Source organism: Kribbella lupini, assembly GCF_039529595.1.
Classification (GTDB): domain Bacteria; phylum Actinomycetota; class Actinomycetes; order Propionibacteriales; family Kribbellaceae; genus Kribbella; species Kribbella lupini.
On the sequence record NZ_BAAANC010000001.1, the window covers coordinates 490,970 to 605,022 of the forward strand.

Genomic DNA, 114,053 nt, shown 5'->3' on the forward strand with positions numbered 1-114,053 from the left:
CCGCGTCGCTGCTTCGATGGGCGCTTCGTCGGGGCGAGGTTGCCCGTTGCCTGGTGGGATCGGGCTGCCGCGTCGCTGCTTCGATGGGCGCTTCGTCGGGGCGAGGTTGCCCGTTGCCTGGTGGGATCGGGCTGCCGCGTCGCTGCTTCGATGGGCGCTTCGTCGGGGGCGAGGTTGCCGGTTGCCTGGTGGAGTCGGACTGCCGGGCCGCTGCGTCGACAAGCGCATCGTCGGGGCGAGGACGCCCGTCGCCTGGTGGAGTCGGACTGCCGGGCCGCTGCGTCGACAAGCGCATCGTCGGGGCGAGGACGCCCGTCGCCTGGTGGAGTCGGACTGCCGGGTCGCCGCTTCGACAAGCACATCGTCGGGGCGAGGTCGCCCGTGGCCCGGTGGAGTCCGGCTGCTGGGCCGCCGGCCCGGCGCTCGACCTTGGTCACGCGCGCGACCCCAGCCCGAGCCCCAATCGCCTACGTGCTCTCACGCTTTCCTCGGCCGGAGCGGCCTGAGCCCCAGCGACCTCGTCGGCCGCATCCGTGGCGGCACCAGCCCCCGCGGTGGCACCAGATCCGCGAGCACCATCAGACCGCCGTACGGCGAGCAACAGGACGGCCAATGCATCAGCGAGGCGAAAAACCCAACCAGAGCCGAAGAGAACAGCGAACACAGCAACGCCCGCCCGGAGCACCCCGGGCGGGCGGTCGACTTCCTGAAACATTGGTTCTGCACCGTGGACGGGGGTGTGAGTCCCGATGGCTGCCCTCCCGCAGTCGTCGGCCCACCGTCCGCGGTGCAGAACCCGCGACGATCCTCATCCCTCCTGAGGATCGATCGCACTCACCGCCCGTCGGCGCAGCAGCGCGTAGGCGCTGATCACGCAGATGAGCAGCGAGTAGACGGCCCAGACGGATCCGACGCTGCCGAGCTCGTCCCCGTTCCCACGGGATCCGAGCGCGACGACGGCGGTGACCGCGACCAGCGCGATCAACGGGCCCGTCCAGCCCAGCACGCCCATCCGGACCGGCTGCTCGGACTCGGACGGGTCGTCCAGGTCGAGCGCGGCGGAGATGGCACGTCCCCGGAGGGACTCGTGCAGGGCCGCGACGCCGCACGAGGCGGCGACGTTCAGGAGCAGCAGGCGGTCGACGACCTCGGCGACCGGTACGCCGGCGACGGTGCCGTAGACCACGGCGTACACGTCGACGGGGACCGTCGCGGCGGCGGCGCCGAACACGACCAGCTGGAACAGCCGCGGGCGGCGTACCGACGCCCGCAGACGGCCGTCCGCGCTGGTGGTGACGACCACCAGCGCGGTGAAGAAGAGTGCGAAGACCACGAGTACGGCGACGTCCATCAAGACCTGTTCCTCCGGTCGTGCGTTGCCCCGGGCAACGCTGGTGGACGTGCGTACGAAACCTGTCGAGCCCGCGTGCGCGGCGGAGAGTCGCCTCTCCGCCGCACTCGCAAGCGGTCAATCCCTGGCATGCAGGCCCCCCTGATTGCCCTTGGATGACGTGCCCCCACCCCATCCATCCGTTGCATCGCGTGGACAGGGGTCGCCGTTACAGACTTTTCGGCATTGGGGTTAAAACTGCACAAAATTGCGCGGGAGATCCCTTTCCGAGCGGCGCAACTGTGTGTAAGGGCTGCAGCCGGTGCTGCCGCTGTCACTCGTGGTTTCCGTCGGACTGTCGGACAAAGTTCAATCACCGCCGGTACGCCGAAATGCCCGCGCTCGCGACGGCGATCGGCGCAGGTGGCGCGACCGGCGGGAGGGCCGACGGCCACGACTGATCAACCTGGCCCGACCGGTCGTGGATCGTCGCCGGCGAGCGTGCGGCCGGCCGAGCGACGGAGGTTGATCAGTGGTGGGCGTCGGCGAACTCGGCGGCGGGCACGCTGGACTGAGCGGTTCGCTCAGACCGGCCGGGCGTCGCCGCTCGGCGGCGGGCAGCGTCGAGTGAGCGGCTCGCTCAGGTGGTTGCCCAGGCCAGCCGGGCAGCGTCGAGTGAGCGGCTCGCTCAGGTGGTCGCCCAGGCCAGCCGGGCCGCGCCGAGGAGGCCGGCGTTGGCGAGCTGCGCGGGCTCGACGGTGAGGTCGGTGACGAACGGGAGTTGGGCCAGCCGCTTCACCCACCGGCTCACCGGATCGAACAGCACCGGCCCGGCCTTCGCCACGCCGCCGCCGATGACGACGGTCGTGAGGTCGACCGTGACCGCGGTCGCAACGATGCCTGCGGCAAGCGCCTGCGCGCCGTCGTCGAAGATCGCGAGCGCGATCTCGTCCCCGGCCGCGGCGTCGGCGGACAGCACCGCCGCGTCCACCTGCTCGCCGGGACGCCAGCCGCGCCGCTTCGCGCGGGCGACCATCCGGGGACCGCTCGCGTACGTCTCGACGCACCCGTACGAACCACACGCGCAGGCCTCGCCGTCGAGGTCGACGACCATGTGCCCGAGGTGCGCCGCGTTGCCGGACTGGCCGAGCATCGGCTTGCCGTCGACGACGATCCCGGCGCCGACGCCGGTCGACACGACGATGCCGAGCAGCGTGTCGACCGCGCGGCCCGCGCCGGTCCAGGACTCGCCGAGCGCGAAGCAGTGCCCGTCGACGCCGAGCTCCACCGGTACGTCGCCGACCAGCGCGCGGACCCGGTCGACGAGGGGGAAGTTGCGCCAGCCGGTGATGTTCACCGGGGACACCAGTCCGTGGGTCAGGTCGAGCGGACCCGCCGACCCGATCCCGACCGCGATCGGCGTCGTCGCGCCGACGACCCGCTCGACGAGTTCCGCGAGCGCGCCGAACACCTGGTCGGCGTCGCCGGGCGGGGTGAGGATCCGGTCCTCGGTGAGGATCGTCCCGTCGGCGGCCACCAGCGCGGCGGCCATCTTGGTGCCGCCGATGTCGATGCCGAGAACGGTCGCTGAGTCAGCGCTCATGGGCGGGTGATCTGCACTGTCACGGTGATCGGACTCCGGTCGGTGGCGGTCAGGTCGAGAGACAACGTTATCCGCAAGTAGCTGATACAGCGAGAGGTAACTGCAGCTAATCACGCATCAGCACGCCACATCGTGCGCAGATTGCCCCTTCGGATGCACTGACGGTCACTGACAACGATGGCCTTTGAGAGGACAAAAACGGCCCGCCGTACGCCGGGAAGCGATTTGTACGGGTGAACTGTACGAGTTGTCGCTTCTGCCGACGGGCGACTGCCGTCAGAGTTCGGGGACCGCCCAATCGAGAGGACCCGAAGATGATCCAACGACTCCTGACCGCCGGTTTCGCTCTGGCCGTGCTGGTGCCCGTCGCCGCCACGGCCACCGCCACAACCGCTACCGCCGACGTGCCGAAGCCGCTCCCGATCGGCTGCAAGTTCGCCGGCAGCGGCAACGCGCTGAAGTGGCAGGACGCGACCCGGTCGGCGCCGTACGCGAACGCAGCGGCCAGCGCGGTCACCGCCTGGAACTCGACCAGCAGCCAGTTCAACATGGCGAAGGTGACCTCTGGCGCCAACATCAGGGTCTCGGACGGCAACTTCGGCGCGACCTGGATGGGTTACCAGTTCTCCGGAATCATGCTGGGCATCGACCAGAGTCCCACCGTCTCCTGCACCGGCGGAACCTGGGACACCGGACGAGTCGCCTGGTGGAACACCCACTACACCGACGGGTACACCACCGACAAGCGCAAGGCGATCATGGTGCACGAGCTCGGTCACGCCCTCGGCCTGGCCCACACCGAGGGGCGCGGCTGCGAGTTCGGCATCATGGACACGAACATCGACGCCAAGTACGACACCGCCTGCGGAGGATTTTCGACGCCGCGTCAGGCCGACATCAACGGCGCCAATGATCTTTACTGACCGGCTCCTGGGCGTTGGCCTGGTGACGCTGCTGGTCGCGCTCACCCTCAGCGGATGCTCGGACACCGCCGCCCAGGGCACGCCGAGCACCCCCAGCACTCCGCGGCAGCAGATCAACGTGAACGAGATCAGCCAGGTCACCAGCCTGTCCGACCTCACCAAGCGCAGTCAGGCGGTCGTCGTCGGAGTGGCCGGACGCCGTACGACCACCGAGCTGCGCAGCCTGCCGGTGACGATGACCGAGGTCGCCCCGGTGAAGACGGTCGCGGGCAAGTTGCGAGCCGGTGGGTTGACCGTCTCGCAGCTCGGATCGGAGCAGGTTCTCGCGCCCGGCCTCGCCCAGGTGATGACGAGCGGAGCGACCTACCTGCTGTTCCTCGCCGAGGAGACCTCCGACGGCGCCCGACGGACCGTGCTCGCCGGTGGCCGCGGCCTCTACGAGCAGCGGGGCGACCAGTACGTGTACGTCGGGGGAGAGGGCAGTGCGTTGCCCGCGACGTTGCCGGTCGAGTCCATCGAGTCCCGGATCCCGGCCATGACGAAGAAGTAGCGGCAGTCGAAAGCGGAGGGCCGGGCGGACGCGAGCCGCCCGGCCCTCCGGCGAATCAGGTCAGGTGCAGGCCCGGTGTGCCCGCTTCGACGGTGAAGGATGCTCGGGTGGAGACCGGGGCTCCGGGCGTGCTCACGTACGGGATGACCTTGAAGTCGGCCTGGAGGGTTTCGCGGGTGATGCGGGTCTTCACGTAGCCGCGCTGGTTGTTGAGGAGCTTGATGTGCGGGTTCTCGTCGAGCTGCAGCTGGCCGCCGGTGGGGAAGTCCTGGCCGTCGCCGCCGGAGGTGATCGACGTGGTGACGAGCTCGACGCCGACGGTGCGCGACGACGGGTCGCGGAAGTCGGCCTTGAGGTCGTTCGCGTAGTGCTTGTGGACGTCACCGGTCAGGACGACGGGGTTGGTGACGTGCCGCTGCTGGAAGCCGTCGAGGATCCGTTGGCGCGAGGCGACGTACCCGTCCCAGCCGTCCATGCTGTAGGTGACCGCCGGCCCCGCGGTGAAGTCGCGGGCGCCGAAGAACACCTGCTGCCCGATCACGTCCCACGTGGACGACGACCGGCCGAGCCCGTCGAGCAGCCATTTCTCCTGCTCCGGACCGGTGATCGAGCGCGCCGGGTCGAGCGCCGCCGGGCAGTCCGACGTCGTGTCGTTGCAGGCCTGGTCGCTGCGGTACTGCCGGGTGTCGAGCATGTGGAACGACGCCAGCCGTCCCCACTGGATCCGGCGGTAGATCTGCATGTCGATGCCGCGCGGGATCGAGCTGCGCCGCAGCGGCATCATCTCGTAGTACGCCCGGTACGCCGCCGCGCGCCGCTCGAGGAACCCGGCCTGCCCGGCCGGCGACGGGATCTCGTCGGCGTAGTTGTTCTCCAGCTCGTGGTCGTCCCAGACCACGACCCACGGCGCCACCGCGTGCGCGGCCTGCAGGTCCGGGTCGGTACGGTACTGCGCGTGCCGCACCCGGTAGTCGGCCAGCGTCCAGATCTCCTTGGCCGGCGAGTGGGCCCGCGCCCCGGTCCCGCCGGCGCCTTCGTAGATGTAGTCGCCGAGGTGCAGCACCAGCGACGGGTGCTCCTCGGCCATTCGCCGGTACGCCGTGAAGTAGCCGCCGGAGTAGTTCGAGCAGGAGACGAACGCCATGTCGAGCGGGCTCCCGTACGTGCCCGGCAGCGGCGTCGTCAGCGTGCGGCCGATCGCGGAGACGTGCCGCTCGCAACGGAAGCGGTAGTAGTACTCGCGGCCGGGCAGCAGGCCGCCGACCTCGACGTGGACGGCGTGCGCGGACTCCGGCGTGGCGGACACGACGCCGGACCGGATGACGCGGCGCATCCCCGGGTCGAGCGCGACCTGCCACTGCACCTGGTACCGGCGGCTCGGCATGCCACCCATGCCGTCGGCGGCGAGCGGGTCGAGCGCGAGCCGGGTCCACAGGACGACGCTGCGGTAGTCCGGGTCGCCTGAGGCGATGCCCAGGGTGAACGGGTCGGGCAGCGGTTGCGACGAGGCGGAGGCGGCGGTCGTGTCGGCCAGCGGTGACCCGGCGGCCGGCAACGTACCGGCCGCGGCGACCGCGGTGGCGCCGGCGGCCGTGGCCACCAGCAACGTTCGGCGGGTGATCGGTGTGACGGGCATGGCGGAGCTCCGTAACGGATCGGCGGGATGGATTCCCGCCAACCCTTCCGGGGCCCGTCGAACCTGAGATGACGTCCGGAGGTGCCGTTGGTGAACTCACGCGGCGTGAGACATCCCCGGGTCCATTGGCATCCACTGCGTCGGCGCGAGAGGGTGGCGTCATGAGTGACCAACTCGAACGCGACGCCGCCGGCGCCCTGATCGTCGGCTTCACCGGTACCACCGCCCCCGACGACCTCCGCCGAGCCGTCGCGAACGGTCTGGGCGCGGTGATCCTGTTCACCCGCAACGTCGTCGACGCCGACCAGGTGTCCGCGCTGACCGCCGCGCTGCGCGCCGAGCGGCCGGACCTGCTGATCGCGATCGACCACGAGGGCGGCGAGTTCAGCCACCTCGCCCCGGCCAACCCCTGGCCGCTGTCCTCGCCCCGTGCGCTCGGCGAGCTCGACGACACCGACCTGACCCGTGCCGCGGCCCGCGACGCCGCCGCGACGCTGGCCGCGCTCGGCATCGACGTGATGCTCGCGCCGTCGGTCGACGTGAACAGCAACCCGGCCAACCCGATCATCTCGACCCGCTCGTTCGGTACGTCGGCGGGCGTCGTCTCCCGGCACGGCGTCGCCTTCGTCCAGGGCGTCCGCGACGCCGGCATCGCCGCCTGCCCGAAGCACTTCCCGGGCCACGGCGACGTCGCGGTCGACTCCCACCTCGCGCTCCCGCGCGTGGACCGGTCGATCGAGCAGGTGACCGCGGTCGAGCTCGCGCCGTTCAAGGCGACCATCGAGGCCGGCGCCGACCTGATCATGAGCGCCCACATCGTCTTTTCGGCGTATGACGACCAGCCGGCCACTCTGTCGCGACGGATCCTGCAGGGCCTGCTCCGCGACGAGCTCGGCTTCACCGGCGTGATCACCACCGACGCGCTGGAGATGCAGGCGATCACCAGCACCCGGTCGATCGAGCAGGCCGCGGTCGAGTCGATCCGGGCCGGTGCGGACCTGGCGATGATCGCGATCGGCGAGGCCGACCCGCGGGCGCTGACCGCCGAGATCGTCGGTGCCGTCGGCAACGGAACGCTCGACGCGTCGCGCGTCACGGAAGCAGCTGGTCGCGTTCGCGATCTGGCCGCCGACCTGGCGTCCCGGACTCGCATGCCCGGCCTCGACGGCGCGCCGACCCGCGAGGTTGCGGCGCGGACGGTGACCGGTCAGGAGTTCCCGGCGCTCGGCGGTTCGCCGTACGTGGTGGATCTGACGCAGGGGCTGCACCCGGCGTGGAACCCGTACTTCAGCGGCCTGCCCGAGGTGTTCGCGCGGATCGCGCCGGGATCGGCCGGCGTCGTGCTGCGCGAGGCGGACGCGGAGGCGCTCGGCGAGGCGCAGGCGGCGGCGATCGGCCGGCCGCTGGTGGTCGCCGTCCAGGACGCTGTCCGGACGCCGTGGATGCGGGCCGCGCTGCAGCACCTGATCGAGAGCCACGAGGGCGACGTGTTCGTGCTCTGCACCGGGATCCCGGAGGACCGCGCGCTGGTGCCGGCGAACGTGCCGACCGCGGTCACGTACGGGCGGAACCTGGTGGTTCTGGAGGCCGTGACCCAGGTGCTGACCCGCAAACCGTAAATCCTATATCCTATCGCTCACCCCGATCGAGGAGTGCGCGATGGCGATCCAGCCCTGGTTCGAGCAGGCCAAGCTCGGCATCTTCCTGCACTACGGCATCTACGCGGTGAACGGGATCGCCGAGTCCTGGTCGTTCTTCAACGGCGAGATCAGCCACGAGGACTATCTCAAGCAGCTCGACGGCTTCACCGCGTCGAAGTTCGACGCCGAGGCATGGGCCGAGCTGTTCGAGGCGGCCGGTGCGCGGTACGCCGTACTGACGTCGAAGCACCACGACGGCGTCGCGCTCTACGACACCGCGGCGAACGACCTGTCGACGGTCAAGGCGACGCCCGCGCGGCGCGACATCGTCAGCGAGTACGTCGACGCGCTGCGGGCGCACGGGCTGAAGGTCGGGCTGTACTTCAGCCATCTCGACTGGACGCACCCGGACTACGCGTCGGTGCGTCCGGCCGGGATGCCGGCCGACGAGCGCGGCAATCCGTACGCCGTACCAGCGGCTGGTGAAGAGGATCCGGAGGCATGGGAGCGGTTCCTCGCGTTCCACCGGACGCAGCTGACCGAGATCATGGACCGGTTCGCGCCGGACCTGCTCTGGTTCGACGGCGACTGGGAGCGCGATCCGGAGCAGTGGCGGATGGACGAGGTGCGCGACCTGATCGTCGGCAAGCTGCCGGCGACGGTGGTGAACGGGCGGATGCGCGGCGGGTTCGGCGACTACGCGACGCCGGAGCAGGGCGTGCCGATCGTGCCGCCGGCCGGTCCGTGGGAACTGTGCGTCACGATCAACGACTCGTGGGGGTTCCAGCACCACGATCACCACTACAAGTCGGTGCGGCAGCTGATCCGGCTGTTCGCCGAGACGATCGGCGGGGGAGGGAACCTGCTGCTCGACGTCGGTCCGCGCGAGGACGGGACGATTCCCGAGGAGCAGGTCGAGCGGCTGCGCGAGCTGGGCGACTGGATCCGGCGGCACGAGCGCGCGGTCTTCGGGACGACGCGCGGGCTGCCGAACGGCGCGTTCTACGGTGCGTCGACGGTGTCGGCCGACCGGCGCAAGGTGTACCTGTTCGCCTTCGACCGGCCGAACGAGTACTTCGTGGTCCGCGGCATCCGCAACAAGGTGCTCAAGGCAACGATCGTCGGCTCGGACGTGGAGCTCCGGATCGACCGCCAGGGCGGCGGCATCGAGGGCGCGGCGGGCTGGACGTACCTGTACGTCGACTCGGACACCGCCTTGGACCGCGACTGCACGGTCGTCGAGCTGGAACTGGAAGGCGAGCTGGACCTCGCCGAGCACCACACGAGGGACTAAAAACGCCTAGCGGTGAGCGTCAGATCGAGTGCGTTCTGTTCCACGTAGTTCAGTGCGTGCCGGACCGCGCCGACCGAGACGATTGTGTCGCCAAGCGATGACACCGCGACCTTCGGCGGCGTACTGGTGAACGTCGCCAGCAGTTGCTCGATCGACGGCAGCAGCGCCTTCGCCGCCTCGGCGACCGCGCCGCCGATCACCACCAGCTCGGGGTTGAAGAGGATCCCCAGCGTCGCCACCACGCGCGCTGTCCGCTGACCGACGACCTCGAGGACGTCGAGCGCCGCCTGATCACCCTGCGCCGCGGCGGCGAAAACCATCTCCGCGGTCACCGGCTCACCGCCCGCGAGCTCCCGCAGTACGGTCTCGATGGCCGGATCCGCGATCGCCGCGGCTCCGCCTTCGCGAGCGATGCGGGCGATGCCGTGGGTGTCGCCGACGCCCTCAACGAGCTTGAGGTACACCATCTCGCCGGCGCCGCCGCGACTCCCGTGCAGCAGCCGCCCGGAGTCCATCAGGCCCGAGCCGAACCGCTCACCGGCCAGCAGTACGACGAGGTCGTCGACCCCTTGCGCCTCGCCTCGCCAGTGCTCGCCGAGCACCGCGAGATTCGCGTCGTTCTCCAGCAGGGCCGGCCAGCCGTGGACCTTCGACAGCCGCGCCGTCAGCCCGGCGTCGAACCGCCGCCAGAACTCGTCGTCGGCCAGGATGTTCCCGCTCCGGTCGACCGGAGCGGCGACCCCGACGCCGGCCGCGATCACCTGGTCGTCGGTCACCTCCGCGGCCTTCATCGCGTCGACCACGGCCTCGTCGACCAGGTCGGTCCGCTCGGCCGGCTCCTTCACCGCGGCGAACGAACGGCCCGCCTTCGCCAGCGTCTCGCCGCGCAGGTTGGCCACCACGACGGTCGTCTTCGCCGCGCCGACGTCGATGCCCAGCACGTAGCCGGCGCCGCTGTTGAACTCGAACCGCCGTGACGGCCGGCCGACGCTGGTGTCGTCGCGGACCGGGTCGAGCTCGACCACCCAGCCCATGCCGATCAGGTCGTTACAGACCGCGTGCACGGTCGCGCGAGTGAGCCCGGTCGCCTCGATCAGGCCGGTTCCGGTCATCACTCCGGTGGACGAGAGCACGCCGAGCAGCTTGCTCGCGTTCACCCGCCGCAGCAGCGGTGGAGTGGCCGCAGACGTCTTCGGCATCCCTCTTGACCTCCTCGCAGTACCGTGTTCACAATACTACAGATTCTAAATTTAAAGTCTATATAAACGTCGCACCCCACACACTCAGAGTGAGGCTCTGTCTTGACTACTACTCGTGCGCAGGAGACGAGCGCTGCCGACTGGTGGCGGCAGGCGGTCGTCTATCAGGTCTACCCGCGCAGCTTCGCCGACTCCAACGGCGACGGCATCGGCGACCTGCAGGGCATCATCAGCCGGGTGCCGTACCTGACGTCGCTCGGCATCGACGCGGTCTGGCTGAGCCCCTTCTACCCCTCGGCCCTGGCCGACGGCGGGTACGACGTGGACGACTACCGCGACGTCGACCCGCGGCTCGGCACGCTCGCCGACTTCGACGAGCTGGTCGGCACGCTGCACGACAACGGCATCAAGCTGATCGTCGACATCGTGCCGAACCACAGCTCCGACCGGCACGAGTGGTTCCAGGAGGCGCTGGCCGCGCCGAAGAACTCGCCCGCCCGCGACCGCTACATCTTCCGCGAGGGCGACGGCGACCAGCCGCCCTCGGACTGGGACTCGGTCTTCGGTGGGTCGGCGTGGGCGCAGATCCACGACGGCCAGTGGTACCTGCACCTGTTCGCCGCCGAGCAGCCCGACCTCAACTGGGACAACGCCGAGGTCCGCGAGGACTTCCTGAAGACGCTGCGGTTCTGGTCCGACCGTGGGGTCGACGGGTTCCGCGTCGACGTCGCGCACGCGCTGAAGAAGGACCTGACCGAGCCGCTGCCGTCGAAGACCACGCTGCCCCGGCAGTCGGAGTCGAACGGCATCCACCCGCTGTGGGACCGCGACGACGTGCACGACATCTACGTCGAGTGGCGCAAGGTGCTCAACGAGTACGACCCGCCGCGGTCCGCGGTGGCCGAGGCGTTCGTACCGGCTGCTCGTCGCGCGCGCTACGCGAGCGCCGCCGGGCTCGGGCAGGCGTTCAACTTCGACCTGCTGCAGGCCGACTGGGACTTCGACCGGTTCCGCCAGGTGATCGAGGAGAACCTCGCGCTGGCCGACCAGAACGGGTCGTCCTCGACGTGGGTGTTCTCCAACCACGACGTCGTCCGGCACGCGACCCGGTACGGGCTGCCCAAGGATCCTGACGGGGCTTGGCAGGACGGCAAGGCCTGGCTGCTGAGCAACGGCACCGAGCCGACCGTCGACGTCGAGCAGGGGCTGCGCCGCGCGCGGGCCGCCGTACTGCTGATGCTGGCGCTGCCGGGCTCGGCGTACCTGTACCAAGGCGAGGAGCTCGGGCTGCAGGAGGTCGGCGAACTGCCGGCGGCGAACCTGCAGGACCCGGCGTACTTCCGCTCCAAGGGCGCCGAGAAGGGCCGCGACGGCTGCCGCGTCCCGCTGCCCTGGACGGTCGGCGGCCTGTCCTTCGGCTTCGGCTCCGGCGGCTCGCACCTGCTCCAGCCGAAGTGGTTCGGCGGCTACTCCGTCGAGGCCCAGGAAGGCGACCCCGACTCGACCCTCAGCCTGTACCGCAAGGCCCTCGCCGTACGCCGAGGCCTGCAGACCGGTGAAGGTCTCGAGTGGGTCGACGGCGTCGAGTGGGCCCTCCACTTCCGCCGCCCCGGCGGCTGGCAGTCCATCACCAACTTCGGCGCCGCCCCCATCGAACTCCCCGAAGGAGCCGTCGTCCTCTCCAGCGCCCCGCTGGAAGGCGAGAAGCTCCCCGTCGACACGACTGCCTGGCTGATCTGAAGGAGTAGCCACCCTCACCAACCCATCTCCCTGCTGGGTTGGTGAGGGACATGTCCGGCCTGTCTTAGCCGGCGTGCTGGTGATGTGCAGCGACCAGGCTGCGGACGAACTCAGCGACAGGGGTTGGTGTCACGCCGAAGGAGCTCGCCAGGTCGGTGCTGTCGACGTCAGAGTCGTAGGTGTTCAGCATCGCGAGCAGCTCGGCGGCGAAGTCCGGCATCCCTGGCACCGGCTGCCCAGGCGGCACTGTTCGCAGTCCCACCGGTCGGCCCAGTTCCTGTTCGAACACATCGACGATGTCACCCCACGTGAGTGCCTGGGGCCCTCCGATCGGCAGTGCTCGACCCTCTGCGTCGCGGCGATCGAGCGCCGCGACGGCGTACGCCGCGACGTCGCGCACGGCCACGAAGGTGTGACGGCGCAGGCCGTCCCCGACCACCGTGACCGGCTGGCCGGCGAGGGCCGGACCGCCGACCACGGCGGGGACCCACGTGTCCATGAAGGCGTCCGGCTGCAAGGCCGTCCAGGCCAGGGCGCTGTCTCGGAGTCGCTGCTCGGTCTCACCTTTGGCGCGGATGAAGGGCGCAACGCTCTCCGGATCGGCGCCGAGCACCGAGGTGAAGACGAAGCGGCGCACCCCCTCGGCCACTGCCGCTTCGACGAGGTTGCGATTGCCGACCCGGTCCACCGACTCGACGGTGTCGTCGCCGCCACGCCCCATGGAGTTGGCCGTGGTGAGGATCGCGGTGACGCCTGCGCACGCGGCGCGCAGGGATCGTGGATCTTTGAGGTCGCCGGTCACCGGCTGCGCGCCGGCGGCCACGAGTTCGTCGTACGACGAGCCGGTGCGGACCAGAATGCGCACGGGCTTGCCTTGCTCCATCAGCGTGCGGGTGATCAGCCGACCGAGCTGACCGGTGGCTCCGGCCACGAGAATCACGAGACCTCCTGGGGATTCGCCGCGTTCCTGAGAACTCGGCGGGTGTGGGCGTCGACGTCGCCGCTGGTCTCCTCGACCGGTTCCAGGTAGAACCGCGCCGAGGAGATCAGCTGCTCGGTGACGCCGAAGACGATCACGCCGCGCAGGAGAAACGCGGATCCGTCGCATCGGGTGCCGGACATGTCCCACTCGGTCCACAGCGTGCCGCCGTCCACCGCGGTGCGCGGCACCTGGGCGCGCAGGTCGGGAACGCCGGCGAAGATCTGCGTCCAGTTGGTCCGAACCTGCTCCCGGCCGCGGAATCCGCGCTGCGGATGCGTCGGGGTCTCGTTGACGTAGTCGTCGGCGAAGCAGGCCGCCAGACCGTCGAGATCGTGTGCGTTCACGGCGTCCAGCAGTCGGTGGAGCACCGCCGTCGGTCCTTGCCGGGATCCTTCCACGAGGACCACCCCTCCCGTTACAGTAATCTGTAACCAATACTGGAGCATGGAACGGAATGATGACCCACGTCAAGGGCAAGCGTCGTTACGACTCCGCCGGCCGTCGGGCGCAAGCCCGCCGTAGCCGCGAGGAGATCCTCGACGTCGCCGAACGGCGGTTCCTGGCCGACGGGTACGCCGCCACCACGATCGTCGCCGTCGCCGCCGAGGCCGAGGTGTCGGTGGAAACGATCTACAAGGCGTTCGGTGGCAAGTCGGGGCTCGTACGTGCCATCTACGAGCGCGGTCTGACCGGGCGGGAGCCGGTTCCGGCGTACCGGCGATCCGACGACATGCGGGCTCACGAGACCGACCCGGAAACCATCATGCGCAGGTGGGGCCTGCTCACCGCCGAGGTTGCCTCGGTGGTGACGCCGATCCGCCTGCTGATGCGCTCGGCCGCCGCCACCGACCCCGACGTGTCCGCGGTGCTCGAGGACAGCGATGCCGAACGTCTCACCCGCATGTCGCACCACGCCCGGTTCCTGGGGGAGCGCGGATACCTGCGCGACGGCGTCACCGTCGCCGAGGCGACCGACATCCTGTGGACCTGCAGTTCCGTCGAGATCTACGAGCTCCTCGTGCTGAAGCGCGGCTGGTCGCCCCAGCGATTCGCCGACTTCATCGCCGACTTCATGATCGCCTCGCTCCTGCCCGACTCCGAACAGAACGGCCGTGCGTCCGGCGAACCGCTCCCGGACGACCAGTGACCCCGCGGCGTTGTCGTCCTGCGAAGACGACGCCGCGAGTTGGTGGGCGGGCGGGAGCTTGCTGATGGCTGGGTATTCGGTGCGGCAGGATGGGACTCGTGGCGACAAGTCTTGGTGATGTGAAGGCTGTACTGGATCGGCTGTACGACCCGGCCTGGGCGGAGAGTTGGGATGCCGTCGGGCTGGTGACGGGGGATCCGGAGCAGCCGGTGGGGAAGGTGTTGTTCGCCGTTGATCCGATGCGGGCGGTGGTGGACGAGGCGATCGACGGTGGGTTCGATCTGATCGTCAGTCATCATCCGTTGTTGCTGCGGGGAGTGAACAGCGTCGCCACGACCACGCCCAAGGGGCGGGTGGTGCACGACCTGATCCGCAACCAGGTCGCGCTGATCGTCTGTCACACCAACGCGGACAACGCGAATCCTGGAGTGAGCGACGCGTTGGCCGCAGCGCTCGGTCTGCGGGACACGCGGCCGTTGAAGGCGATGCCGTCGGCGCCGATGGACAAGCTGGTCGTCTACGTGCCGGTCGACGAGACGCAGGCGATGATCGACGCGCTCGCCGCCGCGGGCGCCGGGCGGATCGGCGACTACGACCGGGCCGCCTGGTCGACCACCGGGGAAGGGACCTTCCGGCCGCTGGAAGGCGCCAACCCGACCATCGGGGAAGTCGGCGCGATCGAGGTCGTCCAGGAGTCCCGCGTCGAGATGATCCTGCCGCGCCACCGCAGGCGCGCGGTGGTCGAGGCGATGCGGGCGGCGCATTCGTACGAGGAGCCCGCGTACGACGTACTGGAGCTGGCGTCGCTGCCCAGTCAGCTCGGCGGTGGCCGGATCGGTTCGCTCGACGAGCCGCTGTCGCTGCGAGAGTTCGCGGCACGCGTCGACCGCGGACTGCCGAAGACCGAGCACGGCGTACGGGTCTCGGGGGATCCCGAACGGATCATCAGGACCGTCGCGGTCTGTGGTGGCGCGGGCGACTCCGAGCTCGACCGGGTGCGGGCGGCGGGCGTCGACGCGTACGTGACGGCCGACCTGCGGCACCACCCCGCGACCGAGGCCCGGGCGTACGCCGACGGCCCGGCGCTGGTCGACGTCGCGCACTGGGCGAGCGAGTGGCCGTGGCTGGCCGACGCCGAACGCCTCCTGACCGCGGGGTTGGCAGAGCGGGGCAGTACCGTGGACACTCACATCTCGACGCTCCGCACGGATGCCTGGGACCTGCGCCTGTAGGGCCCGCCCGGCGAGCTGACAACTGAACGCAAGATCTAAGGAGCCGACCCTGAACGCCGAGCCCGCTGTCCAACGCCGGTTGCTGGACCTGCAGGATCTCGACCTGCAGCTGGATGTGGTCGCGACCAAGCGCAAGGCCCTGCCCGAGCACCAGGCGCTGGTCGACCTGGGCGCCGAGAAGTCGGTCGTCGACCGGGAGTTGGTCGCTGCCGACACCGAGGTGTCGGACCTGCGGCGTGAGCAGAAGAAGGCCGACAGCGACGTCGAGCAGGTGCGGCAGCGCAAGGCCCGCAACCAGCAGCGGATCGACTCCGGCCAGATCACCTCGCCGAAGGACCTGGAGAACCTGCAGCACGAGATCGGTTCGCTGGACCGCCGGATCTCCGACCTGGAGGACGCCGAGCTCGAGGTGATGGAGAAGCTCGAGGCGGCCGAGGTCGTCCAGGCCGATCTGCAGAGCCGGGCCGAGGCGTTCGCCGGCCGCCAGGCCGAGCTGGAGAGCACCCGCGACGCCGCGCTCAAGGAGCTCGACGAGCAGCGCGCGACGCTGGGCGACCAGCGGTCGGCCGTCGCCGCCGAGCTGCCCGACGACCTGGTGACGCTGTACCAGAAGCTGCGCGAGCGCAACGGCGGGATCGGCGCCGCGCCGCTGGTCGGCAAGCGCTGCATGGGCTGCCGGATGGAGCTGGCGCCGTCGGACCTGAGCAAGATCAAGGCGTCCGCGCCGGAGGTCGTCCAGCGCTGCGAGGAGTGCGGCCGGATCCTGGTCCGGACGGCGGAGAGCACGGTATGACCTGGACGCACGTCATCGTCGAAGCTGACGGTGGATCCCGGGGCAACCCGGGCCCTGCGTCGTACGGCGCACTGGTGCGGGACCCGGCCACCGGCGAGGTGATCGCGCAGGCCGGGGTGACGATCGGGATCGCGACCAACAACGTCGCGGAGTACAGCGGTCTGATCGCCGGGCTGGAACTGGCCGCGGAGTACGCGCCGAACGCCTCGATCGAGGTCCGGATGGACTCCAAGCTGGTGATCGAGCAGATGGCTGGGCGCTGGAAGGTCAAGCACCCGGACATGAAGCCGCTGGCGATGAAGGCGCAGTCGCTGGCGCCGTTCGGCACCGAGTGGACCTGGGTGCCGCGGGCGCAGAACGCGGCCGCCGACGCGCTGGCCAACATGGCGCTCGACGGCAAGCCGGTCCCGCTGAAGCCGGCCGAGAGCTCGGCCGCGCCGGTGGTCACCGAGGTGTCCGAGCTCGGCAAGGCGATGCAGGGCTGGGGCGGTACGGCGACCGAACCGCCGACCCGGTTGATCTTCCTGCGGCACGGCGAGACCGCGCACACGGTGGACAAGCGGTTCTCGGGCTCCGGCGGGGACGACCCGGGGTTGAGCGAGACCGGACGCCGGCAGGCCGAGGCGGCGGCGCAGTACATCGCCGGGCTCGCCGGCGAAGGCGCCACCGGCGCGGACCCGGCCGGGCTCGGGCCGATCGACGCGGTGATCTCGTCGCCGATGCTGCGCACCCGGCAGACCGCGGCCGTGGTGGCCGAGCGGCTCGGGCTCGAGGTCGAGGTGCGGGACGGGTGGGTCGAGTGCTCGTTCGGCGACTGGGACGGGCACACGTTCGCCGAGGTGCAGGAGAAGTGGCCGGAGGCGCTGAACGCGTGGCTCGGTTCGACCACCGTCGCGCCGCCGGGCGGTGAGTCGTTCGACGCGTGCGCGCGGCGGGCGCGGGCCGCGCGGGACGCCGTGCTGTCGTCGTACCCGGGCAAGACCGTCGTTGTGGTCACCCACGTGACGCCGATCAAGCTGATGGTCCGCGGCGTGCTGCAGGCGCCGATGACGTCGCTGTTCCGGATGGAGCTGAAGCCGGCCACGGTGACCGAGATCAACTGGTACGCCGACGGCCTGGCCTCGCTGCGCGGCTTCAACGTGGTGCCGCCGCCAGTCTGAGCCCCGGCGCACTAGTCTGAAGCTCCCGGCCGCATCGTCGCGGCCGGGCCAGCCGAGGACGGAGTGGTCGAGTGCCGTTGCAGAAGGTGCATTTCGCCGAGGACGTGCCCGAGGTGCTCCGGGCTTCGCTGCAGACGATCCGGCGCGAGCTCGAGGTGCCGGCCGAGTTCCCGCCCGAGGTCACCGCTGCGGCGCTGGCGGCGGTCGAGAACGCGCGGCTGCCGGAGCTGGACCGGACCGACATCGAGTTCGTCACGATCGACCCGCCGGACTCGATGGACCTCGACCAGGCCCTGCACATCGAACGCGCCGGCGACGGTTACACCGTGCACTACGCGATCGCGGACGTCGCGGCGTTCGTCCAGCCGGGCGACCCGATCGACGTCGAGGCGCGCAAGCGCGGCGAGACGCTGTACGCGCCGGACAAGCGCACGCCGTTGCACCCGCCGGAGCTGTCCGAGGGCGCCGCGTCGCTGCTGCCGGACGTCGTACGGCCCGCGCTGCTGTGGACGATCACCGTCGACGCGTCGGGCGAGGGCACCGACGTCGTCTGCGAACGTGCGCTGGTGAAGTCGCGCGCGAAGCTCAACTACGCCGGGGTGCAGAAGGATCTCGATGCCGGTACGGCGTCGGAGTCGCTGCAGCTGCTGCGCGAGGTCGGCAAGCTGCGCGAGCAGCGCGAGCTCGAACGCGGCGGCGTGAACCTGCCGATCCCCGACCAGGAGGTCGTCACCCACGACGGCCAGTGGACGCTGGAGTTCCGCGCGCCGCTGCCGGTCGAGGGATGGAACGCGCAGATCTCGTTGCTGACCGGGATGGCCGCCGCGCACCTGATGATGTACGGCGAGATCGGCATCCTGCGGACGTTGCCGGAGTCGCACGACGACCTGCGCCGCAAGCTGGAGAACACCGCCAAGGCGCTCGGGATCGAGTGGCCGGTCGGTACGTCGTACGCGGAGTTCATCCACGGGCTGGACCCGAAGGTGCCCGCGCACGCGGCGATGCTTGCCGCGTGCACCGTTCTGTTCCGCGGGGCCGGCTACACCGCCTTCTCCGGTGGGGTTCCCGAGCGACCGGAGCACGCGGCGATGAAGTCGGAGTACGCGCACGTCACCGCGCCGCTGCGCCGGCTGGTCGACCGCTGGACCGGCGAGATCTGCGTCGCGCTGTGCGCCGACGCGCCGGTGCCGGACTGGGTGCGCGAGTCGATGGACGAGATCCCGAAGATCATGGACGAGTGCGACCGCAAGGCGCACGCGTACGAGCGCGCGATCGTGTCGATGGTCGAGGCCGGGCTGGTGCACGACCAGGTCGGGTCGACGTTCGACGGCGTGGTCGTCGACGTCGACGAGCGCGATCCCACCCGTGGGGTCGTCACGTTGTCCACGCTGGCCATCGAGGGCAAGGTCAAGAGCACGACGGCGCTGCCGCTGGGCCAGCCGGTGCGGGTGAAGCTGGTCGAGGCCGACCTCACCAAGCGGACGATCGCCTTCGAGCTGGCGGAGTAGTAGACGCTGGAGGGCTGGTCGCCGCTGTCCCGCCGGAGTCCGTCGTTGGAACTTCCCGCCGCGGCCGGCGAGAAGAGCGTGGGAGCGCGAGGCGGGGCCGGCGGCTGCTCAGCGGGCCAACTGTTGCTCGACCGCCCTTGTCGTGCGGTCGAGGTCGCCGGTGGCGAGCAGGTCGAGCAGGGCTCCGCGCAGCAGCGCCAGTACGGCGGTGCGCTGCGCGCGGGCTTGCTTGCTCTCGGCATCGGGTTGTGATGCCTTGAGCAACTCGAGCCAGTCGTCGACGGTGCTGCGCGCGTAGTCGCCCCACGGGCCGTCGGGGGAGACCAGGGAACGGCCGTACGCCTCGACCCAGAGGTTCATCAACGGCCGGCGCTCGGTGGCGGACAGCCAGGTCCACAGCTCCCGGCCGATGACGTCGAGGCCGGGCTGTTCGTCGTACCGGAGCTGCTCGAGCAACGTCAGTTCGTCGCTGCGCGCCCGCGCGAGCAGGGCGCGGATCAGCCCGTCCTTGCTGCCGAACAGGAACAGCAGCACGCGCGGGCTCGACCCGATCGCGGTCGCCAGCGGGCGCAGCGACAGGTCGGCGAGGCCGTGGGTGAGCGAGTAGCTGTAGGCGCGCTCCAGCAGTTCCTGCTCCCGCGCGGAAGGGGCTGGCTTCGTGGTCGGCACGCCGCTAGTATCGCTTACTGAAACAGTCGTGTCAGTAGATCGGGTGGTGCAGATGTCCGCAGCAGTGATCCGTCCCGCCGACCAGCCCGGCGATCTCGGCTGGGTGCTTCAGGCCCACGGCGAGCTGTACGCCGCCGAGTACGGCTGGGGCCTGCCCTTCGAGGCCCTGGTCGCCCGCATCGTCGCGGACTACGCCGAGGCCCACGACCCGGCCCGCGAAACCGCCTGGATCGCCGAGGTCGGCGGCGAACGCGCCGGCTGCATCTTCTGTGTGCAGGGCCCCGACGAGTCCACCGCCAAACTCCGCCTGCTGCTCCTCACCCCGGCCGCCCGAGGCCAAGGCCTGGGCGGCCGACTCGTCGACACCTGCCTGGCCTTCGCCCGCGACGCCGACTACAAACGCATGGTCCTGTGGACGAACGACCCCCTGGAAGCAGCCCGCAACATCTACCTCCGCCGAGGCTTCACCCTCACCGGCTCCGAACCCCACACCCTCTTCGGCGAAGGCCTCATCAGCCAGTACTACGAACTCGACCTCACCTGACCGGCAGGAAGGTGAGGCGGTTGCCGTCGGGGTCGTGCTGGTCGGGGCCTGGGGTGGTGACCTCGAGGGCGAGGTGGTTGACGGGGGTGGTGGCGGTGGGCCAGGAGGGGGACAGCTTGAGGGTGTCTTCGCGGAGGCGGAAGGTGTTGTTGTCCTGCGGCAGGCCCAGGTGGGTGCCGTAGAAGGTGGCCGCGGCTTCGAGGTCGGGGGCGTCGAGGCCTATGTGGGCGAGGCGGCGGAGGGGAGTACTGGTGATGGGTGGGACGCGGAACTCCTCGGTGCGTTGGAGGAGTTCTACGCGGTGGCCGTTGGGGTCGGAGAGGAAGGCGAGGCGGCCTTGGCCGCTGCCGGCTACTCGGGGCGGGGTGAGTTCGGCGTACCCGGCCTCGATGAGACGGGCGTAGTCGGCGTCGAGGTCGTCGGTCATGAAGCCGATGTGGTTGAGGCCGTACGTCGCGTCGGGGGCCGGCTGCTCGGCGTGCAGGAGCTCGACCAGGCCGGTGCCCAGTTGAAGGTGAACGCGGGTGACGCGAGGGCCCTCCATGAAGAGGGTGTCGACGATTTGGGCGCCCAGGTCGGTGTAGAAGGTCAAGCTGGCGTCGAGGTCTTGGACGGGTCCGCCTACGTGGTTCAGCTCGTAGATCATCCCCGCATCTTGGCAAACGTTTACCGAGATCTGTCAAGGTGCCGGCCGGGAGTGTGGCCGAAGGTCCGGCGGAAGGTGTCGATGAACGCGCTCGGCGTGGACCAGCCGCAGCGCAGCGCGATGGTGGTGACGGGATGACCCTCGGCGAGCAGGATGAGGGCGTGGTGCAGGCGCAGCTGGGTGCGCCACTGCGGGAACGTCATCGCGAACTCCGAGCGGAACAGACGCGACAGGGTGCGTTCGCCGGCTCCCACCGACGCGCCGAGGGACGCCAGAGTCTGCTGAGAGGCCGGATCGGCGGCGAGCACCGCGCAGACAGCGGCGAGGCGGGAATCAGTTGCTTTAGGCAACTTCAGGGATTGTTGCGAGGTGTGCCGCAGCTGGTCGAGAAGGACGGCCCGCAAGCGAGTGTGCTCGGCGGCTGAGCGCTCGGTGTCGGTGCAGGCGATGAGCAGTTCTCGGAGAAGTGGGCTGACGGCAAGTACTGCGGGGGTCGAGAGCGCCAAAGGATCCTCGGTCAGCCCGACCAGGTAGAGATCGGTCCGCCCGTACGCGCGGTGCTGGTGCACGGTCCCCGCCGGCACCCAGATCGCCCGGTCCGCCGGCGCGATCCAGTGGCCCTGGTCGGTGGCGACCGCGAGCACCCCGCGGGCGGCGTACGCGATCTGGTGGTCGTCGTGCCGGTGCGCGTCGATGCCCGCGCCGGCGTCGAGACGGCGCAGGACGGTCGGCGCGATCGGCTGGTGGCGGCTTGTCGACATCACTCGGCAGATTATCGGAAGCCGGACAACCCCAGCCGGACGAGGCTGGGAGACGTGAAGAGACTCCCCACCGTCCTGCTCTCCACCGGCCACGGCAGCGTCGACCTCTACCAGGGCATCGTCCCGGTGCTGGTCCCGTTCCTGGTCGCCGAGCGCGGCTACGACTACGTCGCGGTCTCCGGCTTCGTACTCGCGGCGACCCTGCTGTCGTCGGTGGTCCAGCCGCTGTTCGGCCTGCTCACCGATCGCTGGTCGACGCCGTGGCTGCTCCCGGTCAGCATGCTCGGCACCGGAGCCGGTACGGCGCTGGTCGGCCTCACCGAGAACTACCGCCTCACGCTGCTGGTGATCGCGCTGACCGGCGTCGGCGTCGCGGCGTACCACCCGCAAGCAGCCCGTACGGCGCGCGCAGTCACCGGAGGCGGCCATGTCGGCATGAGCTGGTTCTCGCTCGGCGGCATCGTCGGCTTCGCGCTCGCGCCGGTGCTCGTCGTACCGCTGCTCCACTCGGGCGGCCTCGCGGCGACGCCCGCGCTGATGGTCCCCGCGGTCGTCGGCGCGCTGATCACGCTTCCCCTGCTGCGCAAGGGCACGGCGCCGAAGGCCACCCGCCGCGAAGGCGCCGACGACTGGCGATCGTTCATCCAGCTCACCGCGATCATCGTGCTGCGCTCGATCGTGTACGTCGGACTGACCACGTTCGTCGGCCTGTTCACCGGCCAGCGCCTGGACCTGTCCGCGACCGGCAGTTCCGCCGTACTGGTCGTGCTCTTCACCGGCGGCGTCGTCGGCACCCTGCTCGGTGGCCGGCTCGCCGCGAAGTACTCCCGGCTCCCGGTGATGCGCGCCGCCTACGCCACGGCGGCCGTGGGACTGGCCGGGCTGACCTTCGTCCCTGGTCCGGCGATGCTCGCGTTCGTCGTCCTGGCCGCGATCGCGTTGTCCGTCCCGTTCTCGCTGCACATCACGCTCGGCCAGGACTACTTGCCGAGCCGGGTCGGTACGGCGAGCGGCGTCACGCTCGGCCTCGCGGTCAGCGCCGGCGGCCTGCTCGCGCCGGCCCTCGGCGCGCTCGCCCGGAGCACGTCGCTGCAGACGGTTCTCGCCGTCCTGATCGTGCTCCCGGCGGTCGCCGGATTACTCGCCCGGCGACTCGTCGAGCCGTCTGGTCGCCTGAGCGATTGACCCGCGACAGTCGATCGCACGGCCGGGCGGCGAGAGCGCGCGCTGACGCCCGCGGAGGAGCAGGCCTTCGTGATGTCGAACCCGCGGCCCCGGCTACGACGTCGTCGAGGCAAGCATCACCGAGCCGAGGAGTGGAACACATGAGCCTGCCCGACGTCGTCTCGCGGGAAGAGTGGCTGGCCGCGCGCAAGCAGTTGCTGATCGAGGAGAAGGAGTTCACCAAACGCCGGGACGCGCTGAACGCCGATCGCCGCCGGCTGCCGATGGTGCGGATCGACGAGGACTACCGGTTCACCGGCCCGAACGGCGAGCTGGGCCTGGCGGACCTGTTCGAGGGGCGCGCGCAGCTGGTGGTCTACCACTTCATGTTCCATCCCGAGTGGGACGCCGGGTGCCCGAACTGCTCCGGGTTCGCCGACGAGATCGGGCGGCTGGAAGGCCTGACCGACCGCAACACCACGTTCGCGGCGATCTCGCGCGCGCCGTACGAGAAGATCGCGGCGTACGAGAAGCGGATGGGCTGGACGTTCCCCTGGTACTCCTCGGGCGCGAGCACCTTCAACTACGACTTCCACGTGACCTTCGACCCGGCGGTCCGGCCGGTCGAGTACAACTACCGCACCCTGGCCGAGTGGGAAGCGTTGGGCAACGGCGACCACGTCACCGGCGAGCATCCCTTCGACCTGCACGGTCTGAGCTGCTTCCTGCGCACCGACGAGGCCGTCCACCACACCTACTCGACGTACGGGCGTGGCGTCGACGCGATGGGCTTCGCCGCGAACGCGCTCGACCTCACCGCGCTCGGCCGCCAGGAACCGTGGGAAGAGCCCAAGGGTCGTACGCCCGGGACCGCGCCGGTGGCCGGTGACCCGCGGATCACGCACCGGGAGACCGACGAGCCCTGTCACTGACGCGGCGCCCGTGGTCGCCGCACGACTGCCACCGAGCTGAGGGAACGGGCCGGTCTGTAAGCCGGATTCTGTAGTCGGTGATCATCCATCTACGGCTGCCGTTGCCGGCAGTCTCCAGCGGCCTACCCGCGAGCTCGGGCGGGCAGCCCTCGAACGCTCGCGCGAACGCCGGTTGCCCGACGCCCTTCTTGGCCTTGCTCCACGTGGGGTTTACCTAGCCTCCGCAGTCACCTGCCGAGCTGGTGGTCTCTTACACCACCGTTTCACCCTCACCCGCACCTGAACGAACCACGGGGTTCGTCCAGGCCGCTGGCGGTCTGTTCTCTGTGGCACTGTCCCGCGGGTTTCCCCGGGTGGGCGTTACCCACCACGCTGCCCTGTGGAGTCCGGACTTTCCTCGGCGCGCACCGGAGTGCGCGACGCGATCACCCGACCGACCCGTTCCGCCGATCAGGATACGGCCTGCGGCGACACTTCGGGCCAACGGCCGTCGGCGTCACGCTCGTAGGCCAGTACGTCGACGACGGCGTCCAGGTTCAGCGGGCCGTAGATGTGCGGGAACGTGGTCCCGCTGCCGTCCAGGTCCTCGTCGCACAGCGCCGAGACGAGCCGCTCGGTGTCGATCACCAGCAGCGCCAGCGGGTGCTCGACATCGGCGTAGAAGCTGTTCGCCACGCCCGCGACCTGGTCGCAGCGGGACGCGTGGATGAAGGTCGCGCCGTCGTCCAGCGAGACGCCGCGGGTTGACATGCGGTAAGCGCCCGCCGCCTGGGCCGCCGCCCACTCGTCCGGGAACGCGATGTGCAGGATCGTCGCCATCCCCAGAGATTAGCGACCGTACGACGGACCGCCGTGGACCGGTCACAGGTGTCGGAAGTTCCGGAACCGGTGAGGGATTGACAGCGCAGCGTGAACGCAGAAAGATCCGATGTCTACCTCTGGTCCTCTCCGCCCCCAGGCCAGGGGTCCGCTCCTTCTCCAGGAGAGATCCGATGAACACCCTCCTGCGATCCCGCCTGCCCAAAATCCTGCCGGCGATGGCCTTACTTGCCGGGCTGATCGCCGGCTCCGGACCACCTGCCGCCGTCGCCGCGCCCGGCACCACCGCCTGGCAGAGCGGGTCCTTCGTCGTCGACACCCCGAACCTCGTCCGGCGTTCCGACATCGTGCTCGGCCGGGCCAACGCGGCCCCGACCGAGTCGCTCCCGCTGGGCAACGGCGCCCTCGGGGCCGCGGTCTGGTCGGCCGGCGGCTTCACCGCGCAACTCAACCGCACCGACACGTTCCCGGGCCGCAAGTCGCTCGGCCACGTGGTCATCCCGGGCCTGTCCCGGATGACCGGCGCGGCCGACTTCACCGGCCGCCTCGACCTGTACGACGGAATGCTGCGCCAGTCCGGCGGCGGCATGACGCTGACCGCCTTCATCCGCGCCGACACCCAGCAGCTTGTCGTCGACGTGACCGGTGCCGATCCCAACGCCACCCAGACCGCGCAGGTCAAACTCTGGTCACCCCGGACGCCGACCGCCCGGGCCTCCGGATCCGTTGCCGCCCTGGCCGAAACCTGGGTCGACAACCAAGGCGCCGGGGTGTCGGGCCGGACCTTCGGTTCGCTGGCCGGGATCACCGCGGGCGGCCGCAACGTCGTCGCCTCGACCCCGAACGCTCTGACCGGCCAGGTCGCCTTCCAGCCCAACGCCGACGGCTCGTTCCGGGTCGTCGTCGCGGCGCCGACGTGGACCGGCGGCGACTCGATCGCCACCACCAACGCCGTACTGGACGGTGCTGCGACGCGTCCGGCCTCAGAGGTCCGGAGTGCGCATCTGCAGTGGTGGCACGACTACTGGCAGAAGGCCGGGCTGATCAAGATCAGCTCGACCGACGGCACCGGCGACTACGTCGAGAACCTGCGGACCATCTACCTGTACTCCGCCGCAGCTCAGAGCCGCGGAGTCCTGCCGGGTTCGCAGGCCGGGGTCGCCGACCTGTTCACGTTCTCGCAGGACAAGCGGGACTGGTACCCGTCGGGCTACTGGTTCTGGAACCTCCGGATGCAGGTGGCCGCAAACCTGTCCGCCGGACTGCCGGCGCTGAACGACCCGATGTTCCGCCTCTACAAGGACAACCTCGACGCGATCGCGGCCTGGACCAGTCAACGCATGCCCGGCCGGCAAGGGCTGTGCGTGCCGGAGACGATGCGGTTCAACGGCAACGGGACGTACGACGGGGGCACCAGCAACGCCTCCTGCGACTCGATCATCGCGCCGACGTACAACTCCCTGACCGTCACCACCGGCGCCGAGATCGGCCTGTGGGTCTGGGAGCACTACCGGATGACCGACGACCGGGCGTTCCTGTCGGCGAACTACCCGCTGATCAAGGGCGCCGCGCAGTTCCTGCTCTCGCACGCGACGACCGGTGCCGACGGCAAGCTGCACACGTTCTCGAACGCGCACGAGACCCAGTGGGGCGTCACCGATCCCACCACCGACATCGCGGCGATGCAGGCGTTCTTCCCGGTCGCGGTGAAGGCGGCGCAGACCCTCGGCGTCGACACCGCGCTGATCGGCCAGCTCAACGCGGCGATCCCGAAGCTTCAGGCGCTGCCGCGCACCGACACGGCGACGCAGACCCAGCTGCTCACACCCGCGCAGGACGCCAACGGCACCACGATGATCGGCCTCTCGACCCAACCAACGGCTCCGCGGCACAACAGCGAGAACATCGGCCTCGAGGCGGTCTGGCCGTTCAACCTGATCGGCGACAGCGGTCCGCTGACCGCGGTCGGCCGTCGGACATTCACGGCGCGCAGCTACGTCAACGGCAACGACTGGAGCTACGACGCCCTGCACGCCGCGCGGCTCGGCATGGCGACCGACATGAAGACCGCGCTGCTCGCCGCGATCAGGCAGTACCAGGTCTACCCGTCCGGGATGGCCAGCTTCACCGCGCAGCCCGCCTTCGAGCCGTACATCGAGCAGTCCGGTGTCCTAGCCATCACCGTCCCGGAGTCACTCGCGACGGACTACGACGGCCTGCTGAGGATCGCGCCCGCCTGGCCCGCCGACTGGACCGGTGAGGGAACGGTTGCCATCGGCCACAAGTCGAAGGTGCACGTGCAGATCACCAACGGGTCGCCGACCACGGTCGCGATCAGCTCCGGGGCTGCCCAGCAACTCGCCGTACGGAGCCCTTGGCCGGGGCAGAGCGTGACGGTGCTGGATGGACAGACGCGCGCGGTCGTCGTACCGGCGCAGTCCAACGGGACCTTCACGATCCCGGCGCAGGCCGGCCGGTCGTACCTGGTGGAGAAGACCGGAGCCACCGCGCAACCGTTCCAAGCACTGTCGGGGACGCCGGCAACGACCGCGCGACGCTACGACAAGGCAACGATCGGCCTGCCCAAGCAGAGCAGCGGCAACGGAACCGTCGCCCTGCGAGCACGGGCCAACGGCAAGTACGTCACCGCCGGGACCGGTACGCCGTTGATCGCGGACAGTACGACGATCGGCACCGCCCAGCAGTACGTGATGACCGACCTCGGCGGCGGCAACGTCTCGCTGCGCGCCAAGGCCAACAACCTGCTCGTCGCGGCCGACGACGCGGGCGCCGGACCACTGCTGGCCAAGAACCAGAACGTGGGCTCCTGGGAGACCTTCCAGCTGATCCGCAACGGTGACGGCTCGGTCAGTTTCCGGGCCCAGGTCAACAGCAAGCTCGTCTGCGCCGAGAACGGCGGCGCCGCACCTCTGATCGCGAACCGGGACGCGATCGGCCCCTGGGAACAGTTCGACCTGATCGAAGGAGTCGCGTGATGAGAAGAAGCCGAATCGCCGTGCTGATCACGGCGGCTCTGATCGGAGCCCTGGGCGTCAGCGCCCCGGCCGCCGAGGCAGGGTCGACCATCCCGGCCGCCGACTACCAGCAGGTGTCGCTGGCCAGTGGCGGCAACGAGCTCGGCGAGGCGATGTCGCTCGCCGTCCTGCCCAACCGCTCGGTGATCCACACCGCCCGCGACGGCGCCGTACGGATCACCGACGTGAACGGTACGACGACGCTGGCCGGCCGGCTGAACGTCTACACCCACGACGAGGAGGGCCTCCAAGGCGTCGCGGTCGATCCTGGGTTCGCGACGAACCGCTTTGTGTGGCTGTACTTCTCGCCGAGGCTCTCGACGCCGGACGGGGACGCGCCGACCGAGGGGACGCAGGCCGACTGGGACCGCTGGAAGGGCGAGCTGCACCTGTCGCGGTTCGTGCTGAAGACCGACAACACGCTCGACCTGACCAGCGAGAAGGTCGTGCTCCGGGTCCCGAACGACCGCGGCCAGTGCTGCCACGTCGGCGGTGACCTGGACTTCGATGCCGCGGGCAACCTCTACCTGACCACCGGCGACGACAGCAACCCGTTCCAGTCCGACAGCTACACCCCGATCGACGAGCGGACCAACCGCAACCCGCAGTTCGACGCGCAGCGCACGTCGGGCAACACCAACGACCTGCGCGGCAAGCTGCTGCGGATCAAGCCGCAGGCCGACGGCACGTACACGATTCCGTCCGGCAACCTCTTCGCGCCGGGTACCGCGCAGACCAAGCCGGAGATCTACGCGATGGGCTTCCGCAACCCGTTCCGGATGAGTGTCGACAAACCGACCGGCATCGTCTACCTCGGCGACTACGGCCCGGACGCCGGCGTCACCGACCCGAACCGCGGGCCGAACGGCCAGGTCGAGTTCGACCGGATCACTGCTCCCGGCAACTACGGCTGGCCGTACTGCACCGGCACGAACACCACCACCGAGACCTACAACGACTGGCAGTTCCCCAGCGGCCCGTCCGGCGCCAAGTTCGACTGCGCCGGTGGTCCCACCAACAACTCGTTCCGCAACACCGGCCAGGCCAAGCTGCCGCCGGCCAAGGCGTCCTGGATCAAGTACGGCGGTGACGCCGGCACGCCGCCGGAGTTCGGCGGCGGTTCCGAGTCGCCGATGGGCGGCCCGGTCTACCGGTACGACGCCAACAACACCTCGCCGGTCAAGTTCCCCGCCTCGCTGAACGGCCGCTACTTCGCGGGCGAACTCGGTCGCAAGTGGATCAAGGCGATCGAGGTGACGGGCACTGGTGGCGTCGGTGACATCGGCGCGTTCCCGTGGACCGGCACGCAGGTGATGGACATGGCCTTCGGGCCGGACGGCGCGTTGTACGTGCTCGACTACGGCACCGGCGCGAACAACCAGGCGCTGTGGCGGATCGAGTACAAGGGGAGCGCCAACCGCAACCCGATCGCCAAGGCCGCGGCGACGCCGACGTCGGGTGGCAGGCCGCTGACCGTGGCGTTCTCGTCGGCGGGCAGCTCGGATCCGGAGGGCGGCGCGCTGTCGTACCGGTGGACGTTCGGCGACAGCGGCAGCTCGACGCAGGCCAACCCGTCGTACACCTACAACACCGCGGGCACGTTCACGGCGACGCTGACCGTAACGGACCCGACCGGGCTGACCGGATCGGCCAACGTGCAGATCAGCGTCGGCAACACCGCGCCGACCGTGACGCTGCAGACGCCGGCGGACGGGCAGCCGTTTTCGTTCGGGGACACGGTGCCGTTCCAGGTCAGCGTCAGCGACCCGGAGGACGGGACGATCGACTGCAGCCGGGTGAAGGTCACCTACCTGCTCGGGCACGACGACCACCAGCACCAGATCACCTCGAAGAACGGCTGCAGTGGTTCGATCGCCGTACCGGCCGACGGTGAGCACGATCCTGCCGCGAACATCTTCGGCGTGTTCGACGCGGAGTACACCGACAACGGCGGGATCACCTCGCACAGCGTCCGCAAGCTGCAGCCGAGGCACCGGCAGGGCGAGCACTTCAACGCCATGTCCGGGATCGAGTTCGCGACGCACGCGGCGGCCGAAGGCGGCCGGACGGTCGGGTACGTCGACAACAACGACTGGGTCTCGTTCACGCCGTACGCGCTGAGCACGGCGACGTCGATCTCGGCTCGGGTCTCGTCGGGCGGTCCGGGCGGGACGATCGAGGTGCGGGCCGGTTCGGCGACCGGTCAGCTGATGGCGACGGTGCCGGTGGCGAACACGGGCAACTGGGACACGTTCACGAACGTCTCGGCCAACCTGAGCAACAAGCCCGCCGGTACGACGACGCTGTTCCTGGTCTTCAAGGGCGTCACGGGCAACGGGAACCTGTTCGACCTGGACGCCTTCACGCTGGCGACCTCGGGGTCGACCGGTACGACGCGCGAGGGCGAGGCGTTCAGCTCGCAGTCCGGCGTACAGGTGGCCGCGCACGCGGGAGCGAGTGGTGGGCAGACGCTGGGCTACATCGACAACGGCGACTGGGCCGGGTACTCCGCGGTGAGCACCAGCGGGCTGCGGTCGTTCAGCGCCCGGATCTCGTCGGGCGGTCCCGGCGGCACGATCCAGGTGCGGTCCGGGTCGGCGACGGGCACTCTGCTCGGCTCGGTCGCCGTACCGAGCACTGGCGGCTGGGAGAACTTCCAGACCGTCTCCACGGCGCTGACCGGCAACGCGACCGGGCCGCTGTTCCTGAGCTTCACCGGCGGCGCGGGCTCGCTGTTCGACGTCGACACCTTCACCGTCTCTTCCTAGGGAGCTGTCATGACTACCTTCACGCGACGTACGGCTTTGCTGACCGGTGGAGCACTGGTGGTTGGCGGCCTGCTGCCCTGGCAGTCGGCTTCTGCGGCGCCGTACCAGGTACTGGTGTTCAGCAAGACGGCCGGCTTCCGGCACGACTCGATCCCGGCCGGCATCCAGGCGATCCGGGACCTCGGTGCGGCCAACGGCTTCACCGTGACGGCCACCGAGGACAGTGCGGTGTTCACGGCGGCGCAGTTGGCGGCGTACAAGGCTGTGGTGTTCCTGAGCACGACCGGGGACGTCCTGAACGCCACGCAGCAGACGGCGTTCGAGGGCTACATCAACGGCGGTGGCGGGTACGTCGGAGTGCATGCGGCGGCCGACACCGAGTACGACTGGCCCTGGTACGGGCAGCTGGTCGGTGCGTGGTTCCACAGCCACCCGGCGATCCAGCAGGTCACCGCGCGGGTCGAGGACCGCACGCACGCTTCGACCGCGCACCTGGGGACCACCTGGGCGCGGACCGACGAGCTGTACAACTACCGGACCAACCCGCGGCCGAACGTGCGGGTGCTGATCAACCTGGACGAGTCCACCTACAGCGGCGGCAACATGGGCGACCACCCGATCGCCTGGTACCACCCGCAGGGCTCCGGACGGTCGTTCTACACCGGCTTCGGCCACACGATCGAGTCGTACGCCGACCAGGCGTTCCGCCGGCACCTGCTGGGCGGCATCCAGTACGCCGCCGGTGCGTCGTCGACGCCTCCGGTGACCCAGATCGAGGGGGAGGCGTTCACGTCGCAGTCCGGCGTACAGGTGGCTGGGCACGGTGGCGCCAGTGGTGGTCAGACGCTGGGGTACATCGACAACGGTGACTGGGCCGGGTACTCGCAGGTGAGCACTGTCGGGCGGACCGGGTTCACTGCCCGGATCTCGTCGGGTGGTGCGGGCGGGACGATCCGGATCCGCTCGGGCTCGGCCGGAGGCCCGGTGCTCGGGTCGGTCGCCGTACCGGTGACAGGAGGGTGGGACAACTTCCAGACCGTGTCGACGACGCTGAACGGAGCAGGGAGCGGTCCGCTGTTCCTGACCTTCAGCGGTGGGTCGGGGTCGTTGTTCGACGTCGACCACTTCAGTTTGAGCTAGTTGGGTGCCGGCGCCCGTGGGGGCGGGCGCCGGGCTCACTGCTTGCTGTGGATATTCCGCGACGCCCGGTGGCCTTGTTTTGTTAGTGTTCCGGGCATGGCGACAGACGAGCGGGGACCCGAGACGACCGGCGACGCGGTCGCGTCCACGCAGGGCGCGACCAAGCCGGTCGACGACCTGACGACGACGCGGCACGAGCTGACCGTCGGGGAGCGGACGCTGAAGTACACGGCGACCACCGGGCGGATCGTGCTGCGGCGGGAGGTGCTCACCGAGGGCAAGTTCGACGGGCACCTGCCGAAGGCCGAGGTGTTCCTGACGTCGTACACGCTGGACGACGCGGACGCCGGGTCGCGGCCGGTGACGTTCGCGTTCAACGGCGGGCCGGGGTCGTCGAGCATTTGGCTGCACCTCGGGCTGCTCGGGCCGCGGCGCGTGGCGTCGGGGGACGTGGGCGACCTGGCGCCACCGCCGTACGGGCTGGTGGACAACGCGGAGACGCTGCTGCAGGTCAGTGACCTGGTGTTCATCGACCCGGTCTCGACCGGGTACTCGCGCGCCGTCGAGGGCGAGAAGCCGGGGGAGTACCACGGGTTCACGCCCGACCTGGAGTCGGTCGGCGAGGTGATCCGGCTGTGGACGTCGCGCAACGGGCGCTGGATGTCGCCGAAGTTCCTGGCCGGCGAGTCGTACGGGACGACCCGCGCGGCAGGCCTGGTCGCGCACCTGCAGAACCGGCACGGGATGTACTTCAACGGCGTGATGCTGATCTCTGCGGTGCTGGAGTTCGCGACACTGGACTTCACCCCCGGCAACGACCTGCCGTACACGCTGTTCCTGCCGTCGTACGCCGCGGCCGCGCACTACCACGGGCTGATCCCGGACCGGGAGCTCTCCGAGGTGCTCGCCGACGCGGAGCGGTACGCCGCCGGGAGGTACCCGAATGCGCTTGCCCAGGGCAACCGGTTGCCCGCGGACTACCGCGGTGAGGTGATCGAGCGGCTCTCCGGGCTCACCGGTCTGTCGGCGGACTACCTGGACCGCGTCGACCTGCGGATCGAGCACACCCGCTTCTTCGCCGAGTTGCTGCGCTCCCGCCGCCAGGTGATCGGCCGGCTGGACGCCCGCTTCACCGGCTGGGACCCCGACTCCGCCGGCGAGGTGTCGACCGACGACCCGTCGATGCGCGCGATCATGGGCCCGTACACGGCCGCGCTGAACCACTACGTCCGCGCCGAGCTGGACTACCGCAACGACCTGCCGTACGAGATCATCAGCGCCGACGCCGCCAAGGACTGGTCGTTCAAGGAGTTCGAGAACAACCACGTCTCGGTCGCCGACCAACTCTCCGAGGCGATGCGCGCCAACCCCCACCTGAAGGTCCACATCGCCTCCGGCCGCTACGACTGCGCCACCCCGTACTTCGCCACCGAGCACACCGTCGCCCGCTTGAGGATCCCCGCCGAGCTCCGCGACAACATCGAGCTGTTCTACTACCCCGCCGGCCACATGATGTACGTCCACGAGCCGTCCCGCCTGCAACAGTCCCAGGACCTGGCGGCGTTCATCCAGTCAGCCTCCAACCGCTGATGAACCCGCCCGATCTTCCCGCCGTGCCGAATGCTGTGGCCGAGTGACCTGATGCTCCTCATCCGCCCGCCCACGCCGGTCGACGCCTGCGGGCCACCACCCGGCATCACGCTGCGACCTCCAACCCCAGAAGACATCGAGCCCCTCGGCCGCACGTACTTCGCCTCCTACCCGCCAGGCGTCGCCTGCGCCACCGAGCCGGAAGCGATCGAGGACATCCGTCTCACCTACGCGGGCGAGTACGGCGTCCTCGACCTGCGCGGCAGCCGCCTCGCAATCGCCCCGGAGTACCCGTCGGACAGCGCGAGCACGTCCACGTCCATCGTCGGCGCCGCCCTGGTCGTAGAACGAGGCCCGTGGTCCGACGCCCCAGACTGCCCGTTCCTGATCGAGCTCTTCACCCTCCCCACCCACCGCCGCCAGGGCATCGCGCAGGCTCTGCTCACCACCTGCCTGCCCCCGAGCACCTCACTGGCCCTCCGCGTACGAGAAGACAACACCCCCGCGATCACCTTGTACGAGCGCTTCGGCTTCCAGCCCGGGTAATTCGGCGTTCCATGGAGACCTCGGACACCCACGTGGGGTGAGGGCAGGTGCGGAGCTTGGCCGTTCGACAGGCGACCGGCCTTGGCTCGACTGGCTTGTTGTTGGGCGACTGGCGTGGTGTACCGCGGCAGCCGCCGAAGAATGCAGCAGTTGGCGAGGTGCTGCGGGGGTCGTGAGGCGCTGGGGGTTGTGAGGTGCCCGGTAGGAGGATGCGCTTGTGGGTGGGGCCGGTCTGCTGTGCCGATTGGTGTGGACGATGCGCCCGCGTGTGGACGGTCTGCCTGGGCCGGTCCGCTTGGTTGGTGGGTCAGCCCGGGTAGATGCGGAAGCCGTCGTACGTGTGGTGCTGGAAGGACGCGTAGAAGGCTTGGGCGGTGTCGGTGACGAGGTCTACGCGGAGGGCGCCGGTGAGGGGAGCGGCGTACTCGAGCAGGGCTCGGCCGATGCCTTGGCGGCGGTGGGATGCTGCTACGGCCATCAGCGAGAGGTGCGCCTGGATGTGACCGTCGCTTTGGAGGTAGGCGAAGCCGACGACCTCGTCGTCCTGCACGGCGACGACGCTGGTGACGCCGGGGGCGGTCAGTACGACGTGCGCGCGTTCGGGATCGCCGGGGAAGCTCGGCCAGTCCTCGGCGGCGCAGATCTTCAGTACGCCGGGCAGGTACGCGCGGTCGTACCGCATCACCTGGACCGCCGGCGAACTGCCGGACCCCGGCGAAGGGTTGGCGTCGCCGGGGTCGGTGGGGTTCATGGCAGGGTGAGGATCTCGGCGCCGGTGTCGGTGACCACCAGGGTGTGCTCGAACTGCGCGGTGCGGGACTTGTCCTTGGTGGTGGCGGTCCAGCCGTCGTCCCACAGGTCGTAGTCGTAGCTGCCCAGGGTGAGCATCGGCTCGATGGTGAACGTCATGCCGGGCTCGATCACGTCGTCGAAACGCTCGTCGTCGTAGTGCGGGATGATCAGGCCGGAGTGGAACGACGTGGCGATGCCGTGGCCGGTGAAGTCGCGGACGACGCCGTACCCGAAGCGCTTCGCGTACGACTCGATCACGCGCCCGATGATGCTGACCTGGCGCCCGGGCTTGACGGCCTTGATGCCGCGCATCAGCGCCTCGTGGGTGCGCTCGACCAGCAGCCGGCTCTCCTCGTCGACGTCGCCGACCAGGAACGTCGCGTTGGTGTCGCCGTGCACGCCGTCGAGGAACGCGGTGATGTCGACGTTGACGATGTCGCCGTTCTCCAGCGGTCGGTCGTCGGGGATGCCGTGGCAGATCACCTCGTTGACCGACGTGCACAGGGACTTCGGGTAGCCGCGGTAGCCCAGCGTCGACGGGTACGCGTCGCGTTCGACCAGGTACTCGTGGCCGACCGCGTCCAGCTCGTCGGTGGTCACTCCGGGCTTCGCCGCGGCGCCGACGGCCTGCAGCGCCTGGGCGGCGAGTTTGCTCGCCACGCGCATCTTCTCGACCAGTTCGGGGGACGTGACGTACGAGCCCTCGTACGGCGTGGGCGCGGGCTTGTCCACGTACTCCGGGCGCGGAATGGAGGCGGGAACCGGGCGGCGCGGCGAGATGATGCCGGGAGTGAGAATCGACATGGTGGGATCATTCTAGTTAGTTGCGACAACTTCACCGGGAAGGTGGTCCGCTGCGATGGCCGACGACGATCACAGCAACGAGTGGTACTACAACACGAAGACCGGCGAGGTCGAGCCCTACCAGGGTGCGAAGTCCGCCGACCGGCTCGGCCCGTACAGCTCGCCGGAGGAAGCGGCCCGGGCGCTGGAGAAGGCGCAGGAACGCAACGAGGCCTGGGACAACGACCCGAAGTGGAACGACGACTGACCACTGCACGCTGAACGTGCCGAGGGGCACCACCGGATTGCGGTGGTGCCCCTCGAACGTCGTACGGCGACTAGCGCGACGTCGCCTTGCGGGCCGGCGCCTTGCGCGCGGTCGTCCGCGTGGCCACGGTCTTGCGGGCCGGGGCCTTCTTGGCCGGAGCCTTCTTCGCGGCGACCTTGCGGGCCGGGGCCTTCTTGGCGGCGACCTTGGCCGGGGCCTTCTTCGCGGCCACCTTGCGGGCCGGGGCCTTCTTCGCCGCGACCTTCTTGGTGGCGGCCTTCTTGGCCGGCGCCTTCTTCGCCACGGTCTTCTTCGCGGTCGTCTTCTTGGCCGGGGCCTTCTTGGCCGTCGTCACCTTGGTGGCGGTGGCCTTCTTCGCCGGGGCCTTCTTGGCGACGGTCTTCTTCGCGACGACCTTCTTGGCGGGCGCCTTCTTCGCCGTGGTCTTCTTCGCGGCCGTCGTCTTCTTCACCGCCGTGGTCTTCTTCGCTGCGGTCTTCTTGGCGGGTGCCTTGGAGACCGCCTTCTTGGCCGCACTCACCTTCTTCGTCACTGTCTTCTTCGCTGCCGTGACCTTGCGCGCGGTCGTTGTCTTCGCGGCGGGGGCCTTCTTGGCGACAGTCTTCTTGGCGGGAGAAGCCTTTTTGGCTGTCGCCTTCCCTGCGGCTGCCTTCTTGGCTGGCACTCTGCCTCCTTGGTGCGGCTGAGGAAAACCACGGTGGATTCCTCGTCGCCTTGATGATGACAACACTTGGTGCCCACGTAAAGCACCTGAATCACCTACAGGTCAAGGCGTCCGCGCCGGCAATTCGGGCGGTAATGCCGAAAATCCTTGTGCAGAAGGGTTTTCGGTGACCCTAGAGCATGCCCGAAGGCGCTGAAGAAATGTTGGCGACACGCGCGCGAACTGGCCACTTCGGAGGCTTTTCGGACAGTGTTGTCCTCGGCAACGTCTCTGCGAACGATCGGATCCGGCGCGGTGCGAACCCTCTACGACGACCTGCACGACCCCGTCGAACTGCCCACGAACATCACGTCGGTGGTGAGCATCGTGCCGTCGTTGACGGAGTCGATCGCGCACACGCGGCGCGCGTTGCTGACCGGCGCGACGGACTGGTGCAGCCATCCGCACGACCTCGACGTGACGCGCGTTCGCGGCACCAAGAATCCCGACGTCGAACGCATCGTGGGTTTGCGTCCCGACGTCGTGGTCGCGAACGCCGAAGAGAATCGGGGCGTCGATCTCGATGCGTTGCGCGCGCACGGAATCGCGGTCTGGGTGACCACGCCGACGACCGTCGAGGAGTCACTGACTTCACTCGAGCGAATGCTCTCGGCGATCACCGGAACCACTCCGGCCTGGCTCGACCGAGCACGCGAAGTGTGGAGTACGCCGTACGAAGGACCGCGCCGGCGGGCCGTCGTTCCGATCTGGCGAAAGCCGTGGATGGCACTCGGCCGAGACACCTTCGCGGGCGATGTCCTGAACCGTCTCGGGATCGACAACGTGTTTGCGGAATCGCCCGAACGTTATCCGCGGTTCACGCCCGCCGCGTTACCGCCGTACGACGTGGTGGTACTTCCGGACGAGCCGTACGCCTTTTCTCCCGACGACGGGCCCGAGGTATTCGACCGCCCGGCGAAGTGCGTTTCCGGGCGGCACCTGACCTGGTACGGGCCGTCACTGGTCGAGGCGCGAGCGGTACTCAGCGGACAGCTGGCGTGACCTGCGACACGAAGGTTGCTGTCTCAGGTAGACGGTTAGGTCAGGCTCACCTATCCTCCAAGCGTGCCCGAGATGACCGCGAAGAAGAAGTGCTGCAAGGACAAGCCGAGGTGCAAGAAGTGCCCGGTGGTCCTCAAGCGGCTGGCTGACGCCGGCTGCGCGGAGCGCCTCGACCTGCGGCACTACGTGGTGGACAAGAAGGTCAAGAAGAAGGTCCTGAAGAAGGCCCGCGAGCGCTGAGCCCCCGCCGCGGACACCGGATCAGGACGCCTGCCGCAGGTTGATCGCCTCGACCGCGACCCGCAGCAGGCCGGGGATCGTGACGTGCGCGGCCTGACCGGTCGCCTCCAGCTCGTCCGGGTGCCACCAGCCGTGGTCGCTGATCGTCTGCAGCTCGAGCTCCTCCTGGTTCGCGAACGACACCTCGACCGTGTCCACGCCGACCGCGAAGAAGGTCTGCTGCTGGATGATCGGGCAGCCGCCCCACTCGAACTCGATCGTGTTGGTCGCGACCGGTTCGCCGAGCGCGTCGGACGGCAGCAGGATGCCGACCTCCTCGCGCAGTTCCCGCAGCCCCGCCTGCACCACGGTCTCGCCCGCCTCGACGCCGCCGCCGATCGTGAACCAGTACGGCGTACCGGGCTTCAGCGGGTCCCAGCCGTGCAGCAGCAGCACCTTCCCGTCCGGGCGGACGGGCAGGACGCGAGCCGTCGTCCGCCGGACGACGGTGCCTGGAGGTGGCAACCGGGAATCTGTCACATCTCAAAACGCTAGACGACCTGTCCCGTCCTTCGACCACTTCCACGGCGCGTCGCCGTCAGCAACCATTCCGGCCTGGTCCGGCCGCGGCGTCGGCGATCCACGCAGCGGACCGCGCCCGCCGGTGCTTGGAACGCGGTGAGACGATCGCCGTATGACAGCGCGCATCGGTCTGGGTCTCGCGGCTCTGGGACGTCCCGGCTACATCAACCTCGGGCACGACGAGGACCTGCCGCCGGGGCGCGCGGTCGAGGACCTGCGCCGTCGTACGCACGAACTGCTCGACCTCGCCTGGCGGTCCGGGGTGCGGTACTTCGACGCCGCGCGCTCGTACGGGTTGGCGGAAACGTTCCTCGGCGAGTGGCTGGCCGCGGACCCGAAGCGCCGGGCTCAGGTGACGGTCGGGTCGAAGTGGGGCTACACGTACGTCGCCGACTGGCGATCGGACGCCGACCAGCACGAAATCAAGGACCACTCGCTCGCGACCTTCGAACGCCAGTGGCCGGAGACGTTGGAGGCGTTCGGTGGCCCGCCGGACTTCTACCTCGTGCACAGCCTGACCCAGGACAGCCCGGCGCTGGCCGACACCAAGTTGCTCGATCGCCTCGGTGAGCTCGCCGACACCGGCGTACGGGTTGGTCTCTCGACGAGCGGTCCTCATCAGGCCGAGACGCTGCGCGCGGCGCTGAAGCTCGACGGACCGTTCACAGCGGTCCAGTCGACCTGGAACGTGCTCGAACGCTCGGTCGGTCCCGCGCTCGCCGAAGCTCACGACGCCGGCTGGTTCGTCGTCGTGAAGGAAGCGGTCGCCAACGGCCGGCTCACCGCGAAGGCCGGTACGACGCCGTTCACGGCGTTCGCCGCCCAGCACCAGGTCGCTCCCGACGCGCTCGCACTGGGCGCAGCGCTCGCCAACCCGTGGGCCGACGTCGTGCTCAGCGGCGCGACGACTGCCGAGCAGCTCACCAGCAACCTCGCCGCGGCCGACGTCGAGCCGCTCGCCGAGTTCACGCAGAACCCGGCGGAGTACTGGACCGAACGCTCAGCCCTGCCGTGGATCTGAGATGGCCTCGGCCAGAACACGCACGCCACGGCGGATGCCCGATTCGTTGACGTTGCCGAAGCCAAGCACGAGTCCCGGCGCGGCCGCACCGACCCCGTCCATCCGGTAGTCGCCCAGACCGCGCACCGACACCGACCGTTGCTCGGCGGCCGCGACGACAGCCGCTTCGTCCGCCCCGTCCGGCAACCGCAGTACGGCGTGACAACCGGCCGCGAGGCCGGTCAACCGCAGCGCGGGCAGGTGCTCGTCCACGGCGGCGATGAGCGCGTCCCGTCGTACCTGGTACGTCGTGCGCATCCGCCGCAGGTGCCGGTCGTAGCGACCCGACTCCATCAAGCGCGCCAAGGCCAGCTGGTCCAGAGCCGGAGCGCCGCGACTGGTCAGCGCCTTGGTCTCGACGAGCCCGTCGAGGATCGTGGGCGGTGCGAAGATCCAGCCGATCCGGATGCCCGGCGCGAGTGTCTTGCTCACCGAGCCCAGTGCGATCACGCGCTCAGGAGCCAAGCCCTGCAAGGATCCCACCGGCTGCCGGTCGTACCGGAACTCCGAGTCGTACTCGTCCTCGATCACGAACCCGTCGACCTGCTCGGCCCAGGCCACGAGCTCCTGCCGGCGGCCGGGACTGAGCGCGACACCGGTCGGGCACTGATGAGCCGGAGTCAGTACGACGGCCCGCGCGCCGCTCGCCCGCAGCGCGGCGACATCGACGCCGTCCTCGTCGACCGGGACCGGAACGGCTTCCAGGCCGAAGCGTTCGGCGATCCGGTCGTGGTCGCGCGGGCCGGGACTCTCCAGGCCGACGCGCTCCACGCCGTACGTCGCCAGCGTCGCGAGGACGAGCGTGAGCGCGTGCCGGAACCCGGTCGTCACGATCGTGCGGTCCGCGTCCGAAGCGCCCGCGCGGACGCGGCGGTGGTACGCCGCCAGGACCTCGCGCAACCGTTGGTCGCCGCGGTCGGGTTCGTCACCCATCAGCGTCGCGGGCGCGAGCCGGGCCGCGTCGCCGAGCGCCCAGATCCAGTCCCGGACCGGTGCGGACGCGAGGTCGGGGATGCCGTACTCGAAGTCGACGTCGAAGCGTTGCGCGGGTTGGTCGACGGGCGTCGTACGGATCGGAGCCGTCGCCTCCCCGCGCTCGGCGACGCGCGTGCCGGACCCGATCTCGCTGACCAGGTAGCCCTCGGCGTACAGCTGCGCGTAGGTGTCGACGACGAGTCCGCGCGAGATGCCGAGCTGGTCGGCGAGGCTGCGCGACGACGGCAGCTTCTCGCCGGGGCGCAGCGCGCCCGTGCGGATCGCTGTTCGGAGCTTCTCCTGCAGCTGGTGACCGAGCTGCCGCGGCGTACCGCGGTCGAGCTGCAGGAGCAGCCCCGGGCCGTCGCCCTTCCACTGCACCGTCATGGCGCCTCCCAAGTGGTTCACTGGCCGTCCCCCGAAGTGGACCTTCAGCCGGTGTCGCATTCGACCACATGCTGGAGGTCGTCCACCGAGGGAAGGAACACCATGCGCGAGATCGTCAACTCCACCTACATCAGCCTCGACGGGGTGATCGAGAGCCCGCAGAACTGGCCGGACACGGGTGGGTTCACCGACGAGGGCAACCGGATCCAGAACGACCTGGTGCTCGGCTGCTCGGCGATCCTGATGGGCCGGCACACCTACGAGAGCTTCGCCGGCGTCTGGCCGAACCTGCCCGCCAACGAGCTGGTCGACAAGATGAACACGATGCCGAAGTACGTCGCCTCGAGTACCTTGACCGCGCCGCAATGGACGAACAGCCATGTCATCAAGGGCGACCTGGTCGAGGCGGTCACCGCGCTGAAGCAGGAACCCGGCGGCGACATCGTCCAGTTCGGCGTCGGCGAGGTCACCCGCACGCTCCTGTCCGCAGGCCTCCTGGACCGCCTCCGCCTCTGGGTCCACCCCTTCTTTATCGGCCACGGCGGCCCGGAAGCCCTGCTCTACCGGGACCTCCCCACCACCCACTTCGACCTCACCAGCGCGACTCCGTTGACGTCAGGCATCGTCGTACTCGACTACCGCGTGCGGCGATGACGACGGCCTGACGGTCGCGAGTAGGTCGGCGACCGTCAGGGGTTGGCGTCAGAAGGTGTGTTCGTCGGCGGGGAAGGTGCCGTTGGTGACTTCGGCGGCGTACGTGGTGGCGGCGGTGGTGAGGATGGTGCGGAGGTCGGCGTACTGCTTGACGAAGCGCGGCATGGGGCCGGAGCGGAGGCCGGCCATGTCCTGCCAGACGAGGACCTGGGCGTCGGTGTCGCGGCCGGCGCCGATGCCGATGGTCGGGACCGGGATGCGCTTGGTGATCTCGGCGGCGACGTCGCCGGGGACCATCTCGAGGACGACCGAGAAGGCGCCGGCCTCGGCGAGGGCGACGGCGTCATCGATCAGGCCTGCTGCTTGATCGCCTCGGCCTTGGACGCGGTAGCCGCCGATGGCGTGCTCGCTCTGCGGCGTGAAGCCGATGTGCGCCATCACCGGGATGCCTGCCTGGGTGAGCTTCTCGACCGCCGGTACGACGGTGCGGCCGCCCTCGATCTTCACCGCGGCGACGCCGGCCTCCTTCATGAAGCGGACGGCCGTGTGGAACGCCTGCTCGGGCGAGGCCTGGTACGAGCCGAACGGCAGGTCCGCCACGACGAGCGCGCGCTGCGTCGCGGTCGCGACCGCGCGGGCCAGCGGGATCAGCTCGTCGACGGTGACGCGGAGGGTCGACTCGTAGCCGTACACGTTGTTGGCGGCCGAGTCGCCCACCAGCAGCACCGGGATCCCGGCGTCGTCGAAGATCTCCGCGGTGTACTGGTCGTACGCCGTCAGCATCGCCCACTTCTCGCCGCGGTTCTTCATGTCGCGCAGGTGGTGGATGCGGTACTTGCGCGGGCGCTTGCTGCCGTCGGCCGGGGTGCCGGTCGCGCCGGGGGCGTTCAGGACGCCGGAGTGCGACGGGTCGGACGGGGTCGTGTTGGTGATGTTGGCCGGTTGCTGTCCTGTCGGCTGGGCCGGGCCTGGTGTGTTCGCTTGGCCTTGCGCGCCGGGCTGGCCTGGGGTGCTTTGCGGTGCCGGTGCGTTGCCGCCGGGCTGGGCGCGGCGGGCCCGGTGGGAGACGGCCGCTTCGGCCTTCACCTGGCTCGGGGCGTCCTGCTGGACGTCGGCACGACGGCGGGCGCCGACCGGGCGGCCCTCGGTACGCATCTCTGGACGGCCTTCCGTGCGGGACTGCTCCGGTCGGTTCTCCGGACGGGCTTCTGTCCGGGACTGCTCCGGGTGGTTGATCTCGTACTCCGCGCTCGGGTCGGTCGGGTAGCCGTTGACCGCTGCGTTCTGCTGGGCCGGGGGCTGGGGAGCCGGCGGCCGGTTGGCCGGCGGGCGCTGCTGGGCGCCCGGCGGGGGAGGCGTGGGGGTCGAGGCCTGGATGGCGGGCTGGATGCCGGTGGACTGCTGGGCCGGGTAGCCGTTGCCAGGTGGGTTGGTCTGGCCGTTGCTGCTGCTCAACCCGTTGCTGTTACCCAGCGTGCTGCCGTTGCCGAGCCCGTTGCCGGTGCTGGAGCCGAGGCCGTTGCTCGTGCCGGAGCCGGTGCCGAGGCCGTTGCTCGCGGTGGACCCCAGGCCGTTGCCGGTCCCGGAACCCAGGCCGTTGCTGGTGCCGAGGGACGTGCCGTTGCTGGAGCCGAGCGGGTTGGGCGCGGGCTGGGCGTTGCCGTTCGCGGTGCCGTTGCTCGGGGCGGGCGGCGGGGTGTTCGCGGACGGGCGGTTGGTGAGCCCGTTGGACGGCGGCGGGGGCGGAGGCGTCGGAGCGCTGCCGCTCCAGCCGTTGCTGGTCGCGCCGTTGCCGTGCTGGGTCAGTCCGTTGGAACCGTTGCCCGGCGGAGGTCCGGCCGGGCGCTGCTGCGGGGGAGCACCCGGCGGCGGGCCCTGGCGGTTGGCCGGCGGCTCAGGTGCGCGACGCGGCGGCTCACCCTGCTGAGGGGCGAACGGGCTCTGCTGCCGGCCAGGCTGAGGCGGAGCAGGAGGCCGCTCCTGGTACGCCGAAGGAGCAAACGGCGAGTCCTCGTACCGCACAGGCTCCTGCGGAATCTCGCGAGTGGTCTCGCGCGCCGGGTCCCGCCCCTCGGGTGGGAGCAGACGCCCGGGCTCGGGCGAGAAGGGACTGCCGTTGTCGCGGGCAGGCTCACGCCCCAGGTCGCGTCCCGCGTCGCGGGCGGCGTCGCGCCCCGGCTCCGGCGGGAAGCCGCGCCCGTTCTCGCGGGCGGATTCGCGCCCGAGGTCGCGTCCCGGCTCCGGCGGGAAGCCTCGGCCGTTGTCGCGCACGGGCTCCGGCGGGAGGGGGCGGACGTTCTCGCGAGTGTTGTCGTACTGCGCCGGGCGGCGTTCGTCGTACTGGCGCTGGCGCTCGTCGTACTGGTTCGGGTAGCCGCGGTCCTCGGCGGGGAGGAACGGGGGCTTGGGGACGTACGGCTGCTGCGGCACCGGGCCGCGGTCGTACGTGCGGGGTGCGTTCGGCAGCGACGGGGACGGGTTGAGGCCCTCCAGCGTCGAGCGGTCGCGCCAGCTGTCGCCTGGGTCGTCGGCGTAGCCGTAGTCCGAGCGGTGGTGCTCCTCGGTTGTCCGGTTCTTCGGTCCGGTCCCGTACGGCGCCGGCAGCTCGTCGTCGGCGTCGCCGTTGGTACCGGCCGACATGAAGTTGTCAACCATGCCCTCATCGTCCCACCGTTGCGGAGGGTGAGCGCCACCGGCTGTCGATGAGGGATCGCTCACAGCATCCGCGGGCAGGCCGGAACGACCGGGGTGCTCGTCGAACGGGCTGTCCCAGGGAGCGTCGGAAGAAGGGCGGTTCCGCCACGATCCACTCAGTTGTCGGCAGCCTTTCTGGCGTCCTCACGCCACGCGTTCGTGATCGGGAGCCGCCGGTCGCGGCCGAACGCCTTGTGGGTGATCTTGGGACCCGGAGGATACTGCCTCCGCTTGTACTCCGCCTTGTCGACCAGCTGGACCACCTTGCTGACCAGTTCGGGCTCGAACCCGGCGGCCACCAGCTCGGCACTGCCGCGGTCCTGCTCGACGTAGTCGTCGAGCATGTCGTCGAGCAGGTCGTACGGCGGCAGCGAGTCGGTGTCGACCTGCCCGGGCCGCAGCTCGGCCGACGGTGGCTTGGCGATCGCGTTCTCCGGGATCGGCGGCTGCTGCCCCTTCGCGACGGCGTCGGCGTTGCGCCACTTGGCCAGCCGCCAGACCACCGTCTTCGGCACGTCCTTCAGCGGCGCGAACCCGCCGACGGAGTCGCCGTAGATCGTCGAGTACCCGACCGACAGCTCCGACTTGTTGCCGCAGGCAAGTACTAGGTGGCCGTCGGCGTTCGACAGCCCCATCCAGATCACCGCGCGGACCCGCGCCTGCAGGTTCTCCTCGGCCAGGCCGTTCAGCCCGAGCGTCTCCAGGAACGGCTGCACCATCGGCTGGATCGGGATCACCCGGTAGTTCAGCCCGGTCCGCGCGGCCAGCTCGGCGGCGTCGTCGCGGGAGTGGTCGCTGGAGTAGATGCTCGGGTTGGAGATGCCGAAGACGTTCTCCGGACCGACCGCGTCGCAGGCGATCGCGGCGACCAGCGAGGAGTCGATGCCGCCGGACAGCCCGAGCAGCACCGACTTGAAGCCGTTCTTGCGCACGTAGTCGCGCAGCCCGAGCACCACCGCGCCGTACATCTCGGCCTCGTCCGACAGCCGCGGCGCGATCGCCGGCTGCAGCGGCTCGTACGCCGGCAGCGGCTCCTCGTGCAGCACGGTGTGCACGATCTCGATGCCCTCGTGCTCGGCGACCGGGATCGCGGTCGCGGCCGGCAGGTCGAGGTCGACCAGCATCGAGCCCTGCTCGAACTGCGGGGCCCGGGCGAACACGTTGCCCTCGGCATCGGCGATCAGCGAGTCGCCGTCGAAGACCAGCTCGTCCTGGCCGCCGACCAGGTTCACGTACGCCAGCGCGCAGCCGGCCTCGCGGGCCCGGCGCGCGACCAGCTCGCCGCGGACGTCGTCCTTGTTCGCCTCGTACGGCGAGGAGTTGACCACCAGCAGCAGCCCCGCACCGGCCGCGCGGGTGACGGCGACCGGGCCGCCGTCCTGCCAGAGGTCCTCGCAGATCACCAGCGCGACGTCGATGCCGTGGATCCGGATCACCTGCAACGTGTTGCCGGGCACGAAGTGCCGGAACTCGTCGAAGACCCCGTAGTTGGGCAGGTGGTGCTTGACCGCGCTGGTGACGACGCGGCCCTGGTGGATCACCGCGGCCGAGTTCGTCGGCGAGCCCTTCGGCCGGCCGAGCCGGTCGACGCCCATCGCCGTACCGGCCGCGCGGTCGAGGTACCCGCAGACCACGACGACGTCGCCGAGGCCCTCGTCGGCCAGCCGTCGCGCGAGGGTCTGCACCTTGGACTGGGACGCGTCGACGAACGAGCCGCGCAGGGCCAGGTCCTCGACGGGGTAGCCGGTCAGGACCAGCTCGGGAAAGGCGACCACGTGCGCGCCGCGGTCGACCGCGCCGCGGGTCCAGGAGACGATCTTGTCCGCGTTCGCGTCGAGGTCGCCGACCGTCACGTCGAGCTGAGCGAGAGCAAGCCGGAGCTGAGGCACCTGTGCACCCTACTGGGTTCGCGGCGCCGGTCGAAGCGACTCCGCCGATCCAGGCCAGGACTTAACAAGTACGAAGGTTTGCGGGCGCGGATACTTTCCGCCGACGACTGTCCGGAGCACCGCGGATTCACTGGAAACGTGACCTCCACCGAGCAAGGACCGACCGCCGTCACCGACCGCGCGCTGGGCCCCGACCTGGCCCGCGGCTTCATGCTGCTGTTCATCGCCCTGGCCAACTCGCACTACTTCCTCCGCGGCCCCTCGGTGCTCGGCGGCTTCCCCCAGGACGGGTCGGCGGTCGACCGCGCCGTCACCTGGCTGATCGCCACGTTCGTCGACGGGCGGGCGTTCCCGATGTTCGGCCTGCTGTTCGGGTACGGCGTCGCGCAGATCGTTCGCCGGCAGACCGGGACCGTGTGGGCGACGCGGTTCCTGCTCTGGCGACGCAGCGCCGTGCTCGTGGTGCTCGGATTCCTGCACGCGATGCTGCTGTACGTCGGCGACATCCTGGCGGCGTACGGCGTGCTGCTGTTCCTCGGCGTCTGGGCGATCCGGTGGAAGGACCGCTGGCTGTTCGTCGTCGCTCTCTTCGTCCTGGCGCTGACCGCGCTGCCGGGCGACACGTCGCTGTCGATCAGCGCCGACGGGCCGGACGCCGCGATGCTGCCGCCGGATCTCTGGACGCAGTTCTCGCAGCGGATCCTGGTCAGCCCGGTGATCGCGTTGCTGGGTCCGATCGGGTTCCTGCCGCCGTTCCTGATCGGGCTGTGGGCCGGCCGTCGCCGGATCCTCGAGCGTCCGGCCGAGCACCTTCGGTTGCTCAGGGCCACGGCTGTCGCGGGCGTCACCATCGCCGTACTGGGGGCGCAGCCGGTCGCGCTGACGCTGGCGCGCGTGATCGACCGGCCATCGAGGGACACGTTCAACCTGATCGGGCCGCTGCACGACGCGAGCGGGACGATCGGCGGACTCGGGTACGCCGCGCTGATCGTGCTGATCGCGACGCGGGTCCGGCGCGGCCGGGTGACCGAGGCGATCGCGGCGACTGGGCAACGATCGCTGACCTGCTACCTGATGCAGTCGGTCGTCTGGGCGATCGTCTTCACGCCGTACCTGCTCGACCTGTCGGACACGTTGACCGTGGCGACGACAGCGCTGCTTGCGACGGCGACCTGGATGCTGACGGTTGTGCTGGCGGACCGGATGCGTCGGGCGGACTACCGCGGGCCGTTCGAGGTGCTGATTCGCAGGATCACGTACCGCACCGGCGTGTCGAGTCGTCCGGCGGTACGACGGTGACCGACGATCCGCAGACCACCCGGAACCACCTGCGCGGAGTACGACGTGAACCTCAGCCTTGCCGACCAGCCGACCCTGCCGGACCTGTCCGACGACGAACGGCACCTGCTCAACCTGGTCGCCACGCCCGCGGCGACGTTGCTCGGGCTGGTTGCCGACGTCCTGCGGACCCGGTTGTTCGGTGAGGACGCCGCGGGCTGGGTGGACCTGTGGCAGACGAATCCGTCGACCGCACGGGTCGAGTGGCAGGACGGCCCGGAGCTCGCCGAGGTGCTCGAGCACCTGCTGCCGCGGACGATCGAGGGCACCTTCGAAGGCGTGCCGGGGCTGCGGTCGGTGACGACGTCCGACGCGCAGGCTCAGCTGGTGTGGATCGGTACGACGAGCCCGGTGGCCTTGCACCTCACGCGTCTGGACGGCTGATCACCAGGCAGCGGACGCGCGTGACGGACGCCTTGCTGATCACCAGGAGCCGCCGCCCCCGCCTCCACCACCGCCGCCCGCGCCGGCACCGCCGCTGAAGCCCGAGCCGCTGCTGCCGGCGGAGTCCGCGCCGTACCGGTTGTCCGCCGCCCACCCGGTGCTCGTCCCGCCGACCAGGCCGGCGGCCGTGAACGCCGCGACGCCGCGCCGGAACCGGCCGATCCGGAACATCCCCACCGAGCTGAACACGCTGACCGGGTCGCCACCGGCGATCAGCTCCTCCCAGCGGTCGCCGCGGTCGAGGACCATGGCCCACGGCAACAACTCGGCGAGCTCGGGGTCGGAGAGGTCGTCGGCGCGGACCTGGGTCAGGTACCGCTGGAAGGACCGCAGTTCACCGACGAGCTCGCGCCCGGATCGCGTCAACCGGCCGCGGGTTGTCGCGCGGCGGACGACGTACAGGACGATGCCCGCGACCACGACCAGCGCGAGGACGAGGATGCCGTCGAGCGGACGGCCGGAGACCTCGGTGCTGATCGCGCTCGCGAGGAACGCGAGCAGCGCGAGGCCGAGCACGCTGAGGAAGATCGGCACGAACTGAAGCTTGCGCCGGACCAGCGGTGGCCTCCGGGACGGAAGCCGGGCGAACCAGCCCGACGTGGCGATCTCGGTCCGTAGGGCGCGGATCATGGCGGCCTGGGCGTCGAGTGGGCGCCGGCGGCGTTGCAGCAGGACGGTGGCACCGGGCTTGAGCGTGGGGAACAGGCCTCTGAGCAGCGCGAGGTGGTGGGGACGCCGGGTGGCGGCCGGGGTCACGAGGGTGACGACGGTGTCGCTCTCCTCCTCGGTGTCGAGCCGGACGGTCCCCAGCAGGGCGAGCTCGACGAGCGTGGCCTGGGTGGCTTCGGCGTCGACGTACCCGTGGGTGAGCAGGCGGGACTCGGCGACGCTGATCGCCGGGGGCGCGGTGACGGGTTCGCCGGTGGCTGCGCTGCGGTTCCAGCGGAAGAAGAGGACGACGGCGGCAGCCGCGACGATGATCAGCGCGAGCAGACCGCCCAGCAGCTTCAGCAGACCGGGGGAGGTCGGGCCGGCCGCGTCCTCGAGGATGGCCGTGTCCGCGGGGACCTGCCCGAGCTCGATCGCGGCGACGACGGTCAGCTGTTCACCCGGCGACAGCTTGCCTTGGGTGTACGTCGCTCGGCCGTCGGTGATCTTGGCCGTCGTACAGGGAGTGCTTGCGCCGGACTCGCCGGCGTAGCAAGCCGTTCGGGTGACGCCGCCGGGGACCTCGACGGTGACGGTGGTCTGCTGCAGGGGAGCGATCCAGCCTCGGCCGGTCGCGTTCCAGTACAGCTCGTCGTGATCGGGGAACGACCGGATCGCGCCGCGCAGCCGGTAGCTGACCACGTACGTCGCGGTGTCGCCGGTGACGGTCCGGTCCGGAGCGCCGATCCGCAGCCGGAGCGCCTTCGTCCGCGGGCTGCCGAGCTGGAGGTCCTCCTGCCGCACGCTGGTGTCGGCGCCGGTCGGACTGGTGACGTGCACGTCGGTCACGTCGTACCGGCGGTCCTGGTCGTCGCCGTTCGGCTCGCGGACCACGAGGTCGCGGTAGATCCCGTGCCGGCCGGAGGACTCACCGAAGCGGTAGACGATCGTCTCGGTGACCTGGACGACGCCGTCGCTGCCGACCTTGTAGTCGATCGTGAGGGAGTCGACCTGCTCGGTCGCGGGGCTGGGCGCCGCGAACACCTGCGGCGAGGGTGCCACGACCAGCGCGGCACTTGACGCGGCAACCACCACCAGGGCCCGGGCCCACCACCGTCGACGGCTCATGTCTCAGTAGATGCGGACCTCCGGCTCGCCGGTTCCCGTTGTCACGTGATCGTGTCGGGATCGATCTCCACCGTGTACGACGTGATCGAGGTGAGATGTCCCTGGGTGAACTCGTACAGGTCGCACGACGACACGAACGACGACTGCCACTTCGCGTCGACGTACCGGGCCACCGCGTGCACGGCGACCGAGTCGGCGTTCGCGATCGTCTTGAACCGCAGGAACTGCGTCGTCGACCGCGCCAGCCCCGCCAGGGCGTTCTCGCACGCCTGCACGACCTGCTGGTGCCCCTCGAGCTTCGCCGCCCCGACCAGCGTCCAGGTCACCTCCGGGTGCAGGAACGGGTACACCTCCGAGAAGCGGTGCCGCGAGAAGGCCTCCGCCACTTCCTGAATCGTCGCCATGGCGGGATCTTCTCAGAGCTTCCAGGTCCACGGCGCGTAGATGCTGACCCGTACGCCGGCCAGCAGCGGAGCGACGTACTTGGCCGAGCAGCCGTCGGCGTAGAAGTTGCGCGCCGCGACCACGTTGGCCCGCGTCAGACTGCCGCGCGCCACGTCGTACGTGGTGACGAGCTTGCGGGTCGGCCACGAGTCCTTGGTGAAGCTCCGCGCGAGGTAGTCCGTCGCCACCGGATCCCCGTGGCTGCCCAGCGCCTCCGCGGTCCGCGTCGCAGTCCTGGCGTCCAGGTAGTCACCGCGGACGGCGTTGGCAGGCATCCTCTCGATGACGTTCCGCTGCTCCTGCGGACTCCACTCCTCGTAGTCGCAGGCGAGGACGACCTGGGCGAAGCCGGTCGCGGGTGCTCTGAGAGAGGTGTCCGGCTCGGTCAGCCGGTGAACGGTCAGTTGCTGGTAGGCGCTCTTGGGGAGCGTTGGCCGGGACGGCAGCTTGGTCGGGACGACCGGTCGGGTCAGCTCCGGTGTCGGGGGAGGGGAGGGCAGGACGCTCGGGGTGGAGTCCGCGCTGCGAGTGGTGCCGGCTGGTTCGGTGCCGCAAGCGGTGGTGAGGAGGACGGCGGCTGCGAGCAGGACGGTGATGCGCATTGGACAACTCTGGCCGGTGGAGGGGTCGAGACGGGGCTGAGATGTCGGGGTTGCTGGGCCGAACCGGGGGTGGTGTGTAATGACGGACGTGACGACGGGTGATGGGCTGCGGCTGGGCCGGGTGGGGAAGACGGTCAGGGTCGTGGTGGCGGTGGTCGGCATCGTGCTGCTGGTGAACGGGTCGGTGCGGATGACGGACGACGTGTGGCCGTTCGGGCCGATGTCGCAGTACGCGATGACCGTGCCGGACGACGCGTCGATCACGTTCACCCGCATTCAGGCGGAGACCGATGCCGGGACCTCGGTGGACGTGCCGTTGAACATCGAGGGCGCCGGGGTGGCCCGGGCGGAGATCGAAGCCCGGACCGGCGAGATCGTGAAGGACCCCTCGTTGCTGCAGCAGGTGGCGGACGGGTGGGCGCGCAAGCACCCGGACCAGCCGAAGTACGTGAAGCTGGAGCTGATCCGGGACACCACGCAACTGGTGGACGGACGCGTCGACGGGCCGCCGAAGGCCGAGGTCATGGCCACCTGGCAGGTGAAGTGATGTCCAAGGTCGCCGACTGGTTCACGCCCAAGATCGCGCTGGCGCGGGTCGCCTGGTTGCGGACGGTCCTGTACCTGTTCGTCATCCTCGACATGCACGCGTTCGTCCGCGACACCCGGCTCAAGGGCGAGCACCCCGGGCTCTACCAGCCGCTCTTCCTGGCCCGCCTGTTCGACCTCCCGAAGCCCTCGGTCGCCAACACGACCACCCTGTACGTCGTACTGATCGTGTTCTGCCTGATCGCCGCGTCCAACCGGCTGCCGCGGCTCGCGGGCTGGGTGGTCGCGCCGGCGTTCACCTGGTGGGTCCTGATCGGGATGAGCGACGGCAAGGTCGACCACGACCACCTCGCGCTCGTCGTCGCACTCTGGGTCCTCCCGACCGTCGCTCCGAACAAGCACCGCAAGGGCTCGGTGTACGCCGACCAGACCACCTCCGAGGCGGCCGGCTGGGCGATCCGCTGCGTTCAGATCAGCGTGATCGCGACGTACTTCCTGTCCGCGGTCGCCAAGCTCCGCAGCGCGGGCTGGGCGCTGACCTGGCCGGGCAGCGCGATCCTGACCTGGGCGATCGTGCGCCGGCCGCACCCGGTCGGCGAGTGGCTCTTGCACCACCCGTGGATGCTGCACGTGATGCAGTGGGTCGGGATCATCGGCGAGTTCCTGTCGCCGCTCGTGCTCTGGCTGAAGGGCCGCTGGCAACTGTTCGGCGCGCTGTTCTTCATCGGCTTCCACGTCGCGAACACCGCGATCCTGCTGATCCACTTCCTGCCGACCGTGGTCTGCTGGCTCGCGTTCGCCCCGATGGAGCGGATCATCCCCTGGTTCCAGCGGCGCAGGGGCTCAGGTGGCGACGCCGGAGAGCCCGAAGACCAGGCCGAAGACAGCCGGCAGACCCAGCAGCAGCCCGGCGCGTAGCCGGAAGCGCCGGCCGCCCGGGCCCGGCGTGCGGACGACTCGCGAGAGCACCGCGCCGGCGTACCCGAAGACGAGCGCGGCGAGCAGGATCTGCTTGGTCGGGAGGAAGCCGTCCTCGTGGGTCAGGCCGAGCGTGACGAGCCCGGGGCAGCAGAACGCGAACATGCCGTACCCGAGCTCGGGGATCGGGAGCCAGCGCCGCCCGAGCACGTCCAGCTCGGCGGGCCGGCGGCGTTGCAGCGACCGGACGAACCGGCCGGTGCTGAGCAGCAGGTCGCTGATGCAGAGCAGGGCGGCCACGAACAGCGCGGCGTGGAAAATCGTCTGCACCGACGCAACCCTAGGCCCTGGGACAGACGATGTCCCGGCGGCCACGTAACGTCTGCTTAACACTGCCGGGGCACACTGTGTGAGGTCCGGTGCTCTGCAGTACGTCGAGAGAGGTGGAACCGCCGATGGACAAGCAGCAGGAGTTCGTGCTGCGCGCGCTGGAGGAGCGCGACGTACGGTTCGTGCGGCTCTGGTTCACCGACGTGCTGGGCTTCCTGAAGTCGGTGGCGGTCGCCCCGGCGGAGCTGGAGGGCGCGTTCGCCGAGGGGATCGGGTTCGACGGTTCCGCGATCGAGGGGTTCGCCCGGGTGACCGAGGCGGACATGCTGGCCAAGCCGGACCCGTCGACGTTCCAGATCCTGCCCTGGCGCGGCGAGACGATGGGTACCGCGCGGATGTTCTGCGACATCAACATGCCCGACGGCTCGGCCTCGTTCGCCGACCCGCGGCACGTGCTGAAGCGGACCCTGTCGAAGGCGGCCGACCTCGGCTTCACCTTCTACACCCACCCCGAGATCGAGTTCTACCTGTTCAAGTCGCTGACCGGCGCCCCGGGCACCTATCCCGAGCCGGTCGACTCCTCGGGCTACTTCGACCACACCCCGCAGGGCATCGGCAACGACTTCCGCCGCGAGGCGATCACGATGCTGGAGTCGATGGGCATCTCGGTCGAGTTCAGCCACCACGAGGGCGGCCCGGGCCAGCAGGAGATCGACCTGCGGTACGCCGACGCGCTGTCCACCGCGGACAACATCATGACGTTCCGCGTGGTCGTCAAGGAGGTCGCGCTCAGCCAGGGCATCTACGCCTCGTTCATGCCCAAGCCGCTGAGCGACCAGCCCGGCTCGGGCATGCACACCCACATGTCGCTGTTCGAGGGCGACCGGAACGCGTTCTTCGAGGGCGGCGCGCAGTACCAGCTGTCCAAGACCGGGCGCGCGTTCATCGCCGGCCTGCTGCACCACGCGGCGGAGATCACCGCGGTCACCAACCAGTGGGTGAACTCGTACAAGCGGCTCGCCGTCGGTGACGAGGCGCCGTCGTTCATCTCGTGGGGTCACAACAACCGCAGCGCGCTGGTCCGGGTGCCGATGTACAAGCCGCACAAGGGCCAGTCGAGCCGGGTCGAGTTCCGCTCGCTCGACTCCGCCGCGAACCCGTACCTGGCCTTCGCGCTGATGCTGGCCGCGGGCCTCAAGGGCATCGAGGAGGGCTACGAGTTGCCGCGCGAGGTCGAGGACGACATCTGGTCCCTGACCGACCGCGAGCGCCGCGCGCTCGGCATCAAGCCGCTGCCGAACAGCCTGGCCGAGGCGATCCACGCGATGGAGGACAGCGAGCTGGTCGCCGAGACGCTGGGCGAGCACGTCTTCGACTTCTTCCTGCGCAACAAGCGGGTCGAGTGGCAGGACTACCGCAAGCAGGTCACGCCGTTCGAGCTGAACAAGCTGCTGCCGGTGCTGTAAACAACGCGCTGACCTTGACACGCAGTGAGAACGGTGACACTGCGTGTCAGTTTCAGATGATGTTGTTCTGTTGGTAAATAGTTTCCTGACCGGTCATCAACGTCGCGTGGGATTCAGCCCATGCGTCGTCTGCTGACCTTCTTCGGGCTGCTTGCTGCCCTGGCTCTGGCCGGGACCACGGCCGCGTCCGCCCACGTGATCGCGTCCACCGGCTATGCCACCGTCACGCAGGACGGCAGCCAGGTGAACTTCCAGCTCAGCCTCGAGTACGCCGTCCTGGCGCGCGCCGTCGACCTCGGCGAACCGGCGACCGACGACGGTCAGCGCGCCAAGGCCCTCGACGCCGCCAAGCCGGCGTTGGAGACCTACCTGCACGACCGCGTGATCGTCTCCCTCGACGGCGCCGCCTGCGAGCCGGAGCTGGCCACCACGTCCGTCGGCAGCCGCGCCAGTACGCCGTACGCCGAACTTGGCCTGACCTACGCCTGCGCCGGCGACCAGGGCACGTTTCGCCTGCAGTACAAGGTGTTCGGGGACAACGAGGCGGTCGCCGACGACCACACCAACCTGGTCGAGTACCACTTCGGCGACGACTCCGGGCGGACCGTCTTCGATCGCAGCCACCACGACTTCACCGTCGGCGACTCGACGGTCGCCTCGTCCAGCCTGCAGTTCGGCAGGATGGGCGTCGAGCACATCCTGCTCGGCCTCGACCACGTGCTCTTCGTGGTCGCCCTGATCCTCGGCGCGCAGAGCCTCAAGAACCTGCTCCAGGTCACCTCGATGTTCACCGTCGCGCACAGCGTCACGCTGGTCACCACGCTGCTGGGCGGGATCACCGTGCCCGCGATCGTCGTCGAGCCGCTGATCGCGCTGTCGATCGCCTTCGTCGCGGTCGAGAACTTGCTCGGCTCCACCCGCCACCGGCTCCCGGTGGTCTTCGGTTTCGGTCTTCTGCACGGGCTCGGCTTCGCCGGTTCGCTGCGGATCACCGATCAGGTCAGCCCGGAACTGCTCGTCTCGCTGCTGAGCTTCAACGTCGGCATCGAGACCGGCCAGGCGTTGCTGCTGCTGGCCGTGTTCCCGCTGGTCCTGCTGATCCGCCGGAGCCGGCTGTCGGTTCCGGTTGTCCGCTCGGCGACCGGGGTCGTCGCCGCCTTCGGCACCTTCTGGTTCGTAGAAAGGTTCTTCCTCGCATGATCGGCCTGACTCGCACGTCGAGCGATCGTCCTCCCGCCACGCGCTGGCACAAAGCCCTGTACGGCGTCACCGGCGGCCTCGCCGCGCTGGTGATCGGCGTACCGCTGACCGGTGTCATCGCCGACGCGGTCGACGCGCCGGCCGCCACCATCTCCGGCACGGTCTTCGAGGACCGTGACAACGACAACCGCCAGGACACCAACGAGACCCCGTTGGCCGGCGTGACCGTCTCGGACGGTCAGCAGCTCGTCGTGACGGACCGGAAGGGGCACTACTCCTTCTCGTCCGACGTCGAGCGCCGCGACGTCGACATCGTCTTCGTCACCCAGCCGTCGGGCTACTCGGTGGGCACCGACGACACCATGACCCCCAAGTTCTTCCGCAACCTCGGCCAGTTGGCGGCCGGTGACACGCGGGAGGTGAACTTCGGGCTGCGCAAGGACAAGAAGTCGGCCGACGGTGGGTTCACCTTCGGCAACGTGGCCGACCCGCACGTGAACGCGCAGCTGCCCGAGCAGATCAGCGAGATCAACTCGACCCGGCAGAACCTCGCGTTCATCCAGGTCAGCGGTGACCTGACCAACAACGCGACCGACGCGGAGTTCGAGTTCTACAAGGCCTCGACGGCGAAGTCGAAGGTGCCGGTCTGGCCGGCCGTGGGCAACCACGAGTACGCCGCCGGCTCGACGTACGCGGCGCGGATCAACAACTACCGCAAGCACGTCGGCCCGGAGTGGTACTCCTTCGACTACAGTGACCGGCACTTCCTGGTGCTGGAGAACAACGGCGCCGCGCCGTTCGCCGAGCAGCTGGAGTGGGTGAAGGCCGACCTGGCCCAGAACGTCAAGCGGGGCAAGCATCTGGTCGTGCTGACCCACCAGCCGATGAACGTGCCGTTCGGTTCGCCGTCGGTGTACGACGAGTTCGGCAAGGTGCTCGAGCAGTACCAGGCCGAGCTGATCCTGGTCGGGCACGAGCACAGCAACGACGTCGAGCCGAACAGCCAGTTCGCCAGGACCGCGAAGCACATCCAGACCGTCTCGTCGTCGTACACGATCGACAACTCGCCCCGCGGGTTCCGGTTCGTGAACATGGACAACAAGACCTTCGACAACCCGTTCCGGATCTACGGCGCGGAGAAGGACCTGACGATCGTGTCGCCGGCGCCGGGCACCTCGGTCCCGCTGGACAAGTTCCCCGGCATCCAGGTGAACGCCTACGACACCACCGACGCGCCGGTGAAGGTCCGCTACCGCCTGGACAACGGCAACTGGAAGCGGCTCGACCCGACCGGTGAGTTCACCTGGTACGCCGAGCTGCCGGGTAACGCGAAGGTCGGCAAGCACACCCTCGAGGTGGAGGCGACCGACAAGTCCAAGGCGACCTGGAAGGGCACCTCGAAGTTCACGCTGACCAACGAGAAGGCGATCAAGCCGGTCGCCGGGGCGGACTGGAACCAGCACCACGGCGACGCGTCGCACAGCGGTGTCGCCGCGGACTCCATCGCGGCCGGCCAGCGGCTGGCGTGGTCGTACCGGACCAAGGGCACGTTCCTGACCGGTTCGCCGGCCATCGTCGACGGCGTCGTGTACGCCGGGACGCGGGACGAGAACGGCGAGGGCAACAGCGAGGTGCACGCCGTGAACCTCGCCACCGGCAAGAAGCTGTGGAGCTACGACGTCCCGTCGTCGGTGCACGGCAGCGTCGCGGTCTCCGACGGGCTCGTCTACGTCCCGACCCTGCGCGGCACGCTCTTCGCGGTGGACGCCAGGACCGGCAAGCTGAAGTGGCGCAACGACCCCGAGGCGGCGCCGGAGGGCAGCAACCAGCGCACCTACGGGTACTACGGCGTGACGGTTGCCGACGGCAAGGTGCTGTTCCCGTTCCAGACCCGGTTCGGTGAGGCGGCGGCAGGCATCCTGCTCGCCCTCGACGCCAAGACCGGGCGGCGGATCTGGGGTTCGCCGATGGCCGGCAACACGATGAGCGACGGCACTCCCGCGGTCGCCGACGGTCGCGTGTACGTCGGGAACCAGGACGGCAGCATCGTGATCGCGTACGACCTGAAGACCGGCCAGAAGCTGTGGACCGGTACCGACACGCTCGGCGGCTGGCAGGACGGCGTACCGACCGCTGGTGGCGGCAAGGTGTTCATCGGGTCGAACAACGGCATCGTCGCGCGCGACGGCGCGACCGGCACGGTGCTCTGGAGCTACACCAGCACGCACCCGTCGCTGGTCAGCAGCGGCGCGACGCCGTCCGCGGCCGCGCTGAGCGGCAACACCGTCTACATGTCCTTCCCGAGCGGTGCGGTGACAGCGCTCAACGCCACCACCGGCGCCGTGATCTGGGACCAGCTGCTGCCGGGTTCGCAGTACCGCGGTGGATCGTTCACCTCACCGGCGCTGTCGGGCACCACCCTCTTCGTCGGCGCGAACAGTGGTGGGTTCTACGCCCTGGACGCGCGGACGGGTCAGCCGCTGTGGTCGCAGAACATCGGCACCTGGGTGTCGGCGGGCCCGGCGGTCAGTGGCAACACCGTGGTCGCGGGGGCCTTCGACGGCAACCTGTACGCCTTCACCCCGGGCGGTACGACGGCCGCGCCGTGGCCGGTCGTGTCCGGCAAGGTGACGCTGAAGGCCGACGGTACGCCGCTCGCCAACACGGCGGTCAGCGTGGTCAAGGACGGTACGGCGATCGGCCGGACCACGACGGATGCCGCTGGCAACTACCGCGTCGGGCTGCCGGGCGGCGCCGGCTCGTACACCCTCCAGGTGGCGCAGCTCGGCTTCGCGACGGCGGCGCGCGAGCTCACGGTCGGCGCCGGCGGGGCCGACGGCATCGACCTGCAGGTCAGCCCGGTGAACGTCGACGCGAGCATCGGCAAGCGGCTGCCGAGCGGCCTGGTCGAGGGTGGACCGGGTGACGTGGTGATCGAGAACAAGTTGCTCGCGATGGCGGTGGCCAAGGTCTACAACGACCCGCAGCTGAGCCCGTCGACCACGGGCAAGGTGCTCGACCTCGCGCTGACCGGGCAGCCGGACCAGCTCGACTGGATCAACCTGCCGTACGTCAGCATGGCCGAACCGGTCGGCGGCAACGCCTGGCAGCAGCTGCAGGTGCGCTCGACCGAGGTGAAAATCGTCCAGAACGATGGACAGAAGGCCGTCGTTCGGGTCGAGGGCGCGTCCGCCGAGCACCCTCAGCTCAAGGTGGTCACCACCTTCACGGCAACGCCCGACGAGTCGTTCGTCACCGCCGACACCACCTTCACCAACGGCACAGGAGCGGTGCTGTCAGTGTGGGCCGGGGACGCGATCGACCACGACGGCGCCGGCTCACGCTCGGCCGTCGCGGGCTTCCCGGTCGTCACCAGCGGCGGGCCGTTCAGCCAGGTGCCGACTGGGAAGCGGTGGATCGGGCAGAGCGGAACGACGCCGGACAACGAGACCTACGGCCTCGTCTACAGCGCGGCCAGCGGCGCGTTCACCGGCTACTCGCAGAGCAACTTCACGATGAGCAAGTTCAAGCTGGACCTGCCGGCCGGTGGTGAGCACACGATCAGCCGCCGCATCGTGGTCGCCTCCAACGGAGGCGCCGCCGACAAGTTCGGCGTACTGGACCAGTTCGCCTACTGAGTTCAGGTGAGGGCGACAGCCGGGGAGTCCGTGGGACTCTCCGGCTGCTTGCTGTCGGCCCACCGGGCGGCCGCGGTGGAGTGCCGGTACGGCGTACTAAGGGCTTCCGGCGCCGGAGTGGTTGCCCTGGGCTCCGGAATCGTGGTGCCGTCGGCGGTGAGGATCTCGACCTCGTCGACCGTGAACAGGCCGACCGGACGGATTCCCTCGGTGACGACCACGATGCAGCCGGGGACGACCTGCTGGGCACGGTGGTCCTGGGCCGGGACGAGGATGCCCTCGGCCGCGGAACGCCAGGCGCCGGGGGCGAAGCGGCGCAGCGCGATGCCGACCTGGCCGTCCTCGGCCGTGCGTGGTGGCAGGAACGCGGTGGCTGTGTAGTCGTAGTCGTAGTCCGGCTCGGGCGGCCCGGACACTCGCCCGCCCTGCTGGGGCGTCAACCAGACCACCGTGCCCCGAACAGCGAGCGACCCCGTCATCATGACCATGACGAGTCATCATGCCCGTCACAGACAGTTTTCGCCAGCCACTCCGTGTGTTGGCCGTGATCACCCCGCAACGGAACCGCGATCTGCGCCGGTCGTGCGGTGGGGACCGTGACCACGTCCTGGCCACCTCGGACACCACAGGTGCTGTCCGAGGTCCCGGGAAGGTGTTCACGGTCCCGACGCCGGTAATCTGCGGGGGTGGCGGAGTCGCGGAAGGTGTCGAGTGAGGGCCAGCTGGTCCGCCGGGGGTTCGCGGACCCCCAGCGGGCCTCGAAGATGCTCCAGGAGCTCGACCGGCTGGACGCCCGCACCCCGATGGCGACCGAGCAGCTGATCACCTCGCTGTCGGAGTCCGCCGACCCCGATCTCGCGCTGCTGCACCTGCTCGGCCTGGCCGAGGCGCTGACCCAGCACGAGTACGACGTGTCCGCCTTCGCCCGTACGCTCGACATGGACGGCGACTTCCGCCGTCGCCTGTGCTGCGTGCTCGGCGCGAGCGAGGCGCTCGGCCGTCACCTCACCGTGCACCCGCGGCACTGGTACGACCTGGCCGACCCGGCGCTGGCCGGCAGCAACCCGACGCCGGACGACGTCGCCGCCCGGCTCGCGCTGGCCGTCGACGACGACAACCCGGTCGATGCCCTGCGCATCGAATACCGCCGGCTCCTGCTCCGCCTGGCCGCGCGCGACCTCGCGGAGGGCCTGCTCGTCGACGAGACCGCCGCCGTCCTGGCCGACCTGGCCGGTGGCGCGCTGGAGACCGCCCTCCAGATCGCCCGCAACGACTACTTCGGCCAGCACCCCGGCGCCGCCGACTGCCGGCTCGCGATCATTGCCATGGGCAAGTGTGGCGGCCGTGAGCTGAACTACGTCAGCGACGTCGACGTCCTGTTCGTCGCCGAACCGCTGGAGGGCGAGGACGAGGCGCCGGCGCTGAAGACCGCGACCCAGCTGGCGGCCGCCGCGATGCGGATCTGTTCGGCGCACACCGCCGAGGGCACGCTCTGGCCGGTCGACGCCGCGCTCCGCCCGGAAGGAAAGTCCGGCCCGCTGGTCCGCACGCTCGACAGCCATCTGGCCTACTACCAGCGCTGGGCCAAGACGTGGGAGTTCCAGGCGCTGCTGAAGGCCCGCCCGATCGCCGGTGACGCCGAGCTCGGTCAGGCGTACGCCGACCAGACGGCCGGCCTGGTCTGGTCCGCGGCCGACCGCGAGGGGTTCGTCGACGACGTCCAGGCGATGCGCCGCCGGGTCGTCGACCACATCCCGGCCGCCGACGTCGACCGTCAGCTGAAGCTCGGGCCGGGTGGTCTGCGCGACGTCGAGTTCGCCGTACAGCTGCTGCAGCTGGTGCACGGGCGGAGCGACGAGAGCGTGCGCAGCGGGACGACGCTGATCGCGCTGGAGCAGCTGACCAGCTCGGGGTACGTCGGCCGCACCGACGGCGCCGTACTGGCCGACGCGTACCGGTTCCTGCGCTCGATGGAGCACCGGATCCAGCTGTACCGGCTGCGGCGGACCCACTCGGTTCCCGAGCACGAGGACGACCTGCGCCGGCTCGGTCGCTCGCTCGGCTTCACGAAGAACCCGATCGCCGACCTGACCAAGGTGTGGAAGAAGCACGCGCTGGAGGTCCGCCGCCTGCACGAGAAGCTCTTCTACCGCCCGCTGCTGGCGGCCGTCGCGCGCATCCCGGGTCAAGAGGTCCGGCTGACCCCCGAGGCCGCGAAGCAGCGCCTCACCGCACTCGGGTACGCCGACCCGGCGTCCGCGCTGCGGCACATCGAGGCGTTGTCCGAGGGCGTGTCCCGGCGCTCGTCCATTCAGCGCGCCCTGCTTCCGGCGATGCTCGGCTGGTTCGCCGAGTCACCCGACCCGGACGCCGGTCTGCTCGCGTTCCGGACGATCTCCGACGCCCTCGGCTCGACGCCGTGGTACCTGCGCCAGCTCCGCGACGAAGGCGCTTCCGCCGAGCGCCTCGCGCACTTGCTGGCCAGTGGCCGGTACGCCGTCGACCTGCTGCAGCGGGCCCCCGAGGCGACGGCGATGCTCGCGGACGAGCGCGAGCTGGTCCCGCGGAAGCCCGAGGCGCTGCTGACCGAGATGTCCGCCGCGGCGCGCCGGCAGGAGAAGCCGGAGGCCGCGGTGGCCGCGATCCGCGCGGTCCGGCGGCGTGAGCTGTTCCGCGTCGCGGCGGCCGACCTGTCGAACCTGCTCGAGGTCGAGCAGGTCGGCGAGGCGCTGACCACGATCGCGGCCGCGACGCTGACCAGTTCGCTGGAGGTCGCCCGACGGGTGGTCGCCAAGGGTGGTGAGGAACCGACCCGGATGGCGATCGTCGCGATGGGCCGGTTCGGCGGGCACGAGCTCGGCTACGGCAGCGACGCGGACGTGATGTTCGTCCACGATCCGTTGCCGGGGGCATCGGAAAAGGCGGCGACCGACTTCGCCACGCAGGCGGCCACCGAGCTGCGCCGGCTGCTGTCGCTGCCGGGGGCGGACCCGGCCGTCGCGATCGACGCCGACCTGCGGCCCGAAGGCCGGCAGGGACCGCTCGTCCGCACGCTGGCGTCGTACGCGTCGTACTACGCGCGCTGGTCGGCGGTCTGGGAGGCGCAGGCGCTGCTCCGGGCCGATCCGCTCTGCGGCGATCCCGAGCTGTGCCAGGCGTTCCGCGACCTGATCGACCCGCTGCGCTACCCGGCGGACGGCGTACCGGAGCGGGACGTGATGGAGATCCGGCGGATCAAGGCGCGCGTCGACGCCGAGCGGCTGCCGCGCGGCGCCGATCCGGCCACCCACACCAAGCTCGGGCGCGGCGGTCTGGCCGACATCGAGTGGACGGTCCAGCTGCTCCAGCTGCGCGAGGCGCACCGGGTCGCGGGTCTGCGGACGACGCGGACGCTCGGGGCGTTGCGGGTGGCCGTCGAGGAGGGACTGTTCGAGCCGCGGGAAGCCGACATACTGCGAGCCGCCTGGCAGCGGGCGTCGCGGATCCGGAACGCGATCATGCTGACCCGCGCCCGGCCGAGTGACTCGTTGCCGCGCGATCCGCGCGACCTGGCCGCCGTGGCGCAGATCTGCGGCTACCCGCCGGGGCAGACCAGCCGGTTCTCCGACGACTACCTACGGTTGACCAGACGTGCACGCAACGTGGTGGATCACCTGTTCTGGGGCGAGTAATTCACCGCGGTGAGGCGATGAAAGCGTCCTGAAAGGCCCCTGCGCGACTCTGATTTCTCGCAGAGCACACGCTGGGGGCGATCACCATGGAGGATCTGTCGGGGGACAGCGCCACGAGCTTCACGAACTTCGTGACAGACCGGTACGGCGCACTGCTGGGTACGGCGCACCTGCTGATCCGCGACCACGGCCTGGCCGAGGACCTGGTGCAGACCACGCTGGCCAAGTGCTGGCGCAGGTGGGACACCATCCGGGCCGAGGACCCGTACGCGTACGTGCGGCAGGTGCTCGTCAACACCTGCCGCGCCCACTGGCGGGTGAAGAAGGGCAAGCTGGAGTTCCCCACCGAGGAGCTGCCGATCCTGCCGGTGATGATCGACCACTACGACCGGATCGAGCGCGACACGGTTCTGGTCGCCGCGCTGGAACGGCTGCCGGGACGGATGCGCGTGGTCGTCGTCCTGCGGTACCTGGTCGATCTGAGCGAGGCCGAGACCGCGCTGGAGGTCGGGTGCGCGGTCGGCACGATCAAGAGCCAGACCAGCCGTGCGCTGGCCCGGTTGCGGGGGGATCCTCTCCTGCTCGACTACCGGAGGTCTGCGTAGGGCCCTGTACTTTGTACCGGTGGCTGAGTTTGTATCGGTGCAAGAGGTGGATCAGGTCCGGCAGCCGGGCGTGTTCAGTCATGTCCGGCGCAGCGTGCGGATGACGGTCGGGCAGCAGCGGGTGTGGGAGACGCACTGGTCCGAGCTCGGGCGCAAGCTGGAGGACCTGCCGGCCGGGATCCTCGACCTGGACGCCTGGTTCGGCCGGACCGCGCCGGTGGTGCTGGAGATCGGGTCGGGCATGGGCGAGGCGACCGCGCAGCTCGCGCAGGCCGCGCCCGAGGTCAACCACCTGGCCGCCGAGGTCTACCCGGCCGGGCTCGGGCAGCTGATGCTGGCGGTCGAGAAGAACGAGCTGAGCAACGTCCGCCTCCTGCACGGCGACGCGCTCGACTTCCTCCGGGACCACGTCGCGCCGGACACGCTGGACGGCGTACGGATCTACTTTCCGGACCCGTGGCAGAAGAAGCGGCACAACAAACGGCGCCTGGTGAAGGCGCCGTTCGTCGCGCTGGTCGCGTCGCGGCTGCGGCCGGGCGGGACGTTGCACCTGGCCACGGACTGGGCCGACTACGCCGACGAGATGCGCGAGGTCTGCACGGCTGAGCCGCAGCTCGTCAATCAGTACGACGGTTGGGCGCCGCGTCCGTCGTGGCGCCCGCTGACCAAGTTCGAGTCCCGCGCGCACAGCGAGGGCCGAGTTTGCCGCGATCTGCTCTACACGAAGGTCACGCCGTCCGGCTGGTGAACGACCAGTGCCCTGACGGGACCGTGTAGATCGTGTAGCCGTCCGCCCAGACCGGTTCCCCGGCGTACGGAGCCGGTACGGCGGTGACGTCGGCCGCCTCCTCCGACGGCAGGTGCACCTCGGCGGTGCTGCCGACCGGGACCTGGACCTCGACGTGCAGCACGCGCCCGACCTGCCGCCAGGTCGCGGACACCTTCCCGCGCACCGTGTCGGTGCGCAGCGACGCCTGAGCCGTGTCCGCTCGTCCGTCCGGGCGGACCACGATCCGCTCCCACCCGTTGCCGGCGTTGCGGAGGCCGCTGACGTTCTCCAGCAGCCACTGCACGACGGTGCCCTGGAAGTAGTGGTTGCGCGACCGCGTGTCGGTCTCCCACATCTCCCACAGGGTGTCGGCGCCCTGTTCCATCCAGTAGCCCCAGCTCGGGTAGGTCCGTTGCTGGGCGACCTTCGCGGCGACGTCGGCGTGCCCGTACCGGCTCAGGACCGGGAGCAGTACGCCGACACCGAGGCAGCCGGTGTTCAGGTGGAAGTCGCGGGCCTCGATGTCGCTGACCAGGTTGGCGACGACCTGGTCGACCAGCTCGTCGGGAACCAGGCCGAACGCCAGCGGCACCGCGTTCGAGGTCTGCCGGTAGTCGGGGTCCTTCGCGGTGCGGTAGAGGCCCGCCTCGCGATCGAGGAACTCGCGGTTGAGCCCGTCGGCCAGCTCAACGGTTGCCCTGCGCAACCGGTCCAGGTCGCCGGTCTCGCCGATCAGCTCGCCGATCTCGATCACCGCGGTGAGCGCCCGGTGCAGGTACGCCGTCGCGGTCAGCCGGGAGTCCTCCGGCGGCGGGCCGTCCGGGTAGCCCGGGGGGATCCAGTCGCCGAGCACACTGGTCGACAGGCCGTCCTCGACCCGGGCCAGTTCCCAGTCGACGTAGCGGTTGACCGCCTCCCAGTGCTCGCGCAGCAAGTGCGTGTCGCCGTACCAGCGGTGCATTTCGCGCAGTACGAACGGATAGACCGTCGACCACTCGGTCGCGGGCGCCAGTTCGGCGTACCCCCAGCCACCGGACGGCACGATCACCGGCAGCTGGCCCTCGGCGGTCTGGCTGTCGCGCAGGTCGCCGAGCCACTTGGTGAAGAAGCGCGACAAGTCCAGCAGCGACATCATCGACGGCGCGCCGACCTGCGCGTCGCCGGTCCAGCCGTTCTTCTCCAGGATCGGGGTGTCGGTGGGGATGCCGTGCAGGTTGTTCAGCACGGTCCGGCGCATCGCGTGCTCGAGCCACTCGTAGATCGGGACGTCGGAGCTGAACCGCGAGGCCGGCCGGACGTCGGAGTGGACGACCTGGAGGGTGAGCTCGGCGGTGTCGGCGCCGGTGACCTGGACGTAGCGGAAGCCCTTGTACGAGAAGCGCGGCGCCCAGGTCTCGATGCCGTTGCCTGAGGCAATGTACTCGTCGCGCTGGAAGCGGTCGACGTGCACGTGCCGGTTGACCGCGACGACCTGGCCGTCGGGGGCGAGCGTCTCGCCGTACACGAGGCTGATCGTCCGGCCGGCCGGTGCTTCGGCGGCCAGGCGGACCCAGCCGGCGGTGGTGCGGCCGAAGTCGACGACCTGCGTGCCGGCGTGCGGCGTGGTGATCTCGGTCGGCTGGACTTCTTCGACGACGCGGATCGGTTCGTGCTGCTGGGCGCGGAGCCGGCCCTTGGGCGGGTCCAGTTCGAGGGCGGGGGACCAGGTGGAGGCGTCGAAGTCCGTGGTGTCCCAGCCGGGCTGGGCGAGGCGCGAGTCGTAGGTCTCTCCGGCGTACAGGCTGTCGGAGGTCGTCGGGCCGCTGGTCACCTGCCAGCTGGTGTCCGAGTGGATCTCGGTGGTCGTGCCGTCCTCGTGGTCGACCACCAGGCGGGCCAGCAGGCGCGGGTCGGCGATCCAGGGGGCTTCGTGCCAGCGCCAGGTGTTCGGGGTAGTCAGGCCGAAAAAGCCGCGGCCGAGCTCGGCGCCGAGGACGTTGCCGCCGGGCTGGAGGAGGTCGGTGACGTCGTGGGTGACGTAGAGGACCGTGCGGTCGTAGTCGGTGAACCCGGGGTCGAGGACGGCGTCGCTGACTCGTTGGCCGTTGAGGTGGAGGTCGGCGTACGCGAGACCGCTGACGTAGAGGCGGGCCTTCGCGACCGGGCCGGGCAGGTCGAAGGCGCGGCGGAGCAGGGGAGCGGCCTCGGTGGAGGCGCCGATCCAACGGGCGTCCTGCCAGCCCTCGTCGAGCAGCGCGGTCTCGAACCAGCTCGGGCGGCTCCACCGGCTCTCGCGGTCGAGGCCGTCCCAGAGACGGATGGCCCAGTGGTAGCGGGTGCGCGGCGCGAGCTGCGGGCCGTCGTACTCGAGCTGGATGGCGTCACCGGTGAGCTTGCCCGTGTCCCAGACGTCCGCCTGCTCGGGGGCGAGGAGATCAGGACTGGTGGCGACGAGGACCTGGTACGCCGACTGGGTGGCGCCGTAGCCGGGCGCGGTCGCGATCCAGGCGAGGCGCGGGCGCGGCTCGTCGAGGCCGAGCGGGCGGTCGGCGTACTCGACCGTGAGCTTCGCCACGTCGAGGGGTCCGCCGGGGGTCCAGCCGTCCGGGAAAGCTGGTGTGGCCACGGGGTGAGCTCCTCACGTCGGCGGTCGATCCCGGAGGACCGTACGTACCTGCGCGGGGTCGGGGCAACACCTCTGTCCGCATCTGGACAGATCACGGCCGAGGCGTGAGAGCCAATGCCCACAGGCGGTCAGGGACGAGCTTGGCGAAGCGCATCAGCAGGGACATCTGCCAGGGGAAGACGATCCGGGCGGACTGACGCTCGATGCCGTCGGCGATCGCGCGGGCGGCCTGGTCGGCCTTGATGATGAACGGCATCGGGAACGAGTTGGTCTCGGTCATCTCGGTCTCGACGAAGCCCGGGCAGACGGTCAGCACGTCGATGCCGGCGGGCCGGAGCTTGGCGCGCAGCGCCTCGAGCAGGTTAATCTGCGCGGCCTTGGTCGCGCCGTACGCCTCGGCTCCGGGCAGGCCGCGGTAGCCGGCGACCGACGCGATCCCGACGATCATGCCGCCGCCCCGCAGCCGCGGGATGACCGTGTCGAGGGTGTTGGCCAGGCCGGTCAGGTTGACGTCGAGGTGCTTCTGGAAGGAGCCGGCGTCGAAGTCGTCCATCTGCTGCCAGTAGCCGGCGCTGAACACGACGATGTCGAGCCCGCCGAGCTCCTGCGTCACGTCGTGGGCGGCCCGGCGTACGGAGTCCTGGTCGGTGACGTCGACGGTGCTGATGGTCAGGTGGTGCCCGGCGACCTCCTTGAGCTTGTCCTCCCGGCGGGCCGAGATCGCGACCTGCGCGCCGCGCCGGTGCAGCTCGTGGGCGAGGGCGGCGCCGATGCCGGAGGAGGCGCCGACGACCCAGATCCTGCGGTTGGCGAGATTCATGTCAGGTCCTTCGGGTGAGGGCGAGCTGGACGACGTCGAGGTAGCCGGAGCGGAAGCCGGCTTCGGAGTAGGCGAGGTAGAACTCCCACATCCGGCGGAAGGTCTCGTCGAAGCCGAGCGCGTCGACCTCGGCGGCCTGCTCGGTGAAACGGTCTCTCCACAGGCGCAGCGTCCGCGCGTAGTCGGCGCCGAACGCGCGCTGGTCGACCACGGTGAGACGGCCCGCCGCGCGGTCGATCGCCTCCAGGGAAGGGATCAGCCCGCCCGGGAAGATGTACTTGTGGATCCAGCCCTGGGCGTGCCGGGTCGCCCGCAGCCGGTCGTCGGGCATGGTGATCGCCTGCAGGCCGAACCGCCCGCCGGGGACGAGCACGCGGTCGACGGTCTCGAAGTACGTCGGCCAGTAGCGCTCGCCGACCGCTTCGATCATCTCGACGCTCACCACCGCGTCGTACCGGCCCTCGACGTCGCGGTAGTCGCACAGCTCGACGGTCGCGTCCACGCCGGCCTCGGCGATCCGCTTGCGCGCGAGGTCGCGCTGCTCGGTGGACAGCGTGATCGACGTGACGGCCGCGCCGCGGCCCGCCGCCTGGATCGCGAGCTGGCCCCAGCCGGTGCCGATCTCCAGCACGCGCGAGCCGTCTCGTACGCCGGCCAGGTCGAGCACGTGGTCGATCTTGCGGACCTGGGCCTGATCGAGGTCGTCGGTGGTGTCGAAGAGCGCGGACGAGTACGACATGGTCGGGTCGAGGAAGGTCGCGAACAGGTCGTTGGACAGGTCGTAGTGACGGGCGATGTTCGAGCGGGCGCCCCTGCGGTCGTTGCGCTCGGTGGCCGGCATGCGTTGCTCGATCAGCTTGCGGAAGCGCTGGAGAGTCGGGGGAACTAGCGTGGTGAGGTGGCGCGCGAAGACGGTCAGCAGCTCGGCGAGATCGGTGCCTGGTCCGGGGCGCCAGTCGCCGGCCATGTACGCCTCGCCGAAGCCGATCTTGAGGTCGGCGCCGATCCGGTGGAAGAAGCTGTCGTCGACGATCTCCATGGTTGGTCCGCCGCGTCCGAGCCGACGCCCGTCGGGCAAAACCACTTCCAGTGGGAGGTCGCGAACAGCTCGTCGAAGCACCTGTCGGGCGGCGGTCGCACGAACAGAACTTTGAGGACTTTTGGTGATGTCTGGCCAGCGCTCGTTGAGGTTCATCGTGCGACTCCTTCCGGTGGGGTGTGCGGGCGGCGCTGAACCACCGGTAACCGGCGGAACCACAGCCACACTCCGTGCATTCGGATCAGGGTCGCGATCTGGTGGGTGACGAAAGGGGTCCGTAAGACCGTCGCGAGGACAGCACGCCGGTCGGCCGGGCGGGGTTTCCCGGTGAAGGCCGCGGAGAAGACGCGGCGGTCGTGCTGGTGCAGGTCGATCGCGACCGACACCTGGCCGGGGTCGAGGCGCAGCGTCACGTCGTACCGGCCTTCGACGGTGAAGAAGGGGGAGACGTAGAACTGCTTGTCCAGGCTGAAGCGAGTGCCGCGGGCGAACTGGGCGTGGCGTTCGCCGTAGGTGTTGTGGATCTCGAGGACGACGCAGCGCAGGTCGCCGGCGGCGGTCAGGCACCAGAAGACGGTGAGCGGGTCGAAGACGTAGCCGAACGTGCGGGCGTTGGCGAGCATCAGGACGCGGTCGTCCGAGGCGAGGGGGACGCCCTGGGCGGCGGTGAAGTGAGCGACGTTGTCACGCAGGGACCGCTGGGAATCGCCGAGGTGGTCGGCGGCGCGGAACGAGCCGAGCCAGCCGCGGCGGGGGAGGTCGGTGACGTCGACGAGCCACTGGTACGTCCGGTAGCGGAACCGGTGCCTGCGCGGCATCCGTCGTGAGTGGCTGACATGGCCGGGGACGATCGCGGGCAGGGCCGGCAGGGCTACCACTCGACTCCCAGCCGGGCGGCCGCCTCGACACCTGAGCGACAGCCGTCTTCGTGGAACCCCCAGCCCAGGTGCGCGCCCGCGAAGGCGAGGCGGGGCCCGCCGGCGGACTTGAGCTGCTCGGCCGCGGCGACCGACTGAGGAGTAAAGACCGGGTGCGCGTACGTCATCCGGCTGGTGACCTTCGTCGGGTCGACCCAGCCGTCCGGGTTGAGCGTGACCAGGTGCTCGTCGGCGGAGTCCAGGCCCTGCAGGCGGTTCATCCAGTAGCTGACCAGGACCTGCGGCTGGTCGGTGTGGCAGTCGCGCATCCGGTAGTTCCACGACGACCGCGCCCGGCGTACGGCGGGCAGGACGGAGGTGTCGGTGTGCAACCAGGTCGGGTTGACCGAGTAGCGGAACGCGCCGAGCAGGCTCTTCTCCTGCGGGGTCGCGTCGCCGAGCAGGTCGAGCGTCGTGTCGGCGTGCGTCGCGAGGACAACGCGGTCGAAGTCGTGGATCGCGTCATCCTCGGTGAGGACCTGGACGCCGTCGTCGTGCCGCAGCACCGAGCGGACGGGAGTCGCCGTCCGGACGTCGCCGATCGCGGCGACGAGCTGGTCGACGTACGCGCCGGAACCGCCCTCGACCGTGCGCCAGGTCGGCGAGCCGCCGACGGTGAGCATGCCGTGGTGGTCGAGGAAGCGGAACAGGTAGCGGGCCGGGTACAGCCCGGCGTCGGCGGTGCCCGACGACCAGACGCAGGCGACCAGCGGGACGGCGAAGTGGTTCCGGAAGTACGTCGAGAAGCCGTGCCGGTCGAGGAACCCGGCCCAGGTCAGGGTGTCGTCGCCGCCGTCCAGGACGGCGCGCGCCTCGCGGTGGAAGCGGGGGACCTCGGCGAGCATCCGGACGAACCGGGCGTCGGCGAGGCGGCGCGGCTGGCTGAGGATCGAGGCGGCGCCGCGGCCCCCGGCGTACTCGAGACCGCAGCCGTCGCAGTGGACGCTCATGCTCATCTCGGTCGCGCGGGTGCGGACGCCGAGCTCGGCGAAGAGCTTGAGCAGGTACGGGTAGGTCTGCTCGTTGTGCACGATGAAGCCGCTGTCGACCCGGTGCGTGGAGCCGGCCGAGTCGGTGACGGCGTGGGTGTGCGCGTGCCCGCCGGGCCGGACGTCCGCCTCGAAGACGGTGACCCGACACGTCCGGCTCAGCAGGTACGCCGCGGTCAACCCGGCGACGCCGGACCCGACCACGGCCACCGATTCACGATGACCGTTCATGGGCAAAGCCTTCCGGGTGCATAAGTTCTGAACAACTTTGGTCAATTCCGGAAGGTCTTCGGAGCCGGGCGCGGAGGTGATGGGTCCAGCCGCATGTTGAGCTCGATGTCTCACATCTTGAAAGGAGAGCCAGTCGATAGATTTTGTTTGCTTTCATGGTCGGCAACGCAGGCCTGCCGGTGGCCCTCGTGCTTGGTCCGAACGACAGATCGCGATCCGCCCTGGTCGCCCGCACCCCGAAGGTCACCACTGTGAGGAACAACTTCCGCCGTACCCGCTTGCTGGCCGCCGCCGTGGCGCTGATGGCCGTCGCCGTCGGCTGCTCGCGCGCCGACAGCAACGAGCAGCCGGTTGCTGCCACCGACAAGGGCCTGGCCACCGAGCTGCGGCTCGGCTACTTCCCGAACGTCACCCACGCGGCGGCACTGGTCGGGCTCGACCAGAAGCTGTTCGCCAAGGAGCTCGGCAGCACCAAGCTGGTGCCGACCAAGTTCAACGCCGGCCCGGAGGCCGTCGGCGCGCTGCTCGGCGGCTCGCTGGACGCTTCCTTCATCGGCTCCGGCCCGGCGATCAACGCCTACGCCAAGTCCAACGGCGAAGCGGTCCGGTTGATCGCCGGTACGACGTCCGGCGGCGCGCAGCTGGTGGTCAAGCCGACCATCACCAAGCCCGAGGACCTGGTCGGCAAGACCGTCGTCACGCCGCAGCTGGGCAACACCCAGGACGTGTCGCTGAAGAAGTGGCTGTCCGAGAAGGGCCTGACCGGCAAGGTCAAGGTCACCAACCTGGAGAACGCGCAGACGCTCGACGCGTTCAAGAAGGGTGACGTCGACGCCGCCTGGCTGCCCGAGCCCTGGTCGTCGCGGCTGGTCCTCGACGCCGGCGCGAAGGTGCTGCTGGACGAGGCCTCGCTGTGGCCCGACGGCAAGTTCCCGACCACCGTGCTGATCGTGCGGACCCAGTTCCTGCAGGAGCACCCGCAGACGGTCAAGGCGCTGCTGACCGGCCTGGTCGCGGCGATCGACTTCAGCACCAAGGACGAGGCCGCGGCGAAGAAGGTCGTCAACGCCCAGTTGCTCGAGCTGACCGGCAAGGCGCTGAAGCCGGCCGTCATCGACCGGGCCTTCGACAACATCACGATCACCGCCGACCCGGTCGCCGCCCAGTTCCCGCAGTTGGCCAAGGACCAGGTCACCGCGGGGATCGCGAAACAGGCGCCGAACGTGTCGGGCTTCGCCGACTTCGGACCGCTGAACGAGGTGCTGACCAAGGCCGGGCAGCCGACCGTCGACGCCGCCGGCCTGGACAAGAAGTAACCGTTGTTCTCAAGGCTCTGACAGGGTTCCGACGTTTCCAGGGGGAACACGATGACCGCAACGATCGAGACCAGGCAGGTGGCGCCGGTGGCGACTCCGGTCCGCTTCCATCAGGTCGGCAAGACCTTCGGGCAGGGCGGCAAGGCCGTCGTCGCGCTCGACCAGGTCGACCTCGCGGTCGAGCCGGGGGAGTTCGTCTGCCTGCTCGGCGCGTCCGGCTGCGGCAAGACGACGCTGCTCAACCTGGTGGCCGGGCTCGACGAGCCGACCAGCGGCCGGATCGAGCTGAACTCGTCCCGGCCGGCGGTCGTCTTCCAGGAAGCCGCGCTGATGCCGTGGCTGACCGCCGCGGGCAACATCGAGCTGCCGCTGCGGATGGCCGGGGTCGGCAAGGCGGCCCGGCGGGCCACCGCGGCTGAGCTGCTCGAACTGGTCCGCCTCGGCGGGGTCGGCGACAAGCGGCCGCACGAGCTGTCCGGCGGGATGCGGCAGCGGGTCGCCCTCGCGCGTGCGCTCGCCTCGACGACCGACCACACCGGGACTGGCGCCGGCAAGCCGTCGCTGCTGCTGATGGACGAGCCGTTCTCCGCGCTCGACGCGATCACTCGCGACGTACTGCAGGGCGAGTTGCTGCGGATCTGGCGTGCCACCGGTACGGCGATCCTGTTCGTCACGCACGACGTCCGCGAGGCGGTGCGGCTCGGGCAGCGCGTCGTACTGCTGTCCTCGCGGCCCGGCCGCGTGGTGCAGGAGTGGAACGTCGACGGGCTCACCGACGGCGCCGAGACCGGTGCGGTCGACGAGGTCAACGCCGCCCTGCGCAAGGTGATCAGCAGCCATGCCGCCTGAGGCCACACGGGTCCGGCCCGGTGATGCCGGCTCGGTCGAGGCGGGGCTCGACGCGCTCGACACCCCGGTCGATGTGCACCGGGAGACGCTGCTGCGGCGGATCGTCGTACGGGTGCTGCCTCCGGTCGGCGCGATCGCGGTGTTCGTGCTGATCTGGCAGGTGTTGTGGGCCGCGGCGTTCTGGCCGGAGTTCAAGTTGCCGGCGCCGGTCGACGTCGGCGCCCAGATCTGGCAGCTCGTGACGTCCGGCGACATCCTCGAGCTGTTCTGGACTTCGGTGCACCGGGCCGTGATCGGGTTCGCGATCTCGCTGCTGATCGCCGTACCGCTCGGCCTGGCGATCGCGAACATCACCGTGGTCCGCCGCGGGGTCGGGCCGCTGGTGTCCGGGCTGCAGAGCCTTCCGTCGGTGGCCTGGGTCCCGGCGGCGATCCTCTGGTTCGGACTCAACGACCGCGCGATCTACTGGGTCGTGCTGCTCGGCGCCGTACCGTCGATCGCGAACGGACTGGTGTCCGGGCTGGACCAGGTGCCGCCGATCCTGCCGCGGGTCGGCAAGGCGCTCGGCGCCGGCCGGTGGGGTGGGATCAGGTACATCCTGCTGCCCGCCGCGTTGCCGGGATTCCTCGGCGGGCTCAAGCAGGGTTGGGCGTTCTCGTGGCGGTCGCTGATGGCCGCGGAGCTGATCGCGACGTCGCCCGATCTCGGTGAAGGGCTCGGGCAGTACCTGCACAACGCGATGTCGCTGTCGGACATCTCGATGGTGTTCGCGGGCATCCTGCTGATCTTCGTGGTCGGCGTCGGGATCGAGCTGGCGGTGTTCCGGCCGCTGGAGAACTCGGTGCTGCGCGCGAGGGGGCTGACTCAAGGGCGGAAATGATCAGGCGTCTCGGCATCTGAAACCCTGGCATCTTGGGTGACTTTGTCTGCTTTCCTTGGGGGATGCAGGCCATCCTCAACGCGCCCGGAGACGTACTCACGCGTCGCCGGCACGTCGACCTGCTCCGGGTGAACTCCGCCGGCTGTTGACCTTCGACGCACTTCGTCAGCCGCCGTCTCCGCGTTCGCCCGAAGGAGCAGTCCTGTGCGTCGTCTCATCCTCATCGCCCTGCTCGGATCCGTCGCCCAACTGGTCGACGGCACGCTCGGCATGGCGTACGGCGTCACCGCCACCACCGCCCTGCTGATCACCGGCATCACCCCGGCCGTCGCCTCGGCCGCCGTCCACCTCAGCGAGGTCGGGACGACGTTGGCGTCCGGCCTGTCGCACTGGCGCTTCGGCAACGTCGACTGGCGCGTCGTTGCGCTGATCGGCGTACCGGGTGGGGTCGGTGCGTTCGCGGGGGCCACGTTCCTGTCGAACCTGTCGACCGAGTCGGCGTCGCTGTGGGTCGCCGCGTTGCTGATCCTGCTCGGCGTCTACATCCTGGCGCGCTTCGCCACCGGGAAGATCCGGGCGGTGATCCAGGGGCAGGTCGGCGGGCGGTTCCTCGGGCCGCTCGGGCTGATCGCCGGGTTCGTCGACGCGACCGGTGGTGGTGGGTGGGGACCGGTGGCGACGTCGGCGCTGCTCGGGAGCGGGAAGCTCACGCCGCGCAAGACGGTCGGGTCGGTCAACGCCGCGGAGTTCATCGTGTCGGTCGCGGCGAGCCTGGGCTTCCTGTTCGGGCTCGGGAGCGAGAACATCCCGTACGGGATCGTCGCCGCGCTGCTGATCGGCGGGGTGATCGCGGCTCCGCTCGCCGCCTGGCTGGTGTCGCGGCTGGCCACGCAGTGGCTGGGCGTCGGGGTCGGGCTGGTGCTGATCCTCACCAACGCGCGGACCTTGATGAAGGGCCTCGAGGTGGGGACCGGGCCGCGGTTCGTGGTGTACGGCGTGCTGGTGGGGCTGTGGGCGGCGGTCGTCGCGTACGGCGTACGGCGGTCTTCTCTGCAGCGCGTGGAGGAGAAGGAACTGGAGACGGTCGCCGCCTGATCGCCGGTTCGTTCGCGAGCCGAAAGACGATCGGCCGCGCCGCCGGGGTCGCGGGCTGGTCCGAGCGCCGTACTGTGGAGGCGTGCGATATCTGCCGTTCCTGATCAGCCTGGCCCTGACCGTCTACGCGCTGTTCTCCTGCATCCAGACGCGTACCGAGGACGTCCCGTACCTGCCGAAGCTGGTGTGGCTCGTCCTGATCGTCTTCGTGCCCTTCGCGGGCCCGATCATCTGGCTGCTGATGTCGCGAAACGCCGGCCGCCCGCAACGCCCGGTCCGCCGGGCGCCTGCCTCCGGTCGCCCGGTCGCCCCTGACGACGACCCGGACTTCCTGGCGACCCTCGAGCGCTACCGAGACCCCCGCATGGGCGGCTCCGCCCCACCCCCGCAGGACCCGCCGGCCGAGGACAAGCCCACCAAGGACAAGCCCGCCAAGCCGCCGAAGGACAAACCGTCCAAGGACAAGGGCGAACCGGACACCACCAAAGAAGCCCCCACCGAGTCGGACGACGGCAAGCAGTAACCAGCACACCCCTGCCCCTCGAGGCAGTGCCCATGCGGCCGACAAGGCCCTGCCCCCTGAGGCCCCACCGGCCGAAAAGCGAAGCGCACAGAGCTGAGCCGGAGGGTGCATGAGGGGAGCCGGGCGGTGCCCGCGCCGAATTGCGCACGAGCCGAGCCGCGCGGCCAGAGCTGAGCCGGGCGGTGCCTGAGCCGAGCTGGGCGGTGCCCGAGCTGAGCTGGGCGGTGCGCGGGCCGAGCCGGCCCGAGCCCGTGTAGTGGCTGAGCCGCCCGAGTCGAGCTGGCGGTGCACGAGCCAAGCCGAGTGGAGCTGGCGGTGCACGAGCCGAGTGGAGCTGGCGGTGCACGAGCCGAGTCGAGCTGGCGCTGCACGAGCCGAGTTGAGCTGGCGCTGCACGAGCCGACCAGAGCCGAGCTGGACGGTGCCCGCGCCGCGCCGGGCTGGATGCGCGAGCTGAGCTGGGTGCGTGCACCAGCTGAGCCGTGCCCGCACGGGCAAGCGCGCTGGCTGGCGGCTGACGGGCTGCGCTCGGCTGACAGCCAGCCCAGCAACCTCAGCCGAGCTGTCACCAAGCCGGCAGCACCTACAGCTGTTCCAAGCCGCAGCGGCCCAGACTGTGCAGCCTCGGCGACTGGCACCAGCCCGGCGGGGGAGTCCCGCGAAGGTCCTCCAGCCGGCAACACCTACAGCTGTTTTCGGCCGCAGCGGCCTCAGCCCTCGCGGCCTTTCCGGCCGCATTGCAGGCGAGCTTCGGGGGCACCGCAAGTCGGCGTACGGGGCAACCGCAAGTCGGCGTACGTGGTCACCTGGACGGCTGACAACTGCGAGCTGTTGCTCGTACTGCGGCTGTCTTCCGGCCGGGGGGGTGAGCTCACGTCGACCGCCGTACGGAAGACCGGGCAGCGTGTGGGCCGCGGGGCAGCACCGGGGGCGGGTCGGCAGCGGGGGCGTCCAGGTGATCAGGGCTCGGAGCCCTTGGGGTGCTGGGGTTTCCGCGGCACCGGCCCGCCGAGGCTTCGGGCGCGCGGGTGCACGCCCGAAGACCTCGGTGCTGGGTGGGTGTTCAACCTCCGGACGAGAAGTCCCGGGGCTGGGTCCGGATCCGGGGCAGGCCGGGGCCGGAAGGGTCGGGGTGGATCGTCACCCGGCGGCCGTCAGGCGGACTTCCTGTGCTCGGCGAGTACGACGTTGTTGTCCCGCTCGGATTCCGTGGTCCCGCCCCAGACGCCGTACGGCTCTCCGACGGAGAGTGCGTGCTGACGGCACTCGGGCTGGACCGGGCAGGTACCGCAGAGCGACTTCGCCACCATCTCGCGCGCGCGTTTGCGGACGCCACGCTCCGATTCGGGGGAGAAGAACAGCTCCGGGTTGACGTCGCGGCAAGCGGCTTGCGACTGCCAGTCCCACAGATCCATGAGCGGGCGGGGTAGGCGAGGCATCCCTCTCGACATGGCAACCTCCTTGACTCACCGTGAGCGCGGACGGGCGCTCGGTGAAAACTATGCTCAACTCATGCGTAGTTCAACCCTTGTCGTCTCGAAGTTCGGTCGATTCGTTATCGGCCCTTGGCGAATCTGCCCGCATTTCCCCCGAATCGGGAGTTGAAACAGGCATGATGAACGCCGTGCGACCCGCCTCGGAGACCCTCACCGTCGGTGCCGCCGCCCGCCGTCTGGGCATCGCGGCGCCTACCCTGCGGAGCTGGGAACGCCGGTACGGACTGAGCCCGAGCGCCCGCAGCACAGGCGGTCACCGCCGGTACGACGCGGAGGACCTGGCCCGGTTGCGCGCGATGCTGCGGCTGGTCGACCAGGGGGTGCCGACGGCCGAGGCGGCCGCGGAGGTCCGTGACCGCAGCTACCCGGTCTCCTCACCGGCTGTGACATCCGCCACGTCGGTTGCCACCGGCCCGGAGAAGGCTGCGGCGGCAACCTTCCAGCCGCCCGCGCGAGCCCGTCGCGAGCCGTCGAAACCGCCGGCGGACCTGTTCTCGCTGGCGAACGCGATGGACGCCGAGCGGCTCACCCACGAGGTTGCCCGCAGCCTCGACCGGTCGGGCGCCGTCGAGGCCTGGACGAGCCGGCTGATGCCGCTGCTGGTCGAGGTCGGCGACCAGTGGGAGCGGACCGGCGCCTGCGTCGAGGTCGAGCACCTGGCGTCGGACGCCGTCGCGGGCGGCCTGCGGTACCACACGCGCCGGGCGGTCGAGCGGAACCGGCCGCACGAGGAGGAGCGTCCCGTCGTACTGGCGTGCCTGGAGCGGGAGGACCACGCGCTCCCGCTGCTGGCCCTCGCGGCCGCGCTGGCCGAGCGCGGGGTCAAGGTCCGGACGCTCGGGGCGGCGACTCCGGTCGCGTCGCTGTCGTCGGCGGTACGCCGGATCCGGCCGGCCGCGGTGTTCGTGTGGTCGAGCGCGCCGGAGACGGCGGACCTGGCCGCGCTGAAGACGCTGGTCCGCACGCGGCCGTCGTACGCGCTGGTGGTCGGCGGGCCGGGCTGGCAGTCGGTTGGCAAACCGACCGGTTGGGTGAACTCGCTGTCGGACGCCGTGGACGCGCTGGTCGGCGCGGTGCGCCCGGGCTGAGCGCCCGCTGGTGCGCCGGACGAGGTGACGTCGAGCTCGGCCGGCTAAGTGATCGTCGCGCCGAGGATCGCGGCGGCGAGGCCGAGGCCTAGGTTGAGTACGGCGTTGAGGACCGCGCCGGCGCGGTTCCCGCCGCGGGCGAGTTGCAGGGTCTCGGCGGAGAACGTGCTGTACGTCGTGAACGCGCCGCAAAACCCGACGCCGAGAAGGAGCGTGGTCGTGTGGTCGCTGACGCCGGTCAGCAGGCCGAGGACGAAACTGCCGAGCACGTTGACCGTCAGCGTCCCCCACGGGAACGGCTTCGCGCCGTGCATGATCCGGGCGACGACGTACCGGTCGGTGAGGAACCGCAACGGCGCCCCGACCGCCGCGCCGACGGCGACGAGCAGGAGGTTCACCGCGCCACCCGGTCCCCGGCCCAGACCGCGACCATCGCGGCGGCCAGCGTGCCGAAGAAGTAGACCAGGGCAACCACCGCGTGATCGGGCAACAACCGGTCGGTGTCCACGGCAAACGTCGAGAACGTCGTGAACCCACCCAGTACGCCGGTCCCGAGGAACGGCCGCAACAACGGATGGGTCTGCGGAGTGATCCGCGCCAGCAGTACGCCGATCAGAAAACACCCGACGACGTTGACGACGAACGTCGCCCAGGGAAACCCGCCTTGCTGATGAGGCCAGGCGTCCGCGACGCCGTACCGGGCCAACGAGCCGACCACGCCGCCGGCGGCGATCACCGCGAGCGTCCGCCCGAGCGAGACCTCACGCGTCATCGCCGAACCCGGCCCCGGGGCCCGGAGGGGGCGTGGAACGCGCGGGCTCCTGGGCCGGCGGCGGGTCGGGCGTGGTTCACGCGGTGTCGGAGGGGTCGTAGCGGTAGTACTCGTGGGCGCCGTGGGCGATGTCCTCGGTGCCGCTGAGGGCGCGGATCACCATCGCGTGGGTGATCGCGAGGACCGGGCCGTCGGTGCTCGCGGTGTGCCGGGCAAAGGCGGCGTGGGCGCGTTCGCGGACCGCGGACAGCGGCTCCCACGGGCGTGGGATGCCGTCGGGCCACTCGCCGCCGTACTCGTTGAGCTCCGCCTGGGCAGCGCGTACGTCGGCGACGCCGCGCCACGTACCGGTGCTGTTCGGCAGCCAGTCGCGCAGTTCGTAGTCGACCTTCACGCCGAGCGCGAGCCGGTGCCCGATGATCGCGGCGCTCTGCAGGGCGCGGGTGAACGGCGAGCTGACCAGGTACGTCGCACCGACGCCGCTCAGCAGGTCGGCGACCGCCTCGGCCTGCTTGACGCCCTCGGTGCTCAGCGGCGCCGAGTCGGCGGCCATGCCGGGCCAGCCGCGGCCCTCGACCGCCGCGTAGTCCGGTGCCCCGTGCCGCACCAGGTAGATCTGGATCACGACCCTGTTCTACCTGACTCGGCAGCTTGGCGTCGCGGTCCGCGCGGTGTCGCCCTCATCGCCGATGCCGAGCGCCGGCCCAGCCCCGAACCCGCCCGCCCGGCTCCACCGGCCCACTCGGCGGCAGTACCGCATGCTGTACGCCGAACAGCTCGTCGAGCGCCGCGCGATCGTCGTCGTCGAGGGCACCATCCCCAAGCGCAGCTCCGTCGCCGAGCACCGGTCCATCGCCGAGGGCGGACGTGTCTGCGTGAGCAGTTCGGTCGGCCGCATCCCACGAGCCGGTTTCGCCGTCGAGGGGAGGCGCATAGTCCAGCCCTGCAAGCCTCGGCAGGATCGTGGGCCCATCGAGGGGCAGGTGGGCAGCGTCGAGGAAAGTCCGGCCGGTTTCGCTCGGTGCAGGCTCGGTGTGCTCGCTGAAGACGGTGCTGTCGAGTGGTGGTTCGCTGACTTCAGGCTCGTCGCCTCCGGACCCGCTGGTGAGGAAGTCCTGCACAGGCCGCGCGCCCCGCTCGCCGAGTGGGGGGCGGCCGGGGAGCTCGGGTGGGGAGGGCTCCGTCCAGCCCTCCAGCCAGTGGACCTCGGTGGCGCCGTGGTGGCCGTGGACGGCGAGGACCGAGTCGAGGTCAGGCCAGACCGCCGTCGCGGGATTGTTGCCTCGCCACCGCAACGCGACCGAGCCGTCGGTGAACACGCACCCCTCGGCGACCACGCCGGTTCCCGAGACGCCGCTGAGGTCCCGGTGCCGGACGAGCTCGAACGTCCGCGGCATCACCAGCCCGCTCCGCGCCGGTACCCGCCGTGCCGAACCAGACCCCCGAGCGGATTCGCCACCGTACTTCGACCCCTTAGCTGCCTCGACATGTTGTTGCGACCCTCAACGACCCACCGCCCACCCCGGTTACTGGTGGGACAGCCGGGTCTCACCCCGTGACCCCATCCGTCTCAGGCCGTACGACGAACGCCCGCGAGGCGCGGCAGTCCGACGCCGCACGGGCAGCAGGCGCGGCCGCGGTCAGCGAGTGGCGCGGCGCATGAAGACCCGGTCGGCCGGGTCGAGGCCGATCTTGGTCTGCTCGGCGCGGATCGCCAGCAGGCCGGGGGTGAGCGCTTCCTCCGGCAGTTCCTCGAAGCCCAGGCCCGCGTAGTACGGCGCGTTCCACGCGACGTCGCGGAAGGTGCTCAAGGTGAGCGCCGGGAGCGACTGCGTGGACGCCCAGCGGGCGGCGGCGTCGATCAGGGCGCGGCCCAGGCCCTGGCGCTGGTGGTCGGGATGGACGGTGACCTGTTCGATGTAGGCGGCGCCGTCGAGGACCTTGACGAGGATGTACCCGATCGGCTGATTCGCGGCGCCGGCCGCGACCCAGGCGCGCCCGGCGCGTTGGTAGGTGCGCAGGACGTGCAGGGGTGGCGGTGCGTGGTCGGCGACCTCGGTCATGCCGATCCGGCGGAACAGTTCACCGCCGGCGATCTCGAGCTCTTGCAGCAGGGCGAGGTCGGCAGGCACGGCGAGTCTGATGGACACCGGACGAGACAACCACGCGCCGGCCCGCCCGCGCCACGGGATTCCGCGGCTGCCGCTCCGAAGTACGGGCTGCTGCTCGGGCCCGCAGAACACCAAGTGCTACGCTCTGTCAGGTGAAGCGTTGCTATTGGCGGTTTTTTGAGTGGCCGGCCCTGGTGCCGGGTGACTCAGCCGATCGCTGACGCCCCGACGCAACACCCAGAGCCGGCACGAGGCAAGGACAATCGTCCTTGCCTTTTCTCATGTCAGCCGGCGCTGGCTTCGGGTTCGGTCGCCGGCGGAAAGGTCTCCCCGTGATGAACACCCAGCCGCTGCAGGCAGGTCCGTCCCCGGTCGTCGATCGCCGGATCGAGAAGACGGTCCCGCTCGTGACCCCGCAGGCGCTGCACGACGAGCTGCCGCTGACCGACGACCTCGCCAAGACCGTGGTCGCCGGGCGTGACGCCGTCGCCGACGTCCTGAACGGCACCGACGACCGCCTGCTGGTCGTCGTCGGGCCGTGCTCGGTGCACGACGCCGACGCGGCGCTCGAGTACGCCGAACGCCTGCGCCCGGTCGCCGAGCGGCTGTCCGACGGTCTGCTCGTGGTGATGCGGGTGTACTTCGAGAAGCCGCGCTCCACGCTGGGCTGGAAGGGCCTGATCAACGACCCGGGCCTCGACGGTTCCGGCGACGTGAACTCCGGGCTCCGGATCGCCCGCAAGCTGCTGCTCGAGGTGCTCGCGCAGGGGCTGCCGGTCGGGTGCGAGTTCCTCGACCCGATCACGCCGCAGTACATCGCGGACACCGTCGGCTGGGGCGCCATCGGCGCCCGGACGGTCGAGTCGCAGGTGCACCGGCAGCTGTCGTCCGGCCTGTCGATGCCGATCGGCATGAAGAACCGCCCCGACGGCAGCATCGCGACCGCGGTCGACGCGATCAAGGCGGCCGCCGTACCGCACGTGTTCACCGGTATCGCGCACGACGGTACGCCGGCGATCCTGCACACCCGCGGCAACCCGGACTGCCACCTGGTCCTGCGCGGTTCCGACGCCGGGCCGAACTACGACGCCGAGTCCGTCGCCGGTGCGCAGGAGCTGCTCCGCACCGCCGGTCTGCCCGAGCGCGTCGTCATCGACGCGAGCCACGGCAACTCCCGCAAGGACCACCGCCGCCAGCCGCAGGTCGCCGCCGAGATCGGCGCACAGGTGGCCGCCGGCAACAAGGCCGTCGTCGGCGTGATGCTGGAGTCGTTCCTGGTCGAGGGCCGCCAGAACCTGGAGCCGGGCCACGCGCTCACGTACGGCCAGTCCATCACCGACGCCTGCCTGGGCTGGGACACCACCGAGCAGGTGCTCGAGGGCCTGCGCGACGCCGTACTGGCCAGGCGGCAGACGCGCTGATCGCCGGGGCCGGTACGACGGGGTACGGCCGCGCGACACGCCGGACCGGTGATCCGCGCAACTTCTTCCTCAGGTCCCGCATCGAGGGTGTAGACGGCAACGATGCCGGCAGACTTTCGGAGGGGAACATCGTGCGGATCACCAAGAAGGCAGTAGCGGGCATCGCGGCACTGGGGCTGGCTGGGGGTGGCGGCGTGCTGCTGATGTCTTCGGCGAACGCGGCGGAGCCGCAGCCGACGGCGGCATCGCGTGACGCCGGCGGAGCGATCCCGAACACCAAGGGCGCGGTGACGAACTGGCACCTCGGCAAGGGCAGCGTGTACGGCGACAACCTGGGCCCGGGCATGGTCCAGTGGTTCACCACGGTCTACAACGGCTCGGTGCACGAGATCGGCCTGGACGCGAACCTGAAGAACCAGCTCGGCAACGGCAAGGGTGCCGGTACGGCGACCTTCGGGCCGAAGGCGATCGAGAAGATCGGTGGCTCGTTCGCCACCAACAAGACCGCCGTCGGCGAGCTGAAGCTGCCCGGCGCCGGCACGTACCTGGTGAACACCCAGGCGAAGTTCGACCGCAAGGACGCCGGCTCGACCGGGTACGAGACGCCGACCACCGAGACGTACCCGAGCCTGGTGGTCCGGTACGACGGTGACAAGGACGCCGGGACGATCATGGGCAGCCCGGTCTCCAAGGCCGGCTTCGTCGAGCTGACCGGGTCCAGCACCGCCACGGTCACGGTCACCGGTCCGGTCACGCTGAACATCTACGGCTTCGGCTACAACGAGGACCGCAGTGCCTTCGGCGCCGGGCAGATCTCGGTCTCCGGCCAGGCCACCGCGGTCAAGATCGGCTGATCGCGCGCACTTCCACGAGAGCCCGGCCGCACACCAGCGGCCGGGCTCTCGCGTGCTGCCCGGCCCGCGTCGACCGGCCGGTTCGTCTTCACCGAGCGGTTCTGAGCTGTTCACCTCGGCGGATTTTCCGGCTCTAATCTGCAGGCATGACTGAGATCTCCCGCCGTCTCGTTCTCGGATCCGCGGCCGGTGGCGCGGCGCTGTCGCTGCTGCCGCCGTCCCTGCACAGCGCGATGGCGCAGCCGTTGCGCAAGGGTGGCCTGAAGGCCGTCGAGCACGTGATCGTGCTGATGCAGGAGAACCGATCGTTCGACCACTACTTCGGGACGCTGCGCGGCGTGCGCGGGTTCGGCGACCGCCGGCCGCTGCGGCTGCGCAACGGCAAGTCGGTGTTCCACCAGCCGGTCGCCGGTGGTGGCGAGGTGCTGCCGTTCTCGGTGCGGGAAGCGGCCGCGGCCGAGGGGCGCGACCCGGGCGACATCCAGTACCTCGGCGCGCTCGCGCACGGGTTCACCGACGCGACCCAGGCCTGGGGCAACGGCTGGAGCGACGACTGGGTCGCGGCCAAGACCGCCGCCACGATGACCCACTACGAGCGCCGCGACATCCCGCTGCAGTACGAGCTGGCCGAGACCTTCACGATCTGCGACGCCTACCACTGCTCGGTCAACGGGTCGACCAACCCGAACCGCAACTACCTGTGGTCCGGTACGACGGGCTACGAGCCCGGTACGGCGAACCGCGCGGTCACCAACGCGGCGTACGACTACGCGCACGCGGGCTACGACTGGACGGCGTACCCGGAACGGCTGGAGAAGGCCGGCGTGTCCTGGCAGATCTACCAGGAGTGGGACAACTTCACCGACAACGCGGTCGAGTACTTCAGGACGTTCAAGGAGATCGGCCGGCGGATTCTGGCCAACGTGCCGGGCGGGTACCGGACGACCGAGGAGTTCTACGACAAGCTCTTCGCGAAGACGCCGGAGGAGCGGGCGACCGCGGTGCAGCAGCTCGACGCGGCGGTGAAGAAGCTGCCGAAGCGGGAGCAGGCGCTGTTCCGCAAGGCGATGTACCGGTCCGAGCCGGAGTCGCTGGTGCCGCGGCTGCGCAAGGACATCGAGGCCGGGAAACTGCCGCAGGTGAGCTGGCTGGTGCCGTCGGCGGTCGACTCCGAGCACCCGGGCTCGTCGACGCCGGTGGGCAGCGCGAACCTCGTGTACGACGTGCTGGACGCGATCGCGCAGGACCCCGAGGTCTGGTCGAAGACCGTGCTGCTGATCAACTTCGACGAGAACGACGGGTACTTCGACCACGTCCCGCCGCCGGTGGCGCCGCGGCCGGCGTCCGGCAACGACGACGACTGGTTCAACGGCAGGCCGATCGGGCTCGGCCCGCGGGTGCCGATGACGGTCGTGTCGCCGTGGACGATCGGCGGACACGTGAACTCGCAGGTCTTCGACCACACGTCGGTGCTTCGCTTCCTGGAGACGTGGACCGGCGTCCGCGAGCCGAACATCAGCAGCTGGCGCCGTACGGCGTGCGGCGACCTGACGTCGGCGTTCGACTTCGATCGGGGCTATCGGCAACCATCGGTCGACAAGCCGGGCGCGGTCCCCGCACCTGTTGCCCGCTGGAAGCCGACACCGCCGGTCGACCAGGCGCTCCCGCTGCAGGAGCCCGGCCGCCGACCGGCGCGACCGTTGCCGTACCAGCCGTCGGTGTCGGGTGCTGTCGTGGACGGTGTTTTGAGGCTTCGGCTGAGCAACGACGGCGAGGCGGCCGCGCACTTCGCGGTCTACCCGTACGCCGGTGAGCTGGCCGCGCCCGAGCACGTCGACGTCCGCACGGTGAAGGCGTTCCCGATCGAGGTCGACGGACCGTTCGAGATCGCCGTCCAGGGCCCGAACCGCTTCTGGACCGAGCTCGCCGGCACCACCGAGGGCGTCGCCGCCGGGCTCGACGTGCGCCTGGAGGTTGCCCATGGCAACCTTCGCGTGCATCTCGAGAACCACAGCAGCAAGCCGCTGTCCCTCAAGCTGAAGGCCTTGGGCTACGGCAGCCGCACCATCAAGCAGGACGTCCGCGGCAAGCAGGTCCGCACACTCACCTGGCCCACGGACCAGGGCTGGTACGACGTCGAGATCACCGCCGCCGAAGACCCCACCTACCGCCGCCGCCTCACCGGCCACACCGAATCCGGCCACCCCAGCGTCACGGGCTAGCCGGAGGCGCCTCGTGCGGTGCCTCCAAGTACTCGCCTGCACCGGCGGCTCGGCGGAGGCGCCTCCTACGCACCACCGAGAGTTGCCTCCCAGCCCAACAGGAGGTGCCTCCGCAGCCCAACAGGAGGTGCTCTCCGCAGTCCAACAGGAGGTGCCTCCCGGACCCAACCGGAGGTGCTTCCCGGGGCCAGCCGGAGCTGCGTCCCGGTCCCGGCAGGGCGCTCCCGGCGCCCAACAACTGGGCGCCTTCATGGCCGAACAACCGGCCGGAGCGGCATCAGCCACATGCTGCGCCGTCGGCCGCATGGTCGCCGTGCTGTAGCTGAGCGCGCTGCCTCGTGCGGCACTCGCCGAGGTGGAAGATCATTTCCTAACTACAGCTTGGCGTTAATGCGGCCGATGAGGTCGCAGGTGGCTGAGGTTGCGGCGGCCGGGAAAGCGTGGGTGGTACCGGCGCTTCCGGGGGCTGGTGAGGCGTCGGGGAGGTGGCTGGGGAGCTGCTGATGCTGCTCGGAAAGCAGCTGTGACTGGGGGCTGCTGGGTGCCTGGGGGAGCAGCTTCGGCTGGGGGAGTCGGTGTGGGCGCCGGGTCAGGCGAAGTTGGGTGGGCCTTCGAGGCGGCGTTGGATTTCTTCGATGTCTTCTCGGGAGAGCTGGCCGAGGATGCGGGCGGCGGAGACGACGGCGAGGGTGTTGTCCTGGTCCTGGGGTTCGGGGTCGGTTTTCTCGTCCTCGAAGGGCCAGGAGGCGACGGCGGACAGCATTTCCTCGCGGTCGACGAAGCCGGCGGCGTACAGCTCGAGGAAGCCGCGCAGGGACGGTCTGGTCTCGATGTTGGGTTCTTCCATGCCGGCGGGCTCCTGGTCTGGTCAGCGGGCGATCGGCGCGGTGCGGGCGGCGGTGACGGCGATCAGGTCGGCGGGGGACAGGCCGATGTCGAGGCCCCGGCGGCCGCCGGAGACGTAGACGGTGTCGTGCTCGGTGGCGGTGGTGTCGACGACGGTCGGGAGCCGGCGCTTCTGGCCGATCGGGCTGATGCCGCCGACGACGTACCCGGTGGTCCGCTCGGCGGCGGCCGGGTCGGCCATGGTCGCCTTCTTCCCGTCGAGCGCGGCGGCGACCGCCTTCAGGTCGAGCTGCTTGTCGACCGGTACGACGCCGACCGCGAGCTTGCCGTCGACGTCGACGAGCAGGGTCTTGAACACCTGCGCGGTCTTCAGCCCGAGCGCCTCGGCCGCCTCCAGCCCGTACGACTTCGCCGCGGGGTCGTGCTCGTAGGAGTGCGTGCTGAAGGTGATCCCGGCCTTGGTCAGCGCGACCGTCGCGGGAGTACCTGCAGAACTCTGCTTGCTCTTCGCCACTGTCCGAGCCTAAGCCCCACCGGGCAGGAAGCGGGGGATCCAGGGAAGGAAGGCGGAGGGCGGGGCGGTCGTCCTCAGCTGGGGAGCAGGCGGACGCAGCAGTGGGCGGGGGTGGGCTGAAGCTCTGCTCGGAGGCCGGTGTCAGGACGACCCGCCAGGACGCCTCTGACCAGGTGCAAAGTCATCGTGCAGACCAGGGAGGCGTGTTCTTTGGCGAGGGCCTGGAACGGGCAGTTGGACAGGGCGATGGAGTCGCCGTCGGGGTGGGGCTCGAAGCCCTGGTCGGCGAGGACCTCCGAGATCGAGTCGCCGGGGAGGGACTTGCCGTACGCATGAGCCCGACCTTCCAGAGCCGCGCGTGGCGAGTCGCCGGTGGTCTCGGCGTCGGTGATGGCGCCGGCCAACAGATGGCCGGCGACGGCGTACTGGCGTTCTGGCAGCGAGACCGCGATCTCGGTGTCCGAGCGGCGATACAGCTTCGCGGGACGCCCGGCGCCAGGTCCGGTCCGGCCGGTACGGCGTTCGTAGACGACCGCGAGCAGGCCCTCGGCGGCCAGCTTGTCGAGGTGGAACGCGGCCGTGTTGCGCGGGAGTGCGAGCGCGATGGCCGCGTCGTCCCGGCTCACGGGCGCGGTGGCCCCGGCGACGTACTCGTACAGCCGTCGCCGGGTCGGTTCGTCCAGGGCGGCGACCGCCTGGAGGTTGGCCTGTCGGTCCACGGGATGATTCTATCTCCAACTTCGGTTGACAAAACAGTAAACTGATCGCCTTCGATCATCAGGAGGGGCGCATGACGACGATCCGGACCGAGCTCGCCGAGCCGACCACCGTGGTACCGGCCAAGCTGCACGTCGTGGGCGGACGCCCCGAGATCGACCTGCCGGCCGCGGAACGCGCGGTGGCCGACCTCCTGGTGGCGCTGGGTCGCGACCCGCACGGCGCGCACCTGGCGGACACGCCTCGCCGGGTGGCGAACGCGTACGCCGAGATGCTGACGCCGCGCGAGTTCGACCTGACGACGTTCCCGAACGACGAGGGGTACGACGAGTTGGTGCTGGCGCGGGACATCCCCGTGCAGTCGCTGTGCGAGCACCACATGCTGCCGTTCCAGGGCGTGGCGCACGTGGGGTACCTGCCCGGCGAGCGGATCCTCGGGCTGTCGAAGCTGGCCCGCGTGGTCGAGCTGTTCGCGCGTGACCTGCAGGTGCAGGAGCGGCTGACCAAGCAGGTCGCCGACTGGCTGCAGGACCACCTCGCGCCGAAGGGTGTGGGCGTGGTGATCGAGGCCGAGCACCAGTGCATGTCGTTGCGCGGCGTGCGGGCGGCCGGCTCGACGACGGTCACGTCGGCCGTGCACGGCACGCTGCGCGACAACCCGGCGTCGCGTCAGGAGTTCTTCGCGCTGACCGGGATCTCGGCCTGAGGTACTAGGCCGTCGCCACGACCGGCGGCGGGTGGTGAGTACGCCGGCCCGTGGCCAGGATGTGGGCGACCTCGCCGGGCAGCAGGTCGGTGCCGGGGACGGTCTCCATCTCGGAGACGTCCAGCCAGCGCACCACCGTGGCGCCGCAGTGGCCGTGGACGGCGAGGATCGACTCGAGGTCCGGCCAGACGGCGGTGGAGGGGTTGTCGCCGTGCCAGCGCAGCGCCACGGAGCCGTCGGTGAACACGCAGCCCTCGGCCACCACCCCGGTGCCGGAGACGCCGCTGACGTCGGTGAAACGAACGAGTTCGAAGGTCTGGGGTTTCACCGGCGGACCTCTGCGGTCGCGGTGGCCAGGCGGCCTGAAGGAGCTGTAACCATGGTCCTTTCCCCGGGAATCGGCGCGGGTGGGCACTCGCCACAAACCGGGGACAGGTACCGACTGTCAGCGGGGAAGGACGGTCCGTAGCGACTCATCTTCTGGAAAACAAGCTAGGACCAAACCGCCCGGACGCGCCAGAGCTTGCCCGCGTGTCTCGGTGAGTGGTCGGATCCGTGGGACAAAAGGACGCGCCGATCGGCCGGTCGGCGTGGTCGAATGAGCCGTGTTCCTGACCATCGCCACCACGTCCAGCGGTCTCGGCGCCCCCGCGGCCGAGCTCGGCTTCCTGCTGCACAAGAACCCGGCCCGACCGCAGTCGGTCGACGTCACCAGCGGGACAGCCCACGTGCTCTACCCGGAGGCGACCGACCAGGCCTGTACGGCGGCCGTGCTGCTCGAGGTCGACCCGATCGCACTCGTCCGCTCCGGAAGGGGTCGCGCGACGGAGGGGTTCACGCTCGGGCAGTACGTGAACGACCGCCCGTACGCCGCGTCGAGCCTGCTCGCGGTCGCGCTGGGCAAGCTGTTCCGGACGGCGATGAACGGGCGGTGCGACGCGCGGCCGGAGCTGGCGGCGCGGCCGATCGAGCTGTCGCTGCACGTGCCGGCGCTGCCGTGCCGCGGTGGTGCGGCGCTGGCCGAGCGGCTCTTCGCGCCGCTCGGGTGGACGGTGGACGCGCGGCCGGTGCCGCTCGACCCGGAGATCCCGGAGTGGGGCGATTCCCGGTACGTCGACCTGCGGCTGACCGGCGTACTGCGGCTGGCGGACGCGCTGAACCACCTGTACGTGCTGCTGCCGGTGCTCGACGACGCCAAGCACTACTGGGTCGGGCCGGACGAGATCGACAAGCTGGTGAAGGCCGGCGACGGGTGGCTGGGGACGCACCCGGACAAGGAGCTGATCAGCCGGCGGTACCTGGCGCACCGACGGAAGCTGACGGATCAGGCGCTCGAGCGTTTGACCGAGGCCGACGGGCTGTCGCTGGACGAGGACACGCTCGCCGAGGACCCGCTTGCCGGGGACGGGACGCTCGTCGAGGGTGAAGCGGTCCAGGGTGAAGCGGTAGACGGCGAGGCGGGCGAGGTGGCAGCGGCGCCGGTGTCGCTGGCCGTGCAGCGGCGGGAGGCTGTGGTCGGCGTACTCAAGGAGCTGGGCGCGCACCGTGTTGCCGACCTGGGCTGTGGTGAGGGTCAGCTGGTCGGGCTGCTGCTGAAGGACGGGCAGTTCGACGAGGTCGTGGCGACCGACGTGTCGGCGCGGGCGCTGACGCTGGCCGAGCGGCGGCTGCACGTCGACGAGATGTCCGACCGCAAGCGCGAGCGGCTGCGGCTGTTCCAGTCGTCGGTGACGTACGCCGACGCCCGGCTGACCGGGCTGGACGCCGCGGTGTTGATGGAGGTCGTCGAGCACGTCGACCCGCCGCGGCTGCCGGCGCTGGCGCAGGCCGTCTTCGGGGCGGCGCGGCCGGGTGCCGTGGTGGTGACGACGCCGAACTCCGAGCACAACGTGCGGTACGAGACGCTCGCGGCCGGCGCGTTCCGGCACCCGGACCACCGGTTCGAGTGGACGCGGGAGGAGTTCCGCGCGTGGGCGGCGGAGGTGTGCGTGCTGTACGGGTACGGCGTGACGTTCCGCGCGGTCGGACCCGACGACCCGGAGGTCGGGCCGCCGACCCAGCTCGCGGTGTTCCGGAAGGAGAACGTCTGATGGCGACGATCGGCGTACCGGCGCTCAGCCTCGTCGTCCTGGTGGGGGCGAGCGGCTCGGGCAAGTCGACGTTCGCGCGCAAGCACTTCCTCGGGACCGAGGTGATCTCCAGCGACTTCTGCCGCGGGCTGGTGTCCGACGACGAGAACGACCAGGCGGCGACCAAGGACGCGTTCGCGGTGCTGCACTTCATCGCGGCCAAGCGGCTGGCGGCGGGGCGGCTGACGGTGATCGACGCGACCAACGTGCAGCCGGAGGCGCGGCGCGAGCTGGTCGCGCTGGCCCGGGAGTACGACGTACTGCCGGTGGCGATCGTGCTGGACCTGCCGGAGAAGGTCTGCCTGGAGCGCAACGAGCAGCGCCCGGACCGGGACTTCGGGGCCCGCGTCGTCGGGCGGCAGCGGTCGCAGCTGCGGCGCGGGCTGCGGAGCCTGCGGCGCGAGGGGTTTCGCGGGGTGCACGTGCTGGAGACCGTCGAGGCGGTCGAGGCGGTGACGATCGAGCGGACCCGGCTGTTCAACGACCTGAAGGACCAGACCGGGCCGTTCGACATCATCGGCGACATCCACGGGTGCCGGGCTGAGCTGGAACAACTGCTGGTCGGGCTCGGCTACGCCATCGCCCGGGATGAGGAGGGGAGGGCGGTCGACGCCCGGCACGTCGGCTCCGCCGACGATGCCGTCGGCCCGGAGGGCACGGCGGGCGAGGTGACGGGCGCCGGACGCCGAGTTGTCTTTGTCGGCGATCTGGTCGACCGGGGGCCGGACACGCCTGGGGTGCTGCGGCTGGTCATGGGGATGGTTGCTTCGGGCAACGCTTACTGCGTGCCGGGCAACCACGAGGACAAGCTGCTGAAGGCCCTGCGCGGCAAGAACGTGAAGACCTCGCACGGGCTGGCCGAGTCGCTCGAGCAGCTGGCGGGGGAGTCCGACGAGTTCCGGGCGCAGGTGGACACCTTCATCGACGGTCTCGTCTCGCACTACGTGTTCGACGAGGGCAAGCTCGTCGTCTCGCACGCGGGCCTGGTCGAGCGGATGCACGGCCGCGCCTCCGGGCGGGTGCGCGCGTTCTGCCTGTACGGCGAAACGACCGGCGAGACCGACGAGTTCGGCCTGCCGGTGCGCTACCCGTGGGCGCAGGACTACCGCGGCCGCGCGATGGTCGTCTACGGGCACACCCCGACGCCGGAGCCGGAATGGATCAACAACACGATCTGCCTCGACACCGGTGTCGTCTTCGGCGGCGCGCTGACCGCCCTGCGGTACCCGGAGCGCGAGCTGGTCGCCGTACAGGCTGCTGAGCAGTACTACGTACCCGCCAAGCCGCTGCACGTCCCGAGCGCGCCGGCTCGCGAGCCCGACGTCCTCGACATCACCGACGTCACTGGGCGCCGCGTGATCGAGACCGAGACGCACGGGCGGCTCAGCGTGCGCGCCGAGCAGGCCGGTGCCGCGCTGGAGGTGATGAGCCGGTTCGCGATCGACCCGCGGTTCCTGCTGTACCTGCCGCCGACGATGAGCCCGGTCGCGACCTCGCCGGAGCCGGGGCTGCTGGAGCACCCGCGGCAGGCCTTCGAGGCGTACCAGCAGCAGGGCGTCACCGAGCTCGTGTGCGAGGAGAAGCACATGGGGTCGCGCGCGGTCGTGCTGCTCACCCGGGACGACGACGTGGCCGAGAAGCGGTTCGGCCTGGCCGGTCGCGGCGCGGTGCACACGCGGACCGGGCGGTCGTTCTTCAAGCCGGAGCTGACCGACGAGCTGCTGCTCGGGCTCCGCGAGGTCGTCACCCAGGCCGGACTCTTCGACGAGCTGGACACGCCCTGGCTGCTGCTCGACGCCGAGCTGCTGCCGTGGAGCGCGAAGGCGGGCGACCTGCTCCGCAACCAGTACGCCGCAGTCGGCGCGGCCGCGCGATCGTCGTTGCCGGTGGCAACCGCTGCGCTGGAGACGGCGAAGGCGGCCGGCCTCGACGTCGGGGAGCTGCTCGAACGGACTCAGCGTCGTACGGCGAACGCGGAGCTGTTCAGCGCGGCGTACCGGCGCTACTGCTGGCCGACCAACGGGCTTGACGGCGTGCGCGTGGCGCCGTTCCAGGTGCTGGCGTCGGAGGGCGCGACGTACCACGACCGGCCGCACACCTGGCATCTTGGGATCGCGGACCGGATGGTTGCCGCGGGCCCGTCGTTGATCACGGCCACCAAAAGGCTGTTCGTCGACGAGAGCTCGTGGGCGGACGGGATCGCCTGGTGGGAGGAGCTGACCGGCGCGGGCGGTGAGGGCATGGTCGTGAAGCCGGCCGCGAACCTGGTCCGGACCGGCAAGGGGCTGGCGCAGCCGGGGGTGAAGGTCCGCGGGCAGGAGTACCTGCGGATCATCTACGGCCCCGACTACACCGAACCGGCCAACTTCGAGCGTCTCCGCAACCGGAACCTGGGCCACAAGCGCTCGCTCGCGCTGCGGGAGTACGCGCTCGGCCTGGAGTCGCTGGAACGCGCCGCGCGCGGCGAACCGCTGTGGCGGATCCACGAGTGCGTGTTCGCCGTACTGGCACTGGAGTCCGAGCCGGTCGATCCGCGGCTGTAGCAGGGGCCGCGTTTCGCATAGTTCGTCGGGCGATATATATTCGGTCCCTGTGAGGGATCAATCGCCGACGCTGACCGAAGCGCAGTACTTCCTGCTGGCCGCTCTGCAGGACGGGCCGCTGCACGGGTACGGGATCATCAAGGCCACCGAGGAGGCGACCGACGGACGGCTGCGGCTGGCCGTCGGCACCCTGTACGGCGCGCTGGAGCGGCTCGAGCGCGCCGGGTTGGTGGTGCCGGACGGTGAGGCGATCGTGGACGGCCGCGCCCGTCGGTACTACCGGCTGACCGACGACGGTGACACCGCCCTGCGCCGCGAGGCGGCCCGGCTGCAGCAGGCGGCGAACGTCGTCATCAAGCGCCCCCGTACGGCGCAAGCGTGAACCGGCTGGTCCTGCTGGCCTACCCGAAGGCCTATCGCGACAGCCGTGGCGACGAGCTGCTGGACTGTCTTGCGGAGGCTCATCCTGGGCGCGACTGGCCACCTCCGCGCGAGGCGGCCGCGCTGCTGCGGAGCGCTCTGCAGGCCCGGATCCAGGCGGCCACCACCGGCACCGCGTGGTGGCCCGCCGGCCTGCGGCTGGCCGGACTCTGGCTGGCGCTTCTCGCGCTGGCTCCTTATCTGCAAGACGTGTGGAACTGGACGTTGCACATCGACCCGGCCGCGCACGCGATCAACTTCCACTTCAACGGCCGGTTCCCGTGGGCCGTCGGCGAGGGCACGCAGACTCGCCTGCTTCCGTACGGGTTGCTCCCGCTGATCGCCTTCGTCGCGTTGCTGCGGGGCCGGGCGTGGATCGCCGTGCCGGCGGCCGCGGCGATGCTCTACACCGGGCTCACCATCGGCAGCTCGAACGTCTTCGGCAGCCAAGGCGTGGTCGGCCCGGGCTACTACGGCCTCGGCGCACCGATCCTTGCCCACCACGTCGTTCTGCCGATCCTGCTGCTGCTCGTCAGCGCGGTGCTGACCCTCCGCAGGGCGTCGCGGGCGTCGTCCTACGCCTGGCTGATCCCGGTTGCCGTCGCCGCGTTCGTTGCCGGTGGCCTCCATCTCACCGCGGGTGATCCGTGGTTCCAGCGGGGTCAGTTCGTGCTGGAGATCGCACTGGTCGTCGGCGCCGGCTGGGCGACGTTCCTGACCCGCGACTTCCGCTGGGCGGTTCCGATCGGGGCGTTCGCCGTCGTTCGCGCCGAGGCGATCCTCACCGATCCGACCGTGCTCGCGTACCACCCGCAGCCGAGCGTCACCGTCGTACTCGCGCTGGTCGCGACGCTGCCGGTGGTGGTGCTGACGACCCGCCAGAACACCCGGCTGCGGTGAAGCAGCCGCTGAAGCTCGCGATCGCGTTCGGGGTGCTCTACCTCCTCGCGGTCTGTACGCCGTACGGCCAGTCGCTCGAGAACGCCATGACCAGGGGGTTCAGCACCGAGACCTGGATCTACGGCATCCGCTACTCGATCGGTCCGCCGCCGCTGCGGGGCGAAGAGCTCACGCTCGTCATCGGAACCGCGCTGATCGTGCTGATCGCCGTACTGCGCCGGCAGTGGCGGCTCGCCGTCGCGGGAGCGTTCGTGCCGGGTGCCACGGCCGTCAGCACGTATGTCCTCAACCGGTTCGTCCTTCCGCGCCCCGAGATCTCCGGCGCGCCTTCGTTCCTGACCGAGACCAGCTTCCCGAGCGGGCATGTGGCGGTCACTGCCGGGCTCGCGATCGGCGCCGTTCTGGTCAGCACTCCACGAGCCCGCCCGTACGTCGTTGCCGTCGGCGCGACCTGGCTGGCGTTCGTGGCGGCCGCGGTGCAGAACCTGGGCTGGCACCGGCCCAGCGACGCGATCGGAGCGACGCTGCTCGCCGGGATCTGGTACCTGACCGCGGTCCACTGGTTGCCGATGGCATCGAGACCGACCGGTCTGCGGCACGACGGTGTTTCGGCCGGCCGCGCGCCCGTCGCTCCGGTCCTGGTCGTCGCGGCCGGGGGAGCGGTCCTCGGCGCCGGACGCACCGACTACTTGCTGGAAGCGTTCGTCACCGCCGTCATGGGCCTGCTGTGCGCGGTCATCCTGTGGGCCGTAGCGTCCGAAGATCCGCGATGCGTCCGAAGCAGAGTGCGCTATAGCCTCGGCCTCTTCGGACGCATCCGGCTTCTTCGGACGCTCCGCGCGTCGCACGGGTTCGTCGTGGTCGCGGTCGTGCTGGTGGTTGCCGTCGTTTCCGCGGTGGGGGTCGACTACTGGCGCAACCACTCGCCGGTGCGCGTCGACAGCGCCCGGCCTGAGCCTGCGGTGATCACCGCACCGGGCACCGCCGGGCGGGGCGTGACGATCGGGAAGGCCGGCGCCGCGACGAACATCGACGTCTACCTGGACTTTCGGTGCGCTCGTTGCGTGGAGTTCGAAAGGACGAACGGGCTCACGCTCGACCAGCTGGTCGAGGACGGTACCGCGACGCTCACGTACTGGCCGATGACCTTCACGGACACCGACTCGCCGCGGCTGGCCAACGCCTTCGCCCTGGCCGCCGCCAACGGCCACGCTCGCGGCTTCGTCCGGGCGATCTACGACGACCCCGGCAAGGCCTGGACCGATGGTCAACTGGTTGAGCTCGGCAACAAGCTCGGCGTACCGGCGGAGAAGCTCTCCACCGACTACCAGGGCTGGCTCGCGACCCTAGAGGCCACGACGGTCGAGCGCGAGGTGCTCGACCTCCCCACGGTGTTCGTGAACAACACCAAGCTGCGTGCCGATCAGCTCACTCCCGAAGGCCTCGCTCTCCGGTAGTTCAGTCAGCGCAGCAGGCCGTCCAGGGCGGCCGACGAGAGGGCGTCGGCCTCCTCCTCGCTCAGCGGGGCATGGCCGGTCAGCAGCCGGAAGATGAGCGGGCCGAACAGCACGTCGGTCGCCGTACCGGCGGTGATGCCCGGCCGGACCTCGTCGCGATCGGTTGCCCGCTGCCACAACTCGGCGATCGCGCGGCGCCGCGCGTCCAGGAAGTACTCCCGGAAGTACGGCGCCGCCTGCGGATCGGTGACCGATGCCGCCAGCAACTGCGCGAAGACCTTGCCGTGCTCACCGGAGTAGAACCGGCTCACCCGGCGGACCTGCTCGGCCAGGTCACCCCTGGCCGAACCCGTGTCCGGCAAAGGGATCGCGGCTGCCATCTCCCGCCCGAACGCCTCGGCCGCGATCGCGGTCCGGGACGGCCAGTGCTTGTAGATCGTCGCCTTGCTCACCCCGGAACGTGCCGCGATCGCATCGACGGTCGCGGCCGTCAGCCCGCCTTCCGCGAGCAGCTCCTTGGTTGCGCACAGCACCGACTCCCGTGCGCGGAGGCTGCGCGGATGAGTGGTCCGGTCAGGCATGCGGCATCAGCTGACGGCCTCGGTGAGGCGGGTGAACTCCTCATCGGTGAGCTCGAGCGTGGCGGCGTTGATGTTGTCCTCGACGTGGGCGACCGAGGAGGTGCCGGGGATCGGGAGCATGACGGGGGACCGCTTGAGCAGCCAGGCCAGCGCGAGCTGGGACGGGGACGCGGTGTGGTCCTTGGCGATCTGGTCGAGCGGGCCGCCGGCGCGGGCGAGGCCGCCGGTGGCGAGCGGGAACCAGGGGATGAAGCCGAGGTTGTTCTGCTCGGCGTACTCCAGCACCGGTTCGGCGTCGCGCTGGGCGAGGTTGTACAGGTTCTGGACGGAGACGATCCGCGCGGTCCTGCCGGCTTCCTCGATCTCCTCGACCGAGACCTCGGACAGGCCGATGTGCCGGATCTTGCCCTCCTGCTGGAGCGCGGCCAGCTCACCGATCTGGTCGGCGACCGGGACCTTGGGGTCGATCCGGTGCAGCTGGAGCAGGTCGATCCGCTCCAGGCCGAGGTGCCGCAAGCTCAGCTCGACCTGCTGGCGCAGGTACTCCGGGCGGCCGATCGGCACCCACTGACCCGGCCCGGTCCGGGAGAAGCCGGCCTTGGTCGCGATCACCAGGTCGTCGGCGTACGGGTGCAGCGCCTTCTTCAGCAACAGGTCCGCGGTGAACGGGCCGTAAGCGTCGGCGGTGTCGATGAAGTTCACCCCGAGCTCGATCGCGCGCCGCAGCACGCGGACAGCCTCGTCGGGGTCCTTCGGGTCGCCCCAGACGCCCTCGCCGGTCAGCTGCATCGTGCCGTAGCCGAGCCGCCGGACGGTCAGGTCGCCGCCGATGCTGAACTCGCCGGACGCGGCTGCCACTGGTTCTGTCATCACGATCTCCTCAAGTGAACTGAACGTACAGTTCGCTACAACCCCTGCGACGCCGCCTGCATTCCGTCAGAGCAGTTGGCGCTGCAGCGAGTCGGCCACCCACTGCTCGAACTCTGCCGGACTCCAGCCGGACTCGTCGACCAGTTCCTGGTAGACGCCCGGGGCGGCGAGCGCTCGGTAGACGGCTTGCGCCTGGGCGAGCGGGATGGCCAGCTCCCCGTCGAGCGACGCGATCATGGCATCCATGACCTGGTTGCGGCCGGCCAGCTTGGACCGCAGCAACGCGCGCGTCTCCGCGCTCTCGTCGGTGGCGGCCTCGAAGATCAGTACGACGTCGAAGCCGGCCGAGTAGAGGTTCGTCAGCCATCCGGCCGCGCCGCGCAACCGGCGGACCGGGTCCGGCTCGGCGAGCACCTCTTCGGCGCGCTCGCGCGCGCCGGCGTCACGCAGCCACAGGTCGCAGATCAGCGAGAGGATCTCCCGCTTGGTGCCGAACGCGGAGTAGACCGTCCGGGTCGCGACGCCGGCCTCCGCGGCGATCGCGGCGATGCTGGTCGCGCCGTACCCGTGCTCGGCGAACAGCGTCCGGGCCGCTCGGGCGATCCGGATCCGGGTCTCCTCGGCCTGTTCCTGGCGGTAGGTCTTGACGGCTTCGGCCATGTGGGCACACTATCAATGCGTTCAGTGCAGTGGCACTGCATCGAGTACACCAACAGTGCATTTGGGGGAGCGATGACGACAACGAGCGCGTACGACGTGCTGGAGCGGATCCTGGTGGAGGGCTTCGCGACCGGCGACGACGGCATCGTCGACAAGGTCTGCGCGCCGGACCTGGTCGAGCACCAGTTCGGGCTGGCCGGTACCGGCGAGGAGGCGCGGACCCGGTTGCGAGCGGCGATCCGGGAGGTCCACGCGATGATGCCGGACGTCGTCTACACGATCGAGGACTCGGTGACCGTCGGCGACACGGTGTGGGCCCGCGCAAGGGCCCGGGGGACGGCGACCGGGAGCTTCTTCGGTCCGCCGAGCGGCCGGCCCGTCGACATCGCGCTGTTCGAGGTCGCCCGGGTCAGGGACGGCCTGCTGGTGGAGCACTGGGGATGCCCGGACCGGTTCGCGTTGCTGGCCCAGACCGGGGTGCTGGACCAGCTGCGATGAACAGTTGCTCGGACGACGCCGAGTGCCTTCCTGACCGGTGCGGCCGCGCCGCAGGCTCAGGGGTCAGCCGAGGTTGAGCGTGCTGGCCGCGGTGGCCGCGGCCTCCTCGCCGTACGCCGAAGCGAGGCGCTTGAGGAAGGCCGGGCGGTCCAGCGTGTACTCCTGGGTGCCGACGGTCTCGAGGACCGTGGTCGCCAGGGTGCAGCCGATCTGGGCGGCGGCCTCGTGGTCGAGGCCGGCGGCGCGACCGGTCAGGTAACCGGCGCGGAAGGCGTCGCCGCCACCGGTCGGGTCGACCAGGCCGGGCGCCGGGACAGCCGGGATCTTGGCGAGCACGCCGTCGGCGTTCTCGATCACGACGCCGTCGCCGCCGTGGGTGGTGACCCGGACGCCGACCCGGCTGAGGATCTCGTCCTGGCTCCAGCCGGTCTTCTGCGCCATCAGACCGGACTCGTACTCGTTGCTGAACAGGTACGTTGCGCCGTCGATCAGCTCGCGGATCTGCTCGCCGTCCATCCGGGCCAGCTGCTGCGACGGGTCGGCGGCGACGGCGATGCCGTTCTCCTTGGCCAGCCGGGTGTGCTTGAGCATGCCGTCCGGGTCGTCCGCGCCGATCAGCACCAGGTCGATGCCACCGGTCGTGGCATGGATCCCGGCCAGGTCGATCTCGCGGGCCTCGGCCATCGCGCCGGTGTAGAAGGAGGCGATCTGGTTCGCGTCCAGGTCCGTCGTGCAGGTGAAGCGCGCGGTGTGCACGTTCTCGCAGACGCGGACGTGGGAGACGTCGACACCGGCCTCGGTCAGCGCCGCGCCGTACTCGGCGAAGTCGGCCCCGACCGAGCCGACCAGCAGCGACGGGCGGCCGAGCTGGGCCATCCCGTAGCAGATGTTGGCGGCGACACCGCCGCGGTGCACGACCAGCTCGTCGACCAGGAACGACAGCGACACCTTGTGCATCTGCTCGCCGACGAACTGGTCCTTGAAGCGTCCGGGGAACGTCATCAGGATGTCGGTCGCGATCGATCCGGCGACGGCGATCTGCATGCTGGGGTACTCCTAGAAGGGGTCGGTGTCGAGCGGTCGGACAACCCGTAGAGACTACAGGCGACCGAACACGACGAGGAAACGGCGGAAACGGATGGGCAACCAGGTCCAGGTGACCGACCAGCTGCACGACTACATGGTGGCGCACGGGATGCCGCTTGACGAGATCGCCACCGAGCTCGTCGCGGAGACGCAGAAGCTCGGCTCGGCCGCCGTCATGCTCACCACGGCCGACCAGGCCGCGCTGCTGACGACGCTGACCCGGCTGATCTCGGCCCAGCGCGCGGTCGAGATCGGCACCTTCACCGGCTTCTCCGCGCTGGCGATCGCGCGCGGCCTGGCCGACGACGGGCAGCTGATCTGCCTCGACGTCAGCGACGAGTGGACCTCGATCGGCCGCAGGTACTGGGAGCGCGCCGGCGTCGCGGACAAGATCGACCTGCGGATCGGCGACGCGCACCAGTCCGCCGCCGAGCTGGACGGCGAGTTCGACCTCGCCTTCGTCGACGCGGACAAGCCGGGCTACATCGAGTACTTCGAGCACCTGGTCCCGCGGATCCGCCCGAACGGCCTGCTGCTGTTCGACAACACGCTGGCCGGCGGCCGCGTGGTCGGGGTGCACGACGAGGACCCGGTCGACCGCAAGGAGTTCAACGCGCACGTCGCCGCCGACGACCGCGTCGACGTGGTGATGCTCGGCATCGGCGACGGGCTGACGCTGGTTCGCAAGCGATGACCAAAGCGGCTCCCCGGCTCGCGGTGACGGGCCTGCGGCACCTGTACGCCGACCGGCCGGTGATCGAGGACCTGACGTTCAGCCTGCCCGCCGGCCGGGCGGTTGCGCTGGTCGGTCCGAACGGCGCGGGCAAGACGACGGTGCTGCGCTGCATCGTCGGCGCGCACGAGCCGGCAGCGGGCAAGATCCTGCTGGACGGCGTACCGATCGACGAACGCGCGGAGGTCGTCCGGCGAGATGTCGCCGCGCTGCTGGACGACCTGGACTTCTTCCCGGACCTGACCGCGGCCGAGCATCTCGACCTGCTCGCGCGGGCCCACGGCAACCCGGAGCCCGAGGATCTGGTCGACACGTTGCTCGACGACGTCGGACTGCTCGCGGCGGCCGATCAGCTGCCGGGGTCGTTGTCGTCGGGTCAGCGGCGGCGGCTCGCATTGGCGACCACGTTGGTGCGGCCGCGGAAGCTGCTCGTGCTGGACGAGCCGGAGCAGCGGCTGGACACGGCCGGCGTCGCGTGGCTGGCGGAGCGGCTGGTCGCGGAGAAGAAGGCCGGTACGTCGGTGGTTTTCGCGAGTCATGATCCGGCTCTGGTGGAGGCCGTGGCGGACTCCCGCGTCGAACTCACCCCGCTGCCATGAGCGCCGCGTCCGACGGCCCGGTGGTGTTCGACCCGGCCGACTTCGGGGCGATCCCGCGCTCGGTGGAGCTGCGGCGCTGGATGCGCAAGGTCCGGCGCGGCAAGGCCGACCGCACGTTCTGGCAGCAGTTCGAGGACGTCTACCTGGTGATCTTCGCGCTGGCCATGCTCGGCGCGACCGGCGGGAACGTCGTACGGCACCTGAACAACAAGTCCGCGGCGTGCTCGTCGGCGTCGTGCGGCTGGTTGCTGGACACGGTGCCGTGGATCCTGGTGCCGCTGCTGGTGTCGTGGATGCTGCGGGTGCTGCTGAGCGTCGGGCCGGTGTCGGCGTCGCGGGCAACGGGCTTTTGGTTGCTGGCGACACCTGTCGATCGCGGGGCGTTGCTGCGGCCGGCGTACCGGTTGGTGATCGTGGTGGCGGCGGTGATGGGCGCGCTGGCGGCCGTGATCGGGTTCGCGCTGTTCGGCGCGGGGTGGTCGACCGTGGGCGAGGCGGCGCTGCTGACGGTGCTGCTGCTGGTCGGTACGGCGTGCGCGACGGTGTGGGCGCAGCAGGTGCCGGCGCGAGGGCGGTGGGCGCTGCGGATCGCTGATCTGTTGCTGGTGGTTGCGGCGGTTCCGGCGTTGATCTTGGCGACACAAGCTGGGAAGAAGACCTCGCCGGAAAGTCTTGAAACCCTGAGCATGTTTGCTTACAGCGAAGTGAACAGCGGTCTGAGCGACTATCAGGTGCGGCTGCTGGTGACGGCTGTCGTGGTGGTTGTCCTTGGCGGTGCTCTCGTCTTCTTCACCGCTCGTACGCTGGCTCGTCTTCCCAAGCAGAGCGTGGTCGCCGGTGGTGATCTGCTCGCCGGGATGGCCGGTGCGGCGATCACCATGGACGTCAGCCTGCTGGCCGACGTCGTCGCCGGGCGGCACTGGCGGACCGTCGGGCGGCTGAAGTCGCGGCGCGGGCGGGGTGAGCGCGTGCAGGCGATCATCCATCGCGAGTTCCTCCGGGTGCTGCGCTGGCCGCGCCGGCTGGTCGTGGGCGCCGGGTTGCTCGTCGTTCCGTACGCCGTCGCCGGGACCGGGTACGACGTGCTCGTGCCGATCGCGGCGGGCTTCGCCGGGTTCGCGGCGACGCGGCCGTTGATGGACGGGCTGCGGTCGGTCTGCCGGTCGACCGGGCTGGTGCGCGCGCTGGGGATGGACCTGAAGGACCTGCGGGTCGCGATGTCCGTCGTACCGGGTGGGTTCGTGCTGCTGTGGACGCTGGCCGCGTCGCCGGCCCTCGGCAGTGCGCCGACGACGTTCGCGGTCGCGGCCGGAATCCTGACCGGAGTTGTCCGGCAGGCGTCCGCCCGCCCACCGTCGTACGCCGGCCCGCTCGTCGCTTCGCCCATGGGCGCGATCCCGCCAGGCCTGTTCTCCCAGCCGATCCGCGGCTTCGACCTGCTCCTGCTCTGCCTGCTGCCAGTTCTGTTCGGCTGGCCCCCGCTGTGGTGCTACGTGATCCCAGGCATCGTCCTGGCGATCATGTTCTCGATCCGCCCGAAGACGGCGTGACCGCAGCGTCCAGCTGCGCCTCGCGAATGAGCCACTTGCGTTCGACGGCGGCCGGTACGTCGACCTTGTGGTGACGGGCGAGCAGCAGCAACTGGCACAGCACGTCGGCGAACTCGAGCTCGAAGGCGTCCCGGATCTCGGCCTCGCTCAGACCCTTGGTCCGGGCCCGTCCGGTGACCTGCAGGTAGGACTGGGTCAGCTCGCCCAGCTCCTCCTGCAGCTTGAGCAGGAACCAGTCCCCGTCCCGCTCGATCCCCAGGTACTCGCCGTACCGCTCCGAGATCCGCTCGGCCCGCTCGCTCAGTTCGGTGATGTCCACGGCAAAAGCTACAGGAAATTATAGAATTTATGGATGAGGGGTCGCGAAATCTACAGCAAGTTGCAGATTTTGGCTCAAGTCAGCAGTAGAATCTACAGCGAGTTGTAGATTTTGAGGAGTGTTGTGGGCGAACTGAAGTCGATCAAAAGTGTCGCGGCGGAGCTCGGACTGTCACCCAGTCGCATCCGGCAACTGACCGACGCTGGGGTGTTCACTGCCGACCGAACCAGCGGCGGACATCGCCGATACGACATCGAGGCCACCCGGTCGGCCTGGATGAATCACCGTCTTGGTCGTACGACGGTCGCCGTTCAGCACCAAGAGCCGTCGGAGCTGCTTTTCCAGCGCGAGTTCGAGCTCGATGGTCTGGCCGAGGACCGGGTGTGGTCGATCGTGAAGCCGAAGCTCGACCTCATCGCGGGTGGGCCGGCCGAGCAGATCTTGGCATATGCGTTCACCGAGATGCTGAACAACGCGATCGACCACTCCGGCGGAGCATATGTGGATGTCTCGGCCTTCGCCTCGGAGGGTGGGTTGCGGGTGATGATCCAGGACGATGGCAGAGGTGCGTTCGCGCATCTGGCCCACGGGTTGGGGCTGCCTGACAACTTCACGGCGATTCAGGAACTGACGAAAGGCAAGCGCACCACGGCGCCCGATCGGCACACCGGCGAGGGAATCTTCTTCACCTCCAAGGCGGTCGACGTCTTCAGGCTGTCGGCCAACGGAATCGATTGGACGGTTGACAACCTGCGCAACGACCAGGCGGTTGGCGTCTCCAGAGTGGTTGAGGGAACCACAGTCAGTCTGGAACTGGATCCGGCCACGGACCGCGACCTGTCCCAGTTGTTCCAGGAGTTCACCATCGACTACGAGTTCAGCCGAAGTCGCCCGGTGGTGAAGCTGTTCGAGTTCGGCGTGACCTTCGTCAGCCGAAGCGAGGCCAAGCGGCTGCTCGCGGGCATGGAAGTGTTCAGCGAGGTGGAGGTTGACTTCACCGGGGTCGAAAGCGTGGGCCAAGCCTTCGTCGACGAGATGCTGCGCGTTTGGCCCAGGCTCCACCCTGGAACAGTCATCAGCCCGACAGGGATGAACAGCGCCGTCGACTTCATGGTGAAGCGCGGGCTGACCCCACGGCCATGAGCAAGTCGGTGGCTGGTCCTCGATGCCAAGGCAAGGCGCCGAGGACCAACCCAATGCGCTGTGGTTACTGAGTGGATCTCACCAGCCGTTGTTGGCGAAAGAGTGGCCGAGGATGACCTGGTCGAAGGTGTTGCCGTCGTTGTCGTCGGTGTAGGCGACGGCGACCTCGGACCAGGGGGAGACGGCGACGGCCAGTTGTTCCTGGCGGCCGGCGGTGAGTTGGCTCAGGCGCTGGGCGGATAGGCGGCCGGTGTCGCTGCCGTCGGGGCCGAAGCCGCGGACCCAGACGTCGAGGTCGGTGGCCTGGGTGGTCCAGCCGACGACGGAGTTGGCCTGGTCGTCGATGCCGATCGACGGCTGGGTCGCCGCCGTGGCGACCTGGAGGTCGGCGTGGCGCGCCGTGCCGGTCGACGTGAACGATCGGGTGGCGGTCGTCGTACCGGACTGCCACGCGACCGCGAAGTCGCCGTTGAAGTTCGCCGCGACCGACGCGCGCGTCTGTTCACCAGTGAGGGTGGCGTTCGCCGTACGACGCGACAGGTTGACCGCGCCGTTCGTGCGCGCGAGCCGGACCAGACCGGCGTCGTACGACGCGTTGGCGTCGGCGTCGTCGTCCCAGACCACGACCGCGTCGCCGGAGGCCGAGACCGCGACGTCGGGATTGTGGTGCTGACCGGTCGTCGCCGACGCGGTCACCTCCCAGGCGCGCGTGGTCGGGCCGGTGAACCCGGCCGCCTTGATCGTGGCCGGCGTACCGGTCTGGATGTCCTCCCAGGCCACGGTGAACGCGACCGCCGCGGTCGACGGAGCGCCGTCGGGGTCGACGGCGACGCGCGGCTTGAGCTGCTGGCCGTCGGAGTTGCTGTTGGCGCTGCCCGAAGCGGTGACGGTACCGGCCGTGTTCACGACGCGGTACGGGACGTTGTAGTAGCCGTTGCCGTCCGGGTCGTCGGCCCACACCACGACGGCGTTGCCCTTGTCGTCCAGGCCGACGTCCGGCGTCAGGTGCCGCCAGTTGGTGACACCGCTGCCGCCGGCGGCCGACAGCTTCTTCTCGTACACGGCGGTGCCGTTGCGGAACAGCCGGAGATAGATCTCGCTGTGCGCGTTGTCCTCCGCGGCGGTGGTGTCGCGGTCGTCCTCCCAGACCACGGCGACGTACCCGGTCCGGTTGGTCGCGATCGCCGCCCAGTCCTGGTCGCCGGTCGCGGTGCTGTTCGCGGTGACCCAGGTCGGCGCGGCGACGGCGGCCTCGGCGGCCTGGGTCATCCCGACGGTGAGCAGGGCCGAAACCACGGTGATCCCCAGAAGCTTCTTCTTCATGGTCGTTTCCCCTCAGACCGTCTGCAGGCCGGGACGGCCCTCTTCGACGACGAACGACTTCACCGTGGTCGCGGCGGCGCCGTGCTCGGAGACCTTCGCCACCGCGCGGAAGTCGGCGCGCATCTGCGTGGGGCTGAGCGTCGTCCGGATGTAGCCGCGGCGGTTGTTGTAGAACTTCAGCCACGGGTTCGTACCGACGTCCGGGATCGCGGTCGCGCCGTCACCGTCGCCGCTGGAGCTGACCGAGCTGGTGACGAGCTCCTGGCCGATCACCGCCGACGCCGGGTTGTTGTAGTCGGCAACCAAGTTGCTCGCCCAGGCACGATGCACGTCGCCGGTCAGCACGACCGGGTTGCGCACGCCGCGGTCCACCCAGCCCTGCTGGATCCGGGCACGGGAGGCACGGTAGCCGTCCCACGAGTCCATGCTCGCGCCGGTCGCGTTGAATCGGCGCGCGAAGAACACCTGCTGGCCGAGGATGTCCCACGTCGCGCCACGCTGGGCGAGGTTGTTCAGCAGCCAGGTCTCCTGCGCGTTGCCGGGCAGGCTGCGGCTGGCCAGGTCGGCGTCCGAGCAGACCTTCCAGCCGTCGCCGCAGGCCTGGTCGTTGCGGTACTGCCGGGTGTCGAGCATGTGGAAACTGGCCAGCTTGCCCCACGGCAGCTTGCGGTACAGCGGGATGCTCGCGCCGCTCGGCGCCTGCGCGGGCCGCAGCGGCATGTTCTCGTAGTACGCCTTGTACGCCGCGGTCTGCCGCGCGGTCCACTGCGCCGCGGTCAGCGCCGGCGTGCTGTCGGCGCGGATGTTGCCGGCCCGGTTGTTCTCGATCTCGTGGTCGTCCGGTACGACGATCCACGGCGCGGCCGCGTGGGCGGCCTGCAGGTCCGGGTCGGACTTGTACTGCGCGTACCGGCGGCGGTAGTCGGCCAGCGACACGATCTCGGACGTGCCCGCGTGCAGCCGCGGGCGGCCGGCGGTCGCGCCGTACTCGTAGATGTAGTCGCCGAGGTGCAGGATGACGCCCGGGTTGTCCTCGGCCATCCGGCGGTAGACGGTGAAATAGCCCTCCTCGTAGTGCGAGCAGGAGGTGAACGCCATGACGAGGTCGCGGCCGTTCGTGCCCGGCGCGGGAGCGGTCCGGGTGCGGCCGACGGGGGAGAGGTGACCCTGGGCGCGGAAGCGGTAGAAGTAGTCGGCGTCGGGGTTGAGCCCGCCGGCGACGACGTGCACGGAGTGGGCGGCGGCGTACGTCGCGATGACCGAGCCGGACGCGACCAGCGTGGTGAACCGGTCGTCGGTGGACACCTGCCAGTCGACGGCGACGTCGGCGTTCGCCATGCCACCTTGGCCGTCCGCGTTGAGCGGGGAGGGCGCGAGGCGCGTCCAGAGGACGACGCTGCTCGCATCGGGTTCGCCGGACGCGATCCCGAGCTGGAACGGGTAGGGGACCGCGGCGGTGGCGTTGACGACGCTGGAGTACGCGGGCACGGCAGCACCGGCTGCCGCCAGCCCACCGAGCACAAAGGATCTACGACTGATCGGAGTCATGGTCTCACCTTCGGAACGGGGCGGAAAGTTCGTTCCTATGGTGAGACCATGTCCGTAACTTTTCTACAGCAGAGCGTGAACTCTTAGGGGTAATTGACCCACTGGGCGACGTTGGTGCTCGAGTTGGAGGGGCCGCCGGTGGTGTTGATGACGTGGGCGATCGTGCCGCGGCCGCCGAGAGAGACCGTGACCATGTTGTGGAACTTCACGCCGGTCTTGTTCGGGACCTCGAAGGCGCGGTCGGCGATGATGCTCGCGTCGCTGGTGAAGACGCAGTAGCTGCCGAGCCCCCACGCCTCGTGCGTGGTGACCGAGTCCGCGACCTTGTAGGCGGCGTACCCGCGGGTGGACCCGTTCATCCAGGCGGCCTGGTTCGGCGGGTCGTACGGCATCTCGTTCTGGTAGAAGTACGTCCGGCCGCCGTTGCCGTTCCAGATCGTCTGGTACTTCTGGTAGTGCTCGACGAACAGCCCGTACGCCGTGACGTCGTCGCCGTTGACGACCAGGCCGGTGTCGGCGGTGTTGGTGTTCCAGCCGACGCCGATCGAGTGGTCGCCGCGCCACAGCCAGGCGTGGTCGAGGATCACGTCGTCGCTGTTGATCCGCAGCGTCTCGGTCGCCTTGCCGACCGCCGAGCCGCCGATCCGGAAGTACACGTCGTGCAGCGACGTCGGGTTCGCGCTGTGGTCGGCCGAGGCGCCGGTCTGGCCGACCTCCATCAGCAGCGGCGAGTTCGTCGGCGCCGCGTCGATCAGCAGGCCGGCGATCTTGACCCCGTCGACGTCGGCGACGGTGATCGCGCTGTTGCCGTTGGTCGGCATCACCGTGGCCAGGCCGAGGCCGAGGACGACGGTGTCCGGACGGGTGATCCGCAGCGGCTCGCTGAGCCGGAAGATGCCCGGGGTGAACAGGATGTTCTTGCCTGCGGCAACTTCCGCGTTGAGCGTCGCGGCCGAGACCCCCGGCTTGGCGATGTAGAACTGGCTGATCGGCAGCGACTGGCCGGCGGGGTTGCCGCTGGTCCAGCTCGGGCCGGCCGAGTTCGTCCTGACGGCCGGGACGAACACCTGGTACGCGCCGGCGTTGTCGATGTAGAGGTACGGCTTCTCCCGGACCACCGGCGTCTGCGCGACCTTCGTGTACGGCGGGTTCGGGAACGTGCCGGCCGGCGCGTTCTGCGCGCCGACGAAGACCATGTTCCAGTTCTGGCCGGTCCAGCTGCCCCAGTTGGTGTTCCGCGACAGCCACTGCTGCTGGCTGCCCGACCGGACCTGGCCGTCGACGAGCGTGTCGGCCATGAAACCGCCGCTGGCCCAGCCGCCGTCGTCCAGCGCGAGGTTGCCCTTCAGATGCATCCGCCGGTACGCCGACGCCTGGCTGACCGCCCACCGGTCGAGACCGCCGGGCGGTGTGACCGACAGGCCCTCGGCGCCGCGCCAGAAGTTGTGGGTCGCGTTCTGCGGCGGGAACCAGTCGGCCTCGACGTGCACGGCGCCGTTGATGTTCACGCTGTCCGGCGTCAGGCCGAGGCCCGCGACCTGGGTGAAGAAGCCGACGTTCGCGCTGACGTTGTAGCTGCCCGGCTTGAAGAGCAGGGCGTAGCGCTGTTCGCCGTACTGGTTCTCCTCCTGCTGGGTGAACACCTGGTCCAGGCGGCTCTGGATCTGGCTGGCCGGCATCGACGGGTCGAAGACCGACACGTTCGGGCCGAGGTCCGGCGTACCGGGCGGGTTGGTCGGGGGAGTGCCGTCCACAGGGCTGATCCTGAACGATTGGGCGGCGCTGCCGTTGCAGGTGTACTGCTGCAACTGGACGCTGTCCGCGGTCGAGGCGGACGGGACGTCGAGGCACTTGCCGCTGTGACGGTTGACGAGGTGGTAGGCGCCGTCGGCCTCCTCGACCGGGCGGAACTGCTGGTTGTTTCCGTTGCCGAAGGCCCACAAGTGGATCAGGGCGCCGTCGGCGACGGAGACGTTGCTGACGTCGAGCACCTGGGTCGGGGTGTTGCGGGCGTTGATCCGCACGTAGCCGTCGGAGGTCGGCTGGAACTGCCACTGCTGCGCGGTGCTGCTGTTGCAGGTGTACTGCTGCACGGCGGTGCCGTTCGCCGTACCGGCCGCGCGCGCGTCGACGCACTTGTTGCTGTGCTTGGCGGTGACGGTGTTCCAGCCGGTGGGGGAGATGGCGGCGGTGGCGTCCGGCGAGGTCACCACGGACAGAGCGGTGGCGACGACGGCGGCCACCAGAGACGCCGCGACCGCCGCGCGGGCACGCGGCGGTCGACGGAGCGGGGCGACTCCAGGCATGGGTGTTCTCCTCTGAAAGGGAATGACCTCAAAGGAAAACGAACTTCTTTACTTAATTCAAGAGGTAGAAGAAGGGTTGTCGGATTCCGGAACCGCTTCCGGTGCGGTCTGCTGCGCCGCGCCGTTGGGCAGCGCGGCGAGGATGGCGTTGAAGCGGCGGACGTAGTCCTCGTAGCGGCCGGCCTCCTGGTTGACCAGGCCCTGCACGCGGCGCTGCAGGTCGGCGTACCGGCCTTCCTCCTGGTCGGTCAGGGCCTGCACGCGGTTGGCCAGGTCGGCGTACCGCTGCGCCTCGGCGGTCTGGAACTTGCGCAGCTCGGCGAGTACCTCGTCGGCGTTTGCCATGTCGTCTCCATCGGGTCCGGCCCGCAGCACGGCGGCCAGGTTGGTACGGAAGGTGTTCATCGGGTTGTGGCCCGGGTCGTTCTTGCGGCGGGTGTGCTCGCGGTGACCGATCACCGCGAGCGCGTTCCAGCCGTGGAAGTCGCAGATCGCGGCGGCGTGCAGCAACGCCGTCCGGTACGCCGCCGCGGTCATCGCCCGCGCGCCGTCGTACCGGACCTCGTTGCCGTAGTAGTGCGCGTTGCCGTCGACGCTGTCGGCGCCCGGGCGCAGCTCGGACGTGTAGCCGGCGTAGTTCTGCGCGGTCACCCGGCTGAGCGTCGTCGCCGACCCACGCCCGGCGTGATTGGCCCGGCCGACCGCGCCGACGTGCAGGTCGCCGTCCATGTCGGTCGACACGTTGCACAACGGCCCCGGGATGCCGTCCTCGGGGCGACCGCGGACGAACAGGAAGTTCAGGTAGTCGTCACTCTGGGAGTTGCTGCCGGTGTGGTGCACGATCACCCCGCGCACGTCCCCGAACGTCCCAGGCCGTCCCCGCGTCCGCCATCCCGGGTACTCCCGGAACTTGACCCCCCACTTCCGCAACGCCGCCACCGTCTGGTCAGCCGTCATCGGTCGGGCCAAAACAACACCTCACACGCCTCACGTCTTCACCGACAGTGGCGAAGCTCGTACCGGGAGTAGTCCCCGCCCAGTCTCCAGGTAAACCTCACCGCCCGAGGAACCTACTCACTCCGAACGGGTCACGTCGAGGGATCGGCTGTAAGCATTCGGTGAACTGCAGCTGGAGGCCGCGCCGTCGTACGCTCTGGCGGCGGATCAACTGCTCGGACGCCTGACGGTCGTGCCCGCTCGCGAAGTGTGGCCGCACGAGGCCCACGACTTCACCCCCTGGTTGCTCGCCAACGTCGACGTGCTGTCCGACCTCCTCGGCATGGACCTCGTGCTGGACGTCGCAGAGCATCCCGTCGGCGGATTCTTTCTGGATCTGATGGGCCGGGACGAAGCCACCGGCACGACCGTCATCGTCGAGAACCAGTTGGAACCCTCCGACCACGCCCACCTCGGTCAGATCCTCACCTACGCGGCGGGGACCAATCCGACGACGATCGTCTGGATGACCACCGGCTTCCGCCCCGAGCACCGGGCGGCCATCGACTGGCTCAACGAGCACACCGACGAGGACACCCGGTTCTTCGGTGTCGAGATCCAGGTCGTGCGGATCGGCGAATCGACACCGGCCCCGGCGTTCAAGCTGGTTGCACAGCCCAACGACTGGGAGAAGCAGGTCAAGTCCGCGACGACCGGCGCGGCGTCCGGTCAGCTCAGCGAGAAGGGCAGGCTGTACTGGGATTTCTGGGACCAGGTCCGGACGAAGATCCAGGCCGGTCATCCCAGTTGGAGCCGGGCCCGTACGTCGACCAAGGCCTCCTGGTTCGACATGTCGACGGGCACCTCGGGAGCCTTGGTCTCGATGTCCTTCACCCGGGCCGGTCTCAGCGTGCAGTTGTACTTCGACGCGGACCCGGCCGTCAACGCGGCCAGGTACGAGGCGTTGCTCGCGCAGAAGGAACAGTTCGAGGCGGAGCTCGGAGCTCCCGCCGTCTGGGACCCGATGCCAGGGCGCAAAGCCGCCCGTATTGCGGTGTACTCCGACTTCTCCGACGTGGCCGAGACCGACTCCTGGCCGGCGATGACCGACTGGCTGTTCGACCGGCAAAGCCGACTGCGAGCAGCGATCGACGCGGTCGGCGGCATCCCGGCGGTGACTTAGCCGCCGACCGGTCGGATGTGCCGAAAGCGTGCCGTAAGAGATGCGCCGGAAGGGGCCTGCTCGCCTGCCCGTTGTCCCGGGTATGAACGTCATCCAGTACGCCGCCCGGCGCGCGGCCCGCGTCACCGGCCTGTCCGTGCTCGCCATCGGAGGGCTGATCGGCACCGAGGGGCGGGGTGCGCCGTCGTACGCGCAGTCGCACGGGAAGATCTGCACCTATCTGCCGGAGAGCAGCGGGAGGAGCTGGTCGCCGACGCGGACGATCTCGTCGCGGTAGGGGGTGTCGGAGAGGATGAAGTGGGTGAGGCCGAGGTCCTGGTACTTGCGCAGCGACTTGGCGACGTCTTCGGCGGAGCCGACGAGCCAGGTGGTGCCGGCGCCTCCGCCGCCGTACTTGCCGGGGGCTGTGTAGAGGTTGTCGTCGAGGACCTCGCCGCGGTCGGCGAGCTCGAGGAGGCGTTGCTGGCCGACGGCCTTGAAGCGCTTGGGGTTCGTGCCGTGGGTGTCGCGGAAGTTGGTGTCGAGCGCCATCTTCTCGACCTTGGCCTCGGCGTCGGCCCAGGCTTGTTCGGTGGTGTCGCGGATCAGGGTGGTGATGCGCAGGCCGTACTCGAGGGGCTTGTGCTCGCGGCCGAGCTCCTGCTGCAGGCCGTTGAGGCGGTCGACGCGCTCGGCGATGCCGTCGAGCGGTTCGCCCCAGAAGAGCTGGACGTCGGCGTCGGTCGCGGCGACGCGCTCGGCGGCGGGGGAGGCGCCGCCGAAGTACAGCCGGGGATGCGGGCGCCCTTCCCGTACGACGGGCCGGGTGGCGACCGTCGAGTTGGTGACCTGGAAGTGGTCCCCGGCGAAGGTGACGTCCTCCTCGGTCCACAGCCGCCGTACGAGCTGGAGGAACTCCTTGGTGCGCGCGTACCGCTGCGCCTGGTCGCCCTCGCTGTCGCCGTACGCCGCGAGGTTGTCCTGCCCCGAGACGATGTTGATCAGCAGCCGCCCGCCGCTCAGCTCGTCGAGCGTGCTCGCCGCCGACGCGAAGTGCGCGGGGTGCCAGTACCCGGGCCGGATCGCCGCCAGCGGCTGGAACGACGTCGTCCGCGCCGCGAGCGCCGTCGCCACGGTCAGCGTGTCCGGCCGGCCCCAGCCCGTCCCGAGCAGCGCGCCGCCCCATCCGTGCTGCTCGGTCAACCGCGCGAGGTCCGTCAGCCGCTCCAGGCTGTTGTGCCCGTCGGTGGTGTCGTCGCCGCGGTGCCCGGGCTGGACCTGATTGGGGATGTACCAGAGGAATTCGAGGCTCACGGCGGGACCTTTCGGCGGCGGACACGACGCAAAAGACTGTAATCCACCTGAACTACTGCACTTTGACTGTCTCATCGTTCGGCATTGACATCGTTGTCCCGGGTGGCGACGATACTGCCGCACGATGGAAGGAAACGTTTCCAAACCTCGGTCGGTCGAGCCGCCCTGGAGCCTCGAGGAGATCCGCACATGATCCTGAATCGTTCGCGCGTCCTGCGCGCGCTGATTGCCGGCGCCGCGTCGCTGGCCGTCGGCATGGTATCCGCGCTGCCCGCCGGAGCCGATCCGGGCGGAGGTGCCGACGGCCCGACCGCGACGGCGCGGGCCCGGGTCGCCGCCGACGTCCTGATGAGTTCGTACGAGCCGGTCAAGGCCTGGTTCCCCTCCAGCTGGTGGAACTCGGCCGTCGCCCTGCAGACCGTCGGCGACTACATGCAGCGCACCGGCGACCGCCGCTATCTGCCGCAGCTGGACAACACGTTCGAGAACGACAAGGGCGTCTTCCCGGCCGGCTACCTGTCAGGTGACCCGCTGCTCGGCAACTTCACCAGCCGCGCCATCGACGACTCGGAGTGGTGGGGCCTGACCTGGGTCCAGGCCTACGACCTGACCAAGAACCCGAAGTACCTCGACATGGCGGTCACGATCGCGCGGTACGTCGAGGGCTACTGGGACGACACCTGCGGCGGCGGGGTCTGGTGGGACGGCGAGCGCACGTACAAGAACGCCGTCACCAACGGTCTGTGGATCCGGCTCACCGCCGAGCTGCACAACCGGATCCCCGGTGACCGGCACTGGCTCGGCCGCGCGCAGCAGGGCTGGAACTGGTTCACCGGCAGCGGGTTGATCAACGCCGACGGGCTGGTGAACGACGGTCTGAACACCGGCACCTGCAAGTCCAACAACGAGACGGTGTGGACCTACAACCAGGGCCTGGCGATCGGTGCCGGCCTCGAGCTGTGGCGGGCGACCCACAACCCGCAGTTGCTGACGACGGTACGGCGGCTGGCGGACGCCGCGATCGGCGCCAAGGGCCTGGCCCCGAACGGAATCCTGACCGAGTCCTGCGAGGCGCCGGGCAAGTCGTGCGACGACAACCAGAAGCAGTTCAAGGGCATCTTCCTGCGCTACTGGATGGACCTGACCGACACCACGCACGACGCGCGCTACACCGCGTTCCAGGATCGGCAGGCCGCCACGGTCTGGGACAACCGCGACGCGGCCGGACGGCTCGGACTGCGGTGGGCCGGGGGCAGCTCGAACGTCTTCGACTGGCGGACGCAGGCCAGCGCGCTGAGCGCCCTGATCGCCGACGTACCGGCGCGGCCGCCCGTGCGGTCGTTGTCCGCGACCATGTCTCCGGCCCAGCCGGTGGTGATGGCGTCGAGTGCTACCGCGACGACAGTCAAGCTCACGGCTCGGATCCAGGCCACGGCACCGGCCGGGCAGCGGATCACGGCCGACGTCCGGGCAACTGCTCCCGCGGGCTGGACCGTGACGCCGAGCCGGGCGACGGTGACCCTGCGCCCGAAGGGCAACGCCGTACCGGCGCAGACGGCGGTCGAGCTCGAGGTGGCGATCCCTGCCGGTACGGCGGACGGCCGCTACCCGGTGACCGTGACCGCGAAGTCCGGCCCGCTCCTGGCGTTCAGCACGCGGGCCGACATCCTGGTGGCGCGCACGGTGGACTTCGACACCGGTACGGCGGCCGAGCTGCCGTGGCTGTGGGACGCCGGCGGATCGCAGAGCAACGGCGTCCAGAACCGCTTCGCCGACGGCAACGCGTACTTCGTCTACCGCTTCCCGTTCCCGTCCGGCACCACGTCGGCGTCCGCGACGCTGACCCTCGACAACGAGTACGTCGTCGAGGTGAGCGGCGACGGGCAGCAGTGGACCACCGTCGGGAGGGAGACCGAACATGCCCACGACGGCCAGAACAAGGCGGCGCGGACGTTCGACCTGACACCGCACCTCGGCCCGGACAAGGCGGCGTACGTGCGGATCTCGGACTCGTTCCCGGAGGAGGGCTGGGGCGGCCGGCTGTACCACCTCAGCGCCACCTACACCGGCTAGTTGGCGGCGACGTACGCCGGAACCTCAGGGGCGTGCAGCCAAGGGCAGCGTGATCCGGAAGCAGGCGCCTTCGCCCACGGCGGTGTGGAGTTCGATCTCGCCGCCGTGGGCCTGGGTCAGCGATCGGGCGATCGCGAGGCCCAGGCCCGCGTTGGCGCCGCCGGCGCGGCTGCGGGAGCGGTCGGCGCGGTAGAAGCGGTCGAAGACGCGGGCCGCCTGGTCGGGGGCGAGGCCGGGGCCCTGGTCGGAGATCTCCAGGATCGCGTGGCCGTCCGCGGTACCGACGCCGATCCGTACCGGAGTGCCGGCCGGGGTGTGGGCGACGGCGTTGCCGACGAGGTTGGTGACGACCTGGCGCAGCCGCGCTTCGTCGCCCCACACCGGCGCCGGTCCGGGCGGCCCACCGCCCGGCACCGGCGCGGGCCCAGGCGGCCCACCGTCCGATACCGGCGCCGGGCGGGGCGGTCCACCGTCGGACTGAGCAGCCGCCGTGAACAGACGGCTCGGCGCGGGTCCGGTGACCTCGACCGGCCGCGACGGATCCAGCGCCTGCAGATCGTGCCGGGCGTCGTTGGCCAGCGTCCGCAGGTCCATCGGGCCCGGCTCGAGCAGGGAGTCCGGCGCCTCGTCGAGCTGCGCGAGCAGCAGCAGATCCTCGGTCAGCCCGGCGAGCCGCCCGGCCTCCTGCTCGATCCGGCGCATCGTCGCGTCGACGTCGGCGGGTTCGGGCAGCGCGCCCATCCGGTACAGCTCGGTGAAGCCCTT

At 70.1% G+C, this 114,053-nt stretch carries 105 protein-coding genes and 1 other RNA gene (1 of these 106 cut by a window edge); 57 read left to right on the plus strand and 49 right to left on the minus strand.

All coding sequences use genetic code 11. The features are described 5' to 3' along the window. Window positions 1–808 precede the first annotated feature (808 nt). Window positions 809–1,351 (minus strand): hypothetical protein, encoded by a 543-nt coding sequence (locus ABD235_RS02245; RefSeq protein ID WP_344168496.1) that lies wholly within the window; start codon window positions 1,349–1,351, stop codon window positions 809–811. Window positions 1,352–2,018: 667 nt separating this feature from the next. Then, complete coding sequence (locus ABD235_RS02250) at window positions 2,019–2,933, minus strand: ROK family protein (protein WP_344168499.1); 915 nt, start codon at window positions 2,931–2,933, stop codon at window positions 2,019–2,021. Between the two features lie 314 nt (window positions 2,934–3,247). On the opposite strand from ABD235_RS02250, the gene ABD235_RS02255 reads away from it, so the two are divergent. Further along, window positions 3,248–3,856, plus strand: a complete 609-nt coding sequence (locus ABD235_RS02255) for a matrixin family metalloprotease (protein WP_344168502.1) — start codon at window positions 3,248–3,250, stop codon at window positions 3,854–3,856. Beyond that, a complete protein-coding gene (locus tag ABD235_RS02260; RefSeq protein ID WP_344168505.1) occupies window positions 3,843–4,406 on the plus strand; it encodes a hypothetical protein in 564 nt (187 codons plus the stop codon). Before ABD235_RS02255 ends, ABD235_RS02260 begins: the two co-directional genes overlap by 14 nt. A gap of 55 nt (window positions 4,407–4,461) precedes the next feature. On the opposite strand, the gene ABD235_RS02265 is transcribed toward ABD235_RS02260, so the two are convergent. After that, complete coding sequence (locus ABD235_RS02265) at window positions 4,462–6,042, minus strand: alkaline phosphatase D family protein (protein WP_344168508.1); 1,581 nt, start codon at window positions 6,040–6,042, stop codon at window positions 4,462–4,464. Between the two features lie 161 nt (window positions 6,043–6,203). Here ABD235_RS02265 and nagZ point away from each other — a divergent pair, with 161 nt between their 5' ends. Together nagZ and ABD235_RS02275 are read left to right on the plus strand one after the other, a co-directional pair. Further along, complete coding sequence (nagZ, locus tag ABD235_RS02270; RefSeq protein WP_344168511.1) at window positions 6,204–7,661, plus strand: beta-N-acetylhexosaminidase; 1,458 nt, start codon at window positions 6,204–6,206, stop codon at window positions 7,659–7,661. Window positions 7,662–7,701: 40 nt separating this feature from the next. Continuing rightward, window positions 7,702–8,976 carry an alpha-L-fucosidase gene (locus ABD235_RS02275; protein WP_344168514.1) on the plus strand — a complete coding sequence of 425 codons (1,275 nt, stop codon included), beginning with the start codon at window positions 7,702–7,704 and terminating at the stop codon, window positions 8,974–8,976. Here ABD235_RS02275 and ABD235_RS02280 read toward each other — a convergent pair. Continuing rightward, window positions 8,973–10,175, minus strand: a complete 1,203-nt coding sequence (locus tag ABD235_RS02280; RefSeq protein WP_344168517.1) for an ROK family protein — start codon at window positions 10,173–10,175, stop codon at window positions 8,973–8,975. The two genes, ABD235_RS02275 and ABD235_RS02280, sit on opposite strands and share 4 nt — an antisense overlap. A gap of 102 nt (window positions 10,176–10,277) precedes the next feature. Here ABD235_RS02280 and ABD235_RS02285 point away from each other — a divergent pair, with 102 nt between their 5' ends. Then, entirely contained in the window at window positions 10,278–11,915 is a 1,638-nt protein-coding gene (locus tag ABD235_RS02285) for a glycoside hydrolase family 13 protein (RefSeq protein ID WP_344168520.1), read from the plus strand. 64 nt (window positions 11,916–11,979) lie between these two features. On the opposite strand, the gene ABD235_RS02290 is transcribed toward ABD235_RS02285, so the two are convergent. Further along, the gene (locus ABD235_RS02290) at window positions 11,980–12,855 is read right to left on the minus strand and encodes an SDR family oxidoreductase (RefSeq protein ID WP_344168523.1); all 876 of its coding nucleotides are present in this window, start codon (window positions 12,853–12,855) and stop codon (window positions 11,980–11,982) included. Beyond that, window positions 12,852–13,265 carry a nuclear transport factor 2 family protein gene (locus ABD235_RS02295; RefSeq protein ID WP_344168525.1) on the minus strand — a complete coding sequence of 138 codons (414 nt, stop codon included), beginning with the start codon at window positions 13,263–13,265 and terminating at the stop codon, window positions 12,852–12,854. The genes ABD235_RS02290 and ABD235_RS02295 overlap by 4 nt, the downstream gene beginning before the upstream one ends. A gap of 89 nt (window positions 13,266–13,354) precedes the next feature. On the opposite strand from ABD235_RS02295, the gene ABD235_RS02300 reads away from it, so the two are divergent. From ABD235_RS02300 to ABD235_RS02320, 5 genes are all read left to right on the plus strand, one after another. Continuing rightward, window positions 13,355–14,044 carry a TetR/AcrR family transcriptional regulator gene (locus ABD235_RS02300; RefSeq protein ID WP_344168528.1) on the plus strand — a complete coding sequence of 230 codons (690 nt, stop codon included), beginning with the start codon at window positions 13,355–13,357 and terminating at the stop codon, window positions 14,042–14,044. 119 nt (window positions 14,045–14,163) lie between these two features. Next, on the plus strand, window positions 14,164–15,276 hold the full coding sequence (locus ABD235_RS02305) for a Nif3-like dinuclear metal center hexameric protein (protein WP_344168531.1): 1,113 nt from the start codon (window positions 14,164–14,166) through the stop codon (window positions 15,274–15,276). Between the two features lie 79 nt (window positions 15,277–15,355). Beyond that, window positions 15,356–16,069 (plus strand): zinc ribbon domain-containing protein, encoded by a 714-nt coding sequence (locus ABD235_RS02310; protein WP_344168534.1) that lies wholly within the window; start codon window positions 15,356–15,358, stop codon window positions 16,067–16,069. Further along, the gene (locus tag ABD235_RS02315; protein ID WP_344168537.1) at window positions 16,066–17,229 is read left to right on the plus strand and encodes a bifunctional RNase H/acid phosphatase; all 1,164 of its coding nucleotides are present in this window, start codon (window positions 16,066–16,068) and stop codon (window positions 17,227–17,229) included. Before ABD235_RS02310 ends, ABD235_RS02315 begins: the two co-directional genes overlap by 4 nt. A gap of 71 nt (window positions 17,230–17,300) precedes the next feature. Then, complete coding sequence (locus ABD235_RS02320) at window positions 17,301–18,737, plus strand: RNB domain-containing ribonuclease (protein WP_344168540.1); 1,437 nt, start codon at window positions 17,301–17,303, stop codon at window positions 18,735–18,737. A 108-nt stretch (window positions 18,738–18,845) separates the two neighbouring features. On the opposite strand, the gene ABD235_RS02325 is transcribed toward ABD235_RS02320, so the two are convergent. After that, window positions 18,846–19,406, minus strand: a complete 561-nt coding sequence (locus ABD235_RS02325; RefSeq protein WP_344168543.1) for a TetR/AcrR family transcriptional regulator — start codon at window positions 19,404–19,406, stop codon at window positions 18,846–18,848. A 52-nt stretch (window positions 19,407–19,458) separates the two neighbouring features. Here ABD235_RS02325 and ABD235_RS02330 point away from each other — a divergent pair, with 52 nt between their 5' ends. Beyond that, complete coding sequence (locus ABD235_RS02330) at window positions 19,459–19,950, plus strand: GNAT family N-acetyltransferase (RefSeq protein ID WP_344168546.1); 492 nt, start codon at window positions 19,459–19,461, stop codon at window positions 19,948–19,950. On the opposite strand, the gene ABD235_RS02335 is transcribed toward ABD235_RS02330, so the two are convergent. Continuing rightward, window positions 19,943–20,596, minus strand: coding sequence for a VOC family protein (locus tag ABD235_RS02335; protein WP_344168549.1), 654 nt, complete (start codon window positions 20,594–20,596; stop codon window positions 19,943–19,945). The genes ABD235_RS02330 and ABD235_RS02335 overlap by 8 nt on opposite strands. Window positions 20,597–20,616: 20 nt before the next feature. Then, complete coding sequence (locus tag ABD235_RS02340; protein WP_344168552.1) at window positions 20,617–21,357, minus strand: AraC family transcriptional regulator; 741 nt, start codon at window positions 21,355–21,357, stop codon at window positions 20,617–20,619. Between the two features lie 54 nt (window positions 21,358–21,411). Here ABD235_RS02340 and ABD235_RS02345 point away from each other — a divergent pair, with 54 nt between their 5' ends. Beyond that, on the plus strand, window positions 21,412–22,542 hold the full coding sequence (locus tag ABD235_RS02345) for an MFS transporter (protein ID WP_344168555.1): 1,131 nt from the start codon (window positions 21,412–21,414) through the stop codon (window positions 22,540–22,542). Window positions 22,543–22,682: 140 nt separating this feature from the next. Further along, on the plus strand, window positions 22,683–23,453 hold the full coding sequence (locus ABD235_RS02350) for a DUF899 domain-containing protein (protein WP_344168558.1): 771 nt from the start codon (window positions 22,683–22,685) through the stop codon (window positions 23,451–23,453). Window positions 23,454–23,494: 41 nt separating this feature from the next. Here ABD235_RS02350 and rnpB read toward each other — a convergent pair. Together rnpB and ABD235_RS02360 are read right to left on the minus strand one after the other, a co-directional pair. Further along, window positions 23,495–23,894: RNase P RNA component class A (gene rnpB, locus ABD235_RS02355), an RNA gene on the minus strand. A 9-nt stretch (window positions 23,895–23,903) separates the two neighbouring features. Next, window positions 23,904–24,272 (minus strand): DUF952 domain-containing protein, encoded by a 369-nt coding sequence (locus ABD235_RS02360; RefSeq protein ID WP_344168561.1) that lies wholly within the window; start codon window positions 24,270–24,272, stop codon window positions 23,904–23,906. 173 nt (window positions 24,273–24,445) lie between these two features. On the opposite strand from ABD235_RS02360, the gene ABD235_RS02365 reads away from it, so the two are divergent. The 5 genes from ABD235_RS02365 to ABD235_RS02385 all read left to right on the plus strand — a co-directional run bounded on the left by ABD235_RS02365 (window position 24,446) and on the right by ABD235_RS02385 (window position 33,351). Continuing rightward, window positions 24,446–27,268, plus strand: a complete 2,823-nt coding sequence (locus tag ABD235_RS02365) for a fascin domain-containing protein (RefSeq protein WP_344168564.1) — start codon at window positions 24,446–24,448, stop codon at window positions 27,266–27,268. After that, window positions 27,268–30,075 (plus strand): carbohydrate-binding protein, encoded by a 2,808-nt coding sequence (locus tag ABD235_RS02370; protein WP_344168567.1) that lies wholly within the window; start codon window positions 27,268–27,270, stop codon window positions 30,073–30,075. The genes ABD235_RS02365 and ABD235_RS02370 overlap by 1 nt, the downstream gene beginning before the upstream one ends. A gap of 9 nt (window positions 30,076–30,084) precedes the next feature. Beyond that, a complete protein-coding gene (locus tag ABD235_RS02375) occupies window positions 30,085–31,215 on the plus strand; it encodes a ThuA domain-containing protein (protein ID WP_344168569.1) in 1,131 nt (376 codons plus the stop codon). A gap of 96 nt (window positions 31,216–31,311) precedes the next feature. Beyond that, window positions 31,312–32,805: a S10 family peptidase gene (locus ABD235_RS02380; RefSeq protein WP_344168572.1), complete on the plus strand. Its 1,494-nt coding sequence runs from the start codon at window positions 31,312–31,314 to the stop codon at window positions 32,803–32,805. A 51-nt stretch (window positions 32,806–32,856) separates the two neighbouring features. Next, the gene (locus ABD235_RS02385; protein WP_344168575.1) at window positions 32,857–33,351 is read left to right on the plus strand and encodes a GNAT family N-acetyltransferase; all 495 of its coding nucleotides are present in this window, start codon (window positions 32,857–32,859) and stop codon (window positions 33,349–33,351) included. Between the two features lie 307 nt (window positions 33,352–33,658). Here the strand turns inward: ABD235_RS02385 and ABD235_RS02390 are convergent, their stop codons facing one another. Continuing rightward, entirely contained in the window at window positions 33,659–34,102 is a 444-nt protein-coding gene (locus ABD235_RS02390; protein WP_344168578.1) for a GNAT family N-acetyltransferase, read from the minus strand. Beyond that, a complete protein-coding gene (gene map, locus ABD235_RS02395) occupies window positions 34,099–34,947 on the minus strand; it encodes a type I methionyl aminopeptidase (protein WP_344168581.1) in 849 nt (282 codons plus the stop codon). The genes ABD235_RS02390 and map overlap by 4 nt, the downstream gene beginning before the upstream one ends. A gap of 55 nt (window positions 34,948–35,002) precedes the next feature. Between map and ABD235_RS02400 the strand changes: the two genes are divergently transcribed. Continuing rightward, a complete protein-coding gene (locus ABD235_RS02400; protein WP_344168584.1) occupies window positions 35,003–35,194 on the plus strand; it encodes a hypothetical protein in 192 nt (63 codons plus the stop codon). 70 nt (window positions 35,195–35,264) lie between these two features. On the opposite strand, the gene ABD235_RS02405 is transcribed toward ABD235_RS02400, so the two are convergent. Then, entirely contained in the window at window positions 35,265–35,879 is a 615-nt protein-coding gene (locus ABD235_RS02405; protein ID WP_344168587.1) for a histone H1-like repetitive region-containing protein, read from the minus strand. A 357-nt stretch (window positions 35,880–36,236) separates the two neighbouring features. Here ABD235_RS02405 and ABD235_RS02410 point away from each other — a divergent pair, with 357 nt between their 5' ends. Together ABD235_RS02410 and ABD235_RS02415 are read left to right on the plus strand one after the other, a co-directional pair. After that, window positions 36,237–36,920, plus strand: coding sequence for a helical backbone metal receptor (locus ABD235_RS02410; RefSeq protein WP_344168589.1), 684 nt, complete (start codon window positions 36,237–36,239; stop codon window positions 36,918–36,920). 63 nt (window positions 36,921–36,983) lie between these two features. Beyond that, entirely contained in the window at window positions 36,984–37,160 is a 177-nt protein-coding gene (locus ABD235_RS02415; protein ID WP_344173722.1) for a hypothetical protein, read from the plus strand. 21 nt (window positions 37,161–37,181) lie between these two features. On the opposite strand, the gene ABD235_RS02420 is transcribed toward ABD235_RS02415, so the two are convergent. Next, the gene (locus ABD235_RS02420; RefSeq protein WP_344168593.1) at window positions 37,182–37,679 is read right to left on the minus strand and encodes an NUDIX hydrolase; all 498 of its coding nucleotides are present in this window, start codon (window positions 37,677–37,679) and stop codon (window positions 37,182–37,184) included. 154 nt (window positions 37,680–37,833) lie between these two features. On the opposite strand from ABD235_RS02420, the gene ABD235_RS02425 reads away from it, so the two are divergent. Next, window positions 37,834–38,742 carry an aldo/keto reductase gene (locus ABD235_RS02425; protein ID WP_344168596.1) on the plus strand — a complete coding sequence of 303 codons (909 nt, stop codon included), beginning with the start codon at window positions 37,834–37,836 and terminating at the stop codon, window positions 38,740–38,742. Here the strand turns inward: ABD235_RS02425 and pdxR are convergent. Beyond that, entirely contained in the window at window positions 38,722–40,143 is a 1,422-nt protein-coding gene (gene pdxR, locus ABD235_RS02430; protein WP_344168599.1) for a MocR-like pyridoxine biosynthesis transcription factor PdxR, read from the minus strand. The two genes, ABD235_RS02425 and pdxR, sit on opposite strands and share 21 nt — an antisense overlap. Window positions 40,144–40,245: 102 nt before the next feature. Between pdxR and ABD235_RS02435 the strand changes: the two genes are divergently transcribed. Beyond that, complete coding sequence (locus tag ABD235_RS02435) at window positions 40,246–40,797, plus strand: dihydrofolate reductase family protein (protein ID WP_344168602.1); 552 nt, start codon at window positions 40,246–40,248, stop codon at window positions 40,795–40,797. A 48-nt stretch (window positions 40,798–40,845) separates the two neighbouring features. On the opposite strand, the gene panB is transcribed toward ABD235_RS02435, so the two are convergent. After that, window positions 40,846–43,452, minus strand: a complete 2,607-nt coding sequence (gene panB, locus ABD235_RS02440) for a 3-methyl-2-oxobutanoate hydroxymethyltransferase (RefSeq protein WP_344168604.1) — start codon at window positions 43,450–43,452, stop codon at window positions 40,846–40,848. A gap of 155 nt (window positions 43,453–43,607) precedes the next feature. Continuing rightward, window positions 43,608–45,380: an NAD+ synthase gene (locus ABD235_RS02445; protein WP_344168607.1), complete on the minus strand. Its 1,773-nt coding sequence runs from the start codon at window positions 45,378–45,380 to the stop codon at window positions 43,608–43,610. A 138-nt stretch (window positions 45,381–45,518) separates the two neighbouring features. On the opposite strand from ABD235_RS02445, the gene ABD235_RS02450 reads away from it, so the two are divergent. Both ABD235_RS02450 and ABD235_RS02455 read left to right on the plus strand, forming a co-directional pair. Next, window positions 45,519–46,679 (plus strand): DUF418 domain-containing protein, encoded by a 1,161-nt coding sequence (locus ABD235_RS02450; RefSeq protein ID WP_344168610.1) that lies wholly within the window; start codon window positions 45,519–45,521, stop codon window positions 46,677–46,679. Between the two features lie 45 nt (window positions 46,680–46,724). Continuing rightward, a complete protein-coding gene (locus ABD235_RS02455) occupies window positions 46,725–47,102 on the plus strand; it encodes a hypothetical protein (RefSeq protein WP_344168612.1) in 378 nt (125 codons plus the stop codon). A 39-nt stretch (window positions 47,103–47,141) separates the two neighbouring features. On the opposite strand, the gene ABD235_RS02460 is transcribed toward ABD235_RS02455, so the two are convergent. The 3 genes from ABD235_RS02460 to ABD235_RS02470 are packed head-to-tail and all read right to left on the minus strand — an operon-like array spanning window position 47,142 to window position 49,984. Then, on the minus strand, window positions 47,142–48,938 hold the full coding sequence (locus tag ABD235_RS02460) for a DUF2207 domain-containing protein (protein WP_344168615.1): 1,797 nt from the start codon (window positions 48,936–48,938) through the stop codon (window positions 47,142–47,144). A 41-nt stretch (window positions 48,939–48,979) separates the two neighbouring features. Next, the gene (locus ABD235_RS02465; RefSeq protein WP_344168617.1) at window positions 48,980–49,342 is read right to left on the minus strand and encodes a nuclear transport factor 2 family protein; all 363 of its coding nucleotides are present in this window, start codon (window positions 49,340–49,342) and stop codon (window positions 48,980–48,982) included. 12 nt (window positions 49,343–49,354) lie between these two features. After that, on the minus strand, window positions 49,355–49,984 hold the full coding sequence (locus ABD235_RS02470) for a hypothetical protein (RefSeq protein WP_344168620.1): 630 nt from the start codon (window positions 49,982–49,984) through the stop codon (window positions 49,355–49,357). Window positions 49,985–50,063: 79 nt separating this feature from the next. On the opposite strand from ABD235_RS02470, the gene ABD235_RS02475 reads away from it, so the two are divergent. Further along, window positions 50,064–50,531: a hypothetical protein gene (locus tag ABD235_RS02475; protein ID WP_344168623.1), complete on the plus strand. Its 468-nt coding sequence runs from the start codon at window positions 50,064–50,066 to the stop codon at window positions 50,529–50,531. Then, window positions 50,531–51,448, plus strand: coding sequence for an HTTM domain-containing protein (locus ABD235_RS02480; RefSeq protein ID WP_344168626.1), 918 nt, complete (start codon window positions 50,531–50,533; stop codon window positions 51,446–51,448). Before ABD235_RS02475 ends, ABD235_RS02480 begins: the two co-directional genes overlap by 1 nt. On the opposite strand, the gene ABD235_RS02485 is transcribed toward ABD235_RS02480, so the two are convergent. Next, window positions 51,374–51,778, minus strand: coding sequence for a hypothetical protein (locus ABD235_RS02485; RefSeq protein ID WP_344168629.1), 405 nt, complete (start codon window positions 51,776–51,778; stop codon window positions 51,374–51,376). The genes ABD235_RS02480 and ABD235_RS02485 overlap by 75 nt on opposite strands. Window positions 51,779–51,903: 125 nt before the next feature. Here ABD235_RS02485 and glnA point away from each other — a divergent pair, with 125 nt between their 5' ends. The 3 genes from glnA to ABD235_RS02500 all read left to right on the plus strand — a co-directional run bounded on the left by glnA (window position 51,904) and on the right by ABD235_RS02500 (window position 58,082). Next, a complete protein-coding gene (gene glnA / locus ABD235_RS02490; RefSeq protein WP_344168632.1) occupies window positions 51,904–53,244 on the plus strand; it encodes a type I glutamate--ammonia ligase in 1,341 nt (446 codons plus the stop codon). Window positions 53,245–53,364: 120 nt separating this feature from the next. Continuing rightward, the gene (locus tag ABD235_RS02495) at window positions 53,365–54,444 is read left to right on the plus strand and encodes a HupE/UreJ family protein (RefSeq protein WP_344168635.1); all 1,080 of its coding nucleotides are present in this window, start codon (window positions 53,365–53,367) and stop codon (window positions 54,442–54,444) included. Beyond that, window positions 54,441–58,082 carry an outer membrane protein assembly factor BamB family protein gene (locus ABD235_RS02500; protein WP_344168638.1) on the plus strand — a complete coding sequence of 1,214 codons (3,642 nt, stop codon included), beginning with the start codon at window positions 54,441–54,443 and terminating at the stop codon, window positions 58,080–58,082. Before ABD235_RS02495 ends, ABD235_RS02500 begins: the two co-directional genes overlap by 4 nt. Before the next feature lie 2 nt (window positions 58,083–58,084). On the opposite strand, the gene ABD235_RS02505 is transcribed toward ABD235_RS02500, so the two are convergent. Continuing rightward, a complete protein-coding gene (locus tag ABD235_RS02505) occupies window positions 58,085–58,570 on the minus strand; it encodes a hypothetical protein (RefSeq protein ID WP_344168641.1) in 486 nt (161 codons plus the stop codon). 198 nt (window positions 58,571–58,768) lie between these two features. Between ABD235_RS02505 and ABD235_RS02510 the strand changes: the two genes are divergently transcribed. From ABD235_RS02510 to trmB, 3 genes are all read left to right on the plus strand, one after another. Further along, on the plus strand, window positions 58,769–61,753 hold the full coding sequence (locus ABD235_RS02510; RefSeq protein WP_425553053.1) for a bifunctional [glutamine synthetase] adenylyltransferase/[glutamine synthetase]-adenylyl-L-tyrosine phosphorylase: 2,985 nt from the start codon (window positions 58,769–58,771) through the stop codon (window positions 61,751–61,753). An 86-nt stretch (window positions 61,754–61,839) separates the two neighbouring features. Then, window positions 61,840–62,358, plus strand: coding sequence for a SigE family RNA polymerase sigma factor (locus tag ABD235_RS02515; RefSeq protein ID WP_344168644.1), 519 nt, complete (start codon window positions 61,840–61,842; stop codon window positions 62,356–62,358). Between the two features lie 19 nt (window positions 62,359–62,377). Continuing rightward, window positions 62,378–63,106 carry a tRNA (guanosine(46)-N7)-methyltransferase TrmB gene (trmB, locus tag ABD235_RS02520; protein ID WP_344168647.1) on the plus strand — a complete coding sequence of 243 codons (729 nt, stop codon included), beginning with the start codon at window positions 62,378–62,380 and terminating at the stop codon, window positions 63,104–63,106. Here trmB and ABD235_RS02525 read toward each other — a convergent pair. The 5 genes from ABD235_RS02525 to ABD235_RS02545 all read right to left on the minus strand — a co-directional run bounded on the left by ABD235_RS02525 (window position 63,087) and on the right by ABD235_RS02545 (window position 69,728). Then, complete coding sequence (locus tag ABD235_RS02525; protein WP_344168649.1) at window positions 63,087–65,732, minus strand: family 78 glycoside hydrolase catalytic domain; 2,646 nt, start codon at window positions 65,730–65,732, stop codon at window positions 63,087–63,089. The genes trmB and ABD235_RS02525 overlap by 20 nt on opposite strands. Window positions 65,733–65,823: 91 nt before the next feature. Beyond that, window positions 65,824–66,552 (minus strand): SDR family NAD(P)-dependent oxidoreductase, encoded by a 729-nt coding sequence (locus ABD235_RS02530; protein WP_344168651.1) that lies wholly within the window; start codon window positions 66,550–66,552, stop codon window positions 65,824–65,826. Window position 66,553: 1 nt separating this feature from the next. Continuing rightward, complete coding sequence (locus tag ABD235_RS02535) at window positions 66,554–67,591, minus strand: class I SAM-dependent methyltransferase (RefSeq protein WP_344168654.1); 1,038 nt, start codon at window positions 67,589–67,591, stop codon at window positions 66,554–66,556. A gap of 152 nt (window positions 67,592–67,743) precedes the next feature. Beyond that, window positions 67,744–68,409 carry a DUF1365 domain-containing protein gene (locus ABD235_RS02540; RefSeq protein WP_344168657.1) on the minus strand — a complete coding sequence of 222 codons (666 nt, stop codon included), beginning with the start codon at window positions 68,407–68,409 and terminating at the stop codon, window positions 67,744–67,746. Window positions 68,410–68,462: 53 nt separating this feature from the next. Next, window positions 68,463–69,728 carry an NAD(P)/FAD-dependent oxidoreductase gene (locus ABD235_RS02545; protein WP_344168660.1) on the minus strand — a complete coding sequence of 422 codons (1,266 nt, stop codon included), beginning with the start codon at window positions 69,726–69,728 and terminating at the stop codon, window positions 68,463–68,465. Window positions 69,729–69,979: 251 nt separating this feature from the next. On the opposite strand from ABD235_RS02545, the gene ABD235_RS02550 reads away from it, so the two are divergent. The 6 genes from ABD235_RS02550 (at window position 69,980) to ABD235_RS02570 (ending at window position 74,391) form a co-directional block, all read left to right on the plus strand. Next, window positions 69,980–71,044 (plus strand): ABC transporter substrate-binding protein, encoded by a 1,065-nt coding sequence (locus ABD235_RS02550; RefSeq protein ID WP_344168663.1) that lies wholly within the window; start codon window positions 69,980–69,982, stop codon window positions 71,042–71,044. A 51-nt stretch (window positions 71,045–71,095) separates the two neighbouring features. After that, entirely contained in the window at window positions 71,096–71,893 is a 798-nt protein-coding gene (locus tag ABD235_RS02555) for an ABC transporter ATP-binding protein (protein ID WP_344168666.1), read from the plus strand. Then, window positions 71,883–72,773: an ABC transporter permease gene (locus tag ABD235_RS02560; RefSeq protein ID WP_344168669.1), complete on the plus strand. Its 891-nt coding sequence runs from the start codon at window positions 71,883–71,885 to the stop codon at window positions 72,771–72,773. The genes ABD235_RS02555 and ABD235_RS02560 overlap by 11 nt, the downstream gene beginning before the upstream one ends. A 62-nt stretch (window positions 72,774–72,835) precedes the next feature. Then, window positions 72,836–72,922, plus strand: a complete 87-nt coding sequence (locus ABD235_RS39890) for a putative leader peptide (RefSeq protein WP_425553103.1) — start codon at window positions 72,836–72,838, stop codon at window positions 72,920–72,922. Between the two features lie 55 nt (window positions 72,923–72,977). After that, entirely contained in the window at window positions 72,978–73,868 is an 891-nt protein-coding gene (locus ABD235_RS02565; RefSeq protein WP_344168672.1) for a sulfite exporter TauE/SafE family protein, read from the plus strand. Window positions 73,869–73,950: 82 nt separating this feature from the next. Then, complete coding sequence (locus ABD235_RS02570) at window positions 73,951–74,391, plus strand: PLD nuclease N-terminal domain-containing protein (protein ID WP_344168675.1); 441 nt, start codon at window positions 73,951–73,953, stop codon at window positions 74,389–74,391. Between the two features lie 1,154 nt (window positions 74,392–75,545). On the opposite strand, the gene ABD235_RS02575 is transcribed toward ABD235_RS02570, so the two are convergent. Beyond that, a complete protein-coding gene (locus ABD235_RS02575) occupies window positions 75,546–75,806 on the minus strand; it encodes a WhiB family transcriptional regulator (RefSeq protein ID WP_344168677.1) in 261 nt (86 codons plus the stop codon). A 200-nt stretch (window positions 75,807–76,006) separates the two neighbouring features. On the opposite strand from ABD235_RS02575, the gene ABD235_RS02580 reads away from it, so the two are divergent. Then, window positions 76,007–76,975 (plus strand): MerR family transcriptional regulator, encoded by a 969-nt coding sequence (locus tag ABD235_RS02580; RefSeq protein ID WP_344168680.1) that lies wholly within the window; start codon window positions 76,007–76,009, stop codon window positions 76,973–76,975. A gap of 44 nt (window positions 76,976–77,019) precedes the next feature. On the opposite strand, the gene crcB (ABD235_RS02585) is transcribed toward ABD235_RS02580, so the two are convergent. From crcB (ABD235_RS02585) to ABD235_RS02605, 5 genes are all read right to left on the minus strand, one after another. Then, on the minus strand, window positions 77,020–77,373 hold the full coding sequence (gene crcB, locus ABD235_RS02585) for a fluoride efflux transporter CrcB (RefSeq protein ID WP_344168683.1): 354 nt from the start codon (window positions 77,371–77,373) through the stop codon (window positions 77,020–77,022). Further along, entirely contained in the window at window positions 77,370–77,747 is a 378-nt protein-coding gene (crcB, locus tag ABD235_RS02590; protein WP_344168686.1) for a fluoride efflux transporter CrcB, read from the minus strand. Before crcB (ABD235_RS02590) ends, crcB (ABD235_RS02585) begins: the two co-directional genes overlap by 4 nt. Before the next feature lie 76 nt (window positions 77,748–77,823). After that, complete coding sequence (locus ABD235_RS02595) at window positions 77,824–78,372, minus strand: histidine phosphatase family protein (protein WP_344168689.1); 549 nt, start codon at window positions 78,370–78,372, stop codon at window positions 77,824–77,826. Between the two features lie 55 nt (window positions 78,373–78,427). After that, entirely contained in the window at window positions 78,428–79,147 is a 720-nt protein-coding gene (locus ABD235_RS02600) for a hypothetical protein (protein WP_344168692.1), read from the minus strand. Between the two features lie 240 nt (window positions 79,148–79,387). Continuing rightward, window positions 79,388–79,897, minus strand: a complete 510-nt coding sequence (locus tag ABD235_RS02605) for a GNAT family N-acetyltransferase (RefSeq protein WP_344168695.1) — start codon at window positions 79,895–79,897, stop codon at window positions 79,388–79,390. Window positions 79,898–80,193: 296 nt separating this feature from the next. Here ABD235_RS02605 and ABD235_RS02610 point away from each other — a divergent pair, with 296 nt between their 5' ends. The 3 genes from ABD235_RS02610 (at window position 80,194) to ABD235_RS02620 (ending at window position 84,355) form a co-directional block, all read left to right on the plus strand. Continuing rightward, window positions 80,194–81,279 (plus strand): 3-deoxy-7-phosphoheptulonate synthase, encoded by a 1,086-nt coding sequence (locus ABD235_RS02610; protein WP_344168698.1) that lies wholly within the window; start codon window positions 80,194–80,196, stop codon window positions 81,277–81,279. Window positions 81,280–81,410: 131 nt separating this feature from the next. Next, window positions 81,411–82,133 carry a hypothetical protein gene (locus ABD235_RS02615; RefSeq protein WP_344168701.1) on the plus strand — a complete coding sequence of 241 codons (723 nt, stop codon included), beginning with the start codon at window positions 81,411–81,413 and terminating at the stop codon, window positions 82,131–82,133. A gap of 146 nt (window positions 82,134–82,279) precedes the next feature. Then, window positions 82,280–84,355 carry a phosphocholine-specific phospholipase C gene (locus ABD235_RS02620; protein WP_344168704.1) on the plus strand — a complete coding sequence of 692 codons (2,076 nt, stop codon included), beginning with the start codon at window positions 82,280–82,282 and terminating at the stop codon, window positions 84,353–84,355. Between the two features lie 589 nt (window positions 84,356–84,944). On the opposite strand, the gene ABD235_RS02625 is transcribed toward ABD235_RS02620, so the two are convergent. The 3 genes from ABD235_RS02625 to ABD235_RS02635 form a co-directional block, all read right to left on the minus strand. Beyond that, window positions 84,945–85,202 (minus strand): hypothetical protein, encoded by a 258-nt coding sequence (locus tag ABD235_RS02625; RefSeq protein WP_344168707.1) that lies wholly within the window; start codon window positions 85,200–85,202, stop codon window positions 84,945–84,947. Between the two features lie 21 nt (window positions 85,203–85,223). Continuing rightward, on the minus strand, window positions 85,224–85,715 hold the full coding sequence (gene ybaK / locus ABD235_RS02630; RefSeq protein ID WP_344168710.1) for a Cys-tRNA(Pro) deacylase: 492 nt from the start codon (window positions 85,713–85,715) through the stop codon (window positions 85,224–85,226). A gap of 74 nt (window positions 85,716–85,789) precedes the next feature. Then, on the minus strand, window positions 85,790–86,434 hold the full coding sequence (locus ABD235_RS02635; protein ID WP_344168713.1) for a helix-turn-helix transcriptional regulator: 645 nt from the start codon (window positions 86,432–86,434) through the stop codon (window positions 85,790–85,792). Window positions 86,435–86,505: 71 nt separating this feature from the next. Between ABD235_RS02635 and folE the strand changes: the two genes are divergently transcribed. Further along, the gene (gene folE, locus ABD235_RS02640; protein WP_344168716.1) at window positions 86,506–87,138 is read left to right on the plus strand and encodes a GTP cyclohydrolase I FolE; all 633 of its coding nucleotides are present in this window, start codon (window positions 86,506–86,508) and stop codon (window positions 87,136–87,138) included. A 4-nt stretch (window positions 87,139–87,142) separates the two neighbouring features. On the opposite strand, the gene ABD235_RS02645 is transcribed toward folE, so the two are convergent. Next, entirely contained in the window at window positions 87,143–87,466 is a 324-nt protein-coding gene (locus tag ABD235_RS02645; protein WP_344168719.1) for a hypothetical protein, read from the minus strand. 277 nt (window positions 87,467–87,743) lie between these two features. Here ABD235_RS02645 and ABD235_RS02650 point away from each other — a divergent pair, with 277 nt between their 5' ends. Genes ABD235_RS02650 through ABD235_RS02670 form a run of 5 tightly spaced genes read left to right on the plus strand, consistent with a single transcriptional unit; the run spans window position 87,744 to window position 94,587 of the window. Continuing rightward, window positions 87,744–89,228 (plus strand): 3' terminal RNA ribose 2'-O-methyltransferase Hen1, encoded by a 1,485-nt coding sequence (locus ABD235_RS02650; protein WP_344168722.1) that lies wholly within the window; start codon window positions 87,744–87,746, stop codon window positions 89,226–89,228. Next, window positions 89,228–91,810, plus strand: coding sequence for a polynucleotide kinase-phosphatase (locus ABD235_RS02655; protein WP_344168726.1), 2,583 nt, complete (start codon window positions 89,228–89,230; stop codon window positions 91,808–91,810). The genes ABD235_RS02650 and ABD235_RS02655 overlap by 1 nt, the downstream gene beginning before the upstream one ends. A gap of 49 nt (window positions 91,811–91,859) precedes the next feature. Then, entirely contained in the window at window positions 91,860–92,192 is a 333-nt protein-coding gene (locus tag ABD235_RS02660) for a PadR family transcriptional regulator (protein WP_344168729.1), read from the plus strand. Beyond that, window positions 92,189–93,130 (plus strand): hypothetical protein, encoded by a 942-nt coding sequence (locus ABD235_RS02665; RefSeq protein ID WP_344168732.1) that lies wholly within the window; start codon window positions 92,189–92,191, stop codon window positions 93,128–93,130. Before ABD235_RS02660 ends, ABD235_RS02665 begins: the two co-directional genes overlap by 4 nt. Further along, on the plus strand, window positions 93,127–94,587 hold the full coding sequence (locus tag ABD235_RS02670) for a thioredoxin domain-containing protein (RefSeq protein WP_344168735.1): 1,461 nt from the start codon (window positions 93,127–93,129) through the stop codon (window positions 94,585–94,587). The genes ABD235_RS02665 and ABD235_RS02670 overlap by 4 nt, the downstream gene beginning before the upstream one ends. 5 nt (window positions 94,588–94,592) lie before the next feature. On the opposite strand, the gene ABD235_RS02675 is transcribed toward ABD235_RS02670, so the two are convergent. The 3 genes from ABD235_RS02675 to ABD235_RS02685 form a co-directional block, all read right to left on the minus strand. Beyond that, on the minus strand, window positions 94,593–95,168 hold the full coding sequence (locus tag ABD235_RS02675) for a TetR/AcrR family transcriptional regulator (RefSeq protein WP_344168738.1): 576 nt from the start codon (window positions 95,166–95,168) through the stop codon (window positions 94,593–94,595). Between the two features lie 6 nt (window positions 95,169–95,174). Further along, the gene (locus tag ABD235_RS02680; protein WP_344168741.1) at window positions 95,175–96,038 is read right to left on the minus strand and encodes an aldo/keto reductase; all 864 of its coding nucleotides are present in this window, start codon (window positions 96,036–96,038) and stop codon (window positions 95,175–95,177) included. Between the two features lie 66 nt (window positions 96,039–96,104). After that, on the minus strand, window positions 96,105–96,698 hold the full coding sequence (locus tag ABD235_RS02685) for a TetR/AcrR family transcriptional regulator (protein WP_344168744.1): 594 nt from the start codon (window positions 96,696–96,698) through the stop codon (window positions 96,105–96,107). Between the two features lie 72 nt (window positions 96,699–96,770). Between ABD235_RS02685 and ABD235_RS02690 the strand changes: the two genes are divergently transcribed. After that, the gene (locus tag ABD235_RS02690) at window positions 96,771–97,196 is read left to right on the plus strand and encodes an ester cyclase (RefSeq protein WP_344168747.1); all 426 of its coding nucleotides are present in this window, start codon (window positions 96,771–96,773) and stop codon (window positions 97,194–97,196) included. Between the two features lie 63 nt (window positions 97,197–97,259). Here ABD235_RS02690 and ABD235_RS02695 read toward each other — a convergent pair whose 3' ends face one another. Continuing rightward, a complete protein-coding gene (locus tag ABD235_RS02695) occupies window positions 97,260–98,240 on the minus strand; it encodes a carbohydrate kinase family protein (RefSeq protein ID WP_344168750.1) in 981 nt (326 codons plus the stop codon). A 94-nt stretch (window positions 98,241–98,334) separates the two neighbouring features. On the opposite strand from ABD235_RS02695, the gene ABD235_RS02700 reads away from it, so the two are divergent. Genes ABD235_RS02700 through ABD235_RS02710 form a run of 3 tightly spaced genes read left to right on the plus strand, consistent with a single transcriptional unit; the run spans window position 98,335 to window position 101,164 of the window. Beyond that, a complete protein-coding gene (locus ABD235_RS02700; RefSeq protein WP_344168753.1) occupies window positions 98,335–98,976 on the plus strand; it encodes an O-methyltransferase in 642 nt (213 codons plus the stop codon). Next, window positions 98,973–99,614, plus strand: coding sequence for an ABC transporter ATP-binding protein (locus ABD235_RS02705; protein ID WP_344168756.1), 642 nt, complete (start codon window positions 98,973–98,975; stop codon window positions 99,612–99,614). Before ABD235_RS02700 ends, ABD235_RS02705 begins: the two co-directional genes overlap by 4 nt. Next, the gene (locus ABD235_RS02710; protein ID WP_344168759.1) at window positions 99,611–101,164 is read left to right on the plus strand and encodes a DUF6297 family protein; all 1,554 of its coding nucleotides are present in this window, start codon (window positions 99,611–99,613) and stop codon (window positions 101,162–101,164) included. The genes ABD235_RS02705 and ABD235_RS02710 overlap by 4 nt, the downstream gene beginning before the upstream one ends. Here the strand turns inward: ABD235_RS02710 and ABD235_RS02715 are convergent. After that, entirely contained in the window at window positions 101,133–101,483 is a 351-nt protein-coding gene (locus ABD235_RS02715) for a nucleoside triphosphate pyrophosphohydrolase family protein (RefSeq protein WP_344168763.1), read from the minus strand. The two genes, ABD235_RS02710 and ABD235_RS02715, sit on opposite strands and share 32 nt — an antisense overlap. A 123-nt stretch (window positions 101,484–101,606) precedes the next feature. On the opposite strand from ABD235_RS02715, the gene ABD235_RS02720 reads away from it, so the two are divergent. Further along, on the plus strand, window positions 101,607–102,626 hold the full coding sequence (locus ABD235_RS02720; RefSeq protein ID WP_344168766.1) for an STAS-like domain-containing protein: 1,020 nt from the start codon (window positions 101,607–101,609) through the stop codon (window positions 102,624–102,626). Between the two features lie 78 nt (window positions 102,627–102,704). On the opposite strand, the gene ABD235_RS02725 is transcribed toward ABD235_RS02720, so the two are convergent. From ABD235_RS02725 to ABD235_RS02740, 4 genes are all read right to left on the minus strand, one after another. Beyond that, window positions 102,705–103,949: a hypothetical protein gene (locus ABD235_RS02725; RefSeq protein ID WP_344168769.1), complete on the minus strand. Its 1,245-nt coding sequence runs from the start codon at window positions 103,947–103,949 to the stop codon at window positions 102,705–102,707. A 12-nt stretch (window positions 103,950–103,961) separates the two neighbouring features. Next, complete coding sequence (locus tag ABD235_RS02730) at window positions 103,962–105,497, minus strand: alkaline phosphatase D family protein (protein ID WP_344168772.1); 1,536 nt, start codon at window positions 105,495–105,497, stop codon at window positions 103,962–103,964. Window positions 105,498–105,580: 83 nt separating this feature from the next. Next, complete coding sequence (locus ABD235_RS02735; protein ID WP_344168775.1) at window positions 105,581–107,803, minus strand: RICIN domain-containing protein; 2,223 nt, start codon at window positions 107,801–107,803, stop codon at window positions 105,581–105,583. Between the two features lie 57 nt (window positions 107,804–107,860). Next, on the minus strand, window positions 107,861–108,760 hold the full coding sequence (locus ABD235_RS02740; protein ID WP_344168778.1) for a peptidoglycan recognition protein family protein: 900 nt from the start codon (window positions 108,758–108,760) through the stop codon (window positions 107,861–107,863). Between the two features lie 232 nt (window positions 108,761–108,992). Between ABD235_RS02740 and ABD235_RS02745 the strand changes: the two genes are divergently transcribed. After that, a complete protein-coding gene (locus ABD235_RS02745) occupies window positions 108,993–109,922 on the plus strand; it encodes a DUF4268 domain-containing protein (protein WP_344168781.1) in 930 nt (309 codons plus the stop codon). An 82-nt stretch (window positions 109,923–110,004) separates the two neighbouring features. After that, on the plus strand, window positions 110,005–110,199 hold the full coding sequence (locus ABD235_RS02750; RefSeq protein ID WP_344168784.1) for a hypothetical protein: 195 nt from the start codon (window positions 110,005–110,007) through the stop codon (window positions 110,197–110,199). On the opposite strand, the gene ABD235_RS02755 is transcribed toward ABD235_RS02750, so the two are convergent. Further along, window positions 110,139–111,215 carry an LLM class flavin-dependent oxidoreductase gene (locus ABD235_RS02755; protein ID WP_344168787.1) on the minus strand — a complete coding sequence of 359 codons (1,077 nt, stop codon included), beginning with the start codon at window positions 111,213–111,215 and terminating at the stop codon, window positions 110,139–110,141. The two genes, ABD235_RS02750 and ABD235_RS02755, sit on opposite strands and share 61 nt — an antisense overlap. A gap of 189 nt (window positions 111,216–111,404) precedes the next feature. On the opposite strand from ABD235_RS02755, the gene ABD235_RS02760 reads away from it, so the two are divergent. After that, window positions 111,405–113,288, plus strand: coding sequence for a glycoside hydrolase family 76 protein (locus tag ABD235_RS02760; RefSeq protein WP_344168790.1), 1,884 nt, complete (start codon window positions 111,405–111,407; stop codon window positions 113,286–113,288). Window positions 113,289–113,312: 24 nt separating this feature from the next. Here ABD235_RS02760 and ABD235_RS02765 read toward each other — a convergent pair whose 3' ends face one another. After that, window positions 113,313–114,053, minus strand: partial view of a sensor histidine kinase gene (locus ABD235_RS02765; RefSeq protein WP_344168793.1) — the 3' portion only. It continues 798 nt past the right edge of the window; only the last 741 of its 1,539 coding nucleotides appear in the window; its start codon lies beyond the right edge, outside the window; its stop codon occupies window positions 113,313–113,315.

Coding starts and splice junctions, on each gene's coding strand:
- ABD235_RS02245 (WP_344168496.1), bottom strand. CDS start 1,351: ATGGACGTCGCCGTACTCGTGGTCTTCGCACTCTTCTTCACCGCGCTG.
- ABD235_RS02250 (WP_344168499.1), bottom strand. CDS start 2,933: ATGAGCGCTGACTCAGCGACCGTTCTCGGCATCGACATCGGCGGCACC.
- ABD235_RS02255 (WP_344168502.1), top strand. CDS start 3,248: ATGATCCAACGACTCCTGACCGCCGGTTTCGCTCTGGCCGTGCTGGTG.
- ABD235_RS02260 (WP_344168505.1), top strand. CDS start 3,843: ATGATCTTTACTGACCGGCTCCTGGGCGTTGGCCTGGTGACGCTGCTG.
- ABD235_RS02265 (WP_344168508.1), bottom strand. CDS start 6,042: ATGCCCGTCACACCGATCACCCGCCGAACGTTGCTGGTGGCCACGGCC.
- nagZ (WP_344168511.1), top strand. CDS start 6,204: ATGAGTGACCAACTCGAACGCGACGCCGCCGGCGCCCTGATCGTCGGC.
- ABD235_RS02275 (WP_344168514.1), top strand. CDS start 7,702: ATGGCGATCCAGCCCTGGTTCGAGCAGGCCAAGCTCGGCATCTTCCTG.
- ABD235_RS02280 (WP_344168517.1), bottom strand. CDS start 10,175: ATGCCGAAGACGTCTGCGGCCACTCCACCGCTGCTGCGGCGGGTGAAC.
- ABD235_RS02300 (WP_344168528.1), top strand. CDS start 13,355: ATGACCCACGTCAAGGGCAAGCGTCGTTACGACTCCGCCGGCCGTCGG.
- ABD235_RS02315 (WP_344168537.1), top strand. CDS start 16,066: ATGACCTGGACGCACGTCATCGTCGAAGCTGACGGTGGATCCCGGGGC.
- ABD235_RS02330 (WP_344168546.1), top strand. CDS start 19,459: ATGTCCGCAGCAGTGATCCGTCCCGCCGACCAGCCCGGCGATCTCGGC.
- ABD235_RS02335 (WP_344168549.1), bottom strand. CDS start 20,596: ATGATCTACGAGCTGAACCACGTAGGCGGACCCGTCCAAGACCTCGAC.
- ABD235_RS02340 (WP_344168552.1), bottom strand. CDS start 21,357: ATGTCGACAAGCCGCCACCAGCCGATCGCGCCGACCGTCCTGCGCCGT.
- ABD235_RS02350 (WP_344168558.1), top strand. CDS start 22,683: ATGAGCCTGCCCGACGTCGTCTCGCGGGAAGAGTGGCTGGCCGCGCGC.
- ABD235_RS02360 (WP_344168561.1), bottom strand. CDS start 24,272: ATGGCGACGATCCTGCACATCGCGTTCCCGGACGAGTGGGCGGCGGCC.
- ABD235_RS02365 (WP_344168564.1), top strand. CDS start 24,446: ATGAACACCCTCCTGCGATCCCGCCTGCCCAAAATCCTGCCGGCGATG.
- ABD235_RS02370 (WP_344168567.1), top strand. CDS start 27,268: ATGAGAAGAAGCCGAATCGCCGTGCTGATCACGGCGGCTCTGATCGGA.
- ABD235_RS02375 (WP_344168569.1), top strand. CDS start 30,085: ATGACTACCTTCACGCGACGTACGGCTTTGCTGACCGGTGGAGCACTG.
- ABD235_RS02380 (WP_344168572.1), top strand. CDS start 31,312: ATGGCGACAGACGAGCGGGGACCCGAGACGACCGGCGACGCGGTCGCG.
- ABD235_RS02385 (WP_344168575.1), top strand. CDS start 32,857: ATGCTCCTCATCCGCCCGCCCACGCCGGTCGACGCCTGCGGGCCACCA.
- ABD235_RS02390 (WP_344168578.1), bottom strand. CDS start 34,102: ATGAACCCCACCGACCCCGGCGACGCCAACCCTTCGCCGGGGTCCGGC.
- map (WP_344168581.1), bottom strand. CDS start 34,947: ATGTCGATTCTCACTCCCGGCATCATCTCGCCGCGCCGCCCGGTTCCC.
- ABD235_RS02400 (WP_344168584.1), top strand. CDS start 35,003: ATGGCCGACGACGATCACAGCAACGAGTGGTACTACAACACGAAGACC.
- ABD235_RS02425 (WP_344168596.1), top strand. CDS start 37,834: ATGACAGCGCGCATCGGTCTGGGTCTCGCGGCTCTGGGACGTCCCGGC.
- pdxR (WP_344168599.1), bottom strand. CDS start 40,143: ATGACGGTGCAGTGGAAGGGCGACGGCCCGGGGCTGCTCCTGCAGCTC.
- ABD235_RS02435 (WP_344168602.1), top strand. CDS start 40,246: ATGCGCGAGATCGTCAACTCCACCTACATCAGCCTCGACGGGGTGATC.
- panB (WP_344168604.1), bottom strand. CDS start 43,452: ATGGTTGACAACTTCATGTCGGCCGGTACCAACGGCGACGCCGACGAC.
- ABD235_RS02460 (WP_344168615.1), bottom strand. CDS start 48,938: ATGAGCCGTCGACGGTGGTGGGCCCGGGCCCTGGTGGTGGTTGCCGCG.
- ABD235_RS02465 (WP_344168617.1), bottom strand. CDS start 49,342: ATGGCGACGATTCAGGAAGTGGCGGAGGCCTTCTCGCGGCACCGCTTC.
- ABD235_RS02470 (WP_344168620.1), bottom strand. CDS start 49,984: ATGCGCATCACCGTCCTGCTCGCAGCCGCCGTCCTCCTCACCACCGCT.
- ABD235_RS02475 (WP_344168623.1), top strand. CDS start 50,064: ATGACGGACGTGACGACGGGTGATGGGCTGCGGCTGGGCCGGGTGGGG.
- ABD235_RS02480 (WP_344168626.1), top strand. CDS start 50,531: ATGTCCAAGGTCGCCGACTGGTTCACGCCCAAGATCGCGCTGGCGCGG.
- glnA (WP_344168632.1), top strand. CDS start 51,904: ATGGACAAGCAGCAGGAGTTCGTGCTGCGCGCGCTGGAGGAGCGCGAC.
- ABD235_RS02495 (WP_344168635.1), top strand. CDS start 53,365: ATGCGTCGTCTGCTGACCTTCTTCGGGCTGCTTGCTGCCCTGGCTCTG.
- ABD235_RS02500 (WP_344168638.1), top strand. CDS start 54,441: ATGATCGGCCTGACTCGCACGTCGAGCGATCGTCCTCCCGCCACGCGC.
- ABD235_RS02505 (WP_344168641.1), bottom strand. CDS start 58,570: ATGGTCATGATGACGGGGTCGCTCGCTGTTCGGGGCACGGTGGTCTGG.
- ABD235_RS02515 (WP_344168644.1), top strand. CDS start 61,840: ATGGAGGATCTGTCGGGGGACAGCGCCACGAGCTTCACGAACTTCGTG.
- ABD235_RS02530 (WP_344168651.1), bottom strand. CDS start 66,552: ATGAATCTCGCCAACCGCAGGATCTGGGTCGTCGGCGCCTCCTCCGGC.
- ABD235_RS02535 (WP_344168654.1), bottom strand. CDS start 67,591: ATGGAGATCGTCGACGACAGCTTCTTCCACCGGATCGGCGCCGACCTC.
- ABD235_RS02540 (WP_344168657.1), bottom strand. CDS start 68,409: ATGCCGCGCAGGCACCGGTTCCGCTACCGGACGTACCAGTGGCTCGTC.
- ABD235_RS02545 (WP_344168660.1), bottom strand. CDS start 69,728: ATGAACGGTCATCGTGAATCGGTGGCCGTGGTCGGGTCCGGCGTCGCC.
- ABD235_RS02555 (WP_344168666.1), top strand. CDS start 71,096: ATGACCGCAACGATCGAGACCAGGCAGGTGGCGCCGGTGGCGACTCCG.
- ABD235_RS02560 (WP_344168669.1), top strand. CDS start 71,883: ATGCCGCCTGAGGCCACACGGGTCCGGCCCGGTGATGCCGGCTCGGTC.
- ABD235_RS39890 (WP_425553103.1), top strand. CDS start 72,836: ATGCAGGCCATCCTCAACGCGCCCGGAGACGTACTCACGCGTCGCCGG.
- ABD235_RS02575 (WP_344168677.1), bottom strand. CDS start 75,806: ATGGATCTGTGGGACTGGCAGTCGCAAGCCGCTTGCCGCGACGTCAAC.
- ABD235_RS02580 (WP_344168680.1), top strand. CDS start 76,007: ATGAACGCCGTGCGACCCGCCTCGGAGACCCTCACCGTCGGTGCCGCC.
- crcB (WP_344168686.1), bottom strand. CDS start 77,747: ATGACGCGTGAGGTCTCGCTCGGGCGGACGCTCGCGGTGATCGCCGCC.
- ABD235_RS02610 (WP_344168698.1), top strand. CDS start 80,194: ATGAACACCCAGCCGCTGCAGGCAGGTCCGTCCCCGGTCGTCGATCGC.
- ABD235_RS02620 (WP_344168704.1), top strand. CDS start 82,280: ATGACTGAGATCTCCCGCCGTCTCGTTCTCGGATCCGCGGCCGGTGGC.
- ABD235_RS02625 (WP_344168707.1), bottom strand. CDS start 85,202: ATGGAAGAACCCAACATCGAGACCAGACCGTCCCTGCGCGGCTTCCTC.
- folE (WP_344168716.1), top strand. CDS start 86,506: ATGACGACGATCCGGACCGAGCTCGCCGAGCCGACCACCGTGGTACCG.
- ABD235_RS02655 (WP_344168726.1), top strand. CDS start 89,228: ATGGCGACGATCGGCGTACCGGCGCTCAGCCTCGTCGTCCTGGTGGGG.
- ABD235_RS02675 (WP_344168738.1), bottom strand. CDS start 95,168: ATGCCTGACCGGACCACTCATCCGCGCAGCCTCCGCGCACGGGAGTCG.
- ABD235_RS02680 (WP_344168741.1), bottom strand. CDS start 96,038: ATGACAGAACCAGTGGCAGCCGCGTCCGGCGAGTTCAGCATCGGCGGC.
- ABD235_RS02685 (WP_344168744.1), bottom strand. CDS start 96,698: ATGGCCGAAGCCGTCAAGACCTACCGCCAGGAACAGGCCGAGGAGACC.
- ABD235_RS02690 (WP_344168747.1), top strand. CDS start 96,771: ATGACGACAACGAGCGCGTACGACGTGCTGGAGCGGATCCTGGTGGAG.
- ABD235_RS02695 (WP_344168750.1), bottom strand. CDS start 98,240: ATGCAGATCGCCGTCGCCGGATCGATCGCGACCGACATCCTGATGACG.
- ABD235_RS02700 (WP_344168753.1), top strand. CDS start 98,335: ATGGGCAACCAGGTCCAGGTGACCGACCAGCTGCACGACTACATGGTG.
- ABD235_RS02705 (WP_344168756.1), top strand. CDS start 98,973: ATGACCAAAGCGGCTCCCCGGCTCGCGGTGACGGGCCTGCGGCACCTG.
- ABD235_RS02710 (WP_344168759.1), top strand. CDS start 99,611: ATGAGCGCCGCGTCCGACGGCCCGGTGGTGTTCGACCCGGCCGACTTC.
- ABD235_RS02725 (WP_344168769.1), bottom strand. CDS start 103,949: ATGAAGAAGAAGCTTCTGGGGATCACCGTGGTTTCGGCCCTGCTCACC.
- ABD235_RS02730 (WP_344168772.1), bottom strand. CDS start 105,497: ATGACTCCGATCAGTCGTAGATCCTTTGTGCTCGGTGGGCTGGCGGCA.
- ABD235_RS02735 (WP_344168775.1), bottom strand. CDS start 107,803: ATGCCTGGAGTCGCCCCGCTCCGTCGACCGCCGCGTGCCCGCGCGGCG.
- ABD235_RS02740 (WP_344168778.1), bottom strand. CDS start 108,760: ATGACGGCTGACCAGACGGTGGCGGCGTTGCGGAAGTGGGGGGTCAAG.
- ABD235_RS02750 (WP_344168784.1), top strand. CDS start 110,005: ATGAACGTCATCCAGTACGCCGCCCGGCGCGCGGCCCGCGTCACCGGC.
- ABD235_RS02760 (WP_344168790.1), top strand. CDS start 111,405: ATGATCCTGAATCGTTCGCGCGTCCTGCGCGCGCTGATTGCCGGCGCC.